General features: G+C 67.6%; 103 protein-coding genes and 1 riboswitch (1 of these 104 cut by a window edge). Of the genes, 44 read left to right on the top strand and 59 right to left on the bottom strand.

The annotated features are described in order from the left end of the window. Window positions 1-98 precede the first annotated feature (98 nt). A riboswitch (TPP riboswitch) is annotated at window positions 99-194 on the top strand. Between the two features lie 71 nt (window positions 195-265). The 3 genes from CKW06_RS00785 to CKW06_RS00775 all read left to right on the top strand — a co-directional run bounded on the left by CKW06_RS00785 (window position 266) and on the right by CKW06_RS00775 (window position 4,261). Then, the gene (locus CKW06_RS00785; protein ID WP_024956294.1) at window positions 266-2,455 is read left to right on the top strand and encodes a TonB-dependent receptor; all 2,190 of its coding nucleotides are present in this window, start codon (window positions 266-268) and stop codon (window positions 2,453-2,455) included. An 8-nt stretch (window positions 2,456-2,463) separates the two neighbouring features. Continuing rightward, entirely contained in the window at window positions 2,464-3,033 is a 570-nt protein-coding gene (gene pnuC, locus CKW06_RS00780) for a nicotinamide riboside transporter PnuC (RefSeq protein WP_024956293.1), read from the top strand. 313 nt (window positions 3,034-3,346) lie between these two features. Then, window positions 3,347-4,261 carry an IS110-like element ISStma6 family transposase gene (locus CKW06_RS00775; RefSeq protein WP_038646240.1) on the top strand — a complete coding sequence of 305 codons (915 nt, stop codon included), beginning with the start codon at window positions 3,347-3,349 and terminating at the stop codon, window positions 4,259-4,261. Between the two features lie 11 nt (window positions 4,262-4,272). Here CKW06_RS00775 and CKW06_RS00770 read toward each other — a convergent pair whose 3' ends face one another. From CKW06_RS00770 to CKW06_RS00750, 5 genes are all read right to left on the bottom strand, one after another. Then, window positions 4,273-4,689 (bottom strand): energy transducer TonB, encoded by a 417-nt coding sequence (locus tag CKW06_RS00770; RefSeq protein WP_024957752.1) that lies wholly within the window; start codon window positions 4,687-4,689, stop codon window positions 4,273-4,275. An 84-nt stretch (window positions 4,690-4,773) separates the two neighbouring features. Then, entirely contained in the window at window positions 4,774-5,748 is a 975-nt protein-coding gene (locus CKW06_RS00765) for a Dyp-type peroxidase (protein WP_024957753.1), read from the bottom strand. Between the two features lie 123 nt (window positions 5,749-5,871). After that, window positions 5,872-6,240 (bottom strand): VOC family protein, encoded by a 369-nt coding sequence (locus CKW06_RS00760; protein ID WP_024957754.1) that lies wholly within the window; start codon window positions 6,238-6,240, stop codon window positions 5,872-5,874. Window positions 6,241-6,307: 67 nt separating this feature from the next. Further along, window positions 6,308-7,075 carry a DUF6597 domain-containing transcriptional factor gene (locus CKW06_RS00755; RefSeq protein WP_024957755.1) on the bottom strand — a complete coding sequence of 256 codons (768 nt, stop codon included), beginning with the start codon at window positions 7,073-7,075 and terminating at the stop codon, window positions 6,308-6,310. A 123-nt stretch (window positions 7,076-7,198) separates the two neighbouring features. Further along, the gene (locus tag CKW06_RS00750) at window positions 7,199-7,774 is read right to left on the bottom strand and encodes an OmpO family porin (protein WP_005411880.1); all 576 of its coding nucleotides are present in this window, start codon (window positions 7,772-7,774) and stop codon (window positions 7,199-7,201) included. 206 nt (window positions 7,775-7,980) lie between these two features. On the opposite strand from CKW06_RS00750, the gene CKW06_RS00745 reads away from it, so the two are divergent. From CKW06_RS00745 to CKW06_RS00735, 3 genes are all read left to right on the top strand, one after another. Next, the gene (locus CKW06_RS00745; protein WP_024957756.1) at window positions 7,981-8,931 is read left to right on the top strand and encodes a DUF2268 domain-containing putative Zn-dependent protease; all 951 of its coding nucleotides are present in this window, start codon (window positions 7,981-7,983) and stop codon (window positions 8,929-8,931) included. Between the two features lie 214 nt (window positions 8,932-9,145). Next, window positions 9,146-9,418 (top strand): hypothetical protein, encoded by a 273-nt coding sequence (locus tag CKW06_RS00740; protein WP_005407606.1) that lies wholly within the window; start codon window positions 9,146-9,148, stop codon window positions 9,416-9,418. Between the two features lie 157 nt (window positions 9,419-9,575). Further along, complete coding sequence (locus tag CKW06_RS00735; protein WP_024957757.1) at window positions 9,576-10,268, top strand: L,D-transpeptidase family protein; 693 nt, start codon at window positions 9,576-9,578, stop codon at window positions 10,266-10,268. A 34-nt stretch (window positions 10,269-10,302) separates the two neighbouring features. Here CKW06_RS00735 and arsH read toward each other — a convergent pair whose 3' ends face one another. Next, a complete protein-coding gene (gene arsH, locus CKW06_RS00730; RefSeq protein WP_024957758.1) occupies window positions 10,303-11,031 on the bottom strand; it encodes an arsenical resistance protein ArsH in 729 nt (242 codons plus the stop codon). A gap of 17 nt (window positions 11,032-11,048) precedes the next feature. On the opposite strand from arsH, the gene CKW06_RS00725 reads away from it, so the two are divergent. From CKW06_RS00725 to CKW06_RS00710, 4 genes are all read left to right on the top strand, one after another. After that, complete coding sequence (locus tag CKW06_RS00725) at window positions 11,049-11,378, top strand: ArsR/SmtB family transcription factor (protein WP_024957759.1); 330 nt, start codon at window positions 11,049-11,051, stop codon at window positions 11,376-11,378. A gap of 37 nt (window positions 11,379-11,415) precedes the next feature. Beyond that, a complete protein-coding gene (locus CKW06_RS00720) occupies window positions 11,416-11,919 on the top strand; it encodes an arsenate reductase ArsC (protein WP_024957760.1) in 504 nt (167 codons plus the stop codon). A 13-nt stretch (window positions 11,920-11,932) separates the two neighbouring features. Beyond that, window positions 11,933-12,964 carry an ACR3 family arsenite efflux transporter gene (arsB, locus tag CKW06_RS00715; protein ID WP_024957761.1) on the top strand — a complete coding sequence of 344 codons (1,032 nt, stop codon included), beginning with the start codon at window positions 11,933-11,935 and terminating at the stop codon, window positions 12,962-12,964. A 481-nt stretch (window positions 12,965-13,445) separates the two neighbouring features. Beyond that, window positions 13,446-13,820 (top strand): hypothetical protein, encoded by a 375-nt coding sequence (locus CKW06_RS00710; protein ID WP_024957762.1) that lies wholly within the window; start codon window positions 13,446-13,448, stop codon window positions 13,818-13,820. 60 nt (window positions 13,821-13,880) lie between these two features. On the opposite strand, the gene CKW06_RS00705 is transcribed toward CKW06_RS00710, so the two are convergent. After that, window positions 13,881-14,555 (bottom strand): Ivy family c-type lysozyme inhibitor, encoded by a 675-nt coding sequence (locus tag CKW06_RS00705; RefSeq protein WP_024957763.1) that lies wholly within the window; start codon window positions 14,553-14,555, stop codon window positions 13,881-13,883. A 136-nt stretch (window positions 14,556-14,691) separates the two neighbouring features. Between CKW06_RS00705 and CKW06_RS00700 the strand changes: the two genes are divergently transcribed. Then, window positions 14,692-15,147, top strand: coding sequence for a YybH family protein (locus tag CKW06_RS00700; RefSeq protein ID WP_024957764.1), 456 nt, complete (start codon window positions 14,692-14,694; stop codon window positions 15,145-15,147). A gap of 149 nt (window positions 15,148-15,296) precedes the next feature. On the opposite strand, the gene CKW06_RS00695 is transcribed toward CKW06_RS00700, so the two are convergent. The 5 genes from CKW06_RS00695 to CKW06_RS00675 all read right to left on the bottom strand — a co-directional run bounded on the left by CKW06_RS00695 (window position 15,297) and on the right by CKW06_RS00675 (window position 18,381). After that, window positions 15,297-16,322, bottom strand: a complete 1,026-nt coding sequence (locus CKW06_RS00695) for an NAD(P)H-dependent glycerol-3-phosphate dehydrogenase (protein WP_005407597.1) — start codon at window positions 16,320-16,322, stop codon at window positions 15,297-15,299. A gap of 20 nt (window positions 16,323-16,342) precedes the next feature. Then, complete coding sequence (gene secB / locus CKW06_RS00690) at window positions 16,343-16,861, bottom strand: protein-export chaperone SecB (RefSeq protein WP_005407596.1); 519 nt, start codon at window positions 16,859-16,861, stop codon at window positions 16,343-16,345. A 99-nt stretch (window positions 16,862-16,960) separates the two neighbouring features. Then, window positions 16,961-17,398 carry a rhodanese-like domain-containing protein gene (locus CKW06_RS00685; RefSeq protein WP_024957765.1) on the bottom strand — a complete coding sequence of 146 codons (438 nt, stop codon included), beginning with the start codon at window positions 17,396-17,398 and terminating at the stop codon, window positions 16,961-16,963. 57 nt (window positions 17,399-17,455) lie between these two features. Beyond that, window positions 17,456-17,881, bottom strand: coding sequence for a hypothetical protein (locus CKW06_RS00680; RefSeq protein WP_005407594.1), 426 nt, complete (start codon window positions 17,879-17,881; stop codon window positions 17,456-17,458). Between the two features lie 32 nt (window positions 17,882-17,913). After that, window positions 17,914-18,381 carry a YiiD C-terminal domain-containing protein gene (locus CKW06_RS00675; RefSeq protein ID WP_005407593.1) on the bottom strand — a complete coding sequence of 156 codons (468 nt, stop codon included), beginning with the start codon at window positions 18,379-18,381 and terminating at the stop codon, window positions 17,914-17,916. Window positions 18,382-18,416: 35 nt separating this feature from the next. Here CKW06_RS00675 and CKW06_RS00670 point away from each other — a divergent pair, with 35 nt between their 5' ends. The 3 genes from CKW06_RS00670 (at window position 18,417) to CKW06_RS00660 (ending at window position 21,610) form a co-directional block, all read left to right on the top strand. Beyond that, window positions 18,417-19,226 carry a uroporphyrinogen-III synthase gene (locus CKW06_RS00670; RefSeq protein ID WP_024957766.1) on the top strand — a complete coding sequence of 270 codons (810 nt, stop codon included), beginning with the start codon at window positions 18,417-18,419 and terminating at the stop codon, window positions 19,224-19,226. Between the two features lie 104 nt (window positions 19,227-19,330). Further along, window positions 19,331-20,308 carry a uroporphyrinogen-III C-methyltransferase gene (locus tag CKW06_RS00665; RefSeq protein ID WP_024957767.1) on the top strand — a complete coding sequence of 326 codons (978 nt, stop codon included), beginning with the start codon at window positions 19,331-19,333 and terminating at the stop codon, window positions 20,306-20,308. Between the two features lie 6 nt (window positions 20,309-20,314). Beyond that, a complete protein-coding gene (locus CKW06_RS00660) occupies window positions 20,315-21,610 on the top strand; it encodes a heme biosynthesis HemY N-terminal domain-containing protein (RefSeq protein ID WP_012478739.1) in 1,296 nt (431 codons plus the stop codon). Window positions 21,611-21,720: 110 nt separating this feature from the next. On the opposite strand, the gene CKW06_RS00655 is transcribed toward CKW06_RS00660, so the two are convergent. Continuing rightward, window positions 21,721-23,016 carry an acetyl-CoA C-acetyltransferase gene (locus CKW06_RS00655; RefSeq protein ID WP_012478738.1) on the bottom strand — a complete coding sequence of 432 codons (1,296 nt, stop codon included), beginning with the start codon at window positions 23,014-23,016 and terminating at the stop codon, window positions 21,721-21,723. 93 nt (window positions 23,017-23,109) lie between these two features. Between CKW06_RS00655 and CKW06_RS00650 the strand changes: the two genes are divergently transcribed. Further along, complete coding sequence (locus tag CKW06_RS00650) at window positions 23,110-23,997, top strand: hypothetical protein (protein WP_005407588.1); 888 nt, start codon at window positions 23,110-23,112, stop codon at window positions 23,995-23,997. A 309-nt stretch (window positions 23,998-24,306) separates the two neighbouring features. Here the strand turns inward: CKW06_RS00650 and CKW06_RS00645 are convergent, their stop codons facing one another. The 12 genes from CKW06_RS00645 to glnA form a co-directional block, all read right to left on the bottom strand. Then, window positions 24,307-24,933, bottom strand: coding sequence for a superoxide dismutase family protein (locus tag CKW06_RS00645; protein WP_005407587.1), 627 nt, complete (start codon window positions 24,931-24,933; stop codon window positions 24,307-24,309). A 31-nt stretch (window positions 24,934-24,964) separates the two neighbouring features. Then, window positions 24,965-25,534, bottom strand: coding sequence for a superoxide dismutase family protein (locus CKW06_RS00640; RefSeq protein WP_024956245.1), 570 nt, complete (start codon window positions 25,532-25,534; stop codon window positions 24,965-24,967). Between the two features lie 93 nt (window positions 25,535-25,627). Further along, window positions 25,628-27,076 carry a nitrogen regulation protein NR(I) gene (ntrC, locus tag CKW06_RS00635; RefSeq protein ID WP_024956246.1) on the bottom strand — a complete coding sequence of 483 codons (1,449 nt, stop codon included), beginning with the start codon at window positions 27,074-27,076 and terminating at the stop codon, window positions 25,628-25,630. Further along, window positions 27,069-28,130, bottom strand: a complete 1,062-nt coding sequence (locus CKW06_RS00630; RefSeq protein ID WP_005411862.1) for a two-component system sensor histidine kinase NtrB — start codon at window positions 28,128-28,130, stop codon at window positions 27,069-27,071. The genes ntrC and CKW06_RS00630 overlap by 8 nt, the downstream gene beginning before the upstream one ends. Before the next feature lie 171 nt (window positions 28,131-28,301). After that, on the bottom strand, window positions 28,302-30,347 hold the full coding sequence (locus CKW06_RS00625) for a TonB-dependent receptor (protein WP_024956247.1): 2,046 nt from the start codon (window positions 30,345-30,347) through the stop codon (window positions 28,302-28,304). 103 nt (window positions 30,348-30,450) lie between these two features. Further along, window positions 30,451-30,765, bottom strand: a complete 315-nt coding sequence (locus CKW06_RS00620) for a hypothetical protein (protein ID WP_024956248.1) — start codon at window positions 30,763-30,765, stop codon at window positions 30,451-30,453. A 108-nt stretch (window positions 30,766-30,873) separates the two neighbouring features. After that, complete coding sequence (gene mltA / locus CKW06_RS00615; RefSeq protein ID WP_024956249.1) at window positions 30,874-32,040, bottom strand: murein transglycosylase A; 1,167 nt, start codon at window positions 32,038-32,040, stop codon at window positions 30,874-30,876. Between the two features lie 58 nt (window positions 32,041-32,098). Next, entirely contained in the window at window positions 32,099-32,587 is a 489-nt protein-coding gene (locus tag CKW06_RS00610) for a cytochrome b (RefSeq protein ID WP_024956250.1), read from the bottom strand. A gap of 125 nt (window positions 32,588-32,712) precedes the next feature. Next, on the bottom strand, window positions 32,713-33,459 hold the full coding sequence (locus CKW06_RS00605; protein WP_005407552.1) for an N-acetylmuramoyl-L-alanine amidase: 747 nt from the start codon (window positions 33,457-33,459) through the stop codon (window positions 32,713-32,715). Window positions 33,460-33,680: 221 nt separating this feature from the next. Beyond that, window positions 33,681-35,117 carry an ammonium transporter gene (locus tag CKW06_RS00600; RefSeq protein WP_024956251.1) on the bottom strand — a complete coding sequence of 479 codons (1,437 nt, stop codon included), beginning with the start codon at window positions 35,115-35,117 and terminating at the stop codon, window positions 33,681-33,683. Window positions 35,118-35,138: 21 nt separating this feature from the next. Next, a complete protein-coding gene (locus CKW06_RS00595; protein WP_004134334.1) occupies window positions 35,139-35,477 on the bottom strand; it encodes a P-II family nitrogen regulator in 339 nt (112 codons plus the stop codon). 347 nt (window positions 35,478-35,824) lie between these two features. Beyond that, window positions 35,825-37,234 (bottom strand): type I glutamate--ammonia ligase, encoded by a 1,410-nt coding sequence (glnA, locus tag CKW06_RS00590; protein ID WP_024956252.1) that lies wholly within the window; start codon window positions 37,232-37,234, stop codon window positions 35,825-35,827. A 223-nt stretch (window positions 37,235-37,457) separates the two neighbouring features. On the opposite strand from glnA, the gene CKW06_RS00585 reads away from it, so the two are divergent. The 3 genes from CKW06_RS00585 to CKW06_RS00575 all read left to right on the top strand — a co-directional run bounded on the left by CKW06_RS00585 (window position 37,458) and on the right by CKW06_RS00575 (window position 39,799). Beyond that, window positions 37,458-38,252, top strand: a complete 795-nt coding sequence (locus tag CKW06_RS00585; RefSeq protein ID WP_024956253.1) for an undecaprenyl-diphosphate phosphatase — start codon at window positions 37,458-37,460, stop codon at window positions 38,250-38,252. Window positions 38,253-38,325: 73 nt separating this feature from the next. After that, window positions 38,326-39,153 carry an META and DUF4377 domain-containing protein gene (locus CKW06_RS00580; protein WP_024956254.1) on the top strand — a complete coding sequence of 276 codons (828 nt, stop codon included), beginning with the start codon at window positions 38,326-38,328 and terminating at the stop codon, window positions 39,151-39,153. A gap of 142 nt (window positions 39,154-39,295) precedes the next feature. Next, the gene (locus CKW06_RS00575; protein WP_024956255.1) at window positions 39,296-39,799 is read left to right on the top strand and encodes an META domain-containing protein; all 504 of its coding nucleotides are present in this window, start codon (window positions 39,296-39,298) and stop codon (window positions 39,797-39,799) included. A gap of 85 nt (window positions 39,800-39,884) precedes the next feature. Here CKW06_RS00575 and CKW06_RS00570 read toward each other — a convergent pair whose 3' ends face one another. The 9 genes from CKW06_RS00570 to CKW06_RS00530 form a co-directional block, all read right to left on the bottom strand. Then, window positions 39,885-40,496 carry a YbhB/YbcL family Raf kinase inhibitor-like protein gene (locus CKW06_RS00570; protein ID WP_005407546.1) on the bottom strand — a complete coding sequence of 204 codons (612 nt, stop codon included), beginning with the start codon at window positions 40,494-40,496 and terminating at the stop codon, window positions 39,885-39,887. A 10-nt stretch (window positions 40,497-40,506) separates the two neighbouring features. Then, on the bottom strand, window positions 40,507-42,576 hold the full coding sequence (locus CKW06_RS00565) for a tetratricopeptide repeat protein (RefSeq protein WP_024956256.1): 2,070 nt from the start codon (window positions 42,574-42,576) through the stop codon (window positions 40,507-40,509). A gap of 56 nt (window positions 42,577-42,632) precedes the next feature. Then, the gene (locus CKW06_RS00560) at window positions 42,633-43,622 is read right to left on the bottom strand and encodes a YheT family hydrolase (RefSeq protein ID WP_024956257.1); all 990 of its coding nucleotides are present in this window, start codon (window positions 43,620-43,622) and stop codon (window positions 42,633-42,635) included. Between the two features lie 52 nt (window positions 43,623-43,674). Beyond that, window positions 43,675-44,466, bottom strand: a complete 792-nt coding sequence (locus CKW06_RS00555; RefSeq protein WP_024956258.1) for a lysophospholipid acyltransferase family protein — start codon at window positions 44,464-44,466, stop codon at window positions 43,675-43,677. A 120-nt stretch (window positions 44,467-44,586) separates the two neighbouring features. Continuing rightward, a complete protein-coding gene (locus CKW06_RS00550; protein WP_005407542.1) occupies window positions 44,587-45,021 on the bottom strand; it encodes a hotdog fold thioesterase in 435 nt (144 codons plus the stop codon). Between the two features lie 10 nt (window positions 45,022-45,031). After that, the gene (locus CKW06_RS00545; RefSeq protein ID WP_024956259.1) at window positions 45,032-47,080 is read right to left on the bottom strand and encodes a phospholipase D family protein; all 2,049 of its coding nucleotides are present in this window, start codon (window positions 47,078-47,080) and stop codon (window positions 45,032-45,034) included. Further along, window positions 47,077-47,694, bottom strand: coding sequence for a YceI family protein (locus CKW06_RS00540; RefSeq protein WP_005407540.1), 618 nt, complete (start codon window positions 47,692-47,694; stop codon window positions 47,077-47,079). Before CKW06_RS00540 ends, CKW06_RS00545 begins: the two co-directional genes overlap by 4 nt. Window positions 47,695-47,698: 4 nt before the next feature. Next, entirely contained in the window at window positions 47,699-48,175 is a 477-nt protein-coding gene (locus CKW06_RS00535) for a SixA phosphatase family protein (protein ID WP_005407539.1), read from the bottom strand. 49 nt (window positions 48,176-48,224) lie between these two features. Next, entirely contained in the window at window positions 48,225-48,854 is a 630-nt protein-coding gene (locus CKW06_RS00530) for a ParA family protein (RefSeq protein WP_005407538.1), read from the bottom strand. 123 nt (window positions 48,855-48,977) lie between these two features. Between CKW06_RS00530 and CKW06_RS00525 the strand changes: the two genes are divergently transcribed. Beyond that, window positions 48,978-50,462, top strand: coding sequence for an AAA family ATPase (locus tag CKW06_RS00525; protein ID WP_024956260.1), 1,485 nt, complete (start codon window positions 48,978-48,980; stop codon window positions 50,460-50,462). A 122-nt stretch (window positions 50,463-50,584) separates the two neighbouring features. On the opposite strand, the gene CKW06_RS00520 is transcribed toward CKW06_RS00525, so the two are convergent. Beyond that, entirely contained in the window at window positions 50,585-51,220 is a 636-nt protein-coding gene (locus tag CKW06_RS00520; protein WP_024956261.1) for a tetratricopeptide repeat protein, read from the bottom strand. A gap of 171 nt (window positions 51,221-51,391) precedes the next feature. Here CKW06_RS00520 and CKW06_RS00515 point away from each other — a divergent pair, with 171 nt between their 5' ends. The 3 genes from CKW06_RS00515 to CKW06_RS00505 all read left to right on the top strand — a co-directional run bounded on the left by CKW06_RS00515 (window position 51,392) and on the right by CKW06_RS00505 (window position 56,823). Further along, on the top strand, window positions 51,392-55,078 hold the full coding sequence (locus tag CKW06_RS00515; protein ID WP_024956262.1) for an indolepyruvate ferredoxin oxidoreductase family protein: 3,687 nt from the start codon (window positions 51,392-51,394) through the stop codon (window positions 55,076-55,078). A 161-nt stretch (window positions 55,079-55,239) separates the two neighbouring features. Beyond that, window positions 55,240-55,497 (top strand): helix-turn-helix domain-containing protein, encoded by a 258-nt coding sequence (locus CKW06_RS00510; protein ID WP_005407534.1) that lies wholly within the window; start codon window positions 55,240-55,242, stop codon window positions 55,495-55,497. A 3-nt stretch (window positions 55,498-55,500) separates the two neighbouring features. After that, window positions 55,501-56,823 (top strand): type II toxin-antitoxin system HipA family toxin, encoded by a 1,323-nt coding sequence (locus CKW06_RS00505; protein ID WP_038646246.1) that lies wholly within the window; start codon window positions 55,501-55,503, stop codon window positions 56,821-56,823. Here the strand turns inward: CKW06_RS00505 and CKW06_RS00500 are convergent, their stop codons facing one another. Next, window positions 56,824-57,438, bottom strand: coding sequence for a DUF938 domain-containing protein (locus tag CKW06_RS00500; RefSeq protein ID WP_038646249.1), 615 nt, complete (start codon window positions 57,436-57,438; stop codon window positions 56,824-56,826). Between the two features lie 694 nt (window positions 57,439-58,132). Here CKW06_RS00500 and CKW06_RS00495 point away from each other — a divergent pair. Genes CKW06_RS00495 through CKW06_RS00455 form a run of 9 tightly spaced genes read left to right on the top strand, consistent with a single transcriptional unit; the run spans window position 58,133 to window position 70,481 of the window. Further along, window positions 58,133-59,764, top strand: coding sequence for a TldD/PmbA family protein (locus tag CKW06_RS00495; RefSeq protein WP_024956315.1), 1,632 nt, complete (start codon window positions 58,133-58,135; stop codon window positions 59,762-59,764). Between the two features lie 30 nt (window positions 59,765-59,794). Further along, window positions 59,795-61,429 carry a TldD/PmbA family protein gene (locus CKW06_RS00490; RefSeq protein ID WP_005407530.1) on the top strand — a complete coding sequence of 545 codons (1,635 nt, stop codon included), beginning with the start codon at window positions 59,795-59,797 and terminating at the stop codon, window positions 61,427-61,429. A gap of 21 nt (window positions 61,430-61,450) precedes the next feature. Further along, window positions 61,451-62,785, top strand: a complete 1,335-nt coding sequence (locus CKW06_RS00485) for a TldD/PmbA family protein (protein WP_024956316.1) — start codon at window positions 61,451-61,453, stop codon at window positions 62,783-62,785. Continuing rightward, a complete protein-coding gene (locus tag CKW06_RS00480) occupies window positions 62,785-63,492 on the top strand; it encodes a DUF4159 domain-containing protein (RefSeq protein ID WP_024956317.1) in 708 nt (235 codons plus the stop codon). Before CKW06_RS00485 ends, CKW06_RS00480 begins: the two co-directional genes overlap by 1 nt. A 16-nt stretch (window positions 63,493-63,508) precedes the next feature. Further along, entirely contained in the window at window positions 63,509-64,492 is a 984-nt protein-coding gene (locus tag CKW06_RS00475; RefSeq protein WP_005407527.1) for an AAA family ATPase, read from the top strand. A gap of 7 nt (window positions 64,493-64,499) precedes the next feature. Beyond that, a complete protein-coding gene (locus CKW06_RS00470; RefSeq protein WP_024956318.1) occupies window positions 64,500-65,396 on the top strand; it encodes a DUF58 domain-containing protein in 897 nt (298 codons plus the stop codon). Further along, the gene (locus tag CKW06_RS00465) at window positions 65,393-66,514 is read left to right on the top strand and encodes a BatA domain-containing protein (RefSeq protein ID WP_024956319.1); all 1,122 of its coding nucleotides are present in this window, start codon (window positions 65,393-65,395) and stop codon (window positions 66,512-66,514) included. Before CKW06_RS00470 ends, CKW06_RS00465 begins: the two co-directional genes overlap by 4 nt. After that, complete coding sequence (locus tag CKW06_RS00460) at window positions 66,511-68,676, top strand: membrane protein (protein ID WP_024956320.1); 2,166 nt, start codon at window positions 66,511-66,513, stop codon at window positions 68,674-68,676. Before CKW06_RS00465 ends, CKW06_RS00460 begins: the two co-directional genes overlap by 4 nt. Further along, window positions 68,673-70,481, top strand: a complete 1,809-nt coding sequence (locus tag CKW06_RS00455; RefSeq protein ID WP_024956321.1) for a hypothetical protein — start codon at window positions 68,673-68,675, stop codon at window positions 70,479-70,481. The genes CKW06_RS00460 and CKW06_RS00455 overlap by 4 nt, the downstream gene beginning before the upstream one ends. A gap of 59 nt (window positions 70,482-70,540) precedes the next feature. Here CKW06_RS00455 and CKW06_RS00450 read toward each other — a convergent pair whose 3' ends face one another. Next, on the bottom strand, window positions 70,541-71,215 hold the full coding sequence (locus CKW06_RS00450; protein WP_024956322.1) for a hypothetical protein: 675 nt from the start codon (window positions 71,213-71,215) through the stop codon (window positions 70,541-70,543). A gap of 40 nt (window positions 71,216-71,255) precedes the next feature. Further along, window positions 71,256-71,774, bottom strand: a complete 519-nt coding sequence (locus CKW06_RS00445) for a hypothetical protein (protein WP_024956323.1) — start codon at window positions 71,772-71,774, stop codon at window positions 71,256-71,258. A gap of 211 nt (window positions 71,775-71,985) precedes the next feature. Here CKW06_RS00445 and CKW06_RS00440 point away from each other — a divergent pair, with 211 nt between their 5' ends. The 3 genes from CKW06_RS00440 to CKW06_RS00430 all read left to right on the top strand — a co-directional run bounded on the left by CKW06_RS00440 (window position 71,986) and on the right by CKW06_RS00430 (window position 75,875). Beyond that, a complete protein-coding gene (locus tag CKW06_RS00440) occupies window positions 71,986-74,475 on the top strand; it encodes a DEAD/DEAH box helicase (RefSeq protein WP_005407520.1) in 2,490 nt (829 codons plus the stop codon). Next, the gene (locus CKW06_RS00435) at window positions 74,472-75,494 is read left to right on the top strand and encodes a ribonuclease H-like domain-containing protein (protein WP_024956324.1); all 1,023 of its coding nucleotides are present in this window, start codon (window positions 74,472-74,474) and stop codon (window positions 75,492-75,494) included. Before CKW06_RS00440 ends, CKW06_RS00435 begins: the two co-directional genes overlap by 4 nt. 66 nt (window positions 75,495-75,560) lie before the next feature. Continuing rightward, window positions 75,561-75,875: an I78 family peptidase inhibitor gene (locus CKW06_RS00430; RefSeq protein ID WP_005407518.1), complete on the top strand. Its 315-nt coding sequence runs from the start codon at window positions 75,561-75,563 to the stop codon at window positions 75,873-75,875. 66 nt (window positions 75,876-75,941) lie between these two features. Here the strand turns inward: CKW06_RS00430 and CKW06_RS00425 are convergent, their stop codons facing one another. Next, on the bottom strand, window positions 75,942-77,930 hold the full coding sequence (locus CKW06_RS00425) for a M56 family metallopeptidase (protein ID WP_038646254.1): 1,989 nt from the start codon (window positions 77,928-77,930) through the stop codon (window positions 75,942-75,944). A 3-nt stretch (window positions 77,931-77,933) separates the two neighbouring features. Beyond that, complete coding sequence (locus CKW06_RS00420; protein WP_019661969.1) at window positions 77,934-78,320, bottom strand: BlaI/MecI/CopY family transcriptional regulator; 387 nt, start codon at window positions 78,318-78,320, stop codon at window positions 77,934-77,936. A 191-nt stretch (window positions 78,321-78,511) separates the two neighbouring features. Here CKW06_RS00420 and CKW06_RS00415 point away from each other — a divergent pair, with 191 nt between their 5' ends. After that, window positions 78,512-79,609: a serine hydrolase domain-containing protein gene (locus CKW06_RS00415; RefSeq protein WP_032964750.1), complete on the top strand. Its 1,098-nt coding sequence runs from the start codon at window positions 78,512-78,514 to the stop codon at window positions 79,607-79,609. Here CKW06_RS00415 and CKW06_RS00410 read toward each other — a convergent pair. From CKW06_RS00410 to CKW06_RS00400, 3 genes are all read right to left on the bottom strand, one after another. After that, window positions 79,568-80,209 (bottom strand): hypothetical protein, encoded by a 642-nt coding sequence (locus CKW06_RS00410; protein WP_024958664.1) that lies wholly within the window; start codon window positions 80,207-80,209, stop codon window positions 79,568-79,570. The two genes, CKW06_RS00415 and CKW06_RS00410, sit on opposite strands and share 42 nt — an antisense overlap. A gap of 174 nt (window positions 80,210-80,383) precedes the next feature. Continuing rightward, window positions 80,384-81,799, bottom strand: a complete 1,416-nt coding sequence (locus tag CKW06_RS00405) for an XVIPCD domain-containing protein (protein ID WP_024958663.1) — start codon at window positions 81,797-81,799, stop codon at window positions 80,384-80,386. Between the two features lie 123 nt (window positions 81,800-81,922). Then, the gene (locus tag CKW06_RS00400) at window positions 81,923-83,041 is read right to left on the bottom strand and encodes an SDR family oxidoreductase (RefSeq protein ID WP_024958662.1); all 1,119 of its coding nucleotides are present in this window, start codon (window positions 83,039-83,041) and stop codon (window positions 81,923-81,925) included. Between the two features lie 217 nt (window positions 83,042-83,258). Between CKW06_RS00400 and CKW06_RS00395 the strand changes: the two genes are divergently transcribed. Continuing rightward, on the top strand, window positions 83,259-83,567 hold the full coding sequence (locus CKW06_RS00395) for a putative periplasmic lipoprotein (protein WP_005407511.1): 309 nt from the start codon (window positions 83,259-83,261) through the stop codon (window positions 83,565-83,567). Here CKW06_RS00395 and CKW06_RS00390 read toward each other — a convergent pair. Next, window positions 83,545-84,600, bottom strand: a complete 1,056-nt coding sequence (locus CKW06_RS00390) for a DNA topoisomerase IB (protein WP_024958661.1) — start codon at window positions 84,598-84,600, stop codon at window positions 83,545-83,547. The two genes, CKW06_RS00395 and CKW06_RS00390, sit on opposite strands and share 23 nt — an antisense overlap. 111 nt (window positions 84,601-84,711) lie before the next feature. On the opposite strand from CKW06_RS00390, the gene CKW06_RS00385 reads away from it, so the two are divergent. From CKW06_RS00385 to CKW06_RS00375, 3 genes are all read left to right on the top strand, one after another. Then, a complete protein-coding gene (locus CKW06_RS00385) occupies window positions 84,712-85,101 on the top strand; it encodes an I78 family peptidase inhibitor (RefSeq protein ID WP_024958660.1) in 390 nt (129 codons plus the stop codon). 174 nt (window positions 85,102-85,275) lie between these two features. Next, a complete protein-coding gene (gene gltB, locus CKW06_RS00380) occupies window positions 85,276-89,730 on the top strand; it encodes a glutamate synthase large subunit (RefSeq protein ID WP_024958659.1) in 4,455 nt (1,484 codons plus the stop codon). Window positions 89,731-89,815: 85 nt separating this feature from the next. Continuing rightward, window positions 89,816-91,261 (top strand): FAD-dependent oxidoreductase, encoded by a 1,446-nt coding sequence (locus CKW06_RS00375; protein WP_024958658.1) that lies wholly within the window; start codon window positions 89,816-89,818, stop codon window positions 91,259-91,261. Here the strand turns inward: CKW06_RS00375 and CKW06_RS00370 are convergent. Further along, on the bottom strand, window positions 91,247-93,655 hold the full coding sequence (locus tag CKW06_RS00370; protein ID WP_024958657.1) for a response regulator: 2,409 nt from the start codon (window positions 93,653-93,655) through the stop codon (window positions 91,247-91,249). The genes CKW06_RS00375 and CKW06_RS00370 overlap by 15 nt on opposite strands. A gap of 167 nt (window positions 93,656-93,822) precedes the next feature. On the opposite strand from CKW06_RS00370, the gene CKW06_RS00365 reads away from it, so the two are divergent. Continuing rightward, entirely contained in the window at window positions 93,823-94,689 is an 867-nt protein-coding gene (locus tag CKW06_RS00365) for a methylglyoxal synthase (RefSeq protein WP_024958656.1), read from the top strand. Between the two features lie 493 nt (window positions 94,690-95,182). On the opposite strand, the gene CKW06_RS00360 is transcribed toward CKW06_RS00365, so the two are convergent. Genes CKW06_RS00360 through ttcA form a run of 3 tightly spaced genes read right to left on the bottom strand, consistent with a single transcriptional unit; the run spans window position 95,183 to window position 97,884 of the window. After that, a complete protein-coding gene (locus CKW06_RS00360) occupies window positions 95,183-95,962 on the bottom strand; it encodes a M48 family metallopeptidase (RefSeq protein ID WP_005407504.1) in 780 nt (259 codons plus the stop codon). Between the two features lie 59 nt (window positions 95,963-96,021). Beyond that, window positions 96,022-96,927, bottom strand: a complete 906-nt coding sequence (locus tag CKW06_RS00355; protein WP_024958655.1) for a recombination-associated protein RdgC — start codon at window positions 96,925-96,927, stop codon at window positions 96,022-96,024. 36 nt (window positions 96,928-96,963) lie between these two features. Next, window positions 96,964-97,884 carry a tRNA 2-thiocytidine(32) synthetase TtcA gene (gene ttcA, locus CKW06_RS00350; protein WP_024958654.1) on the bottom strand — a complete coding sequence of 307 codons (921 nt, stop codon included), beginning with the start codon at window positions 97,882-97,884 and terminating at the stop codon, window positions 96,964-96,966. Between the two features lie 90 nt (window positions 97,885-97,974). Here ttcA and CKW06_RS00345 point away from each other — a divergent pair, with 90 nt between their 5' ends. Beyond that, on the top strand, window positions 97,975-98,178 hold the full coding sequence (locus tag CKW06_RS00345) for a YdcH family protein (RefSeq protein ID WP_005407501.1): 204 nt from the start codon (window positions 97,975-97,977) through the stop codon (window positions 98,176-98,178). An 88-nt stretch (window positions 98,179-98,266) separates the two neighbouring features. Here CKW06_RS00345 and plsB read toward each other — a convergent pair whose 3' ends face one another. From plsB to CKW06_RS00325, 4 genes are all read right to left on the bottom strand, one after another. Continuing rightward, on the bottom strand, window positions 98,267-100,903 hold the full coding sequence (gene plsB / locus CKW06_RS00340; RefSeq protein WP_005407500.1) for a glycerol-3-phosphate 1-O-acyltransferase PlsB: 2,637 nt from the start codon (window positions 100,901-100,903) through the stop codon (window positions 98,267-98,269). Further along, window positions 100,903-101,856 carry a hypothetical protein gene (locus tag CKW06_RS00335; protein ID WP_038646259.1) on the bottom strand — a complete coding sequence of 318 codons (954 nt, stop codon included), beginning with the start codon at window positions 101,854-101,856 and terminating at the stop codon, window positions 100,903-100,905. The genes plsB and CKW06_RS00335 overlap by 1 nt, the downstream gene beginning before the upstream one ends. 424 nt (window positions 101,857-102,280) lie before the next feature. Continuing rightward, on the bottom strand, window positions 102,281-103,006 hold the full coding sequence (gene pyrF, locus CKW06_RS00330) for an orotidine-5'-phosphate decarboxylase (protein ID WP_005411820.1): 726 nt from the start codon (window positions 103,004-103,006) through the stop codon (window positions 102,281-102,283). Then, window positions 103,003-103,926, bottom strand: coding sequence for a 5'-nucleotidase, lipoprotein e(P4) family (locus CKW06_RS00325; protein WP_021202272.1), 924 nt, complete (start codon window positions 103,924-103,926; stop codon window positions 103,003-103,005). The genes pyrF and CKW06_RS00325 overlap by 4 nt, the downstream gene beginning before the upstream one ends. Window positions 103,927-104,027: 101 nt before the next feature. Here CKW06_RS00325 and CKW06_RS00320 point away from each other — a divergent pair, with 101 nt between their 5' ends. After that, a complete protein-coding gene (locus tag CKW06_RS00320; RefSeq protein ID WP_024958819.1) occupies window positions 104,028-104,681 on the top strand; it encodes a YceH family protein in 654 nt (217 codons plus the stop codon). A gap of 75 nt (window positions 104,682-104,756) precedes the next feature. Here the strand turns inward: CKW06_RS00320 and CKW06_RS00315 are convergent, their stop codons facing one another. The 3 genes from CKW06_RS00315 to CKW06_RS00305 form a co-directional block, all read right to left on the bottom strand. Beyond that, complete coding sequence (locus tag CKW06_RS00315) at window positions 104,757-105,074, bottom strand: hypothetical protein (protein ID WP_024958820.1); 318 nt, start codon at window positions 105,072-105,074, stop codon at window positions 104,757-104,759. A gap of 136 nt (window positions 105,075-105,210) precedes the next feature. After that, window positions 105,211-105,771, bottom strand: coding sequence for a GNAT family N-acetyltransferase (locus CKW06_RS00310; protein WP_024958821.1), 561 nt, complete (start codon window positions 105,769-105,771; stop codon window positions 105,211-105,213). 261 nt (window positions 105,772-106,032) lie between these two features. Then, the gene (locus CKW06_RS00305) at window positions 106,033-108,009 is read right to left on the bottom strand and encodes a UvrD-helicase domain-containing protein (RefSeq protein WP_024958735.1); all 1,977 of its coding nucleotides are present in this window, start codon (window positions 108,007-108,009) and stop codon (window positions 106,033-106,035) included. 101 nt (window positions 108,010-108,110) lie between these two features. Between CKW06_RS00305 and CKW06_RS00300 the strand changes: the two genes are divergently transcribed. Both CKW06_RS00300 and CKW06_RS00295 read left to right on the top strand, forming a co-directional pair. Then, window positions 108,111-108,731, top strand: coding sequence for a thymidine kinase (locus CKW06_RS00300; protein ID WP_024958734.1), 621 nt, complete (start codon window positions 108,111-108,113; stop codon window positions 108,729-108,731). A gap of 99 nt (window positions 108,732-108,830) precedes the next feature. Beyond that, window positions 108,831-109,547, top strand: a complete 717-nt coding sequence (locus CKW06_RS00295) for a tetratricopeptide repeat protein (RefSeq protein WP_024958733.1) — start codon at window positions 108,831-108,833, stop codon at window positions 109,545-109,547. Window positions 109,548-109,582: 35 nt separating this feature from the next. On the opposite strand, the gene CKW06_RS00290 is transcribed toward CKW06_RS00295, so the two are convergent. From CKW06_RS00290 to CKW06_RS00275, 4 genes are all read right to left on the bottom strand, one after another. Further along, a complete protein-coding gene (locus CKW06_RS00290; protein WP_012478684.1) occupies window positions 109,583-111,187 on the bottom strand; it encodes an OpgD/OpgG family glucan biosynthesis protein in 1,605 nt (534 codons plus the stop codon). Between the two features lie 106 nt (window positions 111,188-111,293). Continuing rightward, the gene (gene mutM, locus CKW06_RS00285; protein WP_024958732.1) at window positions 111,294-112,106 is read right to left on the bottom strand and encodes a bifunctional DNA-formamidopyrimidine glycosylase/DNA-(apurinic or apyrimidinic site) lyase; all 813 of its coding nucleotides are present in this window, start codon (window positions 112,104-112,106) and stop codon (window positions 111,294-111,296) included. Between the two features lie 19 nt (window positions 112,107-112,125). Then, the gene (locus CKW06_RS00280; protein ID WP_005411812.1) at window positions 112,126-112,458 is read right to left on the bottom strand and encodes an EF-hand domain-containing protein; all 333 of its coding nucleotides are present in this window, start codon (window positions 112,456-112,458) and stop codon (window positions 112,126-112,128) included. Further along, window positions 112,455-113,212 carry the 3' portion of a DesA family fatty acid desaturase gene (locus tag CKW06_RS00275; protein WP_024958731.1) on the bottom strand. Its footprint extends 445 nt past the window's final position, so the window shows 758 of its 1,203 coding nt (coding positions 446-1,203); its start codon lies off the right edge, out of view — the gene reads right to left on this strand; it ends in the stop codon at window positions 112,455-112,457. Before CKW06_RS00275 ends, CKW06_RS00280 begins: the two co-directional genes overlap by 4 nt.

The raw sequence follows: 113,212 nt of genomic DNA, 5'->3' as shown, positions 1-113,212 counted from the left end.
GGTCCCTTTCCTGCGGAAAGGGATCTGACCCCGCAGCCTGGACCCCGCAGCCTGAAGGACGCCGGCTCGCAAATCCGTACCATTTGTAGTGAAATGGTCACCTGAAGCGGGGGTGCCTGGATCTGCCAGGCTGAGAGAGTCCCTTGGAACCTGATCCGGTTTGCACCGGCGTAGGGAGCTTTGAGCCGCGGCCACACCCCCATCATGGGCCCTGTGCACCTGCGCGCCGTCGCTTCGTCTCCCTTGTTGTCCGAAGACGAACCGAATGAACCGCTGCCTGCGCCCCACCCTGCTCTCCCTCGCCCTCTGCGCCGCGCTGCCACTGCACGCCAGCGAGGCCGATGCGTCCCCTGATGCGGCTACCACCGGCGCCGAGCGCTCGCCCACCGAACTGGCGGCGGTACGCGTGCAGGCCGGCAAACCGAAGGCCGATACCTCACACGTGAACGCCTTCGGTGGCGGCAGCTGGAAGGACACGCCGGCCTCGGTGAACGTGCTTGAGCGCGAATACCTCGACCGTCGCCAGGTGCGTTCGCTGTCCGAGCTGGCCAGCAACGATGCCTCGCTGGGTGATGCGTATGCGCCGGTGGGTTACTACCAGAACATCGCCATCCGTGGCTTCGCCCTGGACGCCGCCACCGGCTACCGCTTCAACGGCCTGTCCATCGCCGGCGAACAGCGCCTGGCGCTGGAGAACGTGCAGTCGGTGGAGATCCTCAAGGGTGAAGCCGGCCTGGCCGCAGGCGTGATGGCGCCGGGCGGCATCATCAACTACATCGGCAAGCGCCCGGCCGAAGTGCGCACCGCCACGCTCGGTACCGATTCGGAAGGCTCGCGCTACGTCGCCGTCGATGTCGGCCACTGGATCACCCCGCGTTTCGGCCTGCGCCTGAATGCCGCCTGGGATTCCAGCAATTCCTACGTCGAGCACGCCGATGGCCGCCGCAACTTCTACTCGCTGGCCGCCGACTGGCTCATTGGCGAGCGCGGCAAGCTGGAAGTGGATGCCAACTACCAGACCAGCTCGCAGCGTTCGGTGTCCGGCTACCAGCTGCTGGGCGCACGCGACCTGCCGCGTGGCGTCGACCGCGAACACCTGCTGGGTTACCAGCCGTGGCAGCGCCCGGTGGATATCGCCAGCACCAACATCACCGCGCTGCATACCTACGACTTCAACGAGGCCTGGCAGTCGCGCGTCTCGGTCGGCCACAGCCGTTCGGTGATCGATGACAACGTCGCCTTCGCCTACGGCTGCTACTACGCCGTGCAGTGCGCCGATGGCAGCGTGCCAGGCAACTACTTCGCGCCCAACGGCGACTATGACGTCTACGACTACCGCAGCCCGGACGACACCCGCCGCAACCAGCAGGCCCGTGCCGAGCTGCGTGGCCGCTTCGAGACCGGCAGCGTCGGCCATGAGCTGACCGTCGGTGCCGACTACTTCCGCCGCACCGTGGACAAGCGCCCGAGCGTCAACGAGTACGTCGGCACCAGCAACATCCACGAAGCACCGGTGCCGGTATTCGCGCCGTCGCCGAAGATGCCGGGACCGTCCGCACGTCGCCTGGACAGCCGCCAGACCGCGTTCTTCGCGCTGGACCGGATCAGCTTCGGCGATGACTGGCAGTGGCTGGCCGGTGGCCGCTTCGTGCGCCTCGATGAGCGCGCCTACGACAAGCGTGGCACCCCGCAGCGGCACAGCCGCCTGTCGCGCTTCCTGCCGCAGACCGCGGTGGTGTGGAAGGCCACCGACCAGCTCAATGCCTATGCCAGCTACGTGCGCGGCATTTCGCTGGGCCAGGAAGCGCCGTTCTGGACCAGCAACGCCGACACCTTCCTGCCGTCCGTGCAGTCGCGGCAGCTGGAAGTGGGCGTGAAGTACGTGCCGGTCGAAGCGCTGACCCTGGGCGCGGCCGTGTTCCGCATTTCGCAGCCGCACCAGTACGCCAAGCCGGACAGCAGCGACGTCGGCTACACCTTCGTCGAGGAAGGCACGCAGACCCACACCGGCCTGGAGCTGACCGCCAACGGCCAGCTGACCGATGCGCTGCAGATCGTGGCCAGCGCCAGCGTGCTGCAGGCGCGCGCGCGCGACACCGGCACGCCGGCCTATGAAGGCCATCAGCTGGTGAACGTGCCGAAGGTGCGCGCCAGCGTGCACCTGGCCTATGCGCTGCCGTTCGTGCAGGGCCTGGACGTGACCGGCGGCTGGCGCTATGCCGGTGCCAACGTGGCCCGCGCCGACGGTGGCGTGCGCGCACCCGACTATTCAGTGTTCGACGCTGGCCTGCGTTTCCAGCATCGCCTGCGCGAGCGCGCAGTGACCTGGAACCTGTCGGTGGACAACGTGTTCAACCGCTTCTACTGGCGCGATACCGGCAGCAGCGGCGGTGACTACTACCTGTTCCCCGGCGCACCGCGACAGGCCCGCCTGTCGGTGACGTTCGCGCTGTGAGCGGCGTGATGCTCGAGTGGACCGCCGCACTGTGCAGCATCCTCGGCGTCTGGCTGATGGCCCGGCGCCGGCTGGCGGCGTGGCCGGTGGGCCTGCTGTCGGTGGCGCTGTATGGCCTGGTGTTCGCCGAGGCCAAGCTGTACTCGGACACCCTGCTGCAGGTCGCCTTCGGTGGTTTCCTGGTCTATGGCTGGCTCAACTGGCGACAGCATGCCGCCGATGAGGGCAGCATCCGCATCGTGCCGCTGGCGCGCGGCACGCTGCTGCGCGACCTGTCCATCGGCCTGTGCGGTGGCGTGGCGCTGGGTGCGGCCATGCACAGCTTCACCGACGCTGCCCTGCCGTGGTTGGATGCGCTGCTGACCGGTCTGAGCCTGGTCGGGCAATGGTGGCAGGCACGCCGCCACGTGGCCTGCTGGTGGGTGTGGATCGCAGTGGACGTGGTCTATGTGGGTGCGTACCTGTTCAAGTCGCTGCACGTGACCGCCGCGCTGTACGTGTTCTTCCTCGGCCTGGCCGTGTTCGGCCTGCGCGCATGGAGCGCCGCCGCTCGCGAGCCACAGGTGGCAACCCGGTAGAGCCACGCCATACGTGGCTGGGCCACCGGTAGTCGCCAACCTTGGTTGGCGTGCGTGCCGACCAAGGTCGGCATCTACCCAGAACATCCACGCATGGCGTGGATCTTATCTCTTGCCAATCTGGCACCTTGGGTGCCGAGAGCCCGGCGTGGGCGACCGTGTGGATCCAGGTCTTGCGACCGAGAAGTAGCTTGGGTCCCCACGCCGGATTCTCCCTGAACCGCCCGAACAGTTGGTTGAGTTGGCGCTCGAACTGATAAGACTGGGCAAGCGGGGAGAGCTCTCGACCCTGTCAGCCTAGCGGAGTTCTGCCATGTTTGGGATCGGGATCGATGTGAGCAAAGCCACGCTGGATGTGGCCGTCCATGGAGAGCAGTTTCGCCAATTCAGCAACGACAAGCGCGGCTTTGTGCGCTTGATTCGGTGGCTGAAGACGTGGCCGATCAAGCAGGTCGTTCTTGAGGCAAGCGGGGGTTACGAGCGTGCTGCTCTGGATGTATTGCACGCCGCTGGCCTGCCGATGGTACGAATCAATCCGGCGCGTGCACGGCGATTTGCCCAAGGCACGGGCCGTGCCGCCAAGACCGATCGGCTCGATGCGACAGTGCTGGCACAGATGGCCCATTTGTTGCCGCTGACCCGCTACGTACCGCCTGCTCCTTGGCAGCAGCGTCTGGCTGCATTTGCGCAATGCCGCAGGCAACTGGTGCAGATGCGGGTCAGTGAGATGCAGCGCTTGCGGCGATTGGTCGATCCGGATCTGATTGCGATGAAGCAACGCCATATAGCTCAGCTATCTGACGACCTGAAGCAGTTGGATAAAGCTATTGCCGAGCAGCTTGAGGGGCAGCCTGGCTGGAAGAATATCGGCGCGCTCAAAGGCGTCGGCCCCATCCTGATCAGCACACTGGCCTGCGAGTTGCCCGAACTGGGCAGCTTGGGAAGTAAAGCCATAGCATCGCTGGTGGGGTTGGCCCCGATGAACCGCGAAAGTGGCACTTGGCAGGGCCAACGGCGGATCAGTGGTGGGCGCGCGGTGGTACGCGAAGCCCTTTACATGGCGGCCCTGACGGCCATCCGGTACGAGCCAAGGCTGCGCGCGTTTTACGCTGGCCTGAAGGCCAAGGGCAAAGCGAGCAAGGTGGCGCTCGTGGCGGTCATGCGCAAAATGCTGGTGATCCTCAACGCCCGTAAGCGAGACGCCGAGGTGGCCCTCGGCTGCCCCTGACAAGACAGTTGCTACTGGGTAAGCACCAAACCCAGCCGCAGCGGCTGGCGCATGTCGGCCGGTGGCGCGGCCTGCAGGGGTGCACTCTGCAGGGTCGCGCGCAGGGCAGCATCGACCTGGGCGTCACCCAAGCTGTCGAATTCCAGTTTCGAAATGCGGCCATCCGCCGCGATCCACACGCTCACCGGCAGCGGCGTCGGCGTGTCCGGATGTGCCTGCAGCCATTCCAGTACGCGCTGCGCCTGCGGGTCCTGCTCCTGCTGCAGGCGCTGCTGCAGCTGCCCCCCCACGGCGGCGGCATAGGCCATCCAGTGTGCAGGAGCTTCCTGCGCGGACACCCCGGCGCTCCCCAGTGCCAGCGCACCGAACAACGCGGCCAGTGGCCGCCACCAGCGGCGTGCACCGGTTGTGTTCCTTGCCATCGCCATCGCCCGCCCCTGCGCTCTCATCCAACGGCTGATGGTCGGCGCGGTAGATGACAGGCAGATGGCGGCCGCTGCTACCCGGCGCGATCAGTCGCCCAGGTCGGCCAGCACCTTGCGCGAGGGCGCGAAGAAGGTCACACCGGTGGTGGCGGTGGAGAAGTCGAGGATGCGGTCGTGCAGCGGTGCGGGATTGCCGATGAACATGCGCTCGAGCATCTTCTCGATCACCCACAGGCGGCGCGTGTAGCCGATGAAGTAGGTGCCGTACTCGCCGCGACCCGGGTTGGCGAACGGCATGTTGTCGCGCAGGATCTCGTGCTCGCCGTCGGCATCCTCGATGGTGCACAGCGTCTTGTGCGACTTCTGCGCATCGGCCGGCGCATCGTCCAGCTCGATGTTGTCGTGCTTGGTACGACCGATGATTGCTTCCTGCGCCTCGGTCTTCTGCGCGCGCCAGGCATCGAGGTTGTGCAGGTACTTCTGCACCACCACGTAACTGCCGCCGGCATGTTCCGGATCCTCTTCACCCACGATGGTGGCTTCCGGCAGTGACAGCCCTTCCGGGTTGGCGGTGCCGTCGACGAAATCGAGCAGGTCGCGGCCATCGAAATAGCGGAAGCCGGCCACGTCATCGACCGTCTCCACCGCATCGCCAAAGGCCATCAGCAGGTTGCGCTCGAACGCCACGATCAGATCCATCGTGCGTGCACGGATGTGGTACAGCAGGTCGCCCGGCGTGGACACGGCCGTGTGGGTCGCGCCCTTGATCTCGCGGAACGGCTGCAGCTCACGCGGTGGCGTGGTGCCCACCAGCGGCTTCCACACGCGGTGGCCGATGGCCACGTTGCAGGTGAAGGTGCGTTCGATCTCGCGGATGGCGGTGTTCTTGATCAGGTCGTCGGTGCTGGCCAGCACCTCGCGTGCCTTGGCGATCGACGCCTCGTCATCCTTCACCTTCAGCACCAGAAACGCCGCCGAATGGGTCAGTGGCGCGGTGATCTGCTGCGGCTCGTTGTCGAGCGTGTGGTTGACGGCGGTGATCGGTGCGGGCTGGGAGTTCACGGCGGTTCCTGCTGGCTTGAGGCGGGCGCATCGCGTGTGGCGATGTGCGGGCGATCATAGCGGAACCGCCTGACCGGGGACGGAGCGGTTCTCGTTCCGTCCACCGGCGAAGCTACGAAGGCCTCAGTCCACATCACTCCAGACCGCCAGTTCGTAGCCATCCAGATCGCGGAAGTGGAAGCGGCGACCACCCGGGAAGGCGAACACCGCCTGCACCACCTCGCCACCGGCGGCCACTACGCGTTGCTGCGCATCGGCCAGGTCCGCGCAGTAGAGGATCACCAGCGGCCCCCCGTGGGCACGCACCGCCGCGTCGGCCACGAAGCCACCTTTCAGGCGGCCGTCGTCGAACTCGGTGTAGGCCGTGCCGTAGTCCGTGAAGCGCCAGCCGAACACCTCGCCGTAGAAGCGCTTGCTACGGTCAATGTCGGCGACGTTGAATTCGATGTTGTCGATGCGGCGTTCGGCATCGTGGGGCGCGGCAGGATTCATGGCGAGGCTCCGTGGTGGGAGCCCAGCATCGATCAATGCAGCACAGTGGTCTTGAACAAAACGGCCATCATTGTCCCCACTCCAGGCGCAGCTCGCTGGCGGTCATGCCCGCCAGTTCACGCGCCTCGCGGCTGAGATGGGCCTGGTCGGCATAGTCGGCATCAGCGGCCAGCATCGCCAACGAATGCAGTGGCAGCGCGCGACTCTGGCGCAGGAAACGTTGCAGCCGCAGGATCCGCTCCAGCGTCTTGGCGCCGTAGCCGAACTGCGACTGGCTGAAACGCCGCAGGCTGCGCGGGCTCAGGCCCAAGTGCGGCGCCAGCGTATCCAGCGTGGCATTACCCGCGGCGAGCGCCTGGAACAGGACATGGGCGCGCTGCGCCGGCGTATCGAGCGCGGCCGCACCCATGTGCTGTTGCAGGCAGTGCGCCATTCGCTGCAGGCGCTGTGCAGGCGCGGTGTCGCCGATGGAGGCCGCCGCCTTGTTCGCCCACGCGCCCTTCAGGTCGGCCAGTGGCACGGCCTGGCCGATGATCCCGGCCAAGGGCAGGCCGAGCGCGGCCAATGCCTGGCCGGGACGGAAGCGTGCGCCCAGCACCTGCGCACCGGGTGCCAGCGCCGGGTGTGCGGCCACGCGGTCCGGGCCGACGACGAACAGCGCACCGTCGCGCCAGAGGATATCCACGCAGCCATCGGGCAATACGGTGATGTGCCCATCGGCATCGGCAGGAAGCTGGCTCTGCCACAGCTGTCCAAAGTGGCCGCGCAGCGGCGCAGGCGCCAGATGCTCCTGGTAGGTCGTGCCGGTGCCTGCAAGAGAGGAAGGGTCGCCCATGCCGCATTGTGGCGCCACGGGGCCCATAAAAGTGAAGCCCGGCGCGAGGCCGGGCTTCGGTTGGCGTGTGGGAGAGAGAGAGAGTCACACGCCAGCACAACACGCACTAACGACAGGCGTTTGTTACCAGGTGAAGCGCGGGCCCACGAACCACTCGCGGTCGCCGGCCTTGGCCAGCTTCACTTCGCCACTCAGGCCCCAGTTCTGGTTGAACTTGGCGGTGGCGCCGACACGGCCATAGAACTCGCCGTCCGGGTTGATTCCGTGCTTCTTGGTGTAGTCCTCGTAGCCGGCCATCACGTAGCCTTCCACGTACGGGTTGAACGCGGTGCGCACGCCAACTTCGGTCGAGTAGCCGTTGAAGTCCAGGCCATGCTTCATGTCGAACTTCTGGTACGCAACGCGAGCCACCAGGTCGGTGTTCGGTGCGATGCCGTAGTTGTAGCCGGCGCCAATGCGCCACTGGTCGACGTCATTCTTGAACTTGTCGGTCTCCTGCGCGCTGTAGTCGCCGAAGATGTGGAAGTTCGGGTGCACCGCCACGGAACCCTTCACCTTCCAGCCGTCGGCGTCGCCGCCCTTGGCATCGGTGTTCACGTAGCCGCCTTCAACGTAGTTGTACGACAGGCCATCGGTTGCCGATGCAGCGAACGGCAGAGCAGCCAGAAGACCCAGGGCAAGCAGCGAATTCTTGTTCATCGGGACACACCTTTAATTATTTTGGTTTCGTCGGCCGCCTCCCGGGAGGGGGAGAGAGAAGAGGCGGTCGACAGGTGTGAATTATCCGTTAGGGGGTCTAATCAACCCTGAATATTGAACTGACTGGTGTATAAATAAGGCTGGCGTTCAGGGAACTCCGCATGGGACCGCTGTCGGCTTCTTACGCGCACCACGCTCGATGCTTGATGCGGGCACTGATCCTGATCGCCTCGCCGGTTGCGCTGCCGCAGGCACAGGCGGCTGAGCGCATCGTTGCTACCGGGCACATCGTCGTACAGACAGACGATGTCACGCGCTTCTTCAAGGTGCTGGACGCCAACCAAGGGCGCCCAAGCGCCGATGATCTGCAACACGGCTATCTGGATGCGGGTACGGATGCCCTGCGCAGCTTCACCGACCGCCGTATCGGCTCGATGGAGCGGCTGGCCAGGGCCATCCAGGACAAGCCGGCATTGTTTGCGAAAGCGAGAACCTGCGCGACCGCATTGCCATCGATCCGCACGCGCGTCGCCGCTGCCGTCGATCGACTTGGCGCCCTGTTGCCGTCTGCGCGCTTTCCCCCGGTCACCGTACTGGTGGGCCGCGGCAATAGTGGTGGCGTGACTACCGAAGCAGGTGTGGTCGTCGGACTGGAAGCACTGTGCAACGCCGACTGGATGCAGGCCGACGTAGGTGACCGCTTCGTGCATCTGATCGCGCATGAGTATGTGCACGTGCAACAGCCCGGTGCACGCGTGGACGTCGAGCAGCCCACCCTGCTCTATCAGACCCTGCTGGAAGGGGGCGCCGAATACGTGGCCGAACGGATCTCCGGGCAACCGGCCAACGCGCATCTGCAGCGTTGGACACAGGGTCGCGAGTGTGCGCTGGAGCGCGCGTTCCTGCAGGACAGCATGGGTACCGATCTTTCGAGGTGGCTGTACAACGGTCCCGGCGACGATGCGCGCCGCGGAGATCTCGGCTACTGGATCGGCTATCGCATCGCCCATGCCTATGTTGCGCGCGCGGCCGACACGCGCAGCGGCGTCGCCGAACTGCTGGATGTCCAGCCTGGGAACGCTGCGGCGCTGCTGGAAGCAAGTGGATGGCAACCTGCGTGCGGAGCAGGCGAAAGCACGCAGACGCGCATGCCGTGATGGCGGCTTCATGCAGGTGAATGGGTAACGTTTAACAGGCACAAGGCGCTTCGCCGATGCAGATCAGTTCGCTTGATCCCGCTTGTTAAGGTTTGTTGATCTACAGGCCTTCACAGCCCATCCACGTACTCAAATTCCAGCTGAAAGCACGGGCTAGCGCCGGGAACAAACGCCGCTATATTCCAGCTTCCCCAGACGAAGGAGGGAGTTGGAAATGAAACTGACCAAGCAGCACATCAACGCAGCACGCGCCATCACCGTCGCCATCGTGGCCACCGTAAGCCTCGGCGCTTGCGCCACCTACAAGGACGAGTTCGCAACCATCAACTCGCGCCTCGATCAGCTCGACGTAAAGGTGCAGGGCGCTGCCCAGAGTGCCGAGTCCGCCAACCAGTCGGCGCAGCAGGCCAACCAGCGTCTGGACCAGATCGAAGGCCGCGTACAGCAGCTTGAAAGGGCACCGGCCGGTCGCAAGCCGCGCGGCTGATAGCTCCCTCATCCTTTGAATTGATCCACCTCTGTATCGGGAACCAGTGGCCTTCGCCGGCCACTGGCATCCTTCCACCCAGGATTGCATTGCAAGGAGCCGTCCCATTCGTACCTCCTCCTCCCCTGAACGCCGCGTCCTCCATGCCGCACTGGCGATGGCACTGGTCGTTGCGTGTAGCGGCGCAGCCAGCGCCAAGGGCAAGGACAAGGAAGCGCCTGAACAGCGAATTGCCGCCGTTGATGAACTTCCACCCGACCAGAGCGTGTCCGAAACAGTGATCGAGCTGGCCGGCTGGGTGGTTGCCAGCAAGGACAACCAGGGCTACCCGTTCGCAATCATGGACAAGGCCGCCGCGCAGGTCCTGATCTTCGGCGGCGACGGTAAGCTGCGCGGCGCGGCACCGGCGCTGTTCGGTTCGGCCATCGGTGATCACTCGGCCCCTGGTGTTGCCAAGCTCGCACTGAGCGCGATTCCCGGCCATGACCGCACCACCCCTGCCGGCCGTTTCATTGGTGGCTACGGCCCCTCCGACGATGCCGGGCGCGTGCTGTGGGTGGACTACGATTCCGCCGTCTCGATGCACCCGCTGCCGCCAGGCACCCCGAAAGAGAAACGCGCCCAACGGCTGGCAACGCCGACGCCGGACGACAACCGCGTCACCCACGGCTGCATCAACGTCTCGCCCGCGTTCTACGAGCAGATCGTGCAGTCCACGTTCGAGAAGGGTGGTGTGTTCTACATCCTGCCGGACAAGGATTCGATCGCGAAGACGTTCCCGGAGTTCGCGCAGAGCCGTGGCGATGCAAAGGACGAAGACGAGAAAGGCGCGCGGCGCGCAAGCAAGTAGAAGTGGGTAGTGGAAAGCGTTTGCGTACCGGAAGTCAGGAAGCCGCAGCGCCCGCCGCCCGCGCCAATGCAGCGGCATGCGCATCGCCCTTCCTCTCGCTGTAACGGTCCACCAGGTAGTCCGTCCTGCCACGCGTCAGCAGCGTGAACTTCACCAGCTCTTCCATCACATCCACCACCCGATCGTAGTACGGCGAGGGTTTCATCCGGCCGTCGTCATCGAATTCCTGCCAGGCCTTGGGCACCGACGACTGGTTGGGGATGGTCAGCATGCGCATCCAACGGCCGAGCACGCGCAACGTGTTGACCGTATTGAACGACTGCGAGCCGCCACTCACCTGCAGCAGCGCCAGCGTCCTGCCCTGCGTGGGCCGCACGCTGCCATCTTCCAGCGGCAACCAGTCGATCTGGTTCTTGAACACGCCGGTGACCGTGCCATGCCGCTCGGGGCTGACCCAGACCTGGCCTTCCGACCACTGCGACCATTCGCGCAGTCGCTGCACTTCAGGGTGGTGCGGGTGCACGCTGTCCAGCATGGGCAGCGCATGCGGATCGAACACGCGGGTCTCGCACCCCAGGTGACGCAGCAATCGCTCGGCTTCCAGCGCCAGCTTGCGACTGAACGACTGCGGCCGAAGCGAGCCGTAGAGCAGGAGGATGCGTGGCGGTCCCGGATCTGCCGCGGCGAGCTGGTGGTGATCGGGCTGGGGCAGCGAGGCGTCTACCAGATTCGGTAGATGGGGGCTTGTGATGGGCTTATTCATTCGATTATTCTAGAAATATGGAAACGTTGAATGCAATTGCTGCCCTGACTGCCCTGGGCCATGCCACCCGCCTGGCTGCCTTCCGCCTGCTGGTGGAGGCTGGCCCGGCAGGTCGCATGGCGGGCGACATCGCCACGGCCCTGCAGGTGCCCCCAGCCACGCTCAGCTTCCACCTGAAGGAGCTGGTGCAGGCCGGCCTGGTGGAGAGCGAAAGCCAGGGTCGCCATGTCTGCTACCGCGCCAACTTCGATGCGATGAACGGCTTGATCGAGTACCTGACGCACAACTGCTGCGCGGGCTCGCCAACCGAGCAATGCATGCCCACGGCGCCCGCCTGCAAGGGCTGACCCCACACAGATCCTCTCCTCTCAAGGCAATTGCTCCATGACCCGCAATGTCCTGTTCCTCTGCACCGGCAACAGCGCCCGCAGCGTGCTTGCCGAAGCCACCCTGCGTGCATGGGGCGGTGATCGCTTCAGCGCATTCAGTGCGGGCAGCCAGCCCAATGGCCAGATCAACCCCTTCGCGCTGGCCCAGTTGCAGGCCGAAGGAATGCCCATTGAAGGGCTGCGCAGCAAGTCGTGGGATGAGTTCGTGGATGCAGCACCGATGGATCTGGTGATCACCGTGTGTGATGCAGCCGCAGCGGAAGCCTGCCCTGTGGTGTTCGGTGACTTCGTCCGCAGCCACTGGGGCCTGCCCGATCCGGCCGCCGTGGCAGGCAGCGATGCCGACAAGACCGCAGCCTTCGCGCTGGCCCATGCCATCGTGAAGGCGCGGCTGCGTGCGCTGCTCACACTGCCTGCATCATTGTGGTCCGACCGCGAGACGCTGCGGCACGCGCTGGACCAGATCGGCCAGTTGTTGCCGGCCGACGGCGCGCAGTAACGGTGCCACTGCCATGAGCCTGTTCGAGCGGCACCTGACCCTGTGGGTTGTGCTGTGCATTGCGATGGGCACGCTGCTGGGCCACGTCCTACCCGGTGCCTTCGCGGTGCTGGCGTCCGCCGAAGTCGCCAAGGTCAACCTGCCGGTTGCCGCGCTGATCTGGCTGATGATCATCCCGATGCTGCTGAAGGTCGACTTCCGCGCGATGCGCCAGTTGCAGCAACACTGGAAGGGCATCGGGGTAACACTGTTCATCAACTGGGCGGTCAAGCCGTTCTCGATGGCGCTGCTGGGCTGGCTGTTCCTGCGCCATGCCTTCGCGGACTGGCTGCCCGCAGCACAGATCGACAGCTACATCGCCGGTTTGATCCTGCTGGCGGCCGCGCCCTGCACTGCCATGGTGTTCGTCTGGAGCAACCTGTGCCGCGGCGATGCCAACTTCACCCTGAGCCAGGTGGCGTTGAACGACGCGATCATGGTGGTCGCATACGCACCGGTGGTGGCGCTGCTGCTGGGCCTGTCAGCGATCACTGTGCCGTGGGACACGCTGCTGTTGTCGGTGGGTCTCTACATTGTGGTGCCGGTGCTGGTGGCCGCCCTGCTGCGGCACTGGATCCTTTCGCGCAGCGGCGAGGCGGGCCTGCAGCGTGCGCTTCGAAGGCTGGGGCCGCTGTCCCTGTCCGCGCTGCTGCTGACGCTGGTGGTGCTGTTCGGGTTCCAGGGCCAGCAGATCGTGAAGCAACCGCTGGTGATTGCACTGATTGCAGTGCCGATCCTGATCCAGGTCTACTTCACTTCAGGCCTGGCCTACCTGCTCAACCGCCGCCTGGGCGTGGCGCATTGCGTGGCCGGCCCGTCAGCGCTGATTGGCGCCAGCAATTTTTTCGAGCTGGCGGTTGCCACGGCAGTAGGACTGTTCGGCGTGCATTCGGGGGCGGCGCTGGCGACGGTGGTTGGTGTGCTGATCGAGGTGCCGGTCATGCTGTCCGTGGTGCGGATCGTGAACCGTACACAAGCCTGGTACGAGAGACGCGAACAGCACTGACAGATCAAAGTGTGTGGGAATCGATTTACGTTCTTCGCCCCGCACTGTCGTCATCGACTTGGTGGGGTGCCCGCACGCCACGTCATCAACTTCGACCCATGTCGCATATTCCCCATGCCGCTACGGCCGTTGCGGCGCCTGCGTCTGCGACGGCTTAACAGCATGCAAAAATGCCAAAAGCGTCTTTGATCAAGCGTTGAATGCAACTGTTCTGATTGGCACCGCGCAGCAGCACGCGTACAGATGACGTGCCATCGAAAAAGGATGGCCGGGCTTCGAAAACCCGTGCGCTTGTTTGACAACGCTTGCCCGCCGGCGTCACCCCTCGTGGCGCCGGCGGGCAATCCGTCTGCCGGTCATGGCGGGCGGAGCGTGGAGGCCCTGTGCCTGCCGGTTTCAACAAGCGCCCGGTTTTCGAGCCACGTCTCCGCCCGCCACCTTTGCGTGGCGGCTGCCGTCTGTCCTGCACGGAGCCTCTGCCATGAGCACACCCGAATCCTCCCGACTACGCACGCAGTACGTACCCACCAACGCGGACGCGCCTTCGGAAGCACCGCACCCGCACGATCCGCACGGTTTCATCGCCACCCTCGACCGCATCGGCAAGGGCGCAGCCGCCGATGGCCAGCCGTGGCCGGAGCGTCACCAGATGCCCGGCCGCCGCATGGCGCTGGCCGACGCGGACTGCGCATTGACCGGCCTGCGCGTGGCGCTGGAAATGCTGCTGGCTGCCGAGCGCGTGCGCCAGAACGGACCCGACGAGGAGTACGTGGGCGACCGTGTGATGGAGGGCCTGATGATGGTCAGTCTGTCGCTGACAGCACAGGTCAGCGCACGCATGCGGCCGGAAGGGTGATACGGGGAACAACGCTCACTGCAACGCCGGGCACGGCCCGGCGCTGCGGCGCGCGCCACATCACTCGCAGAGTGCGCTGTCTTCCTTCAACGCGGCATCCTGCAGTGGCTGGCGCTGTTCGATCTGCGCACGTTGTTCCGCCGTCGGCTCGCCCAGCCACCATACACGGCAGCGCGCGGTAAGACGGCCAACCATCTTCGACTGATCGGGCGAATACAGCATCGCCAACGCCGTGCCGGGGCAGTCGTGGGCCTGGCAGGCGGTGTAGAACCACCACGGCTCACCCTGCAGCACTACCAGTTCGCCAGGACCGCTGGGCCCGCTCAACAGGCGTTCGCGCAGCGATGGAATCTCCTTGTCAGCGGATTCAGCTGCGGCCGTGTTCTTCATCAGGGTGTTGAACGCGGCCAGCACCTTCGGATCCATGCGGCCGCAGTCGTCCACGGTATTTCCGCCCACCAGGGTGAAGAAATGCGTTGCCAGCGGGTTGTCCGCGCAGGTGAGTTCCCCGCCTGTGCTCGGGTCTTCCGGTTCGCCTTCGTTGTCCCACACCGAGGGGTCCACACCGTCTTCGGCGGACGGTTCCTTCTCGACCACCGTCGCTACGGCGGCCGGTGCTTCGGTGGTCGGCGCTGGCGCCACAGCAGGTGCAGTCTCGCCAGTCTTTTCCGGTGCCTGTCCGCAGGCTGCCAGCAGCGCGGCCATCATCGCCATCCCTGTGATTCGCATCTTCATTCCGTGTCCTTGTCTGATCTGCGCTGCATCCACCAAATCGGCGGCCGCGTGATTCTAACCAGCGGCGCGCTAGGATGCGTCTGAAGCCTTCCCATCATCGCCAGAGCCTGGACGCATGCGCCGCACACGACTCGCCATGATCTTCTGCAGTGCCCTGCTGATGGCATCGCCGGCAATTGCCCACGATGCCGAAGGCGCGAAGCCCGCACAGCCGCTTCCCGATATCGCGCTGCCCGCACCGCTGGACCGTGTACTGCGCGACTACGAGCAGGCGTGGCGCACGGGTGATGCCAAGGCATTGGGTGCGCTGTTCGCCGAGGATGGCTTTGTGCTGCAGAGCAACCAGCCGCCGGTGCGCGGCCGCAGTGCGATCGAGGCCGCGTATGCCGGCCAGGGCAGCAGTCCGTTGCGGCTGCGTGCCTTGGCGTATGCGGTGGAGGGGAATACGGGCTACATCATTGGTGCGTACAGCTACGGCAACAACGTGGGCGATACCGGCAAGTTCACGCTCACGTTGAAGCGCGTGGGGGATGGGCCGTGGCTGATCTTTTCGGACATAGACAACACCAGCGCGCCGCCGCGGGCGCGGTGATCGGCGTTGCAGTAGATCCACGCCATGCGTGGATATGCAGCGCGCGTGATGCCAAGCAAGCTTGGCACCCACCAAAGCCTGTCTCCCGTCCGGCACCCGCGTGTACTCCCTGATGAAAAAACCCCGGCACGTAGCCGGGGTTTTTCGATTCACTTGAACAGCGTGTCCGGATACTCCGGTTTCTGTTCCCGCGCCAGCAATGCGCGCAGGCCTTCTTCCGGCGTCTGCTCGCCATGCAGCACGGCACGCACGCGGTCGGAGATCGGCAGGTCGATGCCATGGCGGCGCGCCTGTCGCATCACTTCGTCGGCGGTCTGCACCGATTCGACCACCTGGCCGATTTCGCGCACGGCATCCTGCAGCGTCTGGCCACGGCCCAGGGCCAGGCCCAGGCGGCGGTTGCGCGACAGGTCGCCGGTACAGGTCAGCACCAGATCGCCCAGGCCCGCCAGGCCCATCAGCGTTTCCGGCTTGGCACCGATGGCAGCGGCCAGGCGCAGCATCTCGTTGAGGCCACGGGTGATCAGGCCGGCACGGGCGTTGAGGCCCAGCTGCATGCCATCGGCCACGCCGGTGGCCACGGCCAGCACGTTCTTCATCGCACCGCCCAGCTCGGCACCGACCATGTCGTCGCCGGTGTAGGCGCGGAACGCCGGGCCATGCATCGCCTCGGCCACCGTCTGCGCGAACTCGGGCACGTCGCCGTGCACGGTGATCGCGGTCGGCAGGCCCTGGGTCACTTCCTTGGCGAACGACGGCCCGGTGACAACGGCCAGCGGCACGTCCTCACCCAGCACTTCGCGCGCCACTTCATGCAGGAAGCGGCCCGAACCGGGTTCGAAGCCCTTGGTGGCCCAGGCCACGCCGGCACCGGCAGGACGCAGCGGCGCCAGCGCACGCACGGTTTCGCCGAAGGCATGCGAGGGGGTCACCACCAGGATCCAGGCCGCGCCCTCCACCGCCGACGCCAGATCGGTGGTGGCACGCAGGCTGTCCGGCAGCGGGATGCCCGGCAGGTAACGCGGGTTCTCGTGGCGCTGGTCGATGGCTTCGACCACGGCAGCATCGCGCCCCCACAGCACGGTCGGATGACCGTGCCGTGCGAGCAGGCTGGCCAGCGCGGTTCCCCAGGAACCGGCGCCAAGCACGGCGATCTTGTCAGCGGTAGTGCTCATCCGTGACGTCGCGGCAGGAATCAGGCGTTGCCAGCCGGCTCGGAGTCAGCCAGCGACGGTGCGTCGCCCTGCTCCTGGCGCTGGCGCAGGGTTTCTGCGTACAGGCCTTCGAAGTTGATCGGCTGCAGGAAGAACGGCGGGAAGCCGCCGGCCTGGATCAGGTCGCTGATCAGCTGGCGCACGTACGGGAACAGGATGTTCGGGCACTGGGTGCCGAGCAGCACGTCGATCGACTGCGGGTCCAGGCCGACCAGGCCGAACACGCCGGCCTGCTTCACTTCGGCCACGTAGGCGGTGCGCTCACCGGCCTGGCAGGTCAGGGTCACGGCCAGCACGACTTCGAAGGCGTTCTCACCCAGGCGCTGCACCTGCTGGTTCAGGTTCAGCTGCAACTCCGGCTGCACCTGGTCATTGAAGATGGTCGGGGCGTTCGGCGACTCGAAGGAGACGTCCTTGACGTAGATCTTCTCGACGGTAAAAGCGGGGCCGGTGGCGGCATCGACCGGCGCAGCAGCGCCGTTGGTGATCTCTTCGGACATTTCCAGTAACTCCAATGAATGCAATGAAAACGATGGTCGAATTACTGCGATGGGGGCGGGATCAGGCCCATACAAGGCCGGATCCGCCACCTGCGGCAATCAGTTGCGGCCCTTGACCAGCGGCAGCTCGGCCTGCTGCCAGGCGGGAATGCCGCCGTCGAGCACGTAGACCTTCTCGAAGCCGGCCTTCTTCAGCGCCTTGGCGGCGGTTTCCGAGGCGTTGCCGCTGCGGCACACCAGCACCACCGGCGACTGCTTGGCGTTGGCCACCAGCTTGTTGTCCGGGCCGAAGGCACTGGCCTGGGCGTTGCGGCTGCCGGCAATGTGGCCCTTCTCGAAGTCACCGCTGGCCGACAGGTCGACCACCACCGTGCCGCCCGCGTTCATCAGCTGGGTCAGTTCGGCAGGCTTGATGCCCTTGAAGCCCCGGAACAGGCGGCAGATCTCGGTGACGATGATGGCCACGGTCAGGCCGACCAGGGCCGCGGACAGCATCGGGTTTCGGCCTGCAAAGGCCAGCAACTCTTCGTAATTCACTCAGGTCACGGGTCGATTAAGCGGGCGCCGATTGTCGCACAAGCCGGACGCGGCCCGTCACTGCCCCTTCCACAGGTCCGGCAGGCCGGCGGTCTGCCACCAGCGCTTGGCCTCCGGATCCCAGCGCCAGCGCTCGACCACCATCACGGTGCGTTCGGCCTGGGTGTTCTGGTTGATCACCCCGATTTCGACCCGGCGCTCGACCAGGCCGCCTTCCAGCGCCGCGCTGCTGCGCTCGCGGTAAGACGACACGCGCAGCTGCGCGTAACGGTTGAGCTCGAACTCGGTGGGCGGCTTTTCCTTGCGCAGCTTGGGGTCCAGATAGCCGATGGCATCGTCCATGCTGCCCCAGCGGATGGTCGCGCCGTAGGCGATCTGGGTCTCTTCCAGCAGCTTGCGCTGCTTGCGGCTCAGGTCGTCGGCCGAAGCCACGGCGCTGACCAGCAGCAGGGAACACATCAGGAACTGGATGAGGCGGCGCATCGGTGGTTTCCCCAGAACGTCAGCCTGCCATCCTACCCTTTGGCAAAGGCAACGAAGCGACCGCTGAACTCGGCGGCGGGCTTGCCATCGGCACCGGGCTGGGTGGCGATGATGCTGATGCGGGCCTTGCGGCGCTGGCGGAAGGTGTTCAGGAAGGCATCCCAGCCAGTGGCCTCGGCCGCTTCGGCGTGGGCGTGCAGGTCTTCGTAGACCGGGGCCAGGTAGCGCAGGTTGCTGTCGGCCACGTAAACCTCGGCATCGTGGCCGGCCAGGCGCAGGCGCAGGCTGACCAGCGCCCAGCCGGACAGGGTCAGCACCGAGGCCAGGCTGCCACCGAAGGCGTTGCCCTTGTCGTTGACGTTGGCGGCCAGCGGCGCGGTGATGCGCAGCACGCCATCGGCATAGCCGTCGAGCTGGATCTGCATGGCGCGGACCGCCGGCATGCAGTCCAGCACGTCCTGCAGGGCGGCCAGCGAGGAAGTCAGAGCATCAACGGACATCGGAGCAGAGACCACGACAACGAAGGGCCCGCATAATGCAGGCAATGGCCGACCATACGATACCCACTGGCGCCGCCGGTTCCGAGCCGGGCTGGACCTTCATTTCGCTGCGACCGCAGGGCCAGAATTCCGCACTGCGCCGCGCCGTTGCTGGGCTGGGCGGGCATGTGGTGGCCCTGCCACCCTGGCGCCTGCAGCGCTTGAACGGCATGCCAGTGGTGCGTCAGCTGCAACGCGCGCTGAACTGCGATCGGGTGGTGTTCACCAGCCCGGCCGCCGTGACCGCGGCCGCCACCCTGCTGCCACTGGCCGAGGCGCAACGCAGCCCGTGGCTGACCGTGGGCGAAGGCACCGCGCGCGCACTGCGGGCGCACGGCGTCGGCGAGGTGCATGCACCGCAGCGGATGGACAGCGAGGGCCTGCTGGCGCTGCCGGTGCTGGCCGAGGCGCGGGGCCTGCGCATCGGACTGGTCACCGCGCCCGGCGGACGCGGGCTGATTGCTGCACACCTGCAGGCCGCAGGCGCCACGATCGAACGTGCCGATGTCTACCAGCGCCGCCTGCTGCGCCTGTCGCCCCGCACGCTGGTTCGATTGGCGCATTCAGCGCAGCCGTGGGTGTTGGCGGTGAGCAGTGGTGAGGCGTTGCTGCATTTCTGGCAGCAGCTTCCGCCGGCATTGCAGCAACGCCTGCAGACCCAGGCCACCGTCGTCGTGGCCAGCGAACGGCTGGGCGATCAGGCGCATGCACTGGGGCTGCAGCGCGTGGTGCGCGCGGCCGGGCCCACCACGGCACAGCTGGTGGCCGCTGCACACGCCACGCTCACCGTCCCGGCAGCGACCTGAACAGGGACGTGGGTCACGCTTGCCGCTGTGGTCGGCAACAGTGATGCTGTGCACAACGCGGCCTGCCGGATCCTGACCGGCGACGTTGCCGACAAGGAAGCCCCATGAACGAGACTCCGCCCGTTTCCCCGCCCCGTCGCCCCGCGCGCTGGCTGCTGCCGCTGGCCGGGGTGGTCGTGCTTGGCGTGGGCGGCTATGCCGGCTGGTACGTCTGGCAGCAGCAACAGCACGAACAGGAAGCGCAGGCACAGACCATGGCCGTGCAGCTGCAGGGCCTGGAGGCGACGCTGGATGCACTGCGCCGCGACCAGCGCGCGACCAGCCAGCGGCTGCAGGATGCGGCGACCACCAACCGCGTGCTGCGCGACGAGATGCTGGGCCTTTCGCAGCGCAGTGCGCTGCTGGAAGAGAACCTGGCCAAGCTGGCCGACAGCGCCAACCAGGGCCGCCAGGCGGTACAGCGCGATGAGGCCGAACTGCTGCTGACCCAGGCGGCGCAGCGGCTGAATTATGCCGACGACGTGGAAGGCGCGCGCCGCCTGTATGCACAGGCCGCCACCGCGCTGGCCGATCTGCCCGACAGCGATGGCCTGAACCTGCGCCAGGCATTGGTGCAGGAGCGCGATGCACTGGATGCGCTGGGCGCCGGCCCGCGCGTGCGGTCGCTGCAGCGGCTGGATGCCTTGGCCAGGGCACTGCAGGGGCTGCCGTCGCAGGTGACCGGCAACGCTGCGACCGACACCGCAAAACCGTGGTGGCAATCGACGCTGGCCCCGTTCGTGGACATCACCCCGAGCCGCCAGAATGGCCCGCTGACCGCCGCCGAACGTCGCAATGCCGACGACGCCCTGCAGCTGGAACTGACCCTGGCGCGCGCCGCGATCGAACGCGGCGACCGCACGGGCCGCGATACCGCACTGGAACGCGTGGAGCACTGGGCACAGCGGCGTTGGCCGGATTCACCGGCCCTGCGCGCGCAACGTGCTGAACTGAAGGCCTTGCGCGAGCTTCCGCTGCAGGCCAGCAACACCGTGCTTGGCAGCACCCTGCAGCAACTGCGCACCCAGACCGACCGGAGGTAATCCCGCATGAAACCCCTGCAATCCCTGGTTGTGCTGTTGCTGGCGGTGGCCATCGGCGTGGTGGCCGCGCAATGGCTCGGCGCCGATGACCTCAACCGTTTCGGTGAAGTGACCCTGCGCTACGGCGGTTACGACTACCACAGCAACCTGCCGAAGGTGGCGCTGCTGTCGGTGATCGCAGTGCTGGTGCTGTGGCTGCTGTGGAGCCTGATTGCCGCACCGTTCCGCGCCTGGGGCCGCTACCGCCGCAAGCAGGGCCGGGTGCGCCTGATCGACGGCCTGCAGGCCTACGAGCACGGCCAGTGGCAGCGTGCCGAGAAGCTGCTGGATGGCGCTGCCAAGGACCCGGAAGTGAGCGCGGTGGCGCTGGCCAATGCCGTGCGCAGCGCACAGGCACGTGCCGACGGCCCCGCCGGTGAAGCGCTGCTGCAGCGTCTTGGCGAGAGCGATGCCACCCTGCAGGCACTGCTGCGCGCCGAACAGCTGCTGGCGCGCGATCTGCCGGTGGATGCGATCAATGCATTGGACGTGGCGGCGATCCAGCCGCTGCCGCCGCGCGGCCTGTGGCTGCGTACCGAAGCGCTGGCGCGTGCCGGCCGCGCACACGAGGCCTATGGCCAGCTGGGTGCGCTGCGCCAGAGCAAGGTACTGCCGGCCGAATCAAACAGCGAACTGGAAGCCCGCCTGGCCGCACAGGCGCTGCTGGAAGCGGCCGACGTCAACGCATTGGCCGCACAGTGGGAAGCCACGCCGAAGGCGCTGCGGCCGACCCCGGACGTGGTGGGCGCCTATGCCAGCCGCGCGGTGGCCCTGAACTGGGATGAGCCGGCGCTGCTGGCGCTGGAACAGGCGCTGGACCAGCGCTGGGACGACGAACTGGTGGCGCTGTACGGCCGCCTGCCGGCCGAGCGCCTGGCCACCCGCCAGGCCAACCTTGCGCGCTGGCGCAATGTGCATGATGGCTCGGCCGCACTGCATCTGGCGCAGGGCCGCGTCGCCCTGGCCCAGCAGCAGTGGGATGCTGCCGATACGTTCCTGCACGAGGCCATCGCCGCCGGCGCCGGTGCCCCGGCGTGGGAGGCACTGGGTGAACTGTTCGCGCAGCGTGGCGAGCACGCGCTGGCCGCGCAGTGCCTGGCCAATGCGCTGCGACTGCAGCGCGGCGAGGACAGCGTGGCGCTGGTGCGCGGCAGCGAGGCGCCGCTACGTGCCACGGTGGAAGAGCAGCCGATCGCGGTGCAGCCGCCGGTGTATGACGCCAATGAAGAGCGCGACGAGTTCGGCAACCCGCGGTTGCCGTGAGGCGTGCCGACCAACGGTCGGCACCCACCGGAGCAACAAAAAAAACGCCGCCCATTGGGCGGCGTTTTCGTACCAGCGCTGCCGGCCAGCGGCCGGCACTACCGTGATGCTCAGCGTTCGACGATCGCCACCACGCCCATGCCGCCGGCGGTGCAGATCGACACCAGCGCGCGGCCACCGCCGCGTTCGGCCAGCTGCTTGGCTGCGGTAGCAATCACACGTGCACCGGTGGCGGCGAACGGATGGCCGGTGGCCAGCGACGAGCCCAGCAGGTTGATCTTGTCCGGGTCGATACGGCCCATCGGCGCATCCAGGCCCAGGCGGTTGCGGCAGTAATCCTCGCTCTCCCACGCACGCAGGGTGCACAGCACCTGTGCAGCGAAGGCCTCGTGGATCTCGTAGATGTCGAAGTCCTGCAGGGTCAGGCCATTGCGCTTGAGCATCTCCGGCACGGCCACGGTCGGTGCCATCAGCAGGCCTTCGCCATGCACGAAGTCCACCGCAGAGACGTGCGCATCGCGCAGGTACGCCTGCGGCTCATGGCCGTGCGCACGCGCCCACTCTTCACTGGCCAGCAGCACCGCGGCGGCGCCATCGGTCAGCGGCGTGGAGTTGGCGGCGGTCAGGGTGCCACGGCCGGAGACCTTGTCGAAGGCCGGCTTCAGCGTGGCCAGCTTTTCCAGCGAGGTATCCGGACGCAGGATGTTGTCGCGCTCGACGCCACGGAACGGTGCGATCAGATCGTTGAAGAAACCGCGCTCATAGGCAGCGGCCAGCTTCTTGTGCGAGGACACCGCCCACTCGTCCTGCGAGTCGCGCGAGATGTTCCATTCCTTGGCCATGTCCTCGCAGTGGTCGCCCATGCTCTTGCCGGTGCGCGGCTCGGCCACGCCCGGGAACTCGGGCTTGAGCTCGGAGAACTTGAAGCCGGAAGTGAGCGCGCGGATCTTGTCGCCGGTGCTCTTGGCACGGTTGGCGGCCAGCAGGCGCGCGCGCAGCTTCTTGCCGTAGACGATCGGCACGTCAGAGGTGGTGTCCGAACCGCCGCCGATGCCCGATTCGATCTGGCCCAGCGCGATCTTGTTGGCGACGGTGATGATGCTGTCCAGCGAGGTGCCACAGGCGCGCTGCAGTGTGATGCCCGGGGTCAGCGGCGACAGGCCGGACGACAGCGTGGCTTCACGGCCCAGGTTCCAGTCGCTGGAGTGCTTGATCACCGCACCCATCGCCACTTCACCCAGCTGCTGGCCGTGCAGGCCGAACCGTTCGACCAGCGCGCCCAGCGTACGGACCGACATGCCGAGGTTGCCGACATCCGAATACGCGGTGTTCTGGCGGCAGAACGGAATGCGGACGCCACCGAGGATGGCGACGGGACGAGCGTTGGGCATGGAGATACCTGGCATGGATGAGGGTGTCTGCAACATGGCCTGCACGGCGGAGCAGGCATAATGGAGCCAAGTGTAGCTGCCGCCCTGTGATGGGCCAACCGTGGAACCATGAGCAAACCCGACCCCGCGATGAATGCCCTTGGCGTGCTGGCCCTGGAACTGGCCGGCGGTGAAATCCCCCGCCAGGCGGTACTCAGCGCCGAACAGGCCGGTGAACTGGCCGATCGCGTCGGCCGCGACCTGTCCAAGCTGGTGCCGCAGGTGGCCGAGCTGGACCTGGTGTTCGCCGCCGCCCATTTCGACCCGGCCGAAGTGCTGCGCCCGGGCTGGCCGATCCACCGCCGCCTGGAAGAACTGCAGATGCGTGCCCCGGGCCGCAACCAGGGCCCGCGCCTGCTGGCCTTTGGTACCGACGCCCAGGGCGACGTGCCGCTACCGTTCCAGGCCGACGCCAGCCTGGTGGGCGGCGGCCTGCGCGTGGTGCCGTTCCTGCTGACCGGCAGCGACGTGGCGACGACCAATGCGGTGGCCGAGGCGCTGGAAGACACGCTGCTGGCCAACGGCATGGCCCATGCCGACACCGCGTTGATGGCGCAGAACACCTTCGGTGCCCGCATCGAGCACGCGCGCTATTTCACTGTGAATGATCTGGCCGCGATGATGTCGATGCAGTACGACAACCAGGGCCTGGCCGCACTGTGGCCGCTGATCGAGACCGCGATCATGGCCCCCGGTGAAGACGAATGGCTCAACGCCGCGCCCGAGCCGCTGCTGCGTTACACGCATGGCGAAGCACGCATGGCGCTGTTCGATCCGGCCGGCTGGTGCGCGCACTACGATCACGGCAAGAACGATTGCGACCGCCTGAAGGGCATCTACGAGCAGTTCCTGATGCGCCAGCGGCAGATGGCCGCGGTGCTGGAAGCACATGGCGTGCCGGTACTGTTCGTGCACTGCGAGGCCGGCCAGGACGCGCGCGAGCTGCTGGCGCGCTGAAGACGGGTAGTGCCGGCCGCTGGCCGGCAACATCCGGATCTACGATTGCCGGCCAGCGGCCGGCACTACCGATCAGGAAAAACGCCGGCTTGCGCCGGCGTTTTCCGTTTCAGCAGAAATAGCCGCAGTGCTGTTCGTGCACTGCGAGGCCGGCCAGGACGCGCGCGAACTGCTGGCGCGCTGAAGGCGGGTAGTGCCGGCCGCTGGCCGGCAACGTCTGGATGTGCGATTGCCGGCCAGCGGCCGGCACTACCGATCATGAGAAACGCCGGCTTCTGCCGGCGTTTTCCGTTTCCAGCAAAAGCGCGCTTACCGCGCCTTCTGGATCACCGCACACGCCAGGCGCGCGCCGGCATTGCCGGTCGGCTGGGTCTTGTAGTCATCCGCATCGGCGTGGACGATCAGGCCACGGCCGATGATGTCGAAGTCATCACCCTTGCCGATGTTGACGTTGCTCGACACCGGGCCGTCGATGGTGGCCACGCCCTTGTCGTCGGCCTTGATGTTGGGCATGTCGCCGCCGTGGTGCGGATCGGTGGCGACATTGCCGTGATCCTGCTTGCCCGGGTTGAAGTGGCCACCGGCGCTCATGCCGTCCGGGGCGCTGCAGTCGCCCTTCTCGTGAATGTGGAAGCCGTGCTCGCTGCCCGGCTTCAGGCCGCTGATCTGGCCGGTCACGTGGACCTTGCCATCGACCACCTTGAAGGTGACGCTGCCCTTGGTCTCGTTGCCCTGGGTCGGTGCCAGCTCGGCGCTGGCCGCAGCATCGGCAGCCGGTGCAGCCGCCGGGGCCGGCGTTGCAGCCGGTTCGGTGGTAGCACCGTCGGCCGGCGCGGCCGGCGGGGTTTCAGCCTGCGGCGCGGCCGGCTGCTGGTTGCAGGCCGCCAGGCCCAGCGCAGCAATGGCTGCGAACAGCGAAGTGTGGATCAAGCGCATGGAATCTCTCCCTGGATGATGCCTGCAGTGATCAGCGGACAACCCGGATCACGCCACAGGCGATGCGGACGCCGGCATTGCCGGCGGGCTGGCTGCGATAGTCGTCGGCGTTGGCATGCACGACCAGTGCACGTCCGGCGATATCGGTGGCGGCGCCTCCGCCAAGGGTAACGCCCTTGAGGTGGATATCGACGTTGGCGCGGCCCTGGGCGTCGGCACGCAGATTGTCCATGTCGCCCAGGTGGTGCTTGCCGGTGCCGGCGCGGCCATGCGCAGCGCCACCGGGATTGAAGTGATTGCCGGCACTGCTGGCATCCACCGCACTGCAGTCGCCGCGCTCGTGGATGTGGAAGCCGGCCTGCTGCATCGGCTGCAGGCCACCGATCAGGCCGGTGATGTGGATACCGCCGGGCTCCACCATCAGTGCGATGCGGCCACTGACAATGCTGGCCGAGGCCGGCGCAAGATTGGCCTCGCCCTGCTTCGCTGCGCTGACAACGGTCGGCGGCGGCGGAGTAGGTTCGGTCTTTTTCGGCGCGCTGCCGCAGGCAGACAGCAGCACGGCGGCGGACAACGGCAGGATGACAAAGGACAGACGCATCAAAGACTCCTTGCAGATGACACTAAGCGTTGCATCGTCCATGAACGATCAACAGTTCGGCAAGCGGGCGCGAGGATCGCGTGCAGGGGCCGTTCAATGGCCCCCGCGGCGGCGTCCGGCGCCCAGCTTGCGGGTAAGGGTATTGCGGCCAAGGCCCAGGCGGGCCGCGGCTTCGGCACGGCGGCCGTGGGTGATCTGCAGCGCGGCCTCCAGCAGGGCATGGTCGACCCGCTCGCGCACCTGCGCGTGCAGCCCTTCCACGCCTTCGGCCAGCTGACGGCGTGCCCATTCGGCCAGCAGCGCTTCCCACTGCCCCGGATCGGCGCTGGTGGTGCTGCTGCGACGACCGCGCGTACGGTTGAGCGCGGTATCGACGTCGGCCACGCCGATGGTGTCGGCGGCCGCCAACGCCGCCATCCGCCAGCACACGTTTTCCAGTTCGCGCACGTTGCCCGGCCAGTCGTGTTCGCGCAGCGCCTGCAGTGCGGCCGCGGTCAGCCGCTTCGGCGGCGTATCCAGCTTGCGCGCGGCGGCGGCCAGGAACGTACTGGCCAGCTGTGCGATGTCCTCGCGGCGCTCGCGCAGCGGTGGCAGCTGCAGGCGCACCACGTCGAGGCGGTGCAGCAGGTCGGCGCGGAACTTTCCTTGTGCAACCAGCCCTTCCAGGTCCTGGTGGGTGGCGGCGACCACGCGCACGTCGACGCGGATCAGTTCACGGCCACCGACGCGGAAGAACTCGCCCTGCGCCAGCACGCGCAGCAGCCGGGTCTGCAACGGCAGCGGCATGTCGCCGATCTCATCCAGGAACAGCGTGCCGCCATCGGCCTGCTCGAAGCGGCCGATATGGCGGCGCTGCGCGCCGGTGAAGGCGCCGGCTTCGTGGCCGAACAACTCGCTTTCCAGCAGCTCGGACGGGATTGCAGCGGTATTGAGCGCGACGAAGGGCCCCTGCGCGCGCGGTGATTCGCGATGCAGCGCATTGGCCACCAGCTCCTTGCCGGTGCCGGTCTCGCCGGTGATCAGCACCGCCAGCGGTGCCTGCGCCAGGCGACCGATGGCGCGGAACAGCGCGCGCATCGGCGGGGTATCGCCCACCAGTTGCGGCGGTTGGTCGCTATGCGCTTCGGCCGCAGGTGTGGCCGCCGCCAATGCCGGTGCGACGGCCGGCAGCACCCGTTGCGCCAGTGCCACCGCATCGTCCAGATCGAACGGCTTGGACAGGAATTCATGCGCGCCACCGCGGAACGCGCCGGCCGTGCTGGCTACGTCGGTATAGGCCGACATCACCACCACCGGCAGCTGCGGCAGCGCGGCCTTGAGCTTGTCCAGCAGCACCAGGCCATCGTCGCCGGGCATGCGCACATCGGTGAACAGCAGCGCCGGTGGCGGGCCTTCGCTCAACGCCTGCAGGGCGGGTGCGGCGCTGTCGAAATCGACGACCTGGTAGCCCGCCTCGCGTAGCGCGGTGCACAGCACGAAGCGCACGGCCCGATCGTCATCGACCACCCAGATGCACTGCGGGGACGAAGAAGACTTAGACATCGCGCGGGGCCTCCTCGGCCGGGGCAGCGCCGCTGACGATCGGCAGCAGCAGAGTGAACACGGTATGGCCCGGGCGCGAGCGGTAGGTCAGCGTGCCGCGATGCTCGCGCGCCACCTGCTGGGCCAGCGCCAGGCCCAGGCCAGTGCCTTCGGCACGGCCACTCACCAAGGGCAGGAACAGGTGTTCAGCCAGTTCCTCGGGAACGCCACGGCCGTCGTCGGCGATTTCCAGGCGCAACGCCAGCGTGTGCAGCTGCTCGGCAATGCGCACGCCATGCTCCACGCGGGTACGCAGGGTGATGTTGCCGGCGCCGGCCTGGATCGCGTTGCGCACCAGGTTCCAGACCGCCTGGGTGAGGCGGTCGGCGTCACCATGGAATTCGGGGATGCTGGGGTCGTAGTCACGCTGCAGGCGCACCGCCCAGCCGGCTTCGCTCTCGGCTAGGCGCAGCACGCGCTCCAGCGCGGCATGGATGTTCAGTTCGGCATGCGGCGCGGCCGGGGCCGGCGACAGCAGCTGGTCGAGCAGGCCGTTGAGGCGCTCGATCTCCGAACCGATCAGTTCGATCAGCTCACGTTCGCTGGCGTCGCGCTGCGCCGCACGGCGGGCCAGCAGCTGGGCCGCGCCCTTCAGCCCGGCCAGCGGGTTGCGCAGCTCGTGGGCCAGCCCCTTCAGCGCCGCGCTGAGCGCGCTGGGCAGCGCCTGGGTGGGATCGAGTCCTGGGAACTCATCGACCGGATGCGCCTCCAGCAGCCAGCCGCCATCGTCGCGGCGGCTCATCCAGCCCTCGGCGAAGCGCGGCGCCTCGCCGGGCACCGCCAGCGCCAGCCGGTTCAGGCGCAGGCTGTCGCGCTCGTCGCGGGCCAGGAAATGGGCCAACGCCTCGCCCTGCACTTCCAGGGCGGCCAATGGCCGACCCAGCAGGCGCCGGACGCTGACGCCCAGCCAGCGGGCGAAGGCCGGATTGCAGCCGGCAATGCAGCCATCGGCCCCGGCCCAGGCCAGCGGCGTGCCCAGGGCATCGAGGGACGGCGGGGGTGCGGGGTCGGACATTGCACCAATGTAGTGCAAAACGGGGGGTTCGGGGTCAGAGCCCTTTCCTGGCGGAAAGGGATCTGACCCCTTGCGCTGCGGGTTCCGGGGACGGATCCCTTTCCGCCAGGAAAAGGCGCTGACCCCTGCCGCAGGTCGAGCAAGCTCGACCACTACCAGATGCGTGGCCGGTTACAGCTTCATGTTCAGGCCGACGAACACGCTGCGGCCCGGGGCCGGCGAGAACATCGGGCGGGCGCTGTCCCAGAAGAAGCTGTCGTACCAGGCGTAGGCGTACTGGCGGCCGGTGACGTTCTTCAGCTGCAGGTCCACGCTGAAACGCGGGGTGAGCTGATAGGCAGCGCTGAGGTCGAGCACGGCGAAACCTCCGAACTTGCCGGCCACGTTGCGCTCTTCCAGGTAGTAATCGCCCTGTGCACGCGCCTGCAGGCCCAGCCGCAGCGCATTCGTGGCGCGGTAATCCACACCCAGATTGCTGATATGGCGCGGGGTGGCAGCCACTTCGCGGCCCTGCAGGGAAATGCCGGCATCGCGGTCGTCGCGGGTGATCTTCGCTTCCTGGTAGGCGTGCGAAGCCCATACCGTCCAGTCGTCGCCCAGTTGCAGGCTCAACTGCGCATCCACGCCTCGTCGGCGGGTCTTGCCCAGGGTGACCGTGGTGCCAGTGGCCGGCATGTTGGATACCTCGTTTTCCGCGTCCTGCTGCCACACCGCCAGGCGCGCCTGGGCGCCCTGGAACGGCTGGAACTTCAGGCCCAGCTCCATGCCGGTGTTGGTGGACGGCTGCATCGGTGCCTGCCCGGGGGTGAGGTAGGCCGGCGCGGTGGACCCGGTCAGTACCTGGAAGGTGCGGCCCCAGTTCGCGTAGACGTGGGTGGTCTGGCCCAGGCTGTGGATGATGCTCAGCTTGGGCTGACCGATGGTGCCGTAGTCCTGCAGGCGTCCGCGGACGCCGTTCATCAGGTGCGTGCTGCCACTGAAGCGATCGATACGATAGGCCGGCACGATCTTCCAGGCCTCGACCGGCTGGTAGATGGCCTGCACGTAAGCGCCCCAGTTGTCGAAGCTGTGGCGATCGTTGTTCTGCACCCGCGCCGGCGGCTGGCTGAAATCAGTGGGTTCGGCGTAGGCGTAGCGCTCGCGGATGTAGCCGTTGTCCTGCTGCTCGTAGTTCAGGCCGCCCTCGACAGTAAGCGCGGAACTGGCCTGCCAGGTCAGGGTGCTGAGCAGTCCGGCCTGACGCTCGTCCCACATGCGGCGCTGGCGCGGCAGGTTGCCGGTGGGCAGGTCGCTGAAGGTCACGCGGCGGTCGTCTTCGTAGCGGTTGTAGTAGAGCCGCGTGCCGAAGGTGAGTGCGTCGGACAGCTTCAGGTCGACGTGCGCGGCGATCTGCCGCATGTCGCGGTCATCGCCATCATTGCCGTTGCGCAGCTCGCTGCCACGGCGGTGCGTGCGCAGTTCCTCGGCGGTCATGAAGCCGGGTTCGTCGGCCTCATGGTGGTAGGTGCGCGCCGTCAGGCCCACGCGCAGCCCTTCGTCCAGCGTGCCGAAGAACCACTTGCCGCCCAGCGAGTACTTCCTGGAGGTGTCGTGGTCGCGATAACCATCGCTGGCCTGGGTGCCGACAAAGTAGTTCTGCGCGAAGCCATTGGCTTCGCGGCCAACCGCCAGCTGTGCATCACGGGTGTTGTAGCTGCCGTAGGCCAGGCGCGCATCGGTGTAGCTGCCACCCTGGCGCGTACCGAAGTTCACGTTGCCGCCGATGTTGTGCAGGCCATAGCGCGGATCGTTGGTACCGCGCACTACTTCGATGTAGCTGATGTCCAGCGGAAACACCATGTCGATGAAGCGCTGGTTGCCGCTGTTGACGTTGCTGGGGATGCCATCGATCAGCGTCTTGATGGCATTGAGGTAGCCCTCGCCGTTGAAGGCGCGGAAGCTGACCTTGCCCGATTCGGCACCCTGCCGCGTTTCGGTGAGCTGGATGCCGGGCATCTGCCCCAGCAGCTCCCAGCTGTGCGAGACGTTGCGGTCTTCGATCTGGTCCGCGCCGAGCACGTCCACCGAAGTCAGCACCTGGTGCGCGCTGAGCTGGCCTTCGCCATGCTGGTGCACCTGCACCTTGCCGAGGGTGAGCGCGGCATCGGCGGACTGTGCGAAAGCTTCAGGGGCGAACGGAGCGGCCGCGAGGGCGGCCACAAGGGTGGGAGTCTTCATGGGAAGGGGCGGCTGCGGTGAAATGTAATCATATAACATTTCACATGCACGCTTTTGCAGCGTCGAGCAAGGCTCGGCGCTACAAGGGTGGGAGCCGTGGGGATTACACCGGGTAGCCGGTGGCTTCCCGTGCCTTCTTCCAGGCGGCTTCGAATTCACGCGCGGAGATTTCGTCGTCCTCGTCGAAATCCAGGAACGACACCGGCTGGTCGGCCAGCAGGAAACGGTCATCGCTGTGGGCGTGCTCGTCGGCCCAGACCATCTTGGTGCCGTAGATTTCCACCTGGCGCACGATCTTCTCGCCACGGGCTTCCATCAGCACGTTGCCCTTGCCCAGGCCCGATTCGGCCCAGTGCTTGTAGTACTTCTTTGCGGCGGACTTCGCGTCGGGTTTTGCGTTGTGCTTTGCGTAGGTCATTGCAGGGGTCCTGGCCGCAGGCGCGGCCGGAAAGTTCGGAATGGCGCCATTATCAGGCATCCGGGGTCAGAGCCCTTCCCTTTGGAAAGGGATCCGACCCCTGCTGCTTCAGTTCGGCAGGGGCACGCCCTTCGGCCACAGCATCCAGATATTGCCCTTCTGCTTCATGTCGCCGGCCAGCTTGCCGGCGGCATCGCCGCTGCCCCAGTAAAGGTCGGCGCGCACCTCACCGGCGATGGCGCCGCCGGTGTCCTGCGCGGCCACCGGGCGCACCACCGGGGTGCCGTCCGGGCGCGTGGTGGAGAGCCACAGCAGGCTGCCCAGCGGCACCACGCTGCGGTCCACCGCCACGCTGTAGCCCGCGGTGAGCGGCACGTTCAGCGAACCACGCGGGCCTTCCGGGCTGTCCGGGTTGCGCACGAAGAACACGTAGCTGGGGTTGCTGCGCAGCAGTTCCGGCACGCGCGCGGGATTGGCCCGGGCCCAGGCGCGGATCGCGTCCATGGTGACGTCTTCCTTCTTCAGCTGGCCCTGGTCCACCAGCCAACGACCGATGGCGCGGTAGGGGTGGCCATTCTGTTCCGCATAGGCCAGCCGCACCTGCTTGCCATCGGCCAGGCGCACGCGGCCGGACCCCTGGATCTGCAGCAGCTGCAGGTCCATCGGGTCGGTCAGCCACGCCAGCACCGGGGCGTTGGCGCCCTTGGCCGCGATGGTGCCGGCGTCGTCATAGGGCTTGAGCACCTTGCCTTCGACGCGACCGCGCAGGCGCTTGCCCTTCAGTTCCGGGTAGAGGCTCTCCAGCTGCACCACCACCAGATCATCGGGCGTGCCGTAGACCGGCACCGTCGCCTTGTCGGTGCGGGTCAGGCTGCCGGCATAGATCGGCTCGTAGTAGCCGGTAATCAGTCCGTCGGCCTGGTGGCCACCGGCACGCAGCGCATAGACATCAAGGTCGCGCTGCAGGAACTGGCGGATCGCGGCCGGGTCCTTGTCTGACACCGCTGCGGCGGTGGCGCAGGGTTTGGCCCAGACCGCATCGTTCTTCAGGCGGGTGCAGCTGCTGCGCCAGGCAACGAAGCCGGCCTGCAGATCGCTGTCGGAGACGGGTGGCAGCGCGCTCCATGCAGCCTTGGCATAGGTGGCCGCGGGCAGCGTGACCGGCGTCGGCGCTTCGGATACGGTGCGGGGGGCGGTGGTGGAGCAGCCTGCGAGCACGGCCACTGCCAGCAGGATGCAGTGCTTGCGCTTGAAGAAGGTAGCGGAATCGATCATGCCGCCATGGTGGAGGGCGGGCCGCTGGCGAGCAAGCCATGCCAGGAGTCCGCGTTCATCACCAACGCATCCGGCCCAGCACCGGATTGCCCGCCAGGTGATGCCGGGCGACGGCCGCCACGTGCAGTGCAACCAGGCCCGCCAGCACCATGCAGGCGTATTTGTGGGTGGCGTTGAATGCAGCGGTGGCCACGGGTTCGGAGAGCGGCGCGGGGATCACGACAAGATGGAACACGTCGATGTCCCGTTCCATCATCAGCACACCGGTTACCAACACGACGGTGGTTACCGCGTAGAGGGCCCAGTGCGCGATTCGTGCCACCGCCTCGCCAGGATTGTGGCGACGGCTGCCGACGATCGCCAGGCACAGGCGCAGCACGAAGAACGGAATCAGCACCGTGGTGAGCGAGACATTGATGAAGCCGATGCCCTGCTTGAGGCCGGCCGGGGCATCGGCGAATGCCACGTAGAAGCCACTGAACGTAGCCCACAGGATAATGGCGGCAGAAAACCAGTGCAGCAGCACCTGTGTTCTGGAATAAGGCATGGCGTGTCGCTCCGGCAATCAAGCGCAGCGACCTTAGACGTTTGCCGACGCGTACTGAATCAGACACCTTGCAAATGCAGGCCGCACCGCTGCAATTCCCAACGCAGGTCACGCCCTGCCGGCGATCACGGCGTCTGCAGCAGAAGCGAATGCAGGATGCGGGCGTCCTCTGCGTCCAGCGTCATCGGCAGGTCATCGCGGCCACGGAAGCGGCGGTGGAAGGCGGCGACGGTGGCTTCGCGGTTGTCCAGTGGATAGCCGAAGCGGGCCAGCGCATTCCACGCGTCGAAGCCTTCCGGTGCCGCGCCGTCGGCGGCGCGCGGCCACACCCCGAAGCCGGCCTCGGCCAGCTGCTGCCAAGGGAAGAAGCGGCTCGGATCCTGCTTGCGCGTCGGCGCCAGGTCGGCATGGGCGATGACCTGACGCGGCGGGATGTTCAGGCGGGTGGTGAGATCGCGCAGCAGCAAGATCAATGATTCGATCTGCGCCTGGCTGAACGGGCTGCGGCCATCGTTGTCGAGCTCGATGCCGATCGAGGCCGAGTTGAGATCGGTGATGGTGCCCCAGCGCCCGGCACCGGCGTGCCATGCACGGCGCTCATCGGCGACCAGCTGGTAACGTCGGCCATCGGCGCCGATCAGGTAGTGCGCACTGACCGGCCCACCGCTGTTGGCGGTACGCAGCGTATGCAGGCTCTGCTGCACCGACTTCTGCTCGGTGTGGTGGATGACGATGATGACCGGCGTGCGCGCGTTCTGGTTGGGTGATGGCACCCAGGTGGCGAGCGGGTTGCGGGTTTCCTGCGGCGCGGAGGCACAGGCAGCCAGCAGCAGGCAGGCCGAGAGCATCAGGACAGTGCGGATCGGGTGCATGGCCTGATTGTGCGCGATCAGGCGCGATGATGCATGTCACAAGGAAGATTCGGTAGGTCCACGCCAGGCGTGGATGCGCCACTCCGGCTGTGCCGACCAACGGTCGGCACCCACCAGAGCAGACCCAGCCCCCGTGCCAAGCAAGCTTGGCACCTACCAGAACGAGGACAGTGGAAGTGCCGACCAACGGTCGGCACCCACCCCGTCCATGCACCGCTACTTCAGGCCTCGTAGGCGGATTCGCCGTGCGAAGTCACATCCAGGCCGGTGCGTTCGGCCTCTTCGGTCACGCGCAGGCCGACCACGACCTTGACCACCAGCAGGATGACCGCGGTCACCACCGCCGACCACACCACGGTGAGGCCGACGCTGACCACCTGCACCCAGACCTGATGGGCGATATCCAGATCCGCCTTGGTACCACCCAGCGACTGTGCACTGAACACACCGGTGAGAATCGCGCCGACGATGCCGCCGACACCATGCACACCGAACACGTCGGCGGTGTCGTCCACCTTCAGCAGGCGCTTGAGGCCGGTGACGCCCCAGACGCAGACCACGCCGGCCACGAAACCAATCACGATCGCGCCGAGTGGGCCGACGGTGCCACATGCCGGGGTGATGCCGACCAGGCCGGCCACCGCACCCGAAGCAGCGCCCAGTGCCGATGGCTTGCCCTTGCTGATTGCTTCCACCAGCGTCCAGCCGAGCACGGCGGCGGCGGTGGCCAGCACGGTGTTGAGGAAGGCCAGCGAGGCCACGGTATCGGCGGCGGCAGCGGAACCGGCATTGAAGCCGAACCAGCCCACCCACAGCAGCATCGCGCCGATGTAGGTGAACGGCACGTTGTGCGGCTTCAGCGCGGTCTGGCCGTAGCCCAGGCGCTTGCCGACAAACCAGGCAGCCACCAGGCCGGCAACGCCCGCATTGATGTGGACCACGGTGCCGCCGGCGAAATCGATCGCGCCCAGCTCGCCCAGGTAACCGCCACCCCAGACGATGTGGGCCATCGGGATGTAGCTGAGGGTGAACCACAGCGCCGAGAACAGCAGCACCGCGCGGAACTTGATGCGCTCGGCGAAGGCACCGACGATCAGCGCGGTGGTGATGCCGGCAAAGGTCGACTGGAACGCGACGAACAGATAGTCCGGCAGTCCCTTGATCGGCGTGTGGCCGACCGACTCGGGGGTGAAGCCCTTGAGGAAGGCGAACTCGGTGAACGAACCAAAGAACGGATTGCCCGCGCTGAACACCGCGCTGTAGCCGTAGGCCACCCACAGCAGCAGCACCAGCGAGAACACCACCAGGATCTGGCTCAGTACCGACAGCACGTTCTTCGAACGCACCAGGCCGCCGTAGAACAGGGCCAGGCCCGGCACGACCATCAGCAGCACCAGCAGGGTGGAGGTGAGCATCCAGGCCACGTCGCCATGATCATAGGCGGCGGCCGCTTCGGCCACGGCCGGCGCAGCGGCTGCAGCTGCAGCTGCAGGGTCCTGCAGCGGTTCAACGGCCACGCTTTCGCTCGGCAGCGGCGACACCTGCGCCTGGGCGTGGGCATTGCCCGGCCAGGCACCCGCGGCCAGCGCACTCAGCAGCATCAACAGGCACACGATATGGAACCGGGCTTGCCACCCGGTGAGAAGGCGCATCTTCATGGGGGAGTCTCCGGAAGGGGGTTACAGCGCGTCGGCACCGATTTCGCCGGTGCGGATGCGGATGACCTGTTCGACGGCGGTGACGAAGATCTTGCCGTCACCGATCTTGCCGGTGCCTGCCGACGACTGGATCGCTTCGATCACCGCATCGGCACGTTCGTCGGTGACCACGGTTTCGATCTTGATCTTGGGCAGGAAATCGACGACGTACTCGGCGCCGCGATACAGCTCGGTGTGGCCCTTCTGGCGGCCGAAGCCTTTCACTTCGGTCACGGTGATGCCCGACACGCCTGCGTCGGACAGGGCCTCGCGGACCTCGTCGAGCTTGAACGGCCGGATGATGGCGGAGATCAGTTTCATGCGCATGTCCCGAGGGTGGATGGGGCCAGCGCGCCAGCGCGCGTTGGCATCAGGCAACCAGCGGCCATCACTGTGATGGCCGTGGCTGTTGCACCGGACACGTACAGCGCCGGGACGGCCGTGCCTCTCTCCTTGCACGACCGACGCGGGAGGGAGGGCGGCCCTGGTCGCGTATCCGGTCTTTCTCTTGCCCCTGGATAAGCGGGCCAAAGGCCCGCGTTCCAATGCAGCGGACTGACAGTCCGCTCTACAACGGCGGGCCTGCGCCCGCCTTGCGGCTCCCCAGCCGCGAAAACGGAAGCGATGGCGGCGGGTGGGAGGGGGAAACCCACCGCCATCGCATCCGGTCAGCTGGCGTAGTACAGCTGGTACTCCAGCGGGTGGGTGGCCGCGCGGAACTTGGTCACTTCCTGCATCTTCAGCGCGATGTAGCCGTCGATGAAGTCATCGCTCATCACGCCACCGGCCTTCAGGAACTCGCGGTCCTTGTCCAGCGCTTCCAGCGCCTGGTCCAGCGAGGAGCAGACCTGCGGGATCAGCTTCTCTTCTTCCGGCGGCAGGTCGTACAGGTCCTTGTCGCTCGGTGCGCCCGGGTCGATCTGGTTCTTGATGCCGTCCAGGCCGGCCATCATCAGCGCAGTGAAGGTGAGGTAGCCGGACTGGATCGGGTCCGGGAAGCGCATTTCGATACGGCGCGCCTTCGGGTTGGAGACCCACGGAATGCGGCACGATGCCGAACGGTTGCGGGCCGAATAGGCCAGCATGACCGGCGCTTCGAAGCCCGGCACCAGGCGCTTGTAGCTGTTGGTGCCCGAGTTGGCGAAGGCATTGATGGCCTTGGCGTGCTTGAAGATGCCGCCGATGTACCACAGCGCCAGCTGGCTCAGGCCGCCGTAGCCGTCACCGGAGAACAGGTTGGTGCCGCCCTTGGACAGCGACTGGTGCACGTGCATGCCGCTGCCGTTGTCGCCGACGATCGGCTTGGGCATGAAGGTGACGGTCTTGCCGTTGCGGTGCGCGACGTTCTTGATCACGTACTTCATGCGCAGCAGTTCGTCGGCCTTCTGCACCAGGGTGCTGAACTTGGTGCCGATCTCGCACTGGCCGGCGGTGGCCACTTCGTGGTGCTGCACTTCCACTTCGATGCCGACCTGTTCCAGGGTCTTGCACATCTCGGCGCGCAGGTCGTGCAGGGTGTCGGTCGGCGGAACCGGGAAATAGCCACCCTTCACGCCCGGACGGTAACCGCTGTTGGCGCCGTCGTACTTGGCGCCGCTGTTCCAGGCGGCTTCTTCGGAATCGACCTTGAAGAAAGTGTTGCCCATTTCATTGGCGAAACGGACCGAGTCGAAGATGAAGAATTCCGGCTCCGGGCCGAAGAACGCGGTTTCGGCGATGCCGGAGGACTTCAGGTAGGCCTCGGCGCGCTTGGCGATGCCGCGCGGGCAACGGCCATACGGCTGCATGGTGGCCGGGTCGAGGATGTCGCAGCTGATCACGATGGTCGGATCGGCGTAGAACGGGTCGACGTAGGCGCTGGCGGTATCCGGCAGCAGCACCATGTCCGACTCGTTGATGCCCTTCCAGCCGGCGATCGAGCTGCCATCGAACATCTTGCCTTCTTCGAACAGCGACGGTTCGACGATGCTGATCGGGAAGGTCACGTGCTGCTCGACACCACGCATGTCGACAAAGCGCAGATCGACGAATTCGATCTGGTTGTCCTTGATCAGCTTCTCAACGTTTTCCACGGACATCGGTACGACCTCGGATGGGGATGAATGCCTGCTGAGGTAGAGCAACGACCGTGCCAACTTTTCAGATGCCGCAAGTCATTGATTTCATGAAGGCCGCCCCGTGCGGGTGCAGAGCGCGGCGCACCAAACGAGTGCACCGACCACCAGACGCACCCGTTTGGTGCAGCGCGGATCGTCTATCCTCTCGCCCTTCTTCCTTCCGCCGCGCGTGCACGCACCGTCCATGTCCGACCTGCTCTCCGCCCTGCTGCTGGGCATCCTCGAAGGCTTGACCGAGTTCCTGCCGATCTCCAGCACCGGCCACCTGCTCATCGCCCAGCACTGGCTGGGTGCCCGTTCGGACTTCTTCAACATCGTCATCCAGGCCGGCGCCATCGTGGCCGTGGTACTGGTGTTCCGCCAGCGCCTGCTGCAGCTGGCCACCGGCTTCAACCAGCGCGGGAACCGCGAGTACGTGTTCAAGCTGGGCGCGGCGTTCCTGGTCACCGCGGTGGTCGGCCTGGTGGTACGCAAGGCCGGCTGGTCGCTGCCGGAAACGGTCAGCCCGGTGGCCTGGGCGCTGATCATCGGTGGCGTCTGGATGCTGCTGGTGGAGGCCTACACCGCGCGCCTGCCCGACCGCGACCAGGTGACCTGGACGGTGGCGATCGGCGTCGGCCTGGCGCAGGTCGTGGCCGGCGTGTTCCCCGGCACCTCGCGCTCGGCCTCGGCCATCTTCCTGGCCATGCTGCTGGGCCTGAGCCGCCGCGCGGCCGCCGCCGAGTTCGTGTTCCTGGTCGGCATTCCCACCATGTTCGCCGCCAGCGCCTACACCTTCCTGGAAATGGCCAAGGCTGGGCAGCTGGGCAGCGAGAACTGGACCGACGTGGGCGTGGCCTTCCTTGCCGCGGCCGTCACCGGCTTCGTCGTAGTGAAGTGGCTGATGGGCTACATCAAGTCGCACAGGTTCACCGCCTTCGCCATCTACCGCATCGCGCTGGGCGCGGCACTCCTGCTGTGGCTGCCTTCCGGCAGCTGAACAGCACCGGGGCATGGCAACCCCGTTGCCGGCCCTACCCCGTTTCCCCCACGGTTCCCCAAGGAGAATCACCATGAACCGCAAGCTCACCCTGCTCCTCCCGCTGGCCCTGATGGCCGCCTGCAGCCAGACCCCGGCACCGGCCGGCACCGGCGGCGACGACGTGGCCCCGGCCGCGGCCAAGGCAGCAGACCAGCAGACGCTGGCGCACCTGGATGCGCAGCGCCTGCAGAGCCAGCACTGGCTGCTGCAGCAGGCCACCGGCGCCGACGGCAAGCGCATCGACGCGCTGTTCGCGCGCGAAGACAAGCCGGTCACCCTGGACTTCGCTGATGGCCGCCTGTCGGTCAGCAACGCCTGCAACCACATGGGTGGCGGCTACACCCTGGCCGACGGCAAGCTGACGGTCAGTGCGATGGCCTCGACCATGATGGCCTGCACCGACAAGGCGCTGATGGCGCTGGACGAGGCCGTGTCGAGCCGCCTGCAGGGCGAGCTGAAGGCCGAGCAGGATGCCGATGGCAAGCTGACCCTGACCACCGCCAAGGGTGACAAGCTGCTCTTCACCCCGGAACCGACCGCTGAAACCCGCTACGGCGGCGCCGGCGAAACCGTGTTCCTGGAAGTGGCTGCGAAGACCGAGAAGTGCTCGCATCCGCTGATCCCGGACTACCAGTGCCTGCAGGTGCGCGAAGTGAAGTTCGACGACAAGGGCCTGAAGCAGGGCGAGCCGGGCAAGTTCGAGAACTTCTACGGCAACATCGAGGGTTACACCCACGAAGACGGCGTGCGCAATGTGGTGCGCGTGAAGCGCTACGAGGTGAAGAACCCGCCGGCCGATGCGCCGTCGCAGGCGTACGTGCTGGACATGGTGGTCGAGTCGGCCATCGAGAAGAAATAAAGCGATGGAAGGGCGGCCGAGAGGCCGCCCTTCTTCATGGTCGGTAGTGCCGGCCGCTGGCCGGCTGCCCTGCGCGGCACTGCCAACACACGGATGCGGCCGGCCAGCGGCCGGCACTACCCGGATGCATCGGGAGATCGGCATGAAGCACGTCCCCGCCCTCATCATTGCTGCGCTGCTGGCCATGTCCGCGAATGTGGCCGCTGCCAGCACGCCCGGTACGCCCGGTACGCCCAGCACGCCCAGCACGCCCAGCACCGATCAGCTTGAAGCACACCTGTGGCAACTGGTGCGTGCCACCAACGCGCAAGGAAAGCGCATCGACGCGTTGTTCGTCCGCGGTCGCGCGCCCTACACACTGCGCTTCCAGTCCGGTTTCATGAGCGAGTTGAACCTGTGCAACCACGTCAGCAACGAGTACCGGCTGCAGGGCAACCTGCTGATCCTGCGCAACAGCGTGCAGACCACAGCGCTATGCGTCGATCAGAGACTGCCCACGCAGCAGAAGCTCGCCGGAAAGCTGATGCACGGCGAAGGCTCGGCACCGACGCTTGCGCTTGACGACCGCGGCGCGCTGGTGCTGCGCAACGCGAGGGGCGACACCGCAGTGTTCGAACCGGCGGCGCTGCAAGCGGATGGAAGGTAGGGCCGGCCGCTGGCCGGCATCTTCCCTGTGTTGCCGCCGTTGCCTGCAGCAGCCGGCCCGCGGCCGGCTCTACCCTGTGTGCTGCTCAGCCCAGCGCCGGGTTCAACGTGTAGGTGCCGTGCAGTGCGGCTTCGGCCAGCACGTGGCCGTGCATGGCGCGGTACGCGTCGGCGGCGGTGAAGCGCTGCGGCAGGTCCAGCGACGCCACGTCCAGCGCGAATACCCGGAAGAAATAGCGGTGCATGCGCTCGTCGTTGAACGGCGGATACGGGCCGTCATAGCCCAGGTAATCACCGGCCATGTCCGGGTTGCCCGCGAACCAGCCAGTGAAGTCGTTCAGGCCCTGGCGGCTGCCGGCCGGGCCGGCGGGTGCGGGCTTGCCCTTCACCACGAAGCCGTCGCTGCAGCTTCCAGCGGCGATCTCCTGCACCGTGGCCGGGATATCGGCCATCACCCAGTGCACGAAATCGCAGCGCGGCTGGTCGCGCGGCACGCTCATGTCGCTGCGGCCAACCGTCTCCGGCACGGTCGGTACGTCCGGGTCCACGCATACCAGCAGGAACGAACGGGTGCCGGCCGGCGCCCCGCTCCAGGCCAGGTGCGGGTTGCGGTCCGGGGCGAAACCGTTGGCGTCGCCCGCGGCGAACTCACGATCGATCGGTGCGCCGTTGGTCAGGCTGTGGCTGGTCAACTGCATCGGACTCTCCTCACTCTTCCGGGTAACCCAGACGCACCGCAACCGGGGTGAGCTGGGCGAAGGCGGCGCTCATCACGTCGCGGTAGTTGCGCCAGTGGCCGGCCGGCAGGCGCGGGGCTCCCAGCTGTGCCGGCGGCGGCATCGGCCGCTCGAACAGGCGGCCCAGCAGTTCGGCCATCGCCTGCGGATCGTTGCCGATCTGGTCGATGCGCAGCAGCACGTGCGGGTACAGGTCGTCCTCATGCAGCGTGGCGATCTGGGTCAGCGCGCGGGTCAGCCATTCACTGGCTTCGGCCAGCGACGTCATCGCCAGCGGCGCGGCGGCACCGTAGGCCACCCAGTCCAGCAGCATGTCGCGCGGGTCGCGCAGCACCAGCACCAGGCGGCCCTGCGGCAGCTGCGGGCGCAGCGCCCACAGCAGGGCGTTGTCCCACCACAGCAGCCAGTCGATCACGGTGTCGCTCTGCAGGCCACGTGCCGGCAGCTGTTCACGCCAGCGCTGCACCAGCCGCTCCGGCGTCAGCACGCCTGAGGCCAGGTCCTGCAATGTGTTGTAGTTCTGGAACGCATCATCGGGCGGCGTGTTGGTGTAGCGGTCGCTGCGCAGCACCGGGCTGGCAGCAGCCAGGCCGGTCGCCACCCGCTCAACGCCCGAACCCGGCGGGCCCCAGAGGAAGATCGGCGCGGAGCTGGCATCGCCGTCGATGCTGCCCTTGTCCGGCCAGCTCGGCGGGGACTTGGCCTGTGGCGGCAGTGGCAAGCGCTGCGGCGCCTGGTCAGCCTGCAGCGACAGCCAGGTGCGCAGGGCGTCCTGCGGCTGCCCGGCGCGGTCCTGGATCTCGCCCATCCACGTCCGCAGGTCGGCGCGATGCTCTTCCGGCGCCAGCTCGATCAGCGCCTGCACGCGGGCCACGGCGGCGGCGGGATCGCGCTGCAGCAGGCCTTCGACCAGCCGGGTCTCGCCGCTGACGCGGCCCGGTTCCAGGCTGACGATGCGTTCGGCGATCGCTTCGGCCTGAGCATGTTCGCCGGCCATGTCATGCAGGCGCAGGCGCGCCTCCAGGACCGGCAGATGCGCGGGCATCGCCGCCATCCAGCGCTCGACCGCGGTCACGGCGCTTTCGCTGCCCACCTGCTCGATGGCCAGCCGTGCCAGCCACACATCGTGCAGCTGGTCATCGGTATCCAGTACCGCATCCAGGCGTGCACGCGCTTCATCCTCGCGCCCCAGGCGCTGCCATGACATCAGCAGCAGCTGCAGCACCTGGCGGTCTTCCGGCTGCGTCTCCAGCAGCGGCAGCAGGTAGTCCAGGGCCTGCAGCGGCTGGCCATTGCGCAGCGACAGTTCACCCGCCAGGCGGCGCATCGACGGTACGTCCATCTCCGGCTGCTGCAGGGCCACCTGCATGGCTTCGGCGGCGGCAGGTACGTTGCCCTGGCGCAGTGCCAGCTGCACCACCAGCCCATGCAGCGAGGACAGCGACGGATTGAGTTCCAGCACGCGGCGGAACGACTGCTCTGCAAACGCCAGCATGTCCTTGCCCAGGTAGGCAAAGCCCAGTGCGTACAGCACGCGGGTATCGTCCGGCAGTGCCTTGCTGGCAGCCGACAGCAGCGCCAGTGCACGGTCGGCGTCACCGCGGCGCAGTGCAACCATGCCGTCGATGGTCAGCAGTTCCGGATGATCCGGCTCCACGCGCGCGGCCAGGGTGGAGATGCGCTGCGCTTCGTCGAAGTCATTGCGGCCGATTGCCAGGTGCGCCTGCATCAGATAGGCGGAGAACGAGTTCGGATCGAGGCCGGTGGTGCGCACCAGTGCTTCGTCGGCACCCTCGAACTGGCGCAGTGCCAGCAGCAGGCCGGCATGTTGCAGGTGCAGCTGGGCATCGTCCGGGGCCAGCCGCAGCGCCTGCTGCAGGGCCTCCATCGCCTCCTCGGCGTTGCCCTGCTGCTGCAGCGCAAGCGCCAGCCAGCGGTGGGCGTTGGCCTGGCCGGGTTCGTCACGGGTCCACGCCTGGGCCAGCTGCACGGCCTGGTCGGCCTGGTTCTGGCGCAACGCTTGGATGATCTGGTCTTGCATGGCAGTCCGGTTCAAGTGCAAAGCCGCATTGTAGCGGGCTGCGCGCTGTCGCCGGTTCAGGCCTGCAGGACCCGCTGCAGGCGCTGGGCGACCCAGCGCTCGGAGAAGCCGTCGCCGCGCCAGTTTTCGATGAACCCGCAGTGGCCGCCCCAGCAGGCGGTTTCCAGGCGCGCCTGGCCCGGCAGCTGCCAGTTGCTGAAGGTTGCGTACGGAATCACCGGGTCATCCTGCGCCATCAGGATGTCGGCCGGTACCTGCAGGGACGACAGGCGGTCGCCGGCGATCGAGTAGCCGTCGAAATAGGCCTGCAGCGAACCGAAGCTGGTGTGGCGCTCGACCAGCCAGGCGGTCAGCGCGCGGATGTCCAGCTTCAACACGCGGTCGTCGCAGTCGCTCAGCTCGGGGAACAGATCGCGCTTGCGGCGCAGCGAGCCGGCCCATTTGCGGCGGAAGTACCAGTCGTACATCGCCGGGCCGTTCTCGATGCTCTCCATCGTCAGCGCCGGGTCCAGCACCGGGCACACCGAGGCGACGCGCAGCAGCGGCACGCCGGCCGCCGGCGCGCGCAGGGCCAGGCGCAGCACGAAGTTGCCACCCAGCGAATAACCGGCGGCCACCAGCGGCAGCTGCGGCCAGCGCTGGGCGATATCGCCCGCGGCGTGCACTACTTCATCGATGAGATTGGAGTGGAAGATGCCGGGGTTCAGGTGATGGGTGTTGCCGTGGTCGCGGAAGTTCAGCCGCACCACGTCGAAGCCCTGCTCGATCATGCGCGCGGCGGCCATGCGCATGTAGCTGGATTCGGCACTGCCTTCCCAGCCATGCAGCAGCAGGGCGATGCCCTTGGGCTCGCGGCCTTCGACATGGCTGTGCCAGCCCTGCAGGCGCACGCCATCACCACCATCGAGGATCAGCTCTTCGCTGACCGCACCGGTGGCCGCCAGCAGCAGCAGGCCGCGCTGCAGGCGCATGCGGCTGGAGCTGAGCATCGACTGCAGGTGCGGATTGCGCAGCCAGCGCGGCGGCTGATAGTCAGCCGCATGCAGCGTCGGCGTACCGGCGTCCAGGACAGGTGGCGGGATCAGGGCCACCGCAGCCTCACCCGGCGCTCATGGCCGCCACGATGCGCGCGCGCGAGGTTTCCGCGATGCGCCGACGGCCTTCCAGGTCCTGTGCACCGATCGGCGCCAGGAAGTGCACTTCCGCACGTCGCGCCGGCTCGCCGAGCAGGCGCAGGAAATTGGCAAAGAAGCTCTCGTTCGGGCCGAACGCGACGATGGTCTGCGCGTCGCCCTTCGCCCCGTACACCAGGGCCACCGGCTGCACCGGCACGCCGGTCTCGACCGCGGCCTGGAAGATGCGGGCGTGGAACGGGCCCACTTCGTGACCGCCGCGGGTCCGCCCTTCCGGGAACACGCCCACGGCCTTGCCCTCGCGCAGGCGGTCGGCCATCACCTGCATCACGCCACCGAGCGATTCGGTGTTGCCACGCTGGTGGAAGATGGTCTGGCCGCGCGCGGCCAGCCAACCCACCAGCGGCCAGCTGGCGATCTCGCGCTTGGCGACGAAGCCCATCATGCGCTGGCTGTGCAGGATGCAGATATCCACCCAGCTGACATGGTTGGCCACGAACAGCACGGCACCGGGCAGCGGCGCGCCGACCTGCACCAGGCGGAAGCCGAAGATCCACATCAGCCCGCCCTGCCACCAGTTGACCACCTTGGCGCCGAAGGTCGCCTCGCCCACGCGCAGTTCGCCCCACGGCGGAAGCATGCCGATCAGGATGAGCGGCAGGAACACGATGATGTGGACCAACAGCAGCGGTACGCGGTACAGGTAACGGCACACACGCGCCACGCCGCCACGGGGGGCCGGAGTGGGGGAAGTCATCCGCGCACGATACCGGAGGGCCGTCATCGCTGCCAGCCGATTTAGGCCATAACCGCCATCGACCGGGGCAATCGGCGGGGAACGCTGGGTTCCGCTGCCGTCAACGAGCCCCAGGGGGGCTCAGCCGTGACCGGCAGCCACCACCGCCAGGGTCAGCCGCGAGATGCATACCAGGCGGCCCTGCTCGTCCTCGATGCGGATCTCCCACAGCTGGGTGCTGCGGCCGACGTGCAGCGCGCGGGCGGTGCCGGTGACCGTGCCCGAGCGCACGGCACGCACGTGGTTGGCATTGATCTCCAGGCCCACGCAGACCTGCTTGCCGGTATCCACGCACAGGTTGCCGGCGCTGCTGCCCAGGGTCTCGGCCAGCACCACCGAGGCACCGCCGTGCAGGATGCCGTAGGGCTGGCGGGTGCGCTCATCCACCGGCATGGTGGCCTGCAGCCAGTCCTCGCCGGCGGCACTGAAGACGATGCCCAGGGATTCAATCGCCGTGTTGCGGCTGAGCGCGTTGAGCTGCTCGATGGAAACGGCTTCGCGGAACACCTGGGCCATGCGGGTACCTTCAGAGGATGGGAACGAGACCGGCGCCGAATGCGGTCAGCATGCGCACCAGCAGCCACTTCGGGCCGACGTTGACTTCGGGGAAGTCGCCGACGGCGACGTAGCAGCGATGGAAATCAGGATCCTGCCGCGGCAGCGGCTGCGGGCACTCCGGGCCGGGCTTGAACTCGTAGTCGGTGGCGTAGCGCCAGGGCCAGAAATCAAGGATGGGCAGCGCTTCGGAGGCCTTGCCGACGCTGTAGTTCAGCCCCGACAGCACCGGTGGCTTGGCCCGTGGCGCCACCGTCCAGGAGTTCTGTGGGTGGGTGTCACGCAGGATGCTCTGCGCCAGTTCCTCGGCAAAAACCGGGTCGTCGATGATCACCGCGCCTTCGGTGTTGTAGTTCTCGCTGCGCGGATCGAAGTTGTGGGTGCCGACCACGCCGATGCGTCGGTCGACCACCAGCGACTTGGCGTGCAGGCCCATGCGCGCGCCCTTGCGGGTGACCGGCAACGGCTTGTTGACCGCCTTGCTGCGCAGGAACGACGGCCGCGTCTCGGTGCGCAGCAGGCGCGTTTCCACCTCGCTGCCGGCGGCGCGACGGCGTGCGCGTGCGTTGTCGTAGGCACCATCGCTGTGGCGATTCAACGGGCCCTGCCTGCTGCCGGCATCCGAACCACTGCTGCTGCCACCGCGTGCGTTGCTGCCGGCAGCACTGCCACCGATCAGCGGATTGCGACCGCCCTCGTCTTCCCCCCCGGGCGCAGCGATCGGGTCGGGCAGCAGGTTGCGGTAGTCAACCGGCGCGTCCAGCGGGAACGGCTTGTATTCGAAGATGTTGAAGCCCAGTTCGCGCATGTTGCGCCGCTTGTACTTGTACGACAACGCATACACGATCGGGTTGTCGGTCGCCGCCAGGCTGTTGCTGGACACCACCACGCGCGGTGGCTGCGGGCGCTTGCGCAGTTCACGGAACAGCTTCTGCGCCGGCTTGGACAGCACCAGGTACGGCGTCTGCAGGATCACTTCCTTCTGCGCACTGGCGATCAGCGCATCCAGCTGGGGCTCGGTCACATGCTGGCCGGCCAGCGGTGCATCGGCCTTCTCGCGGCGATGCTTGCGTGGCAGGTCGGCCACGTAGCGCACCGAAGCCACCGGTAGCGCGGTATCGACGAAGGAACGGGTGACGAACTCGGTGTCGTTGGCTTCGGCACTGACCCGCTGTACCCGTTCCGGGCGGCGGAAGCTGGCCGGCGGCAGCGTTGGCACGCCCTCGCGCAGCAACGTGCGGCCCACGTCGTTGAGGCGCTCGGCCGGCACGCTGCGGTGTGCGCGCCAGAACGCGTCGAAGTTGGCCGCCATCGCACGTGCTTCCGGGCCGGCGATCAGTACATCGCGGTCGCGGAAGTTGTACTCGCGGTCCCAGTCGTAATAGTCGTCCTGGTAGTTGCGGCCACCGACCACGCCGATCGCATCGTCGATCACCAGCAGCTTGTTGTGCATGCGCTGGTTGAACCGGCGGAAGCAGCACAGCACGCTGCCGGCATAGTCGAAGTAGTTCAGCCGGGCCTTGCCGAAGGTCGGGTTGTAGACCCGCAGCTGGAAGTTTTGGTGGGCGCCGGACAGGGCGCCGAGGATCTGCAGGTCGGAGATCGCCGAGAGCTGGTCGATCAGCAGCCGCACCTTCACCCCGCGCCGCGATGCGGCCAGCAGTTCGTCTATGACCAGACGGGCGCTGTCGTCCTTGTCGAAGATGTAGGTCTGCAGGTCGATGCTGCGGGTGGCGCTGCGCAGCAGGTTCAGGCGTGCGACCAGGGCGCCCTCGCCCTCATCGAGCAGGGTGGCGTAGTGGCGCGGTCGTTCCGGGGTGGATTCGGTGAATGCCCGGCCGGCCAGCGCCCGCAGCGGCGAATCCTGTGCACAGCGGTCTGCACGCTGGCAGTCGACCACGGTCGAACGTGCCTGCACGGCGATCGCCTCGGCGCGGTCGCGCTCGGCATTCGACAGCGATGCACAACCGCTGCCCAGCAACACGGTTGCCAGCGCCAGTACACGCAGCAGGAAGTTCACGGTTTCGGCGCCTCGCTCAGGCGCGCACGCAATACGAAAGTCACTCGGTCACTCAAGGCAAGCTGCCAGCTGTCCATGCCATACCGGCCTCGCTGCACGGTACCGCGGCTGACGACGTCGCAATCATAGCCGGGTCGGGCGCACTCCGCCTTCTCGACCTTCAGTGTCTCGGGGTGGCTGATCCCGCGCAGGGTCAGCCGGCCGTTGATGTCGCCACCGCTCTCCACGGTTTCCGGCCAGTACGGCAGCGAGTCGAACTCGACCACCGGATGGCGGCCGGCATCGAAGAACTCCTCGCCGCGCATCCACCCGGTATAGCGCGCCTTGCCGGGGATCTCGACCGAGCGCGTGAACATCTTCAGGTGCACCTGGTGGCGGCCGTCGGAGAGGATCTCGATGCGCCCTTCGAAGTGCGGGAACAGGCCTTCGATTCGCTGCCCGAAACGGGTGCGCACCTCGAAGCCGATCTGCGAACGCTGGGTATCCAGGCGCATTACCCGGTGCGCTTCGGCGACCACCGGTGGCAGGGTGGTCGGCGTGGGCACGGCCGCCCAGGCCGGGCCGAGTGCCAGCAGCGCGGGCAGCAGATAGCGGCTGCGCCGCGCCAGGCTCATCGGATCACGGCCACCAGAATGCGTTCAGGCTGGCCACGCCTGGCTCGATCGAGGCCTCGCGCGGGAAGCCGAGCACGGCGATGCCGGCCGGCGGCATGCCGCGGTAGTCGCTGCTGGTGCCCTCGGTCATCAACGCCACCAGCCGCTCCAGGCCCGGGTTGTGGCCGACGATCAGCACCCGGTCGAGATCACGGCGGTCGTCCACCAATGCCGCCAGGGTGCCGGGGGTGGCTTCGTAGATGCGGTCTTCCAGGCGCTTTTCCACGTAACCGATGGTGCCGAGCACGGCTTCCAGGGTTTCGCGGGTACGCCGCGCCGGTGAGCACAGCACGCAGTCCGGCAGCAGGTTGTTCTCCTTCAGCCACTTGCCGGCGGCTTCGGCTTCGGCGAGCCCCACCGGCGACAACGGCCGGTCGAGGTCGGCCTGGCCGGGGGTAGCCGGTTCGGCATGGGCATGGCGCAGCAGGATCAGTTCACGCATCGCGGGTTTCCATGAAGAAGAGGATGCAGCAGGAAGAGTGACGCAGGCATCAAAGCTTGAGCCAGGACAGCAGCGGCTCCCAGTCGGCCTGATGCTCCCGCACCTGGGCCGAGCGGTAGTCGAACAGGCTGCGGCCGAGGCCGGTCATGACCACGTAGCTCTGGCTGTCACGCAGCTGCGCGACCACCGGGTACGGCCATTCGGCCAGCATCTGCAACGCCTGCTGCGAGGTCTGGGTCCAGGGCTTGGTGCGGTTGAGGACCAGCCCCACCGGCAGCTTGCGGCTGTGCACCCGCGGGTTCTGGGCCAGGCTGTTGAGGAAGCCGACGATGGCTTCGATGTCGAGCGCCGAGGGCAGCACCGGCACCACCACCGCGTCGGCAGCGTCAAGGAAATGGGGGATATCGTCGGCCAACGCACCCGCCGGTGCATCGATGATGACGGTTTCGGTGCCATCGGGCAGCTTCTGCGCCCACTGCTTCTTCCGATACACATCAATGGGGAGCACCGCGCTTTCCAGCCCGGCCCGCCGTTGCGCCCAGCGGGTGCTGGAGCCCTGAGGGTCGGCGTCGGCGATCACCGTGGCCCTGCCCTGCAATGCCGCGTACGCGGCCAGGTGGGTGGCGACGGTGGTCTTGCCCACCCCGCCCTTGGAACCGGCCACCAGGATCGTCTTCATGCCAGCCTCGCTTCCGGGTACGTGCCCCGAGCGTACACCGGCGGTGGTGACGGGAGGTAGCACCGCGCTGAACCTGCGGCCATCGCCTTTGCTATCGTGGCGCCCCCGAAGGATCGAACCGGCATGAGCGAGCTGCAGGACCTGAGCGCACTGATCCGCGCCAACACCCCCCTGATCGTGATCGAGACCCAGGACGAGGGTCGCATCGTCGACCTGTTCCGGCAGACGCTGATGCACGTCTGGCGGGCGCTGCACCGGTGGTCGATCACCGAGGGTCTGCGCCGCATCGACCTGGACAGCGAAGACCCTCCGGTCGGGCCACCCGATGCCAGCGCGGCCCTGCAGATGATCCGCCAGGCGGACCAGCGCGGGGTCTACCTGCTGCTCGATTTCCACCCCTACCTGGGCTATGCCAGCCACCAGCGCGCCCTGCGCGACCTGATCCAGCGCCGCCACAGCGAACCGCATGTGCTGGTGCTGATCGGCGCCAAAGTAGAACTGCCGGCCGAGCTGGAAGCACTGGCGGTGCGCTTCAACCCGCGCCTGCCCGATGCCAACGCCCTGCTGAAGATGCTGCGCGAGGAGGCCGACACCTATGCGCGCGAGCATGGCGGCCGCCGGGTAGAAGTCGACAGCGAGGCGGTGAAGAAGATCCTGAAGAACCTGCAGGGCCTGAGCCTGGTCGATGCCCGGCGCATCGCCCGGCAGCTAATCTACGCCGACGGCGCGCTGCGCGACGACGACCTGCCGCAGCTGGCACGGCTGAAGTTCGAGCTGCTCAACCGCAGCGGCCACCTGTTCTTCGAGCATGACAGCGCGCGGTTCGGCGACGTGGCCGGCGCCAACCGGCTCAAGCGCTGGATCAACCAGCGGCGTGTGGCGTTCATCGCTGGCTCCGCACCGGCCGGGCTGGACCCACCGCGCGGCATGCTGCTGCTGGGCGTGCAGGGTTGCGGCAAGTCGATGCTGGCCAAGGCCACCGCCGCCGGTTTCGGCGTACCGCTGCTGCGCCTGGACGTGGGCGCGCTGTACAACAAGTACCACGGCGAGACCGAGGCCAACCTGCGCCAGGCCTTGGCCTCGGCCGAGCAGCTGGCGCCCTGCGTGCTGTGGATGGATGAAATCGAGAAGGGCCTGGCCAGCGGTGGCGAGGACGGTGGCGTGTCACGCCGCGTGCTGGGCCATCTGCTGACCTGGATGGCCGAGCGCAAGGCACCGGTGTTCATCGTGGCCACTGCCAACCAGGTGCACGAGCTGCCTGCCGAGCTGCTGCGCAAGGGCCGCTTCGACGAGATCTTCTTCGTTGACCTGCCTTCGCCGGAGGTGCGCGTGGAACTGCTGCGGCTGCACCTGGGTCGGCGCCAGCTCAATGCCGACGACTTCGCGCTGCCAGCGCTGGCGGCCGCGGCGAATGGTTTCTCAGGTGCGGAGATCGAGCAGGCGATCGTGGCCGGGCTGTATGCGGCGCACGCCGAAGGGCGGCCGCTGGATACCGAGCTGCTGATGAACGAGATCCGTGCGACGCGACCGCTGTCGGTACTGATGGCCGAGCAGGTCGAGGCGCTGCGGGCGTGGGCATCGGGGCGGACGGTTTCCGCGGACGATTGAGGGGTTTCCAGCGAACGGCGCAGCCCCTCGTGGCGGCTGGTTGGCTTTGAACATCAAAAGCCGCGCTTGGCCGGGCGGGGTGGATTCGCGGGGGACGCCGTGAACCCGGCCGAACCCCTCCCTCAGGGCCACGCAGGCGGGGCCGCCGCCCAGGCCTGCTGCACTTCGGCCAACGACGCGCGCTCATCCTCGCGCCACTGCGGCAGCAGCTGCGCGTAATTGGCACTGGTGCTCCATTGCGACGGCTCGGTACGCACTGCTGCGGCATACCACTGCACGGCCTCCTGTTTCTGCCCCATCCGCCATAGGGCCAGCGCGTACGTGGGTGGCACCCAGCTTGGCTTGCTGCGCGCATTGCCGGCCGACGACAACCATTGCTCCAGCGCCGCCTCCGGCTTGCCCTGGCGCAGCAGGTCCCAGCCATAGTTCCAACGCACGCTGCGGCCCGCGCTGCTCTGTGCCGGCGCCTCCTTCAGGGCCTCGCCATACAGCTGGTCGGCCAGCTCGGCACGGCCCTGGGAGCTGGCCACCGAAGCCAGCTGCACGGTGGCTTCCACCGCGCGCCGGCCGCGCTCGCGCAACCTCACCAGCTGGGTGACCAGCTCATCGCCCTCGCCCTGCATCGCCACCATCGGTGCCGCCGCCAGGTCGCTGTCGAAGTAGAACTCCTGTGGTGCCGGCATGACCGGCGCGGCCCACGCCGTGGCCGCTCCCGAGGCCAGCAGCACGCTGGCCAGGATCTTTCCTGGAACTGACATCCCTTCTCCCCAGGCTGCACAACCGCAGCCTCCCTCTCTCGCCCCGATCCTAACCCCAGCAGCGGCGCGGGCGCGAGTGCCGGGCCCACCACGGCCCCGCTGCTACAATTCGCGCCTTTCCCGCCGCGTGCCCGCACGCGGCCGGTGCCAGCCGATCCTACCGGGCCAGCCATGACCAGTACCGCGCAACTCACTTCGCCCTCCTCCGCCGACCTGCTCGACCGTGATTACACGCTCGACCACAAGTACACCCGCAACGAGGGGCGGATCTACCTGAGTGGCGTGCAGGCGCTGGTGCGGCTGCCGCTGATGCAGCGCCTGCGCGACGCCGCCGAAGGCATCGACAGCGCCGGCTTCGTCAGCGGCTACCGTGGCAGCCCGCTGGGTGGCTTCGACCTGGAACTGTGGCGCGCGCGCAAGCATCTGGAAGCGGCCAAGGTGAAGTTCACCCCCGGCCTGAACGAGGACCTGGGCGCCACCATGGTATGGGGCACCCAGCAGACCAACCTGTTCCCCGGCGCCAACGTGCAGGGCGTGTTCGGCATGTGGTACGGCAAGGGACCGGGCGTGGACCGCTGCGGCGACGTGTTCAAGCATGCCAATGCGGCCGGCACCTCGCGCTATGGTGGCGTGCTGGCACTGGCCGCCGATGACCATGCCTGCCGCAGTTCGACCCTGCCGCATGGCAGCGAGGACGAGTTCGTCAGCGCGATGATGCCGGTGCTGAACCCGGCCGGCGTGCAGGACATCCTCGACATGGGCCTGCTGGGCTGGGCGATGAGCCGCTATACCGGCCGCTGGGTCGGCTTCAAGACGATCGCCGAGACGGTGGAATCGTCGGCCTCGGTGCAGGTCGATCCGATGGCGCGCCGCATCGTGCTGCCGGAAGACTTCGAGATGCCGTCGGGTGGCCTCAACATCCGCTGGCCGGACCCGCCGCTGGACCAGGAAATGCGCCTGCACCGCTATGCGGTGAAGGCCGCGCAGGCCTTTGCCCGCGCCAACGGCATCGACAAGGTGGTGATGGATGCGCCGCGCGCGCGGCTGGGCATCGTCACCACCGGCAAGAGCTACCTGGACGTGCTGCAGGCGCTGGAGTACCTGGGCTTGGACGAAGCCGCGTGCGCCGACATCGGCATCCGCGTGTACAAGGTCGGCATGACCTGGCCGCTGGAACCGCAGGGCATCGCGCGCTTCGCGCAGGGCCTGGAAGACATCATCGTGGTGGAGGAGAAGCGTGCCTTCATCGAGCGCCAGATGAAGGAACAGTTCTTCAACTGGCCGGCCAGCTGGGGCCAGCGCCCGTCCATCGTCGGCAAGTACGACGAGAGTGGCGAATGGATCCTGCCGTCCACCGGCGAACTGACCCCGGCCACCATCGCCGGCGTGATCGGCCGCCGCATCCAGAAGTTCTTCAACAACGAATCCATTGAACAACGCCTGCAGTGGATGCAGCAGAAGGAAGCCGAGCTTGCGTTGCCGCGCGCCAGCTTCCCGCGCGTGCCGCACTACTGCTCGGGCTGCCCGCACAACACCTCCACCCAGGTGCCGGAAGGCTCGCGGGCACTGGCCGGCATCGGTTGCCATTACATGGTGACCTGGATGGACCGCAGCACCGACACCTTCACCCACATGGGCGGCGAAGGCGTGACCTGGGCCGGGCAGGCGCCGTTCACCGATACCCCGCACGTGTTCCAGAACCTGGGCGACGGCACCTATTTCCACAGCGGCTCGCTGGCGATCCGCCAGGCGGTCGCGGCCGGCGTCAACATCACCTACAAGATCCTCTACAACGACGCGGTGGCGATGACCGGCGGCCAGCCGGTGGACGGCCCGTTGAGCGTGCCCGACATCGCAAAGCAGATGCGCGCCGAAGGCATCCACACCATCGTGGTGCTGTCGGACAACATCGGCAAGTGGACCGGCCAGCGCGAGCACTTCCCCAGCGACGTGGAGTTCCACGACCGCAGCGAACTGGAGGAGGTGCAGAAGCGCCTGCGCGAAGTGAAGGGTGTTTCGATCCTGATCTACGAACAGACCTGCGCCACCGAGAAGCGTCGCCGCCGCAAGCGCGGCAAGCTGGAAGATCCGCAGAAGCGGGTGCTGATCAATTCGCTGGTCTGCGAAGGTTGCGGCGACTGCGGCAAGAAGAGCTTCTGCGTGTCGGTGCTGCCGAAGGAAACCGAGTTCGGGCGCAAGCGCGAGATCGACCAGTCCAACTGCAACAAGGACTATTCGTGCGTGAACGGCTTCTGCCCGAGCTTCGTCACCGTACACGGTGGCCAGCCGCGCAAGGGCAGCAAGCGCGATGCCTCCACGCTGCTGGACAACCTGCCGGCACCAACCATCCGCGGCACGCTGGAACAACCCTGGAACATCCTGATCACCGGCGTCGGCGGTACCGGCGTGGTGACCATCGGTGCACTGCTGGGCATGGCCGGCCACCTGGAAGGCAAGGGCGCGACCGTGCTCGACCAGACCGGCCTGGCGCAGAAGGGTGGCGCGGTGACCACGCACATCCGCATCGCACGCCGCCCGGATGACATCCACGCCGTGCGCATCGCCGCCGGTGAAGCCGACCTGGTGCTGGGCTGCGACATGGTGGTGGTCAACGACTACTGGGCGCTTTCGAAGGTGCGCGCCGGCCGTTCGCAGGTGGTGCTGAACACCTACGAAGCGATGCCTGGCACGTTCACCACCCGTCCGGACATGCAGTTCCCCGCCGCCGACATCATCGCCGGTGTGCGCGTAGCCCTGGGCGGCCAGGAGCCGCTGCTGCTCGATGCCACCCAGCTGGCCACCGCGCTGCTGGGCGATGCCATCGCCGCCAACCTGTTCATCCTCGGCTACGCCTGGCAGCAGGGCCTGGTGCCGCTGTCGTTCGAGTCGCTGATGCGCGCCATCGAACTCAATGGCGCCGCCGTGGCGATGAACCAGCAGGCCTTCGCCTGGGGCCGCCTGGCGGTGGTCGACCCGCAGGCCGTACAGCAGGCCGCCGGCCTGGTGCACAACCGCCACACCGATACCGAGTCCACCCCCGGCCCGCTGCACCCGCTGCCGCCGGGCGAGTGGGAAGGCAATGAATGGGGTGCGACCGCGGCACCGCGCAACACCGGCGACGAACGCGAGCTGCGTGGCCTGCCCTCGCACGGTGGCGACGTGGCATTCCTGCCGCTGGACGACGCACGCCTGTCGCGTTCGCTGGACGAAATGATCGAGCGTCGCGCCGCCTTCCTGGTCGATTACCAGGACGCTGCCTATGCCAAGCGCTACCGTGATCTGGTGGCACGCGTGCGCGCCACCGAGGCCGAGCGCATCGGCGGTTCCACTGCGCTGACCGAGACCGTCGCCCGCTACCTGTTCAAGCTGATGGCCTACAAGGACGAGTACGAAGTGGCCCGCCTGTACACCAGCGGTGACTTCCAGCGCCGCCTGCAGCAGCAGTTCGAGGGCGATTACCAGTTGCGCTTCCACCTGGCGCCGCCGCTGTTCGCGAAGAAGGACGAGCAGGGCCGGTTGCTGAAGAAGGAATACGGCCCGTGGATGTTCAAGGCCTTCGGCCTGCTGGCCAAGCTGAAGTTCCTGCGTGGCGGCCGCCTGGATGTATTCGGCCGTACTGAAGAGCGGCGCATGGAGCGCCAGCTGATCGCCGATTACGAAGCCACCGTGCAGCTGCTGCTGGATGGCCTGGAGGACGGCCGCCTGGCCCTGGCGGTGGAGATCGCCAGCGTGCCCGAGCACATCCGCGGCTTCGGCCACGTCAAGGAAGCGCACTACGAACAGGCCAAGGCGCGCGAGGCTGCCCTGCTGGCGCAGTGGCGCAACCCGAAGGCGCTGCATATCGTGCAGGTGGCTTGACGCGGCGCTGCGTCATGGAAAGGCAACCTATAGGTTGCATAGCGATATAGCAATCGATAGGTTGCCTCCTCAGCGAGAAAGCGATAGGTTGCTTGTCGTAAAGCAACCTATCCTTTGCGTACGCGTTGGCGTACGGTCATCTTTCCTTGAGGACTGCCGGTATGGACAGGCCGCTGCACACAGTGAGGACAGCCCAACAACTTGCGCCCCTGATGCGTGCTTTCCGGCGCCAGGCGGGCCTGAGCCAGGCTCAGCTGGCGGAGCGACTCGGGATCAGCCGCCAGGCAGTGGGCGCGCTGGAACGCGACCCTGCATCGGCAAGTTTTGAACGCCTGATGCGGATCTGGGCGGTGCTGGGTCTGGAGGTCAGCCTCCAGCAACGAAGTCCCCAGGAGAACACGTCGTCATTGGAGTGGTGAGCCATGGGTACGCTGCAGGTCTGGATGAATGGTGTGGAAGTCGCACTTTGGGATGATGTCCGGAACGGGTCATCCCGGTTGTCGTATGTCAGCCAGTGGATCAGCTCGCCCCAGTCCCGACCGTTGTCGCTCTCTCTACCCCTGCTCCCAGATGGCGAGAGCCATCGGGGCAACGTCGTCAACGACTACTTCGATAACCTTCTTCCCGATAACGTCGCCATACGCAACCGGATCCGCGACCGGTTCGCCACGCGCGGCAGCGATACGTTCGATCTTCTTGAAGCCATTGGACGGGATTGTGTCGGCGCAGTGCAGCTGTTGCCGCCAGCGCATCCACCCGAAGACATCCAGCAGATCACGTGCGAGGTGTTGGACGAAGCAGGTGTCGCTACGATCCTGCGTCAGGTGACGACAGGGAACCTGCCTGGCGCACCCAGCCGTGATGATGCATTCCGCATTTCCATCGCCGGTGCGCAGGAAAAGACCGGTCTTCTGCTGCATGCTGGCAAATGGTGCATTCCTACCGGCAACACACCATCCACTCACATCTTCAAGCTGCCGCTTGGCATTGTTGGCAACATGCGGGCAGACATGCATCAGTCCGTGGAGAATGAATGGCTGTGCATGCATCTGCTTTCCGCCTTTGATATCCCCGTGGCCGAGACGCAGATGGGCCGCTTCAACGACCAACGTGCTCTCATTGTCGAGCGGTTTGACCGTCGCCTGTCTGCCGACCGCCGGTGGTGGCTGCGACTGCCACAGGAAGACATGTGTCAGGTCTTTGGTCTGCCGGCTGCCAGAAAGTATGAATCCGATGGCGGCCCCGGTATCGTTCCGATCATGGATCTGCTTCGACAGTCCGAACACCCCGAGGATCGCGCGATCTTCTTCAAGACGCAGATTCTTTTCTGGATGCTGGCCGCAACCGACGGCCATGCCAAGAATTTCAGTGTTCACTTGGAAGCCGGTGGACGCTTCCGCCTGACGCCCGTCTACGACGTGCTGTCGGTATATCCCATCCTCGGCAGGGGACCCAATCAACTCGATCCACGAAACGCACAGCTCGCCATGGCCGTACATGGCAAGAACCGCCACCGGAAACTGCACCTTGTGCGACGGCGGCACTGGAATGAAACCGCGCGCGCCTGCGGCGTTGCCGATGGTGCAGAACCATGGATCAAGACATTGATCGCGGCCGTCGAGCCCGCCATCCAGCAGGTCACCCGTCAGCTCCCGGATGACTTCCCCTCAAACGTGTCCGAACCGATTTTCAACGGACTTCGTGCTGCGGCAGCACGCCTTTCCAGCATGGCCCCCGAGGCTTGATCACCCCAACCGCCACAGCAGGAGGCGGTTGTTGGCCGGCATCGCCACGTCGCGCAGGCGGGTGAAGCCGTTGTCCTCGGCCAGCGCCTGCACGGCTTCCACATCGCGTATGCCGCTGCGCGGGTCACGTGCCTTCAGCCACGCATCGAACTGCGCGTTGCTGTCGCTGGTGTAGCGGCCGCCGTAGTTGAACGGGCCGTAGACCGCCAGCAGCGCACCGTGGCGCAGCAGCGGCGGCAGCGCGGCAAACAACGCCTGCACGTGCTCCCAGCCCATGATGTGCAGGGTATTGGCAGTGAACGCCGCATCGAACGTGCTGCCCTGTGGCACGCTGAGCCCGGGCGCCGGTGGCAGTTCCACCTGCAGCGCCGCCGGCGGCAGCAGGTTCAGCAGCGCCGCCTCGGCGCGCCAGGCCTCGATGCCGGGCAGATGGTCCGGGTGATCGCTGGGCTGCCAACGCAGCCACGGCCAGCGCTCGGCGAAGAAGGCCGCATGCTGGCCGGTGCCACTGCCGATCTCCAGCACCCGATGGCGGTCGCCCATCCACGGGTCGAGTGCGGTGGCGATGGGTTCGCGGTTGCGCTCGCAGGCTTCTGAATACGGCTTGCTCGACATCAGGACGGGGTCCGGGCGGGGTCGGCCCCATTGTGCACGAGGGGGTGTTGCTCGGCAGGGCTTGCAGCCCTGCACCTGCTTCAAGCCACAGCAACGGCAACAGCCACGTCAAATTCAAAAGCGGGCTTTCCGTGGGATGGCGGGGTGGGTCCGATTGAGGGGGACGCTGCAAGTACGTCCATGTAAGCTCGGTCGCCGCATCCATGCGGCTCACGCCCCCTCAACCGGACCCACCCGCCTTCGACAGTTGGCCGCGATCTGTCGGAAACACTCTTGGGGTCAGATTCGTTTTCCGCAGGAAAACGGATCTGACCCCCGAATTTCATTCGATATCTGACAGATGTGCCGACCAACGGTCGGCACCCACCAACAGCCACCGGCCAGCTGTCAGAGGTGGGGCGGTGTGGGTGGGCAGGACCGTTGGCGCCATGGATGGCGCCATCGAGCCCCCAGGGACGGGTTTACGGCGTGTCCTGCCCACCCACACCGCCCCGCCATCCCACGGAATGCCGCTCTGGCTCTGGCTTTGGCCGTTGCCGTTGCTCTGAGCAGGTGCAGGGCGCAGCCCTGCCGAAACACCCCCAACCATGACTGCAGTCACTTGTCCCCACGCCCCGCGCTGGCGAAAGTCGAGGAGTTGACGTGATCGGTCCGGCCCATTGCCAACCGCACGCAAGCGAGAGAGAGAAACGCTGTGCAACGACGTGAGTTCCTGGCTTTTTCCGGTCTGGGCCTGGCGGGCCTGCTGCTGCCGCATTCCCGTGCCATCGCCGTCGAGCAGCTGCTCGCCCCGGTCGATACCGCCCAGCGCAGGCGCCTGGCGGACGTGGCGCTGGCCGCCGCGCGCACCGCCAAGGCCAGCTACTGCGATGTCCGCATCGGCCGCTATCTCAACCAGTCGGTCATCACCCGCGAACACCAGGTCGGCAATGTGACCAACCGCGAGTCGTCCGGCGTGGGCGTGCGCGTGATCGTCAACGGCGCCTGGGGCTTCGCCGCCACCCATCAGCAGACCGAGGCCGCCGTGCGCGCCGCAGTCGAGCAGGCGGCCGCAATCGCACGCGCCAACGCCAGCATCAAGACCCGGCCGGTGCAGCTGGCGCCGACGCCGTCGGTCGGCGAGGTGCGCTGGAAGACCCCGATCCGCAGGAACGCAATGGCGGTGCCGATCCAGGACAAGGTCGAACTGCTGCTGGCGCTCAACGCCGCCGCGCTGAATGCGGGTGCCGACTACATCAATTCCACCCTGTTCCTGGTCAACGAACAGAAGTACTTCGCCTCCAGCGACGGCTCGTTCATCGACCAGGACATCCACCGCATCTGGCTGCCGTTCACCACCACCGCCATCGACAAGGCCAGCGGCAGGTTCCGTACCCGCGCTGGCCTGTCCTCGCCGATGGGCATGGGCTACGAGTTCCTCGATGGCGATGCGAGTGGCAAGGTGCAGCTGCCCGGTGGCATCACCGCTTACCGCGATTCCTACGACCCGGTCGAGGACGCCATCGCGGCCGCCCGCCACGCGCGCGAGAAGCTGAAGGCGCCGTCGGTAAAGCCCGGCAAGTACGACCTGGTGCTGGACCCGTCCAACCTGTTCCTGACCATCCACGAGAACGTCGGCCACCCGCTGGAGCTGGACCGCGTGCTCGGCTACGAAGCCAACTACGCCGGCACCAGCTTCGCCACCCTGGACAAGCGCGATGCGGGTTTCCGCTGGGGCAGCGACATCGTCACCTTCTTCGCCGACAAGACCCAGCCGGGCAGCCTCGGCGCCGTCGGCTACGACGATGAAGGGGTGAAGACGCAGCGTTGGGACCTGGTGCGCGACGGCATCCTGGTTGACTACCAGGCCACCCGCGACGAGGCCCATATCCTCGGCCGCGATGCATCGCATGGCTGCAGCTATGCCGATTCCTGGTCCAGCGTGCAGTTCCAGCGCATGGCCAATGTCTCACTGGCACCGGGCAAGCAGCCGCTCAGCGTCGAGGACATGATCAAGGACGTGGAGAACGGCATCTGGATCCACGGCCGCGGTTCGTATTCGATCGACCAGCAGCGCTACAACGCACAGTTCGGCGGCCAGCTGTACTACCAGATCAAGGACGGAAAGATCGCGGGCATGGTCGAGGATGCGGCCTACCAGATCCGAACGCCGGAATTCTGGAATGCCTGCACCGCCATCTGCGATGAACGCGACTTCCGCCTGGGCGGTTCGTTCTTCGACGGCAAGGGCCAGCCCGGCCAGGTCTCGGCGGTCTCGCACGGTTCGTCCACCACCCGCTTCAACGGCATCAACATCATCAACACCGCGCGCAGTCTCGGCGCTTGAGCCACCCATCCTTCGACATGGAGAGCAGCCTTGCAAAGACGTGACTTCCTGGCCCTGACCGGGCTTACCGCGGGCGGGCTGATCGTGCCCTCCTTCTTCGGCAAGGTGATCGCCGCCGAACAGCTGCAGAGCTCGCTGGACCTGGGGCTGAAGAAGCGCCTGGCCGATGCGGCGCTGGCCGCCGCCCGCCAGGCCGGTGCCACCTACTGCGACGTGCGCATCGGCCGCTACCTGCGGCAGTTCGTGATCACCCGCGAGGACAAGGTGCAGAACGTGGTGAACACCGAGTCCACCGGCGTGGGCATCCGCGTGATCGTCAACGGTGCCTGGGGCTTTGCCGCCACCAATGCGCTGGGTACGGCCGATGTGGCCAAGGCCGCGCAGCAGGCGGCGGCGATCGCCAAGGCCAATGCCGGCGTGCAGACCGCGCCGGTGCAGCTGGCCAAGGCGCCGGGCGTCGGTGAGGTGAGCTGGCGCACGCCGATCCGCAAGAATGCGATGGAGGTGCCGATCAAGGACAAGGTCGGCCTGCTGCTGGACGTCAACGCCGCCGCAATGGGCGCCGGTGCCAGCTTCGTCAACTCGATGCTGTTCCTGGTCAACGAGCAGAAGTACTTTGCCTCCACCGACGGCTCCTACATCGACCAGGACGTGCACCGTATCTGGGCGCCGATGACGGTCACCGCCATCGACAAGTCCAGCGGCAAGTTCCGCACCCGTTCGGGCCTGTCCTCGCCGATGGGCCTGGGCTACGAGTACCTGGATGGCGCCGCCGCAGGCAAGGTGGTCGGCCCCAATGGCGTGGTCAACTACAGTTCTTCCTACGACATGAAGGAAGACGCCATCGCCGCTGCCAGGCAGGCGCAGGAAAAGCTGAAGGCACCGTCGGTGAAGCCGGGCAAGTACGACCTGGTGCTCGACCCGTCGCATACCTGGCTGACCATCCACGAATCGATCGGCCATCCGCTGGAACTGGACCGCGTGCTCGGCTACGAAGCCAACTACGCCGGCACCAGCTTCGCCACCCTGGACAAGCGCGAACAGCATTTCCAGTACGGCAGCGAGCTGGTCAACATCTTCGCCGACAAGACCCAGCCGGGCAGCCTCGGCGCAGTGGCGTACGACGATGAAGGCGTGAAGTGCAAGCGCTGGGACCTGATCAGCAACGGCAAGCTGGTGGACTACCAGACCATCCGCGACCAGGCCCACATCCTCGGCAAGACCGAATCCGACGGCTGCTGCTATGCCGACTCGTGGTCCAGCGTGCAGTTCCAGCGCATGGCCAACGTGTCGATGGCACCGGGCAAGAAGCCATTGAGCGTGCCGGACCTGATCAAGGACGTGGAGAACGGCATCTACATCATCGGTGATGGTTCGTTCTCGATCGACCAGCAGCGCTACAACGCGCAGTTCGGCGGCCAGTTGTTCTACGAGATCAAGAACGGCCAGATCACCCGCATGCTGGAAGACGTGGCCTACCAGATCCGCACGCCGGAGTTCTGGAACGCCTGCACCGCCGTGGCCGACGAGCGCGACTACCGCCTGGGCGGTTCGTTCTTCGACGGCAAGGGCCAGCCGGGCCAGGTCTCGGCGGTCTCGCACGGTTCGTCCACCGCGCGCTTCAACGGCATCAACGTCATCAACACCGCACGCAGCCTCGGCTGATCGGTCAGGAGCCCTTACACCATGAGTATCTTCACCGAAGCCCAGGCCAAGGCCATCCTCGACAAGGTCATCGCCCTGTCCAAGGCCGACGAATGCACCGCCGTGCTGGCCGGCGCGATCGACGGCAACATCCGTTTCGCACTGAACAATGTCTCCACCAGCGGCATCGTCGACAACACCGAACTGGCGGTCACCGTTGCCTTCGGCAAGCGCGTCGGCACGGCCTCGATCAACGAGTTCGACGATGCCGCGCTGGAACGCGTGGTGCGCCGTGCCGAAGACCTGGCCCGCCTGGCCCCGGAAAACCCGGAGTTCATGCCGGCCATCGGCAAGCAGACCTACCGCGCCAGCCCAACCTTCAGTGAATCCACTGCCGCGATCGATCCGGCTTTCCGTGCCAAGGTTGCCGCAGATTCAATCGCGCCGTGCCGTGGCCATGGCCTGATCGCCGCCGGCTTCCTCGAAGACGGCCAGGGCTTCCAGGCCACCGCCAACAGCAACGGCAACTTCGCCTACCAGCGCACCACCAACTTCAATTACACCTGCACCGTGCGCACCGAGGATGGCCGTGGTTCGGGCTGGGTCGGCCGCAACCTGAAGGACGCCGCTGACTTCAAGGTGGACCAGGACATCCGCATCGCCATGCGCAAGGCCACCGAATCGGCCGAAGCCAAAGCGCTGGAACCGGGCAAGTACACGGTGATCCTGGAGCCGGCTGCGGCGGCCGGCCTGATCAGCTTCATGATGAACTTCTTCAGCGCACGCTCGGCCGATGAAGGCCGCAGCTTCCTGTCCAAGAAGGGCGGCGGCAACAAGCTGGGCGAGCAGGTCTACGACCCGCGCGTGACCATGATCGCCGACCCGTGGCACCCGGACGCACCGGTGCTGCCCTGGGACAACGAGGGCCTGCCCCGCGAGCGCATGGCCATCATCGAGAACGGCAGGATCGCCAACCTGGACTACTCGCGCTTCTGGGCGCAGAAGCAGGGCAAGACCGCCAAGGCGTCGCCGGGCAACCTGCTGATGAGCGGTGGCGACAAGAGCACCGCCGAACTGGTTCGCGGCACCCAGAAGGGCATCCTGGTCACCCGCACCTGGTACATCCGCATGGTCGATCCGCAGACCGTGCTGCTGACCGGCCTGACCCGCGACGGCACCTTCTACATCGAGAACGGCCAGATCAAGCATCCGGTGAAGAACTTCCGCTTCAACGAATCGCCGGTGATCATGCTCAACAACATCGAAGAGCTGGGCAAGCCGGTGCGCGTGGCCGGTGATGAATCCAGCTACGTGATGATGATCCCGCCGATGAAGCTGCGCGATTTCACCTTCACTTCGCTGTCCGACGCGGTCTGATGGATCGCCGGGCCTGCCTGCGCTGGTTGGCCGCTGCCGCTTCGGCGGCGGCGCTGCCAGCCTCGGCACAGGCAGGCCCGCGCAGTTCGCGCTACGACTTCTGGTTCACCCGCCTTCAGTACGACTCCGGTGACTGGGACGTGGACGCGCGCATGCCGTCCAACCTGATCACCTCGCTGATCGACTACACCTCGCTGCGCGTCGACCCGCAGGAACACGTGGTGGCGCTGGCCGACCCACGCATGCTGGAAGGGCCGTTCTGCTACCTGGCCGGGCACACGCTGGTGGAGTTCAACGCCGCCGAGCGGCAGAACTTCGTGCGCTACGTGCGCAATGGCGGCTTCGTCTTCGTCGACGACTGCAACCACGATATCGACGGCCTGTTCGCTACCTCGTTCGAGGCGCAGATGGGTCGCCTGTTCGGGCCCAGGGCATTGCAGAAGCTGCCCAACAGCCACCCGCTGTACCGCAGTTTCTTCCGCTTCCCGGATGGCCCGCCTGCCACCAGCTTCGAACTCAACGGCTGGGGCGACGACCTGGTGCACGACTACCTGAAGGGCATCGAGGTCGACGGCCGCCTGGGCCTGCTGTACAGCAACAAGGACTACGGCTGCGAGTGGGACTACGACTGGCGCAACAAGCGCTTCCTGGCCGAAGACAACACCCGCTTCGGCGTCAACATCGTGATGTACGCGTTGAACAACTGATAGGACCTGCACGCCCATGACCTCCCCCGACCTCGATTCCCTGCTGCCGCGCCTGGATGAGCTGCGCGCCGCGCTCGCACGCGCAGTGGTGGGCCAGAACACCGTGGTCGAGCAGCTGCTGATCGGCCTGCTGGCCGGTGGCCACTGCCTGCTGGAAGGCGCGCCCGGGCTCGGCAAGACCCTGCTGGTGCGCTCGCTCGGCCAGGCACTGGAGCTGCAGTTCCGGCGCGTGCAGTTCACCCCCGACCTGATGCCCAGCGACATCCTCGGTACCGAGCTGCTGGAGGAAGACCACGGCACCGGCCATCGCCACTTCCGCTTCCAGCAGGGCCCGATCTTCACCCACCTGCTGCTGGCTGACGAACTCAACCGCACCCCACCCAAGACCCAGGCCGCACTGCTGGAAGCGATGCAGGAACGCACGGTCAGCTACGCTGGTACCACCTACGCGCTGCCCGCGCCGTTCTTCGTGCTGGCCACGCAGAACCCGATCGAGCAGGCCGGAACCTACCCGCTGCCGGAAGCGCAGCTGGACCGCTTCCTGCTGCACGTGCTGGTGGATTACCCCAGCGAAGACGAGGAGCGGCAGATCCTGGAACAGACCACCGGCGGTGCCACCGACGCGGTGCCGAAGGTGATGGATGCCGACGCGGTGATCGCGCTGCAGGCCGCGGTGCGCCAGGTGCATGTCAGCCCGGATGTGCTCGCCTGGATCACCCGCCTGGTGCGCGCCAGCCGGCCCGGCGACGGTGCTCCGGCGGCGATCAACCAATGGGTGAAGTGGGGCGCCGGCCCGCGTGCCGGCCAGTCGCTGGTGCTGGCAGCGAAGGCACGCGCGCTGCTGCAGGGCCGTTTCGCCGCCACCCGCGAGGACGTGCAGGCGCTGGCCGCGCCGGTGATGCGCCATCGCCTGCTGCTGTCGTTCGCCGCCGAGGCCGAGCAGAAGCGTGCCGACGACGTGGTCGCCGCGCTGCTGCAGGCCGTGCCCTTCCCGGGTTGAGCCACGCGTGAACGCAGGTACGCCGTTGACCCTGCCGCCGGAACTGCGTGCGCGCCTGCGCCTGCTGCGGTTGCGGCCGCGCCTGGCCAGCGGTGCCAGTGGCATCGGCCAGCACGCCAGCCGCAGCCGCGGTGCCGGCCTCGAATTCGCCCAGTACCGTGCCTATGAGCCTGGTGACGAACTCCGCCAGATCGACTGGAAGCTGTATGCACGCTCGGACCGCTTCTTCGTGCGCGAGTCCGAACGCGAAAGCCCGATCACGGTCTGGCTGCTGCTAGACGCCACCGCTTCGGCCAATCAGGCGGATCGCGCGGCACCGCAGCACTCGCGTCTGGACCATATGCGCGGCGTGGCCGCGTGCGTGATTGAGCTGGCCTTGCAGCAGGGTGACCGTTTCGGCCTGCTGGCAATCAATGGCGATGGCCTGCAGCTGGTCCCCGCGGCGAACGGCGCGCGCCAGCGTGATCGCGTGCATCTGCAACTGCACGCCCTGCAGGCGCGCGGCGCCTGGCCTGCGGCCGATCGCCTTCGGCCGCTGTGGGAGCGCGTGCGCCCGGGCGACCTGCTGCTGGCAATCGGTGATGGCTTCGACGACGCCGGCATCGTGCTGCTGGAACAACTGGCCAGCGCGCGCCGCGAAGTGGCACTGCTGCAGATCCTCACCGCCGACGAGCGCGACTTCCCATTCGACGTCGGCCACCGCTTCCGCGACCCGGAGACCGGCGAGGAACTGCTGGGCGATGGTGCGGCGATCCGCGCTGACTACCTGCAGCGCTTCGCCGACGCACGCAGCGCATTGCATGCGCGCCTGCAGGCCAACGGGATTGCCAGTGCCACCGGCTGGCTGGACCAGCCGCTGGACCAGGCGCTGCAGGCGCTGTTTGGCCGTGGGGGCGATGCATGACCCTGCTGTTCCCGCTCGGCCTGGCCGCGCTCGCCGCAGGGTTGCTGCCGCTGCTGATCCACCTGGCCCGCCGCCATCCGTACACGCCACTGGATTTCGCCGCGCTGCGCTGGCTGCGCGCGCAGATACGGCCACGCCAGCGCATCCGCTTCGATGACTGGCCGTTGCTGCTGGTGCGCCTGCTGTTGCTGGCCGCACTGGCCCTGCTGCTGGCACGACCTGTGTTGACTGGCCCGACGGCGCCTCCCGCTGCATGGACCGTGGTAGCGCCGGGACTGGATGCTACGACCCTGCGTGGAACGGCCGAGGATGGCAACTGGCACTGGCTGGCACCCGGCTTCCCCGCCATTGATCAGGCACCCCCTGCAGCCACCGCCTCCCTGCCCAGCCTGCTGCGCGAACTGGACGCGCAGCTGCCCGTCGGCACCGCATTGACCGTGCACGTTCCCGATCCCCTGCCCGGCCTGGATGGTGCCCGCCTGCAGCTGTCGCGCGACGTGCAGTGGCACACGCAGCCGATGCCGGTCACTGCGCAACCGAGTGCCGCGACGTCGCCGCGCCTGCGCGTGCACAGCGATGCTTCGGCCACTGCCCAGCGCTGGTTGAACGCACTGCAGCGCGCGTGGGGCGTGCAGTCACCGCTTGCTCCGCTGCCGGCGGATGCCCTGCCGGAGCGCGGTGAGATCGGCGTGTGGAGCCGCAGCGATGCACTGCCGGCGAACTGGCAGGCGTGGCTGCGCGGCGGCGGTCGTGTCATGACTGCCGGCAAGCCTGCTGCCAGCGCCCGCATCCTGCTGCGCGATGCCGAGGGCGCACCGCTGCTGTGGCAGCAACGCATCGGCCACGGCTATCTGCTGGCGCTGCCGGGTGGCTGGAATGCCGCCAGCAACCCTGCGCTGCGCGATCCGCGCCTGCCACGTGCCCTGCTGCTGGCGCTGCAGCCGCCTACGGCCCCGCGCCTGGGCGATGCACGTGACCAGGCACCGCAGCGGACCGCATTGCCTGCTGCAACACCACCGCTGCGTGAGCCCACGCCTTGGCTGTTGCTGGCCGTCGTGCTGCTGTTCGCGCTGGAACGCTGGATGGCCAGCAGCGCCCGGCGCAGGGTGGCCGCATGAACACCCTGCAGCACGCCTGGCAACGCGCACGCCGCCGCCGTGCGCTCATCACCCTGCTGTTGGGCCTGCCATGGGCGCTGGCCGCCACGGTGCTGGCCCTGCGTCTTGCAGGCTTCGATATCGCCTGCGTCGTCGGCACGGTCAGTCTGCTCGCGTGTGCGGCCTTCGCCACTGCGCGTGCCCGCCAGCTGGACCGGCAGTGGCTGCAGCGCCAGCTCGATGGCAGCGGTGCCAGCGAGGACAGTGCCGATCTGCTGTTCGCCGATGCCGCCACGCTCAATCCGCTGCAGCAGCGCCAGCGTGTGCATGTGCTGGCCATGCTGGAATGCGCGATGCCGGAGCTGCGTCCACGCTGGCCGCGTGGGGCACTGGCGCTGTACTGGATCGCAGGCCTGGCCATTGTTGTGCTGGCATTCGGCTGGCCACGTTCCAGCCCCGGCTCCGTGCCTGTCCGCACGCCGACGCCTGGCAGCGCTGCTGCTGCGGGCCCGCTGCGCCTGCAGTCCACCCGCCTGCGCATCGACGCGCCGGCCTATACCGGCCAGGCCACGCTCACCCAGAATGCGCTGGATGCGAAGGTTGCCGCCGACAGCCGGCTGTCCTGGTCCCTGCGCTTCGACCGCGCCCCGGACAAGGCATGGCTGCAGTTCCACGATGGTCGCCGGTTGCCACTGAGCGAGCGCGAAGGACAGTGGCAGGCGCAGGATGTGGCACGTATGCCGCTGCTGTACCGCGTGGTGAGCGAACCGGCACTGGCAGAGACCCGCCTGCATCGGCTGGATGTGGTGGCCGACCGTGCACCCAGCGTGCGCATACTGGAACCCACGGCCAGCCTGGTGCTGGGCACGCCGGGGCAACGGCAGTGGGCACTGCGCTTCGAGGCCAGCGACGATTACGGTGTCGCGGCGCAGGCAACGCTGTCGATCACCACTACCCAGGGCAGCGGTGAGAACATCACCTTCGTAAAGCGCAACGTCACGCTTGCCGGCAGCGGTGAAGCCACCGCGCGGCGTTTCGCCCACACCCTTGATCTGGCTGCGCTGGGCGCGCAGCCTGGCAACGATGTGATCGCCCAGCTGGAGGTACGCGACAATCATGCACCCACGCCGCAGACCGGGCGCAGCAGCAGCGTGATCCTGCGCCTGCCCAGCGCCGAAGTCGCGCTCGGTGCAGAGCTCGAGGGCCGCATCAAGAAGACCCTGCCTGCGTACTTCCGCAGCCAGCGGCAGATCATCATCGATGCCGAAGCGCTGATCCGGCAGCGACCCAGCCTGGCCGCCGAGGACTTCGTGAAGCGCAGCGATGCGATCGGTGTCGACCAGCGCATCCTGCGCCTGCGCTACGGCCAGTTCCTGGGCGAGGAAAGCGAAGGTGCGCCGAAGCCGCCGCCGACCAGCGACCTGCCCACCAGCGATGCGCCGACCGCAGACGGCCACAACGACGATCACGAACATGACCATGGCGCGCAGGCCGGCGCGCAAGGCGACCATGGCCACGATCATGGCAGTACAGCCAACGCGGATATCCCGCCGGAGTTCGGCAGCGAGACCGACGTGCTTTCCGAATACGGGCACACCCATGACCACGCCGAGGCGACCACCCTGCTCGATCCGCAGACCCGCGCCACGTTGAAGGCCGCGCTGGATCAGATGTGGTCGGCCGAAGGCGAGCTGCGCCAGGGCCGCCCGGAGCAGGCGCTGCCATTTGCCTACAAGGCGCTGGGCTTCATCAAGCAGGTGCAGCAGGCCGAGCGCATCTACCTGGCCCGGGTCGGGCCGGAGCTGCCACCCATCGATGAAAGCCGCCGGCTGGGCGGTGATCGCGCCGGACTGGCCAGTCGTGAACTGCCGTTGGCCGCGCGAACCCCGCCGGACCCGGCCATCGTTGAAGCCTGGCAACGCCTCGGTGATGACAACGGCGCACCGGATCTCGATGCGCTGGCGGCCTGGCAGCAGCGCAACGCCACCTACCTGCCCGATGCACTCGATCTGGCTGCGGCCATCGAGCAGCTGCGCATCGAGCCCGACTGCGGCGACTGTCGCCAGCGCCTGCGCGCACAGTTGTGGCGGGCGCTGCAGCGTCCGCTGCCACAGGCGATGCGGCGCAGTGCCGCCGATGCGATGGGCCAGCGCTACCTCGACGCGCTGGAGGCGCAGCCATGAACGCCTCCGCTGTGAACCTGTGGATTGCACCGGCACTCGCCCTGATCGTGGTCATCGCCAGCGTGCGCCAGCTGCGTGCGGACACTGCGCACCCCGGCCACCGGTGGGTCGTGATCGCACTGCAGATCGTCGTCGCCACGCTGCTGTATTTCTGCCTGGCGCCCCCCACCCGCCAGCAGCCCGCAGGGGGGCTGGTCGTGCTTGGCGTCGATGCCGGCAAGGCCGGCGCACTCCCGGCCAGCGAAGGCCCGCTGTTGCTGTTGCCGGAAGCTGCCGATGTGCCCGGCGCACAGCGCGTACCCGACCTGGCCACCGCGCTGCGCCAGCATCCGGCCGCCACGCTGACGCTGGTCGGTGCGGGCCTGGTCGCACGTGACCGCGACGCGGTGCTGCCGCCGGATGTGCGTTGGCAGGCTGCACCGGAGCCGCGCGGCTGGATCGCGCTGCAGCCGCCGGCCGATGTCGCACCGGGTGCCCGCTTCGACGTGCAGGCACAGGCGCGTGGCGCGGCCAAGGCGAAGGCCGAACTGCTCGACCCGGCCGACAGCGTGGTCGATCGCACGGAGGTTGCCGACGACGGCCGCGTGCAGCTGAGTGGTATCGCCCGCGCCGAAGGCCGCAGCGTGTTCCAGCTGCGCCTGCTCGATGCCGACAGCCATGTGGTGGACAGCGTACCGGTGCCGCAGCAGACCCTGCCGTCCGCACCGCTGCGCCTGCTGGTGCGCGCCGGCGCGCCGGGTCCAGAGCTGAAGTACCTGCGGCGCTGGGCAGCCGATGCAGGCATCCGTGTGCAGGTGCAGGCGGATACCGGGGCCGGACTCAGCATCGGCGATGGCGCGGTGTCGATCGATGCAGCATCGCTCACGCGCAGCGATCTGTTGCTGCTGGACGAGCGCAGCCTGGCGGCATTGAGTGCGGGCCAGCTGGCCGCCGTGCGCCAGGCGCTGCGCGATGGACTGGGCGTGCTGGTGCGCAGTGCGGGCGCACCTTCGGCCAGCGCGCGGCAACGCCTTCGCGATCTGGGCCTGCCAGTGCAGGGTGATGGCAGCAGCCACCCCCTCGAACTTCCCGGCGATGGCGAAAGCGCGATCCTCGCCGCACGGCGTGGCCCGCTCGCCGCTGGCACATTGCCGACCGGCTACGGCGAAGAGGCCGACCGCAGCTCGCACAGTGCCGCGCTGCCTTCGCTGGAAGCACTGGCGTTGCAGGCGCCGGGCAGCAACGCGCTGCTGCACGATCGGGGCGGCCAGGCCGTCGGCGGCTGGCGCGCGGTCGGCAAGGGCCGCATCGGCCTGCTGCCGCTGACCGACAGCTGGCGCTGGGTGCTGGCAGGCCGTGATGACCGCCACGGCGAACTGTGGAGCGACGTGGTTGCCACGCTGGCACGCGCGCAGGGCAGCGGTGATGCGCTGTGGTCACCACAGCCGATCAGCTGGGCAGGCGAACGGCAGGCGCTGTGCGGCGTGCAGGCGCCGCTGCAGGCCTTCAACCCGCGTGGCGACAGCGTGCCGCTGATCGCCGATGGTGCAACGTCGGCGCTGCGCTGCGCCGGCTGGTGGCCCCGTGAGGCAGGCTGGCAGCGCCTGCGGCATGGCGACAGTATCGTCTGGCGCTATGTGTTCGACCCAAAGGACGCCGCTGCACTGCATCGGCAGGCGATGATCGATGCGACCACGCAGGCGTTGGCCTCCAGCACGTCGGCGAACGCGTCGGTGATGCAGCCCGTGCCGGGCTCACGCTGGCCGTGGTGGCTGGCGTTCGTGTTGTGCGCATCGCTGCTGTGGTGGCTGGAACGGCGGCGCTGACCCGGGATCGGATCCCTTTCGCCCGCGAAAGGGCTCTGACCCCCTCCGTCAGGCGTTCTTCAACGCGAGCCCGCGCGCCGGTACACGCCATTGAAGCGCACGTTCATGCCACCGCATTCGCTGTTGTCGGCCACGATCAGCACCTCGCCCAGCGAATGCACGCGTACCTTGCAGGTATCCTCGACGAACTCGACGTCGGCACCGCGCGGCGCGGCGCGCGCTTCCACCTGGCCCATGTTCGGTCCGTAGGGACGCTGCTCCGGCGTGGGGTTGGCGGAGGGCCAGTAGGCGTCCCCCTCCACATGCAGTTGCCCACCCTGCACGGTGATGCGCAGGCCGTTGTCGCCGTCCTTCCAGTTGCCCGCCCAGTCCTGCAGCGACGGCACGGCCACCGGCAATGGCTGCAGCTTGCTGCGGTCCACCCAGCCGGCACTGCCACCCACCCTGTTCGGGAAGAACGCGCAGCGATAAGCGCCCAGGTCGCGCCCGGTCACCACCGTATCGCCGTTGACCACATAGCTGCGCTGTCGGCAGGCCGGTTCGCCCTTGGCCGGGCAGCCGTCCATGTCGCCAAGCAGGTACAGGCGCGGTGCATTGACCACCCGCGCCAGTGCGAACCGGCTCTGTTCGGACGGGAACGCGCCATTGCGGCAGGCGCCGTCATCGGCGATGCCGGAAGCGAAGGCGGAGGCTGGCAGCAACGCGGCCAGCAGGCAGAACGAACGCAGGGACATGGCAATGGCACCGATGGGGAAGCCGGCAGGATATACCGGCCTACTTCACCGGCGACGCATCACCCGCACCTTGCTCCTGGGAGAACCGCAGCGCACGCTGCTGCTGTTCGGCACTCAGCTCCGGCGGTGGCCGCGCCACCGCGGCCTGGATCTGCGAAGGCCCGCCGGTGAGTTTGTTGATCCCCTTGGCCGCCGCCATCACACCCTTGACCACGCCCATCATGATGTAGCCGCCGCCCATGCTCACCTGCTCCGGCGATGGCGGTTCGCTCCAGTCACGGCTGAAGCGGTTGTCGCCGAACTTCACCGGGTTCTTGAAGCGGTAGAGATCCAGCGGCTCGTCTTCCGGCTTGAGCGCACGCACTTCGCCGAGGGTGGTGACGTTGTCCTGCGGCAGAGCGGTGGAGATCGGTGCGGTGGTTGCCGCCGAAGCATCCACCGGGGGAACGGGCGCAGGATCGGGCACCGCCACCGGCGCGGCCTGCTGCGCCTGCGCGATGCCGGCCAGCAGCATGCCGGCCAGGAGGGCTCCCTGCGTTCCACGTCGTGCCACAGCCATCCACCTGTTGGTTGCGTCCAGCGCCCAAGGATACGGATGCCGGCTTCAGATTTCGTTGCTGCACTGGCAGCTGTTCAGCCAGGGGAGATGCGGCGACGCCACGGGACGCGGGCACTGAACGGTTCACGCCCTCCGTGTGCGGTGTCTCACATCCTGAGACGTGAGTGTGGTGCCATGTGACCCCTCGCAATCCGTCCCGGCTCCATCTTCCATGGCCTACGAACTCGCCAAGCGCACCGCCGATGCCGAGCAGAAGCTCGCCACGCGCGACGGCCTGCCCGCCCGCGACGGCGCCCTGCTCAGCGCGCGCCTGCAGCGCCGCTACCAGGACCGCATCACCGGCAGCTTTGCCATTCCCGGCCGCGAAGGCCGCTATGCGCCCATTCCCGGGTCGGTACCGCCGGCCCTGGCCGCCGCCCTGAAGGCGCGTGGCATCGAACAGCTCTACAGCCACCAGGCCGAAGCCTGGGAGGCCAGCCAGCGCGGCGAGCACGTGGCCATCGTCACCCCCACCGCCAGCGGCAAGTCGCTGTGCTACACCCTGCCGGTGGTCAGCGCGGCAATGCAGGACAAGGCCAAGGCGCTGTACCTGTTCCCGACCAAGGCACTGGCCCAGGACCAGGTGGCCGAGCTGCTGGAACTCAACCGCGCCGGCGATCTGGGCGTAAAGGCCTTCACCTTCGATGGCGACACCCCCGGCGATGCGCGCCAGGCCATCCGCCTGCATGGCGACATCGTGGTGTCCAACCCGGACATGCTGCACCAGGCCATCCTGCCGCATCACACCAAGTGGGCGCAGTTCTTCGAGAACCTGCGCTACATCGTCATCGACGAGGTACACACCTACCGCGGCGTGTTCGGCAGCCACGTCACCAACGTGCTGCGCCGGCTCAAGCGCATCTGCGCGTTCTACGGCGTGCAACCGCAGTTCATCCTGTGCTCGGCCACCATCGGCAACCCACAGGCGCATGCCGAGGCGCTGATCGAGGCCCCGGTGACTGCCATCACTGAATCCGGTGCGCCCAGCGGGCCGAAACAGGTGCTGCTGTGGAACCCGCCGGTGATCAATCCGGACCTGGGCCTGCGCGCCTCGGCGCGCTCACAGAGCAACCGCATCGCGCGCATCGCGATCAAGTCCGGGCTGAAGACCCTGGTGTTCGCGCAGACACGTTTGATGGTGGAAGTGCTGACCAAGTACCTGAAGGACATCTTCGACCACGACCCGCGCAAACCGCCGCGCATCCGCGCCTACCGCGGTGGCTACCTGCCCACCGAGCGGCGCGAGACCGAGCGCGCGATGCGTGCCGGCAACATCGACGGCATCGTCAGCACGTCGGCGCTGGAACTGGGCGTGGATATCGGCAGCCTGGACGTGGTCATCCTCAACGGCTACCCCGGCAGCGTGGCCGCCACCTGGCAGCGCTTCGGCCGCGCCGGCCGCCGCCAGCAACCCGCACTGGGAGTGATGGTGGCCAGCTCGCAGCCGCTGGACCAGTACGTGGTTCGCCACCCGGACTTCTTCGCCGAGGCCTCGCCCGAGCACGCGCGCATCGCGCCGGACCAGCCGCTGATCCTGTTCGACCATATCCGCTGCGCGGCCTTCGAGCTGCCGTTCCGGGTCGGTGATGGCTTCGGCCCGATCGATCCGGAGGTGTTCCTGGAAGCGCTGGCAGAGACAGAAGTGATCCACCGCGAAGGCGAGCGCTGGGAATGGATCGCCGACAGCTATCCGGCCAACGCGGTCAGCCTGCGTGCGGTGGCCGACGGCAACTTCGTGGTGGTCGACCGCAGCGATGGCCGCCAGCAGATCATCGCCGAGGTCGATTATTCCGCCGCCGCGCTCACCCTGTACGAGGGCGCCATCCACATGGTGCAGTCCACGCCGTACCAGGTGGAGACGCTGGACTGGGAGGGGCGCAAGGCCTACGTCACCCGCACCCACGTGGACTACTACACCGACAGCATCGACTTCACCAAGCTCAAGGTGCTGGACCGTTTCGATGGCGGCGTGGCCGGCCGTGGCGATTCGCATCATGGCGAAGTGCACGTGGTGCGCCGCGTGGCCGGCTACAAGAAGATCCGCTATTACACCCACGAGAACATCGGCTACGGGCCAGTGAACCTGCCCGACCAGGAACTGCACACCACTGCGGTGTGGTGGCAGCTGCCGCAGGCGCTGCTGCTGCGCGCGTTCGCCAGCAAGCAGGATGCGCTGGATGGCTTCCTCGGCGCCGCCTATGCACTGCACATCGTCGCCACCGTGGCGGTGATGGCCGATGCGCGCGACCTGCAGAAGTCGGTGGGCAACGGCGATGGTTCCTGGTTCGCGATCGCCGACCAGAGCGGCCGCGGCCAGCTGCGCGGCAGCGAGGGCGATCCCGGTGGGGTGGAGCTGCTGCAGGAGTTCGTGCCCACCGTGTACCTGTACGACAACTTCCCCGGCGGCGTCGGCCTCAGCGAACCGCTGTGGCAGCGCCAGGCCGAACTGGTGCAGCGCGCGCGCGAACTGGTGCAGCGCTGCGACTGCAGGGCCGGCTGCCCGGCCTGCGTGGGCCCGGTGCTGGCCGCGCAGGAAGACGATGAGACTTCGCCGCGCGCGCTGGCGCTGCGCGTGCTCGACCTGTTCGATGCCGACGCCTGCCAGCACGTGCCCGACGTGGTGGTGACCACGCGCGACCCGATGGAGCTGCTGGCACCGTGAGCCTGAGCCTGGACAAGCTGCGCCTGCTGCGCCGGCAGGCCGGCGACCCGAAGGCGAGCACACCGGCCGCGCCGGACGTGCCCCCTGCGCCACCGGCACCCGTGGCCGCGAACGATGCGCGGCAACCACCGGCCGAACGTTCGGTGTTCGCCTGGGTCGAACAGGAGATCCGCCACAAGCCGACCGGCGCTGCGGTCTCCACACCGGCACCCGCACCGCTGCGTCGGCCGGAAGTGGGCGGTCTGCATCGCCTGCTCGGCCTGCGTTCGCGCGGTGGAGCCGCGCCGGCACGCGCCAGCGCGCAGGATCGTCAGCTGCCCGGCGAGGAAATCGCGCCGGGCCTGTTCCTGATCGAATCGCTGCAGCCGCAACCAATCCCGACCGCCCCGCTGTCATTGGCCTTCGCCAAGCGCGAGGACCAGCACGTAGCTGCGCGCGACCTGCTGTTCTTCGATACCGAGACCACCGGCCTGGCCGGTGGCACCGGCACGCGTGCCTTCATGATCGGCGCGGCCGACTGGCATGTGTGCCCGCAGCGTGGCGAAGGCCTGCGCATCCGCCAGCTGCTGATGTCGACCATGGCCGCCGAGGACGCGATGCTGGCCACCTTCGCCAGCTGGCTGCAGCCCTCCACCGTGTTCTGCAGCTACAACGGCCGCAGCTACGATGCGCCGCTGCTGAAGGCGCGCTACCGGCTGGCGCGCCAACGCGATCCGATCACCGCGCTGGACCATGTGGACCTGCTCTACCCCACCCGTCGCCGCTATCGCGGCACCTGGGAGAACTGCAGGCTGTCCACCATCGAGCGCCAGCTGCTGCGCGTAGTGCGCGAGGACGACCTGCCCGGCTCGGAAGCGCCCGGCGCATGGCTGCGCTTCCTGCGCGGCGGCGACGCGGTGAACCTGCGCCGGGTGGCCGACCACAACCATCAGGACGTGGTGACGCTGGCCCTGCTGCTGCAACGATTGGTGCACGAGGAGCAGCGCGAGCGCGAGACGCTGGCGCTGGTCGGGCAATAGGCCTTGACGCGGCCTGACGGTGGCAGCGGCGACACTGCCGCCACCATCCACGCCTGGAGCCCGACGATGCGCCTCAATCCCCTGGTCCTGCTCGCCATCCTGCCCTTGGCCGCCTGCAGTCATGCCGGCAGCAGCACCTCCCGTGATCCCGCGCCAGCGCCCGTGGCCGATGCCGCGCACGAATGCAAACCGGAGGCGCTGGACGCCTTCACCGGCAGGACCGCCGACGAAGCCACGATCAAGAAACTGGTGGCTGACAGCGGTGCGCGCAATGCACGGGTGGTCAAGCCAGGCATGGCGGTGACCATGGACTTCCGCCAGGACCGCGTGACCGTGCAGGTGGATGCGCAGAACCGCATCGAGCGCGCCAGCTGCGGTTGATGTTCCCAGGGTAGTGCCGGCGCTGGCCGGCACCCCCCATTGCCGGCCAGCGGCCGGCACTACCGATCAGAGTCGCTCGGCCTTGCCACTGGCCAGTGCGCGCGCGATCACCTGCTGCGCCTGCTGCGATGCCTGCGCATGCACGCGTGCCTGGCGCTCGCCCAACGCGGCCTGTTGGCTGCCCAGCGCCGCCTGGCGGCTGGCCAGTTCAGACTGCTGGCTGGCCAGACGCTGCATGGCGCGGGTGCGGCTGGCACGCGCGGTTTCGTTGTCCACTTCCTGCATCGCACGACGCGCCTCGGCGGCAGCCTCACGTGCGGCCTCACGTGCAACCGCCGCGTCGTTGGTCGCGCCCCGCGCCGCCTTCGCCGCTTCGGCCGCCGCTTCGCGGTTGATGTCATGCGCGGCCATCGCACTGCGCGCGGCCTCCGCTGCGGCCAGTGCCAGGCGGCGCGCCTCTTCACCCTGCAGACGCCCCATCTCACCCATCTGCTTGCCCAGGTCGCCCTGCTGGCGGCCCAGCGCACTCTGCTGGCGGCCCAGTTCGCTCTGCTGGCGACCAAGGTCCGCCGCACCGGCATAGGCGCGCTGCAGCGACTGGATCAACATCGGGTCGCGCACCACATAGCGCTTGTCGCCCTGGCGGAACCACAGCGCCGGGCCCTTGCCGAGCTGCCTGCGGGCCACCATCACGTCGTCCATGCCGCCGTTGGCGAAGGTCGAATCACCATCGACCAGCACGAAGGCCTCCCGGGGCGACTTGCCCAGATCGAGGCGACCGTAGGTCGTGATGGAGGAGGTGGTGGTCGTGCCGTCATGGTCCTCATCCATGCCAGCGGCATCGTCGACATCGGCCACATCGGCATCGTCAGGACCGGAGGGTTCTTCCATATCGGCCGGTTCTGCGGGCGGTGCGGGAGCCACCGGCTCGGCCGGAACGCGCGCGGCCGAGGCTGGTGCGGGCGGGGCTTCCGGAGCCTTCGGCGGGGGCGGCACCACGGCCTTCGGGGCGGCCGGAGGTGCGGGCGGGGCCGGCGGCACCGGCGCTGCGACCAGCCGCATCGGTGCCACGCCCACCACCACCACCACAGCGGTCAGCGCCACCGCCAGCAGACGCGGGCAGGACCGGTGCGACTGCAGCGAAAGCAGGCGACGCTTGAGGCTGGTGGTGCTCGGTGCGGCGCTGGCCACGCCCAGATGCGGCTGCGGGGCCACGCCCAGCTGCAGCAACAGGCGGCCATAGGCCTGGCGGCTGGCGCCATGCTGGCCGACCACCGCCGCATCCACGGCTTCCTCGCGGGCCTGCGCGTATTCGCGCACCGACAGGCGCAGCAGCGGGTGGAAGAAGAACAGGTGCTGGGCCAGCGCGGGCAGCAGGCCCCATTGCAGGTCACGGCGCTGCAGGTGCTGCAGTTCGTGGGTCAGTGCCAGGTCCAGCGCATCGCCCTGCAGGACGTTGTCGCCGGCCGGCAGCAGCAGCACCGGGCGGAACGGCCCGACCAGCTGCGGTGCGTCCACCTGCGTGCTCATCCACAGCCGCGGCGCACGGTGCACGCCGTGGGCATCGGAGGCCAGCTGCAGGGCCTGCACCAGCGCTTCGTCCTCGCAGGGATACGCCGCAGCCAGCAGTGCGCGGCAGCGGCGCCACTCACCGAAGGTGCGCAGCGCCATCACCAGCACGCCGGACAGCCACAGCGCGGACAGTGCGACCGCCCACCATGCAACTGCCGGTACTTCGGCCGTGGGCAGCGGCATCGCGGCCAGCAACTGCGCAGAGGCCTCCGGGGCCAGCGGGTAGACGATGTCAGCGGCCACGTCGGTCGCGGTCATCGCCACCGCCTGCGGCGCCGGCAGCCAGGCCAACTGCAACGGCTGGCTCCAGAACAGGCCGAGCACAGCCTGCAGCGAGACCAGCCACCACAGGCGGCAGCGGGTCGCCGCCGACAGCGACGGCAGCGCGCGGCACAGGCCGTACACCAGCGCCACCAGCAGCACGGTCTGCAGGCTGGTCCAGCCCAACCGTTCCAGCATCGGAATCAGCATCGTGGTGTCCATGGCTCAGCCCTCGTGGCGACGCGATTGGAGTTGGGCGACCAGCGCTTCCAGCTCGGCCAGCTCGTTGTCGCTGACCTGCTGGCGCTGCGACAGGTAGGCCACGAACGGCGACACCGAGCCCTGCAGGGTGTTGTCGACGAACTGGGCCACGGCACCCTGCAGCACGCTCTGCGGGCCACGGGTGGCCTGGTAGCGGTAGACGCCGTCCTGCTGCCGGCGCTGAAGATACCCCTTCGCCCGCAGCCGCTCCATCATCGTCAGCACGGTGGAACGGGCCAGGCCGCGGGCCTCGCCGTAGCCACTGGCGACCTCGCCGACGCTGGCCGGCGCATGTTCATCGATGTACTGCAGCAGGGCCAGTTCCTGGTCCCCGATGGTCTTGCCACGCATGACACCACTCCCTTGACTACACGTGTCGTCACTGTCAGCTTGACGACAGCTGTAGTCAATCCCCCGGAAGTCATGGGCCGACGAACGGTAGGCACCACCGAGTGCTTAAACCTTTGATCCGCCCGCTGCATCCGATCCGCAACGCCCCGCTGGAATTCCGCATGTCTCGCCCAATGCTCCGAGTCCTGCTCATGCTCATCAGTGCACTGCCCTTCGCCGCTGTCTCTGCCAGCCAGGACCAGGCCAACGACCAGACCCGCCGCCTGATCCGCCAGATCATGCTGGAGCAGCGCATCCCGGGATTGCAGATCGCGGTGGTCAAGGACGGGCAGACCGTGTTGTCCGAGGCCTACGGGCTGGCCAACGTGGAGAACGGTGTGCTTGCCTCGCGCGACACCCGTTTCCCGCTCAATTCGGCCACCAAGGCGTTCACCGGCGTGGCCGCCGCGCAACTGGCCCAGCAGGGGCAGCTGGATCTGGACGCGCCGGCCTCGCGCTACCTGGATGACCTTCCGCCAGCGTGGAGCGACGTACGCATACACCAGCTGCTGGCGCATACCTCCGGCCTTCCCGACATCCTTGATGCGAAGGGACTGCTGGGCGGTGGCTCAGAAGCGCAGGCGTGGGCGGCCGTCACTGCGCAGCCGCTCGAAGCCGAACCCGGGCAGCGCTTCGCCTACAACCAGACCAACTACGTACTGCTGGCACGAATCATCGCGAAGCAATCCGGCATGCCCTACGAACGTTTCCTCGCCACCGGCCAGTTCAGCAGCGCGCGCATGGCCCGCACCACCTTCGGCGACAGCTACGACCTGATTCCGGATGCGGCGACGATGTACAGCCTGGCCCCGCGTGCCACCGACGCTGCGGATGCACCGTCCCGCCTGTCGCACTGGTTCTACGACATACCGCCTTCGCTGTGGGCCGGTGGCGGCATCCTCACCACCGCCGACGACACCGCGCGCTGGCTGGTCGCGCTGACCGAAGGCCGCCTGCTGCCGGAGACCGCCCTGCGGCGGATGTGGAGCGCAGAGCGCCTGGCGGATGGCCGTGCCGGCCCGTGGGCGGGGGGCTGGCCGGTACTGCGCGCATCGCCCGACCTTCAGGTGGCCGGTATCGGCGGTGCGCGCTCGGCGTTCGTGGTCTATCCCGAGCGCGGCGTGGCGGTGGTGGTGCTGACCAATCTTGTCGGTGCCAATCCGCAGCAGTTCATTCCACGCATTGCCGATTTCTATGCGCGCGATGCCTCAACGCCCAGTCACGAACGGGTCGCCCCTGCACGGCAGTAACGGGCTGTCATCGCAGGGCCATAGCCCGGCCGGCACGGTCCTGGCCACTTCGAAGTGATCCTGGTTCCAGCGCAGGAAACCGCCGTGGATGGCATTGCCATGGTCGAAGCTGCGCGCATCGTCGGCCAATGGCTGCTCGGGGTCGGCTTCGGCCACCCAGCGCACCACCGGCACCTTGTCCAGCTGCCCGATGAAGGCGAACAGATCGCCCGCGCCCCTGTCCTGGTAAGCCGTCATCGTCGCCGTATCAGGCAGCTCGGCCTGCGCCAGCAACGACGCGGTGACATCCTGCAGCGGTGCGGCTCCCTGTGCGATGTAGGCGCGCATGCCCGTGGTGGTTGCTGGGCAGTCCTGCAGCTGCACGAGATACCCGGTGGTACCGCCATTGCTGGAGAACGAGCGCATCCAGTAGCGGAAACGCGGTCCGCTGCGATCGGTGACCATGAAATCCTGCTGGCCACCCTGCGCGGGAATGGAAAGCACCTGTGCATTGCCGGCACTCTCCACGTTGCACTTCAACTGCGCCAGCACCCGCCTGGCCGGTTCGGGCAGCGCAGCGTAGCGGCCGCCGGAATGGGCGCTGCCGGAAGCTTCCGGCAATGCAGGCAATCCGCGTTCAGTGGGTCCTGCCTGCGCAGGCAAGGTCTCCGGTTTCGCCTCAGGCTTCGCAGCAGGTGCGACCGGCACGGTGTGCTCCCCGGCGGGTGCGCATGCGCTGCACGCCAGCAGCAACACCCACGGCAAACCGGACATCAAGGGTAGACGGACCATCCTTCAACGTCCTCCCATCGCGGGTGCTTCGTGCTGCTGTGCCGGCGCGGGCACGGGTGCACCCTGTTCGCGCGCTTGCTGCTGCAGCTGGCGCAGGCTGGTTTCCACCGCAGTCTCGCGCACCTCGGCTGCGTTGACGCCTGCGCGCACGGCCGCCGGATCGCCCGGATTGCCCTGCACCAGGAACAGTGTCTCACCCGCAGCGCGGCCGCCACTGGGATTGCTGGCCACGATCTGGTCGACCCGGGTGATGCCTGCGGCCTTCGCTTCGCGCAGCAAGACCAGACTGTAGTCATCGGCATGCTCGGCGTAGCGCCCGCCCAAGGCCTGCAGGTGCGTGCTGATCTGCTGCTGCAGGGCATGGTCGCGATGCTGCGGCTGCCGGGGATCGTCATTGGCCGCGAGCGGCGTGTCCTGTCCCAGCCCGCGCGCCTGGCCCGGCGCAACCGAGGTCAGCACATACTGCCAGCGGTTCTGCCCGGGGGTGCCGCGTACCGTCGCCACGAAGTCGTCGTACTCACCGCCGCCGATGGTCTGGCAGCCCGCCGAATCGGTATTGGACCGGCTGCCACGATGGATCTTGAAGGTGTCGTTGAGGTGCTGCACGCCCTGGGTATCGCGCGCATCGAACCAGCCATCGCCATTGCTGTCGCGCTCCACCCGTCCAGCGCCGGCGGTGATCGCCGCCTGCGAAGGGCGCAACGCGAACTCATCGGGATGGCCGTTGCGCGGATGCGTGGTCGCGCGCATCTCGGTGGTGCCTTCGCCCAACCGTCCAAGATCCTTGACCCGGTCGCCGTTGACGTCCTCGCCCTCGGTCTTGGTACGCGGCGCCACGTTGCCGAAGCCAGGGCTGCGTGGCGTGGTCTTGGCGTGTCCGTCGTACTGGGCGGTCGGTTCTGTCGTGGCCTGGTTGAACTCGCGCACATGACCGTGGCCCTGCGCATCCTTCCACAGCACCACGATGCGGTCGTCGTAGACACCACGTCCTCGCGCCTCGGTGGTGCGGTTCTCGTCGCGCAGCCCCAGCACCACGCGATCCTGCGTGGCCATCGCATCGTTCGCTGCGGCGTTGCCGCGCTGGGCCACGATACTGCCATACACGTCGTACTGCTGGGCCTGGCTCAGGCACGCAGTCTCCGCGGCGTCGGGCATGCGCGGTGGGCGCGTCGCGTCGCTCAGGCGATCCAGCATCGGCTTGACCATGGCCGCGTCGGTGGCGGATACGCCACCGCTCCGTCGCAGCGCCTCAAGCTCGGTGGCGCCCCGCGCCGCGATGTAGCGATCCAGCGATTCCTGCACCACCGCACGCTGGCCGTTGTGCAGGGCCTCCAGGCGGGCGGCCGCGCCACGGGCACCGTTCTGCCGCAACAGGGCGACGACTTCATCGGCCGCTGCGCTGATATCCATCTCCGGCATGATCTTTCCCTGAACGTGATCGGTATGGGAGTCCAGCCTACCCCACCGCACTGGCGCAGCCGTTGACACACGCCACACACCTGCGCGAAGCCCCGTTCAGCAGGCGCCACGCCGTAGTGCTGTTCACCCTCGTGGCCCGCCCATCACCGGCAGGATCACCCCGCTGATGTAACTGGCACAGGCCGTCGAGGCCAGGAACACGTAGGCCGGCGACAGTTCCTCGGGCTGTGCAGGCCGGCCCATGTCGCTGTCCTTGCCAAATTCCGCCACGTCCTGCGCCGGCTTGTCGGCCGGGTTGAGCGGCGTCCATACCGGCCCCGGCGCCACGCAGTTGACCCGGATGCCGCGCGGCAGCAGCTGGCTGGCCAGCGATTTGGTGAACGCGTGGATCGCGCCCTTGGTCGCCGAGTAATCGATCAGCGCCTTGCTGCCGAAGATTCCCGTTTCCGAACCGGTGTTGATGATGCTGGCGCCCTCGCCCAGATGCGGCAGCACCGCGCGCGCCATCTGGATGTACCCGCCGATGTTGGTCTGCAGGGTCTCCTGCAGGTGCGCGTCTTCCAGGTCTTCCAGCCGCTCGCAGTGCAGCTGGAACGCGGCGTTGTTGACCAGGATATCGATGCCGCCGAACGCCTTGGCCACCTGCTTCACCGCTTTGTTGCAGAAGCGCGGATCGCGCACGTCACCGGCGATCACCACGCAGCGACCACCTTCGCGCTCCACGTGCTGGCGGGTGATGTCCGCGTCCTCGGCCTCGTCCAGGTGCAGCACGGCCACGTCGGCACCTTCGCGTGCGAACAGCACCGCCACCGCGCGGCCGATGCCGGAATCGCCACCGGTGACGATCGCACGCATGCCCTGCAGTTTGCCGCTGCCGGTGTAGTCGGGTGCAAGGAAACGCGGCGCCAGCTCCAGTTCGTGTTCGTGCCCGGGCTTGGCCAGCTGCTGCGCCGGCATCGCTTCCGGCTGGCGTCGTGCTCCGGCCTGGGTCGCGGTCTTCTTTGTTGCCTTCTTGGTTGCCTTCTTGGCCGCGCGGGCGTCCTTGGCCTTCTCCTGGTCCTGCAGGCGCCGCTGCCGTGCCGCAACGCGGGCGGCGCGGGGATCGCTGGCGGCGGCCTTGCGGGTTGCAGTCTTCACCACGCGCGGGCGATCGGGGTCGGCGATGGTCCTGGTTGCAGTGCTGCCTTTGCGCACCTTGGGTGAGGCTTTGCGGCGGGCGGGGGTTTTCCTGGTGGTGGCCATGCAGGTCTCCTCGGGGGGGAATGGGATTGCCGGCCAGTGGCCGGCACTACCGGGCGCATGCGCCGCAGTACCGGGGGGCGGCATCCGCCGCTCCTGCAGTGTCTCCACCCCTGCTGTTGGCGGCAGTGAGCGCGCCGTGTCCATGATGTGCACGGCATTCATTCCGCCACCACGTGCGCCGTCGCACCCTGCACGCAATCACACAAGGAACGCCTCCATGAAACACGCCATCGCCACCGCCGCCGTCTGCTTTGCCCTCGCCGCCTGCAGCAGCACACCGGTCGCCCAGGTACAGCCGATCGACGGTGTGATTTCCGGCCAGTGCCACAGCGACAGGGTGCGCGGCGCACTTGGCCTGGCCGCGTCGGATGCCACCGTCGCACGCGCACGGGTGGACAGCGACAGCCTGCACGTACGGGTACTGCGCCACGACGGCCCGCGGGTGCCGCCGGCCAGCGAAGGCGGCGACCGCCTGACCATCGAAAAGGGCCGCACCAACAACATCACCGCGATCTACTGCGGCTGAGCCGGCGCGCCCTGCGCAGCACGCGCAGGGTCGCCTGTTCCCACTGGCGCGGCCCACGCAGGCCGGCCAGCGTGGCCAGTTCGCCGCGCTCCCAGCCGGCGAACACGCAGGGGTCGATATAGGCCTTGCGGCACACCGCCGGGGTATTGCCCAACAGCGACGCCACTTCGCACACCACCGCGCGCTGCGCCTGCGCCAGCGCGCGCTGGCTGGCCGGTTCCGGCAGTTCGGTGGCGGCAAACGCCTGCACCGCCGCAACCGTCCCGCCCCAGGTGCGGAAATCCTTGGCAGTGAAGTCCTCGCCCATCACCTCGCGCAGGTAGTCGTTCACCGCGCCGGAGTCGACCGGCTGCAGCGCACCGTCGTCATCGCGGTACTGGAACAGCGCCTGCCCCGGCAGCTGCTGCAGGCGCCGCACCAGCAGCCCCAGCCTGCGGTCGCCCACGGTGACCTCCTGCAGCTGCCCGGACTTGCCACGGAAGCGCATGCGCACGCGGCCACCGCGCAGCAGCTCCAGATGCCGGTTTCGCAGTGTGGTCAGTCCAAACGAACGGTTCTGCTGCGCATAGGTCTCATTGCCGACCCGCACCAGCGTGTCCGCCAACAGCGCGACCACCATGGCCAGCACCTTCTCCTTCGGGAAACCGGGGCGCTTGAGATCCCGCGACAGCCGCCGCCGCAGCGTAGGCAACGCCTCGCCAAAGGCGATGATGCGGTCGAACTTGCCGGCATCGCGCTCCCTGGCCCAATCGGGGTGGTAACGGTACTGCTTGCGACCGCGCGCATCACGACCGGTGGCCTGCAGGTGGCCGTTGGCATGGGCGCAGATCCACACCGCGGTGTAGGCCGGTGGGATCGCCAGTGCGCAGATGCGTTGCAGGGTGGTGGCGTCGCGTATCGCGTGGCCATCAGCATCGCGGTAGCTGAAGCCCTTGCCGGCGCGGCGCCGGCTGATGCCCGGCTGGGTGTCGTCGACATAGCGCAGGCCGGCCGCGCGCGCTGCCTGTCGTTCGGGGGTGGAGGGAGTTGGCATGTCTCCAGTGTCGCCGTCGCCATGCCGCGACCCTGTCGATAACACAAGACAAACACGTGAGGGCCGGTTCGCCGCTATGCTCGGGTCTTCACAACCCCTTCCGGAGTCATGATGTCGTTCCCGATTCGCGCCCGTTCGCTCTCCGCCCTGTTGCTGCCGGCCGTGCTGGCCCTGACCGCCTGCCAGGCACCGGCGCTGGATGAACAGGATTCGGCCACCGCCCACGCCCATCAGGCCGCCGAAGCAGCCAAGGCGTCGGCCGACGACGCCGGCAAGGCCACCGAGGCTCCGCCGGTCGGCACCTGCGATGCCAGCCAGGTACAGAGCCTGGTCGGCCAGGCCTACACCGATGCCCTCGGCAAGCAGGCACAGGAAGATGCAGGTGCCAGCCAGGTGCGCGTGCTCAAGCCCAACGATGTGGCCACGATGGAGTTCCTCGGCGACCGCCTGAACATCGAAGTGGACGACAAGGGCGCCGTCAGCGGCGTGCGTTGCGGCTGAGTCCCGCCCCGCGCCGGCACTGGGTTGCCGGCGCGTTCCGTTGCACCTGCAACCGTGTATTGCGGCGTTGCAGCAACCTGTGATCTAGTCGGGGCATCCGGTGGCCTCACGATGCGCTCCAGGGAATGAGCGGGGACGAGTGTCGCCGCCAACCCTATACGCATCGAGGTAGAGATGGCCCCCCGCAACCGCCAAGGGCTTTACGACCCGCGCTCCGAGCGCGATGCCTGTGGATTTGGCATGGTCGCCCAGCTCGACGATCAACCATCGCGCCTGTTGGTTGATACCGCCATCGCCGCGCTTTCGCGCATGACCCACCGTGGCGGTGTCGCCGCCGATGGCCTGACCGGTGATGGCTGCGGCCTGCTGCTGCGCCGCCCCGATGCGTTCCTGAAACTGCTGGCGAGTGAGGTCGGCATTGCCGTCGCCGCACGCTTCGCCGCCGGCCTGGTGTTCCTGCCGCACGACGCCAATGCGGCGCAGGCCTGCCGCGCGCAGCTGCAGGCGCAGGTGGAAGCGGTGGGCTGCAAGGTCGCTGGCTGGCGCGAGGTACCGACCGACGACAGCGTCTGCGGCCAACTGGCGCGCGACACGCTGCCGCGCATCGAGCAGGTGTTCGTCGATGCCGGGGTTGGCCAGGATGATGCCGGATTCGCACTGGCGCTGTTCCTGGCCCGTCGCCGCAGCGAACAGCAGCTGCGCGAACACGCCGACTTCTACGTCGCCACCCTCACCCCGGATGCGATCAGCTACAAGGGCATGGTGCTGCCGGACAAGCTCAGCTGCTTCTTCCCGGACCTGCAGCGCCGCGAGCTGGCCTCCAGCGCGATCGTGTTCCACCAGCGCTTCTCGACCAACACGCTGCCGCGCTGGCCGCTCGCCCACCCGTTCCGCATGCTCGCCCACAACGGCGAGATCAACACCATCGAAGGCAATCGTCGCTGGGCGCAAGCGCGCAGCAAGGTGTGGAAGACGCCGCGCTTCGATATTGGTGAATTCGACCCGGTCATCTCCATGCACGGTTCGGATTCGCAGAGCCTGGACAACATGCTGGAGCTGATGGTCGCCGGTGGCATGGAGCTGATCCAGGCGCTGCGCATCCTGGTGCCGCCGGCCACCCAGTCGCTGGAGTTCAAGGACCCGGACCTGGCCGCGTTCTACGAGTTCCACGGCCTGAACAGCGAGCCGTGGGATGGCCCGGCCGGCATCGTTGCCTGCGACAGCCGCTACGCCGTCTGCACCCTCGACCGCAACGGCCTGCGCCCGGCGCGCTGGATGCTGACCGCCGACCGCCACTTCCTGGTCGCCTCCGAGGCCGGCGTCTGGGAAGTGCCAACCGAGCGCGTGGTGCGCAAGGGCAAGCTCGGCCCCGGCGAGATGATCGCCATCGACCTCAAGCGCGGCGACCTGCTCGACTCCGACGCGGTGGACCGCATCAACCGTGGCCGCGCGCCGTACAAGCAGTGGCTGCAGCAGGGCGTGACCTACCTGCAGACCGAACTGATCGACCCGTCGCTGGTGGAAGAGCCGTTCGACGAAGCCACCCTGCGCAGCTACCACAAGCTCTACCAGCTCAGCAGCGAGGAAGTGGAGCAGGTGCTGCGTCCGCTGGCCGAGACCGAGCAGGAAGCCACTGGCTCGATGGGCGATGACACGCCGATGGCGGTGCTGAGCCAGCGCAGCCGCCCGCTGTACGACTATTTCCGCCAGGCCTTCGCGCAGGTCACCAACCCGCCGATCGATCCGCTGCGCGAAGACTGCGCGATGTCCCTGTCCACCCAGCTCGGCAAGGAGACCAACATCTTCCATGCTGGCCCGGAGACGGTGAACCACGTCATCCTCAATTCGCCGGTGCTGAGCCAGCGCAAGCTGCGCCAGCTGCTGAAGATGGAGCAGTACGTGCAGGCCAACCGCCTGCTCGATCTGTCCTACAGCGAAGACGAGGGCCTGCGCGCCGGCATCGAGCGCATCTGTGCCGAGGCCGAACAGGCCGCGCGCGATGGCATGGTGATGCTGCTGCTGTCCGACCGCTACCCGGTGGCCGGACGCCCGATGGTGCATGCCCTGCTCGCCACCAGCGCCATCCACCACCACCTGTCGCGGCTGGGCCTGCGCTGCGACGTGAATCTCATCGTCGAGACCGGCACTGCGCGCGACCCGCACCACATGGCCTGCCTGCTCGGCTTCGGTGCCACCGCGGTATACCCGTACCTGGCCTACCAGACCCTGTTCGACCTGGGCCGCCGTGGCATCCTCAAGCTGAGCAAGGGCGGTGAGCAGTCGCAGATCGGCCGCCGCTACCGCAAGGGTGTCTACAAGGGCCTGTCGAAGATCATCTCGAAGATGGGCATCTGTACCGTGGCCAGCTACCGCGGCGCGCAGCTGTTCGAGATCATCGGCCTGGAACCGGAAGTGGTGGACCTGTGCTTCCCGGATACCGCCTCGCGCATCGGTGGCGCTGGCTTCGCGCGCCTGGATGCCGACGCACGCGAGCTGTGCGCACAGGCCTGGGACGCGCAGCAGGACGTGGACGTGGGCGGCCTGCTGAAGTACGTGCACGGCGGCGAGTACCACATGTACAACCCGGACGTGGTCACCACCCTGCAGCGCGCGGCCCGCAGCGGTGACCCGCGTGCCTGGCAGCAGTACTGCGATGCCGTGCATGCACGTCCACCGTCGGCGCTGCGCGACCTGCTGGAACTGGTGCCGGCGGCCACGCCGGTAGCGCTGGACGAGGTGGCTCCGGCCAGTACCCTGTTCCCGCGCTTCGATACCGCGGCGATCAGCCTGGGCGCCTTGTCACCTGAAGCGCACGAGGCACTGGCGATTGCCATGAACCGCCTCGGCGGCCGCAGCAATTCCGGCGAAGGCGGTGAGGATCCCGCCCGCTATGGCACCGCAAAGCGCAGCAAGATCAAGCAGGTGGCCTCGGGCCGCTTCGGCGTCACCGCCGAATACCTGGTCAACGCCGAAGTGCTGCAGATCAAGGTCGCGCAGGGCGCCAAGCCCGGCGAGGGCGGCCAGCTGCCGGGCCACAAGGTGAACGAACTGATCGCGCGCCTGCGCTATGCCCGGCCCGGGATCGGCCTGATCTCGCCGCCGCCGCACCACGACATCTATTCGATCGAAGACCTGGCGCAGCTGATCTACGACCTCAAGCAGGTCAACCCGACCGCGCTGGTGTCGGTGAAGCTTGTCAGCCATGCCGGCGTGGGTACGATCGCCGCCGGCGTGGTCAAGGCCGGTGCCGACCTGATCACCATCTCCGGCCATGACGGTGGCACCGGAGCCTCGCCGGTCAGCTCGATCCGCTATGCCGGCGTACCGTGGGAGCTGGGCGTGGCCGAAGCGCACCAGGCGCTACTGGCGAACGACCTGCGCGGGCGCACCCTGCTGCAGACCGATGGTGGCCTGAAGACCGGACTGGACGTGGTCAAGGCCGCGCTGCTGGGCGCGGACAGCTTCGGCTTCGGCACCGCGCCGATGATCGTGCTGGGCTGCAAGTACCTGCGTATCTGCCACCTCAACAACTGCGCCACCGGCGTGGCCACCCAGGACGAGCGCCTGCGCGAGAACCACTTCACCGGCCAGCCCGAACGCGTGGAGAACTTCTTCCGCCTGCTGGCCGAGGAAGTGCGCGGCTGGCTGGCGTACCTGGGTGCACGTTCGCTGGAAGAGATCGTCGGCCGTACCGACCTGCTGCGGCAGATCGAGGCCGCGCCGCGTGACGGCGTGCGCGTGGACCTGTCGCGCCTGCTGGCCGATGCCCGTTACGAGGGCAGCCACTGCGCCGCGCAGCGCCTGTACGAATCGCCGGACAGCCTGGCCACGCAGATGGACGGCCTGCTGGCGCCGGCCATCGAGCACAAGCGTGGTGGCGAGCATCGCTTCCTGATCCACAACACCGACCGCAGCATCGGCACCCGACTGGCCGGTGCGGTGGCGCGCGCGCACGGCAACCAGGGCATGGCCGAGGCGCCGCTGGAACTGCGCTTCCGTGGCAGCGCCGGGCAGAGCTTCGGCGCGTTCAACGTGGGCGGCCTGCATCTGGAAGTGGAAGGCGAAGCCAACGACTACGTCGGCAAGGGCATGGCCGGCGGCCGTCTGGTGGTGCGCCCGCCGCGTGGCGCGCGCTTCGAAGCGCGCAGCACCGCGATCATCGGCAACACCTGCCTGTACGGCGCCACCGGTGGCGAGCTGTTCGCCGCTGGCCGCGCCGGCGAGCGTTTCGCGGTACGCAATTCCGGCGCGCTGGCGGTGGTGGAAGGTGCCGGTGACCACTGCTGCGAGTACATGACCGATGGCGTGGTGCTGGTACTGGGCAAGGTCGGCCTGAACTTCGGTGCCGGCTTCACCGGTGGCCTGGCCTACGTGCTGGACGTCGACCGCGATTTCGTCGACCGCTACAACCACGAGCTGATCGACATCCATCGCGTCTCCGCCGAGGGCTTCGAGAACTACCGCCAGCACCTGCACCGCCTGATCGGCCGCCACCGCGAGCTGACCGGCAGCATCTGGGCGCAGCAGATCCTGGACGAGTTCCGCGATTACATCGGCAAGTTCTGGCTGGTCAAACCGAAGGCCGCCAGCATCGAGTCGCTGACCGAAACCCTGCGACGCGCCGCGTAACGGTAGTGCCGGCCGCTGGCCGGCAACCCAGGACCACGTAGTGCCGGCCGCTGGCCGGCAACCGCAAAACACCACAGAGCCCGCCATGAGCCGCAAGCACGCCTTCCAGTTCCTCGACCTGCCCCGCACCATGCCGCAGCGCATTCCGGTGGAACTGCGCACGTCCGGCGACTGGGGTGAGTTGTACGGCAAGTTCGGTAAGGAAGATGCCCAGTACCAGGCCGGTCGCTGCCTGGACTGCGGCAACCCCTACTGCAGCTGGAAGTGCCCGGTGCACAACGCCATTCCACAGTGGCTGCAGCTGGTGCAGGAGAACCGCATCCACGAAGCGGCCACGCTGTGCCACAGCACCAACCCGCTGCCGGAAGTGTGCGGCCGGGTCTGCCCGCAGGACCGGCTGTGCGAAGGCAGCTGCACGCTGGAGGAATTCGGCGCGGTCACCATCGGCGCGGTCGAGAAGTACATTGTTGACACCGCGCTGGCCACGGGCTGGCGCCCGGACCTGGGCGCGGTGCAGCCGACCGGCCACAGCGTGGCGGTGATCGGTGCCGGCCCGGCCGGGCTGGCCTGTGCCGACCGCCTGGCGCGCGCCGGCATTGCCGCGGTGGTCTACGACCGCTACGAGCAGATCGGCGGCCTGCTGCAGTTCGGCATCCCCAGCTTCAAACTGGACAAGGACGTGATCCACCGCCGCCGCGAAGTGCTTGAGGGCATGGGTGTGCAGTTCCGCCTCGGTGTGGAGATCGGCCGCGACCTCAGCGTGCAGCAGCTGCTGGATGCCCATGATGCGGTGTTCGTCGGCACCGGCGCCTACCGCTACACCGATGGCGGCCTTGACGGCCAGGACCTGAAGGGCGTGCTGCCGGCGCTGCCGTTCCTGGTGCAGAACAGCCGCATCGTCGGTGGTGATGATCCGAAGGGCCGGCCGATTGCCGGCTGGGAAGACACCATCGCCCTGCCCGATCTCAACGGCAAGCGCGTGGTGGTGCTCGGCGGTGGCGATACCGGCATGGACTGCGTGCGCAGCGCGGTACGGCTGGGCGCGGCCAAGGTGACCTGTGCCTACCGCCGCGACGAAGCCAACATGCCCGGCAGCGCGCGCGAAGTGGCCAATGCGCGCGAGGAGGGCGTGCGCTTCCTGTTCAACCGCCAGCCGCTGTCGATCGAAGCCGGCGCCGACGATGAGGTGATCGGCGTGACCGTGGTCGAAACCCGGCTGGGTGAGCCCGATGCCAATGGCCGCCAGAATGCGGTGCCGATCGACGGCAGCGAATCGCTGCTCGAGGCCGATGTGGTGATCATCGCCTTCGGCTTCTCGCCAACCGTGCCGGCGTGGCTGGCCGAGCACGGCGTGGAAGGCCGGTCCAACGGCCGCATCGTGGCTGGCGGCAAGGACCGCCTGCCATTCCAGACCGCGCACCCGCGCCTGTTCGCCGGCGGTGACGCAGTGCGTGGCGCCGACCTGGTGGTGACCGCCGTGGCCGAAGGCCGCGACGCCGCCGCCAGCATCATCCGCCTACTGGCGCACTGATTCCGGCGCCAGCAGCACGGCCAGCAAGCCCCGCAGTTCCTGCGCCGCCACCGGCTTGGCCAGGAAATGATCGATGCCCGCTTCGCGGCAGGCCTCGCGGGTGCGATCCAGCGCGCTGGCCGTGAGCGCGATGATCGGGACCTGCGCGCGAACCGCGCAGGCGTCGGCGCGGATGGCCCGTGCCAAGGCAAAGCCATCCATGTGCGGCATGTGGCAGTCGGTGATGACCAGGTCGAACGCCCGCGCCTGCCAGGCCTCGAAGGCCTGGCGACCATCGGTGCAGGCGTGCACCTGCAGACCCAGATCATGCAGGCGCTGCTCCAGCAGATGCAGGTTGGTGGGGTGATCTTCAGCTACCAGCACCCGGGCCGACGACAGTGGCCGCGCCGCCTCTGCCGGAAGCGGCAATGCCTCGGCAGGCAACTCACAGGCGTCCAGATCCAGTTCCAGCCACACGGTGGTGCCCTTGCCTGGCGCGCTGCGCAGGCACAGTTCTGCTTCCATCGATGCAGCCAGTTCACGGCAGATCGCCAGGCCCAGGCCGCTGCCGCCGAAACGGCGCGTTGTCGATGCCTCGGCCTGGGTGTAGGCAGCGAACACCGCCTGTTGCCGTTCCGGGCTGATGCCCACCCCGCTGTCACTGACCTGCAGGCGAAGACGTTGGCCGCGATCGTGCTGCTGCAGCACCTGCACCTGCAGATCCACGCCGCCATGCTCGGTGAACTTGAGCGCGTTGCCGGCAAGGTTGAACAGGATCTGGCGCAGGCGCAGGCCGTCGGCCAGCGATCCGGCCTGCAATTCCGGATCAAGTTGGATACGCAGATGCAGGCCCCGGCTGGCCGCCACCGGCATCAGCAACTGCTGCACCGCGCGCACCAGTGCCGCCACGCTCGTGGGTCGCAGCTGCAGCGGCAGTGCCTGCAGCCGTTGGCTGTGCAGCACGTCGTCCAGGATCTGCCGCAGCATCTGGGCAGCATCACCCACGGTCACCAGCACCTGTTGCTGGCGATGATCCAGATCGCTGCCCTCCAACCGCTCGAGCATGCCCAGCAGGGTGCTCATCGGCGTGCGGATCTCGTGGCTCATGGTTGCCAGGAAGTGGGCCTTGGCCAGCGCTGCCTGCTCGGCCGCACGGCGCGCCTCGGCCAGCGCATGGGTGCGCGCCTGCACTCCGCTTACGTCGATCCAGTAGCCACTCCACTCGACGTCGCCGCTGTCCAGGGACAGCGGCCGTCCATGCGAGTGGACCCAGCGCCAGCCTTGTGGCGAGCGCGTGCGGAAGGTGACATCGATCGGGCCCCGCGCCAGGGCGGCGGCGTCGACGGTGTCCATCAGCCGCGAGCGATCATCGGGATGAACCGCTGCCAGCAGGCGCTGATGATCGATCAGGGCGGTTTCCACGCTGATTCCGAACAACGCCTGCACGTCGCCTGCGATCTGGGGAAAGCTGTAGTGGCCGGTGGCAGAGCGACGCGCCTGATAGACCACCGCTGGCAGGTTCGAGGTCACCTCCTGCAGGCGTTGCGCAGCCACGCGGCGACGCTCGCTCTCGCGATGCACGCGCCAGTAGCCGAAGGCGTACACCAGCATGAGCGCCAGCAGGGTCAGCGAGGCCGGCACCAGCCAGCGCAGGGGGGACGCAGAGGGCGGGTGTCGCGGCTGGTTCGGCAGCCAGGCCGTGCGGATCGCCTCGCGTTCGTTCGCGGTCAGCTGCGACACGGCCCGCTCGAACACCGGGATGACGTCGGCGCAGGCGGGCACGGTGGCCAGCACCGGCGCGTCGTCGATTCCGGCCGGCGCAGCGATTACCAGCGGCTCGCCCTGATAGTGGCGCAACGCTGCCTCGACCTCACCAAGATTGGCGACCACGGCATCGACCAGGCCCGTGCCCAGCAGTGACAGGGCGTCGTCGATGGGGGCGGGGGGCAACAGCTGCACGCCAGACGCCTGTTCGGTCAGCGCCCCGACCAGCGACAGCGGGTCGGGACTGGCCACGGTGCCTCCGCGCAACGCCTCCAGGCCCAGCACCGGCGATGCATCCCGGCGCCGCACGATGACCTGTGGCAGCTGCACGTAGGGCGCACTGGCCACCCACCCCGTCGGCAACTGCGAGCGCGACCAGCCCAGCAGTGCCTGGACGTCGGGCGGCACCGTTCCCTCGGCGATGGCGGCGGTTGGCAATGGCTGCATCTGCAGTGGTCGCTGCGCGCCCAGCAGCTTCAGGTACTGCGCGCTGAGCCCGCGCGGCTGGCCCTGCTCGCTGGAGGACAACGGTGCGCGGTCGGCGGGCCAGGCAATGCGCAGCGGCGTCCTGCAACCCGCAGCGGCGGCCAGGGCAGGCAACAGCAGGCCGGCCACGACCGCGGTGGCGGCACGCAGGCCAGCGGCGTTCACGATGGGCATCCTCTTCTGGCGGGCGGAATGAACGGCCGCACAGCGGTACCGCTGCCTCTTACGCTAGCGGCGCGTGGACGAGGCGCAATGAAGAAAGTTGTAAAAACACCAAGATAGGTGAATGGCGACATACACTGCCGCTTTCACCCGTATCTGCGGAGCATTCGATGCGCATCGGCCTGGCTGCCAACCGTCTCCATCACCACGACGCGCGCGCCGCCCTGTTCCGCTGGCTGCGCGCCAGCGAACCCGGCCTGCGCGAGCTGGGCGTGTCGCTGCACGCGGTCGGCCGCACCCATGACGCGATACAGCGTCAGAGCTTCCTGACCGGATACGCGGGCCTGCATCGCTACCCCTACGGTCGCGAGGGTGGCTTGATGAAGCTGGTGGCCGAGGTGGTTGGCATGGGGCCGGATCGGACACTGGATGGCGCGGTCTACCTGATCGATCCGGTCGATCCATCCTCGGTGTTTCCGGAAGCCACGGCGCTGAAGCGGCAGTGCGTGATCCACGGCAAGCCTTTCATTTCCACCGTGGCCACCGCGCGCGACTGGATCGAGGTGGAACGCATCCATGCCGGACTGGCTGCCGATGCTGGCGCCGACGACCTGCATGCGTTCGAAGGACAGACGCTGGCGCTGATCGCGCACGACGCGATGAAGCCGGCGATGCTGGCCTTCGCCGATGAGCACTTCGATGTGCTGGCGCGGTTCGGTGAGCGGGTGGCAACCGGAACCACCGGCCAGCGCTTGAACGAGCTGGCGTGGAGCCGTGGCTGGCCCAGCGATACGCCCTGGGTGACGCGCTACCAGAGCGGCCCTATGGGCGGCGATGCGCAGATTGCCGACCGGGTACTGGAAGGGCGCTGCCAGCGCGCGATCTTCTTCGAGGATCCGCACGTGGCGCGCCAGCATGAGGCGGATATCCAGCTGCTGGAGCGCGCGGTGACGACGGTGACCGACCAGGCGGTGTGCATTACGGCGCCGCGGGTGGCGGCGCGCTGGGCGGCGGCGGCGGCGTTGCGGGCGAGGTGAGGATTTCGGCCAACGGCTGAGCCCCTCGTGGTGGGTGGTATCCGAAGGCAAAGCCGTGCTTGGCCGGGCGGGGTGGATTGCGCAGGGGTCGCTGCAAGTACCCCTCCGGGGCCCGGCCCAGCCGCTGGCGGCTGTGCGTTCAGGCGCTTGCGAAGCAGTGCTTCGCAAGCAAAGCGCCTTCACCCCTGTAAGCTCGGTCGCCGCATCCATGCGGCTCACGCCCCTGCGCAACCCACCCCGCCCGGCCACGGACAGATTCCGGTGTGCCCACCACGGAAGAAAGAAAAGAAGAGCAGGCGCGGGTCGCGCGCTGCGCGCGCTCCATGGCACGTTGCCAGGGCGGGGAATGCTCATCCTCTGTGCAGACCCTGTGCAGCGTCGAGCCTGCCCGACTGCCCGGCCCACTCTCTGGAGGAAAGCCCCTTCTGTTGAAGGGGCGCGCCGAAGGCGGGGGTAGAGGAAGAATGCGTGGGCAACTGCTGTAGCGCTGGCGCTACAGCAGTTGCCGCAGCATCGCCTTCAGTCGGCGGCCTTCCAGCTGGAAGTAATCGCGCTGTTCGCGCCAGGCGGGGAAGCGTTGTTCCACTTCGTGCCAGAACGCGGGCGAGTGGTTGGGCTGGATCAGGTGGCAGAGCTCGTGCACCAGCACGTACTCGAACGCCTCAGGGCGGCCCAGTACCAGCGCCAGGTCCAGTGCCATGCTGCCATCGGGGGCGAGCGAGCCCCATTGCGAGGACATCACCTTCAATCGCAGGCGACTGGGTGCGCGCGGCAGCGTGGGCAGGTACTTCGGCAGCCAGCGGCCGACGTCGGCGCGGGTCTGTGCTTCGTAGAACTCGCGCAGCAGGCGGCGCAGGGTGGCGTCACCACCACGTGTCGGCCACTGCACGCAGGCACCATGCGCGTCGATCTCCAGGCGCGCGTAGCGGCCTTCCTGCCAGCGCAGCGGCAACAGTTCGCCGCGCAGGGGCAGCACGCCGTCTTCGCCGGGCTGCAGCGGTGCCGGCAGGCCCTGGCCCTGGTACTGGCGCAGCTGCAGTGCCAGCCAGTCGCGGTGCTGTTCCAGGAAGCGTTCGCCCATCACCAGGCTTGCGCGCGGCGGCAGGGTCAGGCGCGCGCCGCGTTCGTCCACGCTCAGCTTGATGCGGCGCGCACGCGGATCGCGCACGCGCAGTACCTCGATCTCGGCATCCTCCAGGCGCAGGCGAACGGTGTCGCGCTGTACGGTGGCGGGCGGGGTCGGGCTGATCAGGCGGCGCAGCAGACGGCTCATGCGCCCAGCATAGCGCCGCTTCGGGCCGCCGGATGACCGGCGGCCGTCGGGCTGCCTGTTCAGTCAGCCTTGCTGAGCTTGAAGGCTTCTTCCAGCAACAGGAACAGACGGCGGATCTCGGCGCTCTGCAGGGCGAAGCGGGCGTCGAACTCGGCGCGGCGGCCGTCTTCGTCGGCATGCTCCAGCTGGTCCAGGGCACCGTCGAGGAACTTCAGCTTGCGCACGATCAGGTCGTCGCCGATGACGAAGGACAGGTTGTCCTCGAAGATCAGCGCCAGCTTGGTCACCTGCTTGCCGGCATCCAGGTGCTTGTCGATCTCATCGCAGCGCAGTTCCTGGTGCTGGCACTTGACCACCGCGCCGCCTTCCACCGGGTCCTTCATCTCGCACTCTTCGCCCAGGCTCAGCCCGGTCGGCAGCGGCTCGCCGGCGATCCAGCCGGTCAGGATCGAACGCGGCGCGACTTCGGCGTTCAGCGGCATCGCCGGGAAGCTGCCGAGCAGGCCGCGGATGTCGGACATGAAGTACTCGCCGGTCTTGCGGCTGGAGGTATCCACCGCCACGTAACCGTGCTGCAGGTCGATGAAGGCGTCGTTGCGCGAGGACTTCACGAAGGCGCGCGGCAGCAGTTCATGCAGCAGGTCGTCCTTCATCCGCTTGCGTTCGCGGCCACCCGGGCTGCGGCCTTCCTTCTCCTCGATCTCCTCCAGCTTGCGCTCGAGCAGGTCGTTGACCACCGCCGCCGGCAGGATCTTGTCCTCGCCGCCCACGGTCAGCCACAGGTGTTCGGCGATGCGGTGGGAGAGCAGTTCCTTCTCCTCGCGGCCGAACGGCGAGATGAAGCCGCGCGAATTCATTTCCAGTGCGCCGACCGGCTTCAGCAGGGCGTGCGGCAGCAGCGTGTCGACTTCGGAAAAATCGGTGGTGGTCGGGAAACGGAAGAACGTCAGGTTGCGAAAGAACATGGAATTCCGGATGGCAAAGAGGAAGGGCGACCGACCTTAAACGGTGGGCGTCTCGGGATCTGCGTCGGCGTCGGCCGGGGAACCGGCCAGCCAGGCATGCGCGTCAGGCAGCGGCGCGTCGTCGCGACGGCCCAGCGCCATGAAGTCGAACAGGGTGGTGTCGGCCAGCTGCGAGGGCCGGACTTCGCCCATGGCGCGCGCGATCTGCTCGATGCGGCCCGGGTGGTCCTTCTCCCACTGCCTCAGCATCAGGCCGACCTGGCGGCGCTGCAGGTTCTCCTGGCTGCCGCACAGGTTGCAGGGAATGATCGGGAACTGGCGTGCCTGCGCGTAGTCGACGATGTCGCTCTCGCGCACGTAGGCCAGCGGCCGGATCACCACGTGCCTGCCGTCATCGCTGCGCAGCTTCGGCGGCATGCCCGACAGCTTGGCGTGGTGGAACAGGTTCATGAAGAACGTGGCCACCATGTCGTCGCGGTGGTGGCCCAGCGCGATCTTGGTGAAGCCGTGGGTCTCGGCGTAGTTGTACAGCGCACCACGACGCAGGCGCGAGCACAGCGAACACATGGTCTTGCCTTCCGGGATGACCCGGCTGACCACCGAATAGGTGTCCTGCTCGATGATGTGGTACGGCACGCCCAGCCCGGCCAGGTACTCCGGCAGCACGTGCTCGGGGAAGTCCGGCTGCTTCTGGTCCAGGTTCACCGCCACCAGCTCGAACGGCACCGGCGCCTTCTTCTGCAGCTGCAGCAGCACGTCCAGCAGGGTGTAGCTGTCCTTGCCGCCGGACAGGCAGACCATCACCTTGTCGCCGGCCTCGATCATGCCGAAGTCGGCAATCGCCTCGCCGACCTGGCGGCGCAGGCGCTTGGCCAGCTTGTGCTGCTCGCGCTCGGCCACGCGCGGATCGCGGGCGGCGCGCGGCTGGGGATCAGGGAGGGAAATCACGGCACTCATGGGCTCCATTCTAACGGCTCGGAGCGGCCACGGCCGGGGGTCGGGATTCCCCTCTCCCGGCGGTCATCATCGCTGTGTATCCTCGAAGCCGTGGATACCTACGACCCCGCCGAGATTGTCGAACGCCTCGCCGCCCTGCGCGCCGAGCACCGCCTGCTGGATGAACAGATCACCCGCATGGCCGCCAACGGCGAGGACGAGCTGGAAGCCAAGCGCCTGAAGCGGCGCAAGCTGCAGTTGAAGGACTGCATTGCCAGGCTGGAAAGCCTGCAGATTCCCGACGAACCGGCCTAAAGACCGTCCTGGTGGGTGCCAACCCTGGTTGGCACGGCTGGGAGGTGTGGACCAAGGTCCACACCCACCGCATGGCCCGGCGCTGCCTTCAATCCTGCGGCGCCGGCTCGTCCGGGCGCGCTGCTTCCGGGCTGACCCGTTCGATGGTGTGGCGCAGCTCGCGGCCGAGGATGAACTTGGCGTCCTTGGCCCAGGCATCCAGGCGCTCGTCGAACAGCAGCTTGCTGTTCTCGTCCGGCCACACCAGGCGCAGTTCGCGCAGCTTCTGGATGAAGCCGCGGAACAGGGTGCGGTCGAAGAACTCCGGCGCGGCCGGTGCATAGAGCAGGCTCAGACGCTGCGCCGCCTGCTGGCACAGGCTTTCCAGCTCGGCCGCACCCAGCACGCCCGGGCCGTTCTTCACCAGCACCGAAATGGCGATGTAGTAGCGCTCGAAGGCCTGCTGCAGCGAGTGGCCGATCGCACGCAGGCGGAACACCTCGTCGGTCTGCCCGGTGTTGCGCGCCAGGATGCCGCCGTCGTCGTCATTGACGTTCTGCAGCAGGCCCTCACGCACGAACACGTTGATGGTCTGGTCGATGCGCTGTGCGAATTCGTCCTCGCTCCACGGCAGGAACAGCTCGGCCTGCAGGAACGGGTACACCGTGCGGCCCAGCTGGACCAGGCCGGTACGGCTCATGCGGCGGTTGTTCTGGAAGCAGCAGGCCACCCACGACGAGGCGGTGAACAGGTGCAGCACGTTGTTGCGGAAGTAGCTGAGCAGCACCGCGGTATCGCCGCTGACGCTGAGCACGTCGCCCAGCGGGTGCTTGATGCGGGTGAGGACGTTGATTTCCTCGGCGTGGGCGATGATCCGCTCCGGCGAGTGCGGGGTCACCGTCACCCGGTCCGAATACGGCATCTCGACCAGCAGCGTCTTGCACAGCTCGATCTGCGCGATCAGGTCGGCCTCGCCCATCGCGTGCTTCGGCGTGGACAGCAGCGCCAGCGCCAGCAGGTTGATCGGGTTGACGTCGGCAGCGCCGTTGATGCGCACCTGGATGCGCTCGGCCAGCGTATCCACCGTGGTCGACAGCCAGGCTGGCTTCTCGTCCTCGGACACCGCCTCGCCCTTCCACTCCGGCGCCTTCTCGGCCAGTACGTCGTTCAGTGCGATCGGTTCGCCGAAGTTCACCACCACCTGGCCGTAGTTCTGCTTGAGCACCTTCGGGATGCCCCACAGCAGCGACCAGATCGATTCCTTTTCCTTCGGCCGGCCGGACAGTTCGTCCAGGTAGCTGCCGCCTTCCATCAGCTTCTCGTAGCCGATGTAGATGGGCTGGAACAGCACCGGCTTGCGTGGCTGGCGCAGGAACGCACGCAGCGTCATCGAGATCATGCCGCCCTTGGGCTGCAGCAGTCGGCCGGTACGCGAGCGGCCGCCTTCGACGAAGTACTCCAGCGAGTAGCCGCCGGCCACCAGCTGCGCGACGTACTCACTGAGCACGGCCGAGTACAGCGCGTTGCCACGGATCGAGCGGCGGATGAAGAACGCACCGCCCTTGCGCAGCAGGGTGCCGACCACCGGCAGGTTCAGGTTGATGCCGGCCACGATGTGCGGCGGCACGATGCCACGGTCGTACAGCAGGTAGGACAGCAGCAGGTAGTCCATGTGGCTGCGGTGGCTGGGCACGTAGACCACTTCGTGACCCGGCGCGGCGGCCTTGAACTTGTCCAGGTGGTGCACCAGCACGCCCGCATAGATGCGGTTCCACACGTGGCTGAGCATGAAGCTGGCCGAGCGCACCACCGGGCTGGAATAGTCCGCGGCGATTTCCCAGGCGTAGGCGTGTGCCTTCTTCCAGGCATCGGCCGTCTTCGAATTGTCGCGCTTGGCCTGCGCGGCGATCGCTTCGCGCACCGGTTCGGCGGCCAGCACCTGGTCCACCAGCAGGCGACGGGTCGACAGGTCGGGGCCGATCACCGATTCACGGATGCGGCGGAAATGGGTGCGCAGCACGCGCTGCAGCTTGCGTACCGTGCGTTCCGGCTCCAGGCCTTCGTCGATGATGGAACGCAACGAGATCGGCGGCGCGAAGCGGACGATGGTGCTGCGGCCATTGAGCAGCACCGCCAGCAGGCGGCGGAAGCGGCCGACCAGCGCCCAGTTTTCCGAGAACAGCACCGCGAACCAGCCGCTCTGCTTGTCCGGCGCGCGGCCGACGAAGATCGACACCGGCACCAGGTGCACGTCCAGGTCATCGCGCACGCGATGTGCCTGCAGGACCTTGGCCAGCGAGTCGGAATGGGTCTTGGCACCGCGCTGCTCGGGGATCAGCGAATTGCTGGAGCTGCGCCGCGACAGCGCCAGGTAGGCGCGCTTGCGGCCGGTCGGGTCACCGGCCAGCGGCACCAGCGGCGACGGCAGTCCGGCCTGGCGGCAGGCCTTGTCCAGGATCAGCGCGTTGGACAGGCCGTAGTCTTCCAGCACGTACATGACCGGGCGGCCATCGTTGTACTGGCCCGGGTCTTCCGGCTCGATCTTCAGCGACAGCCACGGCTCGACCAGGCGGCCCAGCAACCGTGCCCACAGTGGGCGTCGGCCGGCCGGACGCGCGTGCGCGGGCGGCGGTACCGGGTTCGGGCCGGTACCGGTCGAGGGGGACGCCGGCACCGTATCGGCGGGCGTCGACTGGGATTCTTCGCCGGGGAACGGCAGCGGGTTCTGTTTCGACATCGGCGCCATTATGGCTTAGGCGGCGGCGTTGCCGCTTCCCCGCCATCGGCGGGGGCTTCAGCCGGTGATGGCGACGCAGCGACGCGGGCCGCATCGGCCTTGCGCAGCAGGGCGTCGGTATCGGCCAGGGTGCGGGTCAGGTACCAATGGCCTTCGCGGCGGCTCAGCGGCAGCTGCAGGCTCATCTCGCGACCGGCGAGGTCGTAGTGCAGGCGTACCAGGGCGTTGTCACCCTCCACTGACAGCAGTTCGCCGCGCACGCTGCGCAACGCGTCGTCCACGCCCAGCCCGTAGCTGCCCAGCACCGCCTTGAGGGTGTGGATGAACGGCGCCAGCTGCGCCAGGCTGCCTTCCATGCCCGCGGCCTGCAGGCCGGCTTCGTCGTCGAAGCCGACCTTGTTGGCGGCGCCGACCAGCGCGGCGATGGTGCTGCGTGCGCGGGCCCGGTCACTGATCGGGGCACCCTGCGCCCAGCTGGCCAGGGTTTCGACCAGGGCGATGTAATGCGCCTGTTGGCCAGGCGTATAGCCCTTCTGGTGGCGCAGGTACTGCACACCGAAGTTGCCCATCGATTGCGCGGCCTGGCGAACCGCGCCGGCCTGTCCGGCCAGCTGGCGATCGAAGCTGCGCTGCAGTTCGGCGCTGGCGTTGGGCTTGCGCAGTGCGGCCAGCATCGGCAGCAGCTGGTCGCCCAGCGGCAGTTCGGTCAGCGGCCACTGGCTGTGGCCTTCGGTCCAGGCCTGTTGCAGGCGCTGGTACTGGCTGGGCGGCACCGACAGCTTTGCATAGCCGACCAGATCGTCCTCGGCCAGGCGCAGCGCCATGGCCTGCACCGCCGCGACCGGCTCGGCTGCCGGCTTGGCCGGGTCCTGGGCCGATTCACGACACGCCGCCACGGCCAGCAGCAGCATGGCTGCCAGCCCCCATCCACGCGCAGACCTTCCTCGCACTGCCACGCTCATGCACTCGGACTCCCCGGACCGGTCCGCATCTTGCGGCCTGTGACGTGACAGCGGCAAGCCGGGACGTCACGGTTTCCGCTGTTGCTTGTGCAAGTCACTGATGGGAATAAAAAAAGAGCCGGGATCACGGGGATCACAGGCTCTTCAAACCGGCGCAGGGCCGGTGGACAGTGTAGTGGCACATGTCCGGTCCGAGGACCGGATGGCGGCGATCCTACGCTGCCGTTCAAGTTAAGGCAACACTTCACCTATCGTCGTATAAATCATTGATTTTATTGATACACCTGATGATGGGCGTAAAAGCAATGAAATCTACGGCAGGTTTTGCGGCGATTCGGGCACAACCGCTTGCTGGACGGATGCAGAAACGCCATCCCGCGCGGGTCGGGATGGCGTTCGGGCCTGCAGCCTGCGCAACGGAATCTCAGCGCGCAGCCAGCGCCGACGCGATTTCCTGCTGGATGGCCCGCGCCGCGGCCTGCGGATCGGTGGCCAGGCGGATCGGGCGACCAACCACGATGGCATCGGCGCCATCGGCAAAGGCCTGGGCCACGCCAACGGTACGCTTCTGGTCATCGCCGACCGGGCCACCGGGGCGGATGCCCGGGCAGACGATCGAGAACCCGGCGCCGGTAGCGGCGCGGATCGGGCCGGCTTCCTGGCCCGAGGCGATCACGCCATCGATACCGGCCGCCTGCGCGGCCAGCGCGCGTTCAACCACTACGTCCACCGGTTCACGGTCGATGCCCATCTGCGCCAGGTCCGGGCGGCCCATCGAGGTCAGCACGGTCACCGCCAGCAGGCGCATGTCGCTGCTGTTGGCGGCGGCGCAGGCTTCCATCATCGCCGGGTGCCAGCCGTGGATGGTGGCGTAGCTGACCGGCCACTGCGACAGGCGCTTGATCACCGCCGCGGCAGTGGCCGGGATATCGAAGAACTTCAGGTCGACGAACACGCGCTTGTCGCGGCGGGCCAGCTCGTCCAGCACCTGGAAGTACTCGCCCGACGCCAGCAGTTCCATGCCGATCTTGTAGAACGCCACGCTGTCGCCGAGGCGGTCGACCCACTCCAGCGCCTGCGCGCGATCAGGCACGTCCAGCGCGAAGATCAGGCGCTCGTCATCGCGCAGCGGCAGCGGCGCGCGGCTCACGGCGCGTAGTCCAGGGCAGCGCGCTTGGCGTCGTGGCGGGCCTGGCGCGACTGGCTGTAGTCATTGTTGAACTGCGCCGGCTCGAAACCGCCGTAGGTCGGGTTCGGCAGCATCCACCAGCGCTCGCCGAACCAGTCGTGGTACTGCTGCAGCAGGGCGTCACGGCCTTCGTTGGTGTTGGCGGTCACTTCCACGAAGTCGCCCAGTTGGTCGCCGAACTGCATCAGCACGCGGTACTTCTGCCCGGCCAGGCGGCGGCGGCAGTTCTTCTCGCTGCCGGCCTGCTCGCAGCCTTCGACCACGGTGCCCAGGCCCAGGAACACGCTGTCATCGGCCACCGGCAGGCCCTGCTCGCGCAGGTTGGCCAGGGTCGCGTCCTTAAGGTGCACGGCGCGGTTGGAGATGTACAGCAGGGTCACGCCCTTGGCGTTGGCGGCCTTGGCGAAATCGACCACGCCCGGAATGGCCTTGGCCTTCTTTTCGGCCACCCACTGGTCCCAGCTCAGCTCGTCGTATTCCTTGCCGTCGCGCACCAGGCGCGCCTGGTAGGGCGAGTTGTCCAGCACGGTCTCATCCACGTCCAGCACCACGGCCGGCTTCAGGCCCTTGGCCTCGTTGCCGCGTTCCTCCGGCACCAGCGCATCCCAGTGGGCTTCCTTCAGCGCGGCGTCCAGGTGGTCGGCGGCGGCGCGGTAGGTCTGCTCGGTGATCGCCTTGTACTCCTGCGCACGCTGCATCCACAGCACGGCGTTGAGATTGTCATTGGCGGTCGCATCAAGCGCGCCATCAGCCTTGGCAGCGGCGGCCGGGGCCTCCGGGGCAGCGGCTTCGGCAGCAGGCGCATCCACGCGCTTGCAGGCGGACAGGCCCAGCGCCGCAGTGGCGAGCAGGGTCAGGGACAGGGAAACGGGACGACGCATGGATTCACCGGCAATCAGATATACCGGCGCATTTTACCGGCAAAGGCGGTCCCGGGACGGCTATGCTTGGCGGTTGACCCGTTGCCCTTCCGGAGGCCGCCATGACCGATTCCACCCAGACCCCCGACGTCCCCCTGCTCGACGCCGTGCAGGCCCGCCTGCTGGGCTGCCTGGTGGAAAAGGAGGCGACCACGCCGGACACCTATCCACTGACGGTCAATGCCGCCCAGTCGGCTGCCAACCAGAAGACTGCCCGCGAGCCGGTGATGAACATCGACGCCGGCAGCGTGCAGCACGCGCTGCGCCAGCTGGAGGCGTTGGGCCTGGCCCGCCAGCACTTCTCCTCGCGCGCGGACCGCTACGAGCACCGCCTGCAGGCCGCGCTGGACCTGACCCGGCAGCAGACCGTGCTGCTGGCGCTGCTGCTGCTGCGTGGGCCGCAGACGCTGGGCGAACTGATCACGCGCAGCGAGCGCCTGCACCGCTTCGCCGACGCCGATGAAGCCCGCCACGCCATCGAACGCCTGCAGCAGCGCGCGCTGCTGGTGGTGCTGCCGCGCGCCAGTGGGCAGCGCGAAGACCGCTACATGCACCTGCTGTGCGGCGAAGTGGACGGCGCGGCGCTGGCGGCGAAGTACGCCAGCAGCGGCGGTGGCAACGATGCGGCCGATCCAGGCCTGGCCGAGCGCGTGGCCCAGCTGGAAGCGACCGTGGCCGAGCTGCAGGCGCAGCTGGCCGAACTGCGCGGTAACTGAGGCGCAGCCGCAGGGTAGTGCCGGCCACCGGCCGGCACCCCCTCGGGACCGATCCGCCCGGGACCGATCCGCGGTTCAGCAGCCTCCCACTCTCAGGAAGCCGTCGCAGTTCGCAAGCGCGCGCACGCCCCATTCCTCCATCGTGTACTGATTGGTCAGCTGGCTGCCGTTGTTGCGCACACACCTGACATCGACGTAGCACTGCGTGCCGGGTCGTCCATCAATACGGTTGACATGGCAACTGCGGCTGGCTGACGACGCATTCCACGCGCCCTGGCAGGCCTGCGTGCTCGAGTGCGGTGAGAGGTCACTCATCTGGGGAAGCGTGAACGCAGATGCAGACGCGGATACCACGCTCAACAGCATCGTCGTGACCAAAGGCATGAGCTTCATGAGAACTCCTGGAGTTTCCGGGTTTCGGGAATGACCACAGCGCTGCCCAACGCAGCAGGTGGGTCATCTCATGAAACCCGGAAGCATCGGCGGCGAACCGGACGACTCGCCGGTTTATCGCCAAATGCAAGAATCCTCATTCGGCTTGTCCAGATGCGTCATGCCCCCCGATGAGTACCGCCACCGCACCCGGCGTGGCATACAACCGGCTCGGGCTGTCCACGCCCGGCAGCTGGATCACCCCGCGCTCCTGCATACCCAGGCCCAGCAGGATCTTCCCGGACACCACGTTGTCCAGATCGGTAATGCCATACAGATCCTGCAGGCCCAGCCCAGCGCGCGCATGCGCGAACACCGCCCGCGCCGCCTCACCGGCATAGCCCTGCCCGGCGAATTCCGACAGCACCGCATAGCCGATGTCCGGCCCCGGCAGGCCATCCCGCCGCACCAGCCCGGCATTGCCCAGCCAGGCACCATCGGACAACCGCTCGATGGCATACATGCCAAAGCCATTCAACGCATAGCTGTGCAGCACACGCAGCGCGATGTATTCCCGCGCCTGCTCCTCACTGCGCACATTGCGGTCACCGATGAAGCGCACGAAACCCGGATCATTCAACAGCGCCAGCATCGGCACCGCATCGCGATCCGGTTCAATCGCACGCAGGCGCAGGCGTTCACTCTCGATCGGTTGCACAGGCAGACCTCCAGCCGAAACCCCGATTCTGCCTCAACCCCCGGCTGTTGCTTTTGATTTTCTTTTTTCTTTTCCGTGGCTGGCACGCACGGAAACTGTCAGAGGCCTGGCGGGTGGGCTGGGCGGGACCGTCCGCGGCATGGATGCCGCGGCCGAGCCCCCATGGACGGGTTTACGGCGTGTCCCGACCAGCCCACCCGCCAGGCCCCCACGAATGCATTGCGAACGGCGCCAACCACGAGGGGCTGCGCCGTTCGCCGGTCAATCGAACAGCGCCTCGATCGCCGCCAACCCGGCACTCGCCCGTTCCTTCTTGCGCACCGCATCGGCCACCGGATCAGCACCATCGCGCTGGATCTCCTCGGCCGGAATCTCCTCGAAGAACCGGCTCGGCTTCAGCCGCACATGCTCACCGAACTTGCGCGTGAGTTTGCTGTAACTCATCCACAGCTGGATCTTGGCGCGGGTGATGCCCACGTACAGCAGTCGCCGCTCTTCCTGCAGGTTGCCCTCGTCCAGGCTGACCTGGTGCGGCAGCACGCCGTCCTCGCAGCCCACGATGAACACGTACGGGAATTCCAGGCCCTTGGAGGCGTGCATGGTCATCATGCGCACCTGGTTGCCACCCTCGTCCTTGTCGCTGCGCGACAGCAGCGCCAGCTGGCCGGCCAGGTCAGCGGCGGTGGCACCGCGCGGGCCGCCCTCGAACCACTGCGCCAGCTCCTCGATGTTGTTGGCGCGACGCTGGTAGCTGGCCTCTTCCTTGGCCTGCTGGCGCAGTTCGCTGAGCAGGCCGGATTCCTTGGCGACCTTGCGGATCATGTCGCCGGAAGTGACCTGTCGGGTCTGTGCACGCAGGTCGCGCAGGATGTCGGTGAAACGCGCCAGGCTGTTGGCCGCACGCGGCGGCAACTGCTGCAGGGCGCCGATCGCCTCGGCGGCCTGCGCCATCGGCATGTCCTTTTCCTGCGCCAGTTCAGCCAGCTTGGCCAGCGTGCCGGCGCCGACATCGCGCTTGGGCGACTGCACCGCACGCATGAACGCGGTGTCGTCGTCCGGGTTCACCAGCAGCCGCAGCCAGGCCAGCGTGTCCTTCACTTCCTGGCGTTCCAGGAACATGGTGCCGCCGGTCAGGTGGTAGGGAATGCGCAGCAGCTGCATCGCCTTTTCCAGCGGGCGCGACTGGAAGTTGCCGCGGAACAGGATGCAGAAATCGCTCCAAGGCACGTTGCGCGACTGCGCCACGAAGGCGATCTCGGCGGCAACCTTTTCCGCCTCGTGTTCGCTGTTGCGGCATTCCCACACGCGGATGCGTTCGCCGTCGGCCTGGTCACTCCACAGCTTCTTCAGGTGCTCGTGCGGGTTGTTGGCGATCAGCGCATTGGCCGCACGCAGCACACGGTTGGAGCAACGGTAGTTCTGCTCCAGCTTGATGATCTCCAGCGCTGGGTAATCGCGCCCCATCTGCTGCAGGTTTTCCGGGTTGGCGCCGCGCCAGGCGTAGATCGACTGGTCATCGTCACCCACGCAGGTGAAATTGCCCTTGTCACCAGCCAGCTGCTTGAGCAGCCGGTACTGCGCGTCGTTGGTGTCCTGGCATTCGTCCACCAGCAGGTAGCCGATGCGTTCGCGCCAGGCCACGGCGATGTCCGGGTTCTCTTCCAGCACCTGCACCGGCAGGCGGATCAGGTCATCGAAGTCCACCGCATTGAACGCCGTCAGGCGCAGCTGGTAGCGCTCATAGACGCTGGCCGCTTCCTTCTCGCGGTTGCTGCGCGCGGCGGCCATCGCCTGCTCGGGCGACAGGCCAGCGTTCTTCGCGCGCGACACCAGGTTCTTCATGTCCTCGATGTCGTCGGGCTTGGCCCCGTACATCAGGTCCTTGATCTGCGCGGCGGCATCATCGGCATCGAAGATCGAGAATCCACGCTTCAGGCCCACGGCCGCGTGCTCGATCTGCAGGAACTTCAGGCCCAGCGCATGGAAGGTGCAGATCGTCACCTCGTCGGCATCCTGCTCGCGCAGGCGCTTGGCCACGCGCTCGCGCATTTCCTTGGCCGACTTGTTGGTGAAGGTGATCGCCGCGATGCGACGCGGCGGATAGCGGCCGCAGCCGATCAGATGGGCGATTTTTTCCACGATCACGCGCGTCTTGCCGCTGCCCGCGCCGGCGAGCACCAGCAACGGGCCTTCGATGTGCAGGACGGCGGCGGCTTGGGGGGGATTGAGACCGTGCATGGGATGGGGATTGTAGCGGGGCCGGGTGACGACCACAGCGGGCCGCCGGTGGGGTTGCTGAACGGCTTCGGCGAAGCGGGGCTGCGGCGTACAATCCGTCGATGGCCAAGCTCTACTTCTACTATTCGGCGATGAATGCCGGCAAGACCACCACCCTGCTGCAGAGCGCCCACAACTACCGCGAGCGCGGCATGCGGGTGGCGATCCTGACCCCGCGCCTGGACGATCGTGCCGGCGCCGGCGTGGTCGCTTCGCGGATCGGCCTGCGCGCCGATGGCATGGCCTTCGACCGCGATACCGACCTGCAGCGCTGGGTCGAGCAGGACCTGGCGACGAACGGGCCGATGGGCTGCGTGCTGGTGGACGAGGCGCAGTTCCTGACCCGCGCCCAGGTCTGGCAGCTCAGCGAGGTGGTCGACCAGCTGCGCATTCCGGTGCTGTGCTACGGCCTGCGCACCGACTTCCGCGGCGAGCTGTTCGAAGGCAGCCAGTACCTGCTGGCCTGGGCCGACGAGATGCAGGAGATCAAGACCATCTGCCACAGCGGCAAGAAGGCGACGATGACGGTGCGCGTGGACGAGCATGGGCACGCGGTGCAGGACGGCCCGCAGGTGGAGATCGGCGGCAACGACCGCTACGTGTCGGTCAGCCGCGCGGAGTTCAAGAAGATCACCCGCGGTGAAGGGCGGATCGATCCGGCGCAGGCCCCGCTGCCGTTGTAGCGCAAGGCGGAACATCCCGGCGCATGACCACCGGCGGTTTACAGGCTTCCACGGGCTGCCTAGGCTTGGCCCGACCAGCTGTCGAACAGGAAGTCCGCCATGCGCCGCACTCTGCTTTTGCTTGCCCTGCTGTCTGCCCACCTGCCCGCGCCGGCAGCGGAGCGTCCCGCTTCTCCCGAAGAAGACGCGACACTGATCAATGCCGGCTTCCTCGACAGCCACCCAGACATCATGTATCGGCAATGGGGAGTCGCCGCGCTGCATCGGAATGACGTCAAGGCGGCCATGGATCATTTCCGCCGGGCCGCGCGCTATGCGGACAAGCCGGCTCAGGGCTACCTCGGCGAAATGTACTGGTTCGGGGTGGACCAGCCACGCGACCCTGTAATGGCGTTCGCGTGGATGGATGTGGCCGCAGAACGTGGCTATCCGTTGTTCTCCGAACTGCGCGACGAATACTGGGCAACCCTGCCGCTGGAGCAGCACCAGGCAGCCCGCGCTCAGGCACAGGCGCTGCGCGCCGAGTTTGGTGATGTCGTGGCACGGCCACGCATGGCAGACGTTCTCAGAAAGGGCCGCCGGGAAATGACTGGCAGCCGTACCGGCTCGATGAGCAACAACGTCGATGTCGTCTTCATGGACGGCGGCATCAGCCGCACCATCAAAGCCGACCGTCTGTACGACCCCAAGTACTGGGACCCTAAGCAGTACGAGCGCTGGCAGGACGAAACCTGGATGAAGATCCGCCGGGGCACGGTGCAGGTGGGCGTACCGACCCAGACCAACGCCACCGAGACCACCGAGACCAAGCCCTGAACCAAGGGGCCGGTGTCTACCCGGCCCCTCGATGCTCAGTACAGCGTGCGCTCCGGCGCACCCGCCGGCGGCGGGGTGTACTGGTACAGCCAGGTCTCGGTCAGGGTCTTGCCGCCACTGCGCAGGAACAGGCGGATGTCAATCTGCTCGGTGCTGCCTTCCGGCGGCACCAGGTCGAACATCGCGCGGTAGCCGTTGATCTCGCGCAGCGGGCGCGCCGACACGATCTCGACCCGGCCGCGGCTGGCTTCCACCACCGCCTCGACCTCGCCCTTGTCGATCAGCCTGGCCAGTTCGCCACCTTCGAAGTCCACCGCGAAGCGCCAGCTGAAGTACTCGCGCTTCTTGCCGACCACGCCGCCCAGGCCGGTGCGGCTGGCCACGCAGTGCGCCAGCGGCGGCCGTGCCGGCGGTTCGGCGCCCCAGTACAGGCGGTAGCCGACCAGCAGTTCCTGGCCCGGCTGCGGCTTTTCCTTCGGGTTCCAGAACGCCACGATGTTGTCGAAGGTCTCGTCCACGGTGGGAATCTCCACCAGCTGCACCGAGCCTTCGCCCCACTCGCCCTTGGGTTCGACCCACAGGCACGGGCGCTTCTCGTAGAACACGCCGTCGTCCTGGTAGTGGTCGAAATTGCGGTCGCGCTGCAGCAGGCCGAAACCACGCGGGTTGCGGTCCACGAACATGTTGAAACGCAGGTTGCGCGGGTTCAGCAGCGGCCGCCAGATCCACTCGCCAGCACCGGTCCACAGCGACAGGCCGTCGGTATCATGGATCTCCGGGCGCCAGTCCCACGCCATGCGGCGGTCGTTCTCGCCCACCTGGTACATGCTGGTGCACGGGGCGATGCCCAACCGCTCGATCGCCTTGCGCGGGTACAGCGCACTGTCGATGTCCATCAGCAGCACATCGCCATTGGTGATCGCGAAGCGATAGGCGCCGGCCACGCTGGGCGAATCCAGCAGGCCGTAGACCACGATCGTGTCCGAATCAGCCGAGGGTTGTTCCAGGTAATAGGCGATGAAGTCCGGGAATTCCTCCGGCTTGCCCATGCCGGTATCGATTGCCAGGCCACGCGCGGACTGGCCGTACTGGCCTTCCTTGCCGACCGCGCGGAAGTAGCTGGCGCCGAGGAAGGCGGCGAAATCGCGATCGGTGTCCTTGCGGGTGTTCAGGCGGAAACCGGCGAAGCCGAGATCGGCCGGCAGCTCGCCGTCCTTGATGCCGCTCTTGCCGTAGTTGAAGGCCGCGCCGTCATAGGCCAGCTCCTGCGCCTTGCCGTCGACCACGTCGAACATGCGCACCGGCGAATGGAAGTACAGGCCCAGGTGGAAGAACTTGGCCTGGAACTTGCCCGGCTGGTCGGCCCACAGCGCATGGTCCTGGCGGTAACCGATCGACTGGTACTGGTCCCAGTCCAGCCCTTCCAGGCGGCCCGGCAGTACCCGCTTGTGGCTCTTGTAGGGCGCCTGTGCCAGCGCGCGCGCCTGGCCCTTCAGGGTGGCGAAGTCGAACGGCTGCGGTTGGCCGAGGCGGCGCAGGCCCATCTGGCCGCTCCTGCTGGCCGCGCACGCGGGCAGGGACGGCAGGCCGAATGCAGCCAGGGCGAGGGAGGCATTGCGGATGAAGTCGCGTCGTTGCATGCAGGCGCGTCAGGCACAGAGGGGAAGGTCGGCCATCATAGGCAGACAAACGTTAACGGGCAGCGGAGACGTGCCCTGCCCGTTCAGCTGCCGCTGGCCGCCCGCCTCAGCGCTGGCAGTGGCTGCACCAGACGCTGGCGCGCTGGCCGATGGTGGCGTGCTTCAGCGCGCGGCCACAGTTCGGGCAGGGCAGCCCGTCACGGCCGTACACCAGCAGTTCCTGCTCGAAGTAACCCGGCGCGCCATCGGGGCTGATGAAGTCACGCAGGGTGGTGCCACCACGGGTGATGGCGTAGCCGAGGATCTCCTTCACCGCATCGGCCAGCCGCTGGTAGCGCTCGCGCGAGATTTTCCCGGCCTCGCGCAGCGGACTGATGCCGGCCTTGAACAGGCTCTCGGCGGCGTAGATGTTGCCCACGCCCACCACCACCGCCTGGTCCATCAGGAAGGTCTTCACCGGCGCGCTGCGGCCACGGCTGCGGGCGAACAGGTAGTCCCCGTCGAAGGCATCGTCCAGCGGCTCCGGGCCCAGCCCCTGCAGCAGCGGGTGGACTTCGCCGGCCGGCTGCCACAGCAGGCTGCCGAAGCGGCGCGGGTCGTTGAAGCGCAACAGGCGGCCGTTGTCCAGGCTGATATCCACATGGTCGTGCGCGCGCAGCGGGGTGTCGCCGCGCAGCACGCGCAGGCTGCCGGACATGCCCAGGTGCAGCACGGCGCTGCCGATGGCGGTGTCCAGCAGCAGGTACTTGGCGCGACGGCGGATGTCCTCGATGCGCTGCCCCGGCAGCAGCTCGGCCACTTCCGGCGGAATCGGCCAGCGCAGGTCGGCGCGGCGCAGGATCACGCCATGCACGCGGCGGCCCTGCAGGTGCGGCGCCAGGCCGCGGCGGGTGGTTTCGACTTCGGGCAGTTCAGGCATGAACCGATTCTACGCCCGCTCAGCGTGGCGGCGCCGCCAGTTCACGGGCATCCAGGACGCCATCACCGTTGGCATCCTGCTTGTGGAAGCGCTGCACGATCACCTGCCGCTGCTGCTCGCGGCGGATCGCCCTGCCCTTGCCACCGGGCAGCTCCTCGGCGCTCAGCACGCCATCGCCATTGCGGTCCATGCGGTCGAAGGCATACAGCATCCACTGCACGTACTCGGCCTCGCTGACCTTGCCGTCGCCATCGCTGTCCATCCGCTGCAGGTAGCTGGTGGTATCGGTGACCTGGGCCAGCGCCGCACCCGGCAGCAGCACCGCCAGCAGAACGCCGTACCCTGCCCTCACGCGCCCACCAGGCTGTAGCCCTTCAATCGCGCAGCGTAGGCCTGCAGCGCCGCGATTCCGCTTTCCTCAGCCTCGCGGCACCAGGCCTGCAGCTGGTGCAGGCGCTCGGCGGCGTCGTGGCCTCGGGCTTCCAGCAACGCGGCCAATCGCGCGCGGTACTCGACCAGGGTGCGGATGCGCGGGCGCTGTGCCACCCATTCGCTGAGCTGGGCACGACTGTCCGGCTTCAGCCAGCGGCCATCGTTGACCAAGCCACGGCGCAGCCGGCGCGGCAGCAGGCGCCGCAGCTTGGCCCCAGCGTGGGCGGCTTCCTCGCGCAGGGCCGGCATGAACACGTTGCGCTGGTAGTCGGTCATCGCCTGGAAGCGGTGCGAGAGCAGCGCCTTCAGGGTCTCGGCATCGGGCACGGCGATGTTCGGGCGTACGTCCATGGCCGGTGCAACGCGAAGCACCTTGGCCAGGCGCAGCGCCTGCAGCAGGCGGATCGCACTCCAGCCGATGTCGAATTCCCAGCGCCGCATCGCAAAGCGCGCCGAACTGGGGAAGGCATGATGGTTGTTGTGCAGCTCCTCACCACCGATCCAGAACCCCCACGGCGTCAGGTTCGTGGAGGTATCGGCCGATTCGTAGTTGCGGTAGCCCCACCAGTGGCCCAGGCCATTGACCACGCCCGCGGCCCAGAACGGGATCCACGCCATCTGGATCGCCCACAGGGCCACGCCGGGCAGGCCGAACAGCACGCTGTTGATCGCCA

The sequence above is a fragment of the Stenotrophomonas maltophilia genome, from assembly GCF_900186865.1.
Classification (GTDB): Bacteria; Pseudomonadota; Gammaproteobacteria; order Xanthomonadales; family Xanthomonadaceae; genus Stenotrophomonas; species Stenotrophomonas maltophilia.
This window is presented reverse-complemented; position numbering and strand designations above follow the sequence as displayed.

Bases quoted from the DNA above. Each gene is read 5' to 3' on its own strand.
- CKW06_RS00785 (WP_024956294.1), top strand. From the start codon at position 266: ATGAACCGCTGCCTGCGCCCCACCCTGCTCTCCCTCGCCCTCTGCGCC.
- pnuC (WP_024956293.1), top strand. From the start codon at position 2,464: ATGCTCGAGTGGACCGCCGCACTGTGCAGCATCCTCGGCGTCTGGCTG.
- CKW06_RS00775 (WP_038646240.1), top strand. From the start codon at position 3,347: ATGTTTGGGATCGGGATCGATGTGAGCAAAGCCACGCTGGATGTGGCC.
- CKW06_RS00770 (WP_024957752.1), bottom strand. From the start codon at position 4,689: ATGGCGATGGCAAGGAACACAACCGGTGCACGCCGCTGGTGGCGGCCA.
- CKW06_RS00760 (WP_024957754.1), bottom strand. From the start codon at position 6,240: ATGAATCCTGCCGCGCCCCACGATGCCGAACGCCGCATCGACAACATC.
- CKW06_RS00755 (WP_024957755.1), bottom strand. From the start codon at position 7,075: ATGGGCGACCCTTCCTCTCTTGCAGGCACCGGCACGACCTACCAGGAG.
- CKW06_RS00750 (WP_005411880.1), bottom strand. From the start codon at position 7,774: ATGAACAAGAATTCGCTGCTTGCCCTGGGTCTTCTGGCTGCTCTGCCG.
- CKW06_RS00745 (WP_024957756.1), top strand. From the start codon at position 7,981: ATGCGGGCACTGATCCTGATCGCCTCGCCGGTTGCGCTGCCGCAGGCA.
- CKW06_RS00740 (WP_005407606.1), top strand. From the start codon at position 9,146: ATGAAACTGACCAAGCAGCACATCAACGCAGCACGCGCCATCACCGTC.
- CKW06_RS00735 (WP_024957757.1), top strand. From the start codon at position 9,576: ATGGCACTGGTCGTTGCGTGTAGCGGCGCAGCCAGCGCCAAGGGCAAG.
- arsH (WP_024957758.1), bottom strand. From the start codon at position 11,031: ATGAATAAGCCCATCACAAGCCCCCATCTACCGAATCTGGTAGACGCC.
- CKW06_RS00725 (WP_024957759.1), top strand. From the start codon at position 11,049: ATGGAAACGTTGAATGCAATTGCTGCCCTGACTGCCCTGGGCCATGCC.
- CKW06_RS00720 (WP_024957760.1), top strand. From the start codon at position 11,416: ATGACCCGCAATGTCCTGTTCCTCTGCACCGGCAACAGCGCCCGCAGC.
- arsB (WP_024957761.1), top strand. From the start codon at position 11,933: ATGAGCCTGTTCGAGCGGCACCTGACCCTGTGGGTTGTGCTGTGCATT.
- CKW06_RS00710 (WP_024957762.1), top strand. From the start codon at position 13,446: ATGAGCACACCCGAATCCTCCCGACTACGCACGCAGTACGTACCCACC.
- CKW06_RS00705 (WP_024957763.1), bottom strand. From the start codon at position 14,555: ATGAAGATGCGAATCACAGGGATGGCGATGATGGCCGCGCTGCTGGCA.
- CKW06_RS00700 (WP_024957764.1), top strand. From the start codon at position 14,692: ATGATCTTCTGCAGTGCCCTGCTGATGGCATCGCCGGCAATTGCCCAC.
- CKW06_RS00695 (WP_005407597.1), bottom strand. From the start codon at position 16,322: ATGAGCACTACCGCTGACAAGATCGCCGTGCTTGGCGCCGGTTCCTGG.
- secB (WP_005407596.1), bottom strand. From the start codon at position 16,861: ATGTCCGAAGAGATCACCAACGGCGCTGCTGCGCCGGTCGATGCCGCC.
- CKW06_RS00680 (WP_005407594.1), bottom strand. From the start codon at position 17,881: ATGCGCCGCCTCATCCAGTTCCTGATGTGTTCCCTGCTGCTGGTCAGC.
- CKW06_RS00675 (WP_005407593.1), bottom strand. From the start codon at position 18,381: ATGTCCGTTGATGCTCTGACTTCCTCGCTGGCCGCCCTGCAGGACGTG.
- CKW06_RS00670 (WP_024957766.1), top strand. From the start codon at position 18,417: ATGCAGGCAATGGCCGACCATACGATACCCACTGGCGCCGCCGGTTCC.
- CKW06_RS00665 (WP_024957767.1), top strand. From the start codon at position 19,331: ATGAACGAGACTCCGCCCGTTTCCCCGCCCCGTCGCCCCGCGCGCTGG.
- CKW06_RS00660 (WP_012478739.1), top strand. From the start codon at position 20,315: ATGAAACCCCTGCAATCCCTGGTTGTGCTGTTGCTGGCGGTGGCCATC.
- CKW06_RS00655 (WP_012478738.1), bottom strand. From the start codon at position 23,016: ATGCCAGGTATCTCCATGCCCAACGCTCGTCCCGTCGCCATCCTCGGT.
- CKW06_RS00650 (WP_005407588.1), top strand. From the start codon at position 23,110: ATGAGCAAACCCGACCCCGCGATGAATGCCCTTGGCGTGCTGGCCCTG.
- CKW06_RS00645 (WP_005407587.1), bottom strand. From the start codon at position 24,933: ATGCGCTTGATCCACACTTCGCTGTTCGCAGCCATTGCTGCGCTGGGC.
- CKW06_RS00640 (WP_024956245.1), bottom strand. From the start codon at position 25,534: ATGCGTCTGTCCTTTGTCATCCTGCCGTTGTCCGCCGCCGTGCTGCTG.
- ntrC (WP_024956246.1), bottom strand. From the start codon at position 27,076: ATGTCTAAGTCTTCTTCGTCCCCGCAGTGCATCTGGGTGGTCGATGAC.
- CKW06_RS00630 (WP_005411862.1), bottom strand. From the start codon at position 28,130: ATGTCCGACCCCGCACCCCCGCCGTCCCTCGATGCCCTGGGCACGCCG.
- CKW06_RS00625 (WP_024956247.1), bottom strand. From the start codon at position 30,347: ATGAAGACTCCCACCCTTGTGGCCGCCCTCGCGGCCGCTCCGTTCGCC.
- CKW06_RS00620 (WP_024956248.1), bottom strand. From the start codon at position 30,765: ATGACCTACGCAAAGCACAACGCAAAACCCGACGCGAAGTCCGCCGCA.
- mltA (WP_024956249.1), bottom strand. From the start codon at position 32,040: ATGATCGATTCCGCTACCTTCTTCAAGCGCAAGCACTGCATCCTGCTG.
- CKW06_RS00610 (WP_024956250.1), bottom strand. From the start codon at position 32,587: ATGCCTTATTCCAGAACACAGGTGCTGCTGCACTGGTTTTCTGCCGCC.
- CKW06_RS00605 (WP_005407552.1), bottom strand. From the start codon at position 33,459: ATGCACCCGATCCGCACTGTCCTGATGCTCTCGGCCTGCCTGCTGCTG.
- CKW06_RS00600 (WP_024956251.1), bottom strand. From the start codon at position 35,117: ATGAAGATGCGCCTTCTCACCGGGTGGCAAGCCCGGTTCCATATCGTG.
- CKW06_RS00595 (WP_004134334.1), bottom strand. From the start codon at position 35,477: ATGAAACTGATCTCCGCCATCATCCGGCCGTTCAAGCTCGACGAGGTC.
- glnA (WP_024956252.1), bottom strand. From the start codon at position 37,234: ATGTCCGTGGAAAACGTTGAGAAGCTGATCAAGGACAACCAGATCGAA.
- CKW06_RS00585 (WP_024956253.1), top strand. From the start codon at position 37,458: ATGTCCGACCTGCTCTCCGCCCTGCTGCTGGGCATCCTCGAAGGCTTG.
- CKW06_RS00580 (WP_024956254.1), top strand. From the start codon at position 38,326: ATGAACCGCAAGCTCACCCTGCTCCTCCCGCTGGCCCTGATGGCCGCC.
- CKW06_RS00575 (WP_024956255.1), top strand. From the start codon at position 39,296: ATGAAGCACGTCCCCGCCCTCATCATTGCTGCGCTGCTGGCCATGTCC.
- CKW06_RS00570 (WP_005407546.1), bottom strand. From the start codon at position 40,496: ATGCAGTTGACCAGCCACAGCCTGACCAACGGCGCACCGATCGATCGT.
- CKW06_RS00565 (WP_024956256.1), bottom strand. From the start codon at position 42,576: ATGCAAGACCAGATCATCCAAGCGTTGCGCCAGAACCAGGCCGACCAG.
- CKW06_RS00555 (WP_024956258.1), bottom strand. From the start codon at position 44,466: ATGACTTCCCCCACTCCGGCCCCCCGTGGCGGCGTGGCGCGTGTGTGC.
- CKW06_RS00550 (WP_005407542.1), bottom strand. From the start codon at position 45,021: ATGGCCCAGGTGTTCCGCGAAGCCGTTTCCATCGAGCAGCTCAACGCG.
- CKW06_RS00540 (WP_005407540.1), bottom strand. From the start codon at position 47,694: ATGAGCCTGGCGCGGCGCAGCCGCTATCTGCTGCCCGCGCTGCTGGCA.
- CKW06_RS00535 (WP_005407539.1), bottom strand. From the start codon at position 48,175: ATGCGTGAACTGATCCTGCTGCGCCATGCCCATGCCGAACCGGCTACC.
- CKW06_RS00530 (WP_005407538.1), bottom strand. From the start codon at position 48,854: ATGAAGACGATCCTGGTGGCCGGTTCCAAGGGCGGGGTGGGCAAGACC.
- CKW06_RS00525 (WP_024956260.1), top strand. From the start codon at position 48,978: ATGAGCGAGCTGCAGGACCTGAGCGCACTGATCCGCGCCAACACCCCC.
- CKW06_RS00520 (WP_024956261.1), bottom strand. From the start codon at position 51,220: ATGTCAGTTCCAGGAAAGATCCTGGCCAGCGTGCTGCTGGCCTCGGGA.
- CKW06_RS00515 (WP_024956262.1), top strand. From the start codon at position 51,392: ATGACCAGTACCGCGCAACTCACTTCGCCCTCCTCCGCCGACCTGCTC.
- CKW06_RS00510 (WP_005407534.1), top strand. From the start codon at position 55,240: ATGGACAGGCCGCTGCACACAGTGAGGACAGCCCAACAACTTGCGCCC.
- CKW06_RS00505 (WP_038646246.1), top strand. From the start codon at position 55,501: ATGGGTACGCTGCAGGTCTGGATGAATGGTGTGGAAGTCGCACTTTGG.
- CKW06_RS00500 (WP_038646249.1), bottom strand. From the start codon at position 57,438: ATGTCGAGCAAGCCGTATTCAGAAGCCTGCGAGCGCAACCGCGAACCC.
- CKW06_RS00485 (WP_024956316.1), top strand. From the start codon at position 61,451: ATGAGTATCTTCACCGAAGCCCAGGCCAAGGCCATCCTCGACAAGGTC.
- CKW06_RS00480 (WP_024956317.1), top strand. From the start codon at position 62,785: ATGGATCGCCGGGCCTGCCTGCGCTGGTTGGCCGCTGCCGCTTCGGCG.
- CKW06_RS00475 (WP_005407527.1), top strand. From the start codon at position 63,509: ATGACCTCCCCCGACCTCGATTCCCTGCTGCCGCGCCTGGATGAGCTG.
- CKW06_RS00465 (WP_024956319.1), top strand. From the start codon at position 65,393: ATGACCCTGCTGTTCCCGCTCGGCCTGGCCGCGCTCGCCGCAGGGTTG.
- CKW06_RS00460 (WP_024956320.1), top strand. From the start codon at position 66,511: ATGAACACCCTGCAGCACGCCTGGCAACGCGCACGCCGCCGCCGTGCG.
- CKW06_RS00455 (WP_024956321.1), top strand. From the start codon at position 68,673: ATGAACGCCTCCGCTGTGAACCTGTGGATTGCACCGGCACTCGCCCTG.
- CKW06_RS00450 (WP_024956322.1), bottom strand. From the start codon at position 71,215: ATGTCCCTGCGTTCGTTCTGCCTGCTGGCCGCGTTGCTGCCAGCCTCC.
- CKW06_RS00445 (WP_024956323.1), bottom strand. From the start codon at position 71,774: ATGGCTGTGGCACGACGTGGAACGCAGGGAGCCCTCCTGGCCGGCATG.
- CKW06_RS00440 (WP_005407520.1), top strand. From the start codon at position 71,986: ATGGCCTACGAACTCGCCAAGCGCACCGCCGATGCCGAGCAGAAGCTC.
- CKW06_RS00430 (WP_005407518.1), top strand. From the start codon at position 75,561: ATGCGCCTCAATCCCCTGGTCCTGCTCGCCATCCTGCCCTTGGCCGCC.
- CKW06_RS00425 (WP_038646254.1), bottom strand. From the start codon at position 77,930: ATGGACACCACGATGCTGATTCCGATGCTGGAACGGTTGGGCTGGACC.
- CKW06_RS00420 (WP_019661969.1), bottom strand. From the start codon at position 78,320: ATGCGTGGCAAGACCATCGGGGACCAGGAACTGGCCCTGCTGCAGTAC.
- CKW06_RS00415 (WP_032964750.1), top strand. From the start codon at position 78,512: ATGCTCATCAGTGCACTGCCCTTCGCCGCTGTCTCTGCCAGCCAGGAC.
- CKW06_RS00405 (WP_024958663.1), bottom strand. From the start codon at position 81,799: ATGCCGGAGATGGATATCAGCGCAGCGGCCGATGAAGTCGTCGCCCTG.
- CKW06_RS00400 (WP_024958662.1), bottom strand. From the start codon at position 83,041: ATGGCCACCACCAGGAAAACCCCCGCCCGCCGCAAAGCCTCACCCAAG.
- CKW06_RS00395 (WP_005407511.1), top strand. From the start codon at position 83,259: ATGAAACACGCCATCGCCACCGCCGCCGTCTGCTTTGCCCTCGCCGCC.
- CKW06_RS00390 (WP_024958661.1), bottom strand. From the start codon at position 84,600: ATGCCAACTCCCTCCACCCCCGAACGACAGGCAGCGCGCGCGGCCGGC.
- CKW06_RS00385 (WP_024958660.1), top strand. From the start codon at position 84,712: ATGTCGTTCCCGATTCGCGCCCGTTCGCTCTCCGCCCTGTTGCTGCCG.
- gltB (WP_024958659.1), top strand. From the start codon at position 85,276: ATGGCCCCCCGCAACCGCCAAGGGCTTTACGACCCGCGCTCCGAGCGC.
- CKW06_RS00375 (WP_024958658.1), top strand. From the start codon at position 89,816: ATGAGCCGCAAGCACGCCTTCCAGTTCCTCGACCTGCCCCGCACCATG.
- CKW06_RS00365 (WP_024958656.1), top strand. From the start codon at position 93,823: ATGCGCATCGGCCTGGCTGCCAACCGTCTCCATCACCACGACGCGCGC.
- CKW06_RS00360 (WP_005407504.1), bottom strand. From the start codon at position 95,962: ATGAGCCGTCTGCTGCGCCGCCTGATCAGCCCGACCCCGCCCGCCACC.
- CKW06_RS00355 (WP_024958655.1), bottom strand. From the start codon at position 96,927: ATGTTCTTTCGCAACCTGACGTTCTTCCGTTTCCCGACCACCACCGAT.
- ttcA (WP_024958654.1), bottom strand. From the start codon at position 97,884: ATGAGTGCCGTGATTTCCCTCCCTGATCCCCAGCCGCGCGCCGCCCGC.
- plsB (WP_005407500.1), bottom strand. From the start codon at position 100,903: ATGGCGCCGATGTCGAAACAGAACCCGCTGCCGTTCCCCGGCGAAGAA.
- CKW06_RS00335 (WP_038646259.1), bottom strand. From the start codon at position 101,856: ATGAGCGTGGCAGTGCGAGGAAGGTCTGCGCGTGGATGGGGGCTGGCA.
- CKW06_RS00325 (WP_021202272.1), bottom strand. From the start codon at position 103,926: ATGCGTCGTCCCGTTTCCCTGTCCCTGACCCTGCTCGCCACTGCGGCG.
- CKW06_RS00320 (WP_024958819.1), top strand. From the start codon at position 104,028: ATGACCGATTCCACCCAGACCCCCGACGTCCCCCTGCTCGACGCCGTG.
- CKW06_RS00315 (WP_024958820.1), bottom strand. From the start codon at position 105,074: ATGAAGCTCATGCCTTTGGTCACGACGATGCTGTTGAGCGTGGTATCC.
- CKW06_RS00305 (WP_024958735.1), bottom strand. From the start codon at position 108,009: ATGCACGGTCTCAATCCCCCCCAAGCCGCCGCCGTCCTGCACATCGAA.
- CKW06_RS00300 (WP_024958734.1), top strand. From the start codon at position 108,111: ATGGCCAAGCTCTACTTCTACTATTCGGCGATGAATGCCGGCAAGACC.
- CKW06_RS00295 (WP_024958733.1), top strand. From the start codon at position 108,831: ATGCGCCGCACTCTGCTTTTGCTTGCCCTGCTGTCTGCCCACCTGCCC.
- CKW06_RS00290 (WP_012478684.1), bottom strand. From the start codon at position 111,187: ATGCAACGACGCGACTTCATCCGCAATGCCTCCCTCGCCCTGGCTGCA.
- mutM (WP_024958732.1), bottom strand. From the start codon at position 112,106: ATGCCTGAACTGCCCGAAGTCGAAACCACCCGCCGCGGCCTGGCGCCG.